The sequence below is a fragment of the Oceanobacillus rekensis genome (assembly GCF_002153375.1).
Lineage (GTDB): Bacteria > Bacillota > Bacilli > Bacillales > Amphibacillaceae > Oceanobacillus > Oceanobacillus rekensis.
On record NZ_MTBQ01000002.1, the window covers coordinates 519,045 to 634,387 of the forward strand.

A 115,343-nucleotide genomic window follows, 5' to 3' on the forward strand; every position below is an offset into this window, starting at 1 on the left:
GAAATTTCACGTGTACTGAATGTGAAAGGGAAAATCTACCCGATTTCTAATGAAAACATGTCTCTCCATGCTGAAATGCAGGATGGGACAATCGTTTCAGGAGAATCGAATATCCCCTTATCAAAAAAACGGATTAAACGCGTCTTTATCAGACCGCAGCCAGTAAAGCCATTACCTAATGCGGTTAGAGCAATTGATGCGGCAGACCTAGTTGTAATTTCACCAGGAAGTCTTTATACAAGCATTATGCCGAATCTGATTATTCCCCATGTCAAAGAAGCGCTAAGGGATACGAAAGCAAAAGTTGTGTATGTCTGTAATGTTATGACACAGGAAGGTGAAACGACTGGATACACTGTTTCAGACCATGTAGATGCCATATCAAATCATATTGGCGATGAATGTCTTGACGCAATTGTAGTTCATAATGAAGTAATCGATAAATCCATTCGGGACATTTACGCAGAGGAAAACGCCGAACCAGTTGAATATGATATGGAGCAACTGCTTAATATGGGTTTAGAAATTATTGAAGGTGACATTATTGACCACTCTCAATTCATGTTGCGTCACGATAATAATAAAATAGCTAAATTATTATATTCCATTTTGGAAAAAATAGATAATAATTAATTTGTAAAGGGGGGAGTCTAACATGTCCTTTGCTTCCGAAATAAAGAAGGAATTAACAAATATGGAGATGGATGATTGCTGTAAATTTGCAGAGCTTGCTGCATTGATTCGAATGAATGGAGCAGTCTCCCTTTCAAGACAAGAATACTCACTTGATGTACAAACTGAAAATGCCGCGATTGCAAGAAGAATATATACGTTAATCAAATCCAGTTATCCACTGCCAGTGAAACTGCTTGTTCGGAAAAAAATGAAATTAAAGAAAAACAATGTATATATTGTCCGATTGCAAGAAGATGTGGAACAATTTTTGAAGGAACTCGATATTATTCGTGATCATTATACAGTTATAAGGACGATTTCTGAGAAGTATCTGAAGAAGACTTGTTGTAAAAGATCCTATTTACGTGGTGCCTTTCTTGCTGGTGGTTCGATTAACAACCCAGAGACATCATCCTATCATTTGGAAATATCCAACTTTTATAAAGAGCATAATGATGCATTATGCGAACTGTTAAATTCATTTGATCTGAGGGCACGTACATTGGAACGGAAAAATGGCTATATTGTATATATTAAAGAAGCAGAAAAAATTACGGAGTTTTTAAGTATTATTGGTGCAAACAATGCGTTGTTTAAATTTGAAGATGTCCGGATAATCAGAGATATGCGAAATTCTGTCAACCGAATTGTGAATTGTGAAACAGCAAACTTGAATAAGACAATCGGTGCTGCATTCCGGCAGATTGAGAATATAAAGTTGATAAATGCAACAGTTGGTCTTGATCAGCTTCCAGAAAAACTTCAGGAAATCGCCATATTACGCGTACAACATGAAGATGTTTCATTAAAGGAATTAGGAGAATTAGTTACAGGTGGAAAAATTTCAAAATCAGGTGTTAACCATCGATTGAAGAAAATTGATGACTATGCAAATCGAATTAGACGTGGAGAAACAATGGTAACTAAATAAGAGTGCCAATTGTGCATTAGTTTCCATTTTCATGATATAATACGGATAATTTAACGTATAAATAATTAATAAAAATAGACGACAGTATGCTTAGCATTAATGCTCTTACTGTCTTATACGAATTATGATAGCGTTTTCTAAACGAGGAGGATGAGAATCTTGGTAGAAAAGTCAGTAACAGTCAAATTAGATACAGGGTTGCAGGCAAGACCTGCTGCACAATTTGTCCAGGAAGCAAACCGCTACTCTGCACACTTATTTCTTGAAAAAGATGAAAAAAAAGTTAACGCGAAAAGTATCATGGGCTTAATGAGTCTTGCGATTACAAAAGGTGAAGTTATCAAACTAATTGCTGAAGGCCCCGATGAACAGCAAGCACTAGATCACCTGGCATCATTTGTTGAAAGTTGAAGAACAAAAGTGGAAGCAAATAATTATAATACTATTCCACCTTATAAAAAAATCCCTTTCGTAAACAGAAAGGGATTTTCTTACTATAAATTATTTTTCTTCTTTACGTTCTAAGATTTGATCAATTAAACCGTAATCAACAGACGCTTGAGCTGTCATGAAGTTGTCACGCTCTGTATCACGTTCAATGACTTCTAGTGGTTGGCCAGTTTTTTCTGCCATGATTTCATTCATTCTCTTCTTAATTTCAATAATACGTCTTGCATGGATTTCAATATCAGTTGCCTGACCTTGTGTACCACCTAATGGTTGATGAATCATAATTTCACTGTTTGGTAGTGCATAACGTTTCCCTTTTTGTCCGGCAGTAAGCAGGAATGCGCCCATTGATGCTGCCATACCAATACAAATTGTTGATACATCTGATTTGATGAAATTCATCGTATCAAAGATTGCCATACCGGCTGTAATGGATCCACCAGGTGAGTTAATGTATAAGGAAATATCTTTATCTGGATCTTCTGCCTCAAGGAAAAGTAATTGTGCAACAATTGAGTTGGAAACATTGTCGTCAATTCCACTTCCGAGTAAAATAATACGGTCTTTAAGTAAACGTGAGTAGATATCATATGCGCGCTCTCCACGGTTGGTTTGTTCAATAACTGTAGGTACTAAATTCATTTGTAAATCCTCCCTTAGTCTGTAACATGAAACTTATATTTTCATAATAGCTGAAAGGTCAATGAAGGTCAAACGATAAGATTCAGCTTTTTAGAAAACTTGGCTTATCGCCAAGATTTAATTGCGAAAGCCTTAGTTGCACTTATACTGATTTCTTAAAATAGTTATACTTTCCTATCAGTGAAAAAAATATACTTTTACATGATTCCCTTTTTTTACCTTTATAAACGTATGGATCCATATAGCTATTCATAAGTTGGTTAGTGGATTTTTTTAAAAAGACTTGTTTCTTATTGCAATCGACGTTATAATAAAGAATGTGCCTAATTTAAATATAAACATGCGCCCGTAGCTCAGTTGGATAGAGCACTGGTTTCCGGTACCAGGTTTTGCGGGGGTTCGAATCCCTCCGGGCGCGCTAAAGTACAGAAAGGACAAGAGAGTGCATTAATTTCTCTTGTCCTTTTTCTATAGAAAAATTTAAAATAATATATTCAATGCGTGGAGGTATTAATATGCTGTTGGATAGCCCATACAGAGAAGAAATCATTGAAACCGTTTTTGAAAAATCAAATTTTTGCTTTGTAGTGGTCGATGAACAGGGAATGCTTACCTATTTAAATGACAATTACTGCGAATTTATTGGTGTTAAAAAGGAAGAAGCTATTGGTAAACATGTGGAAGATATAATTGAAAACACAAGAATGCATACTGTGGTTCGGACTGGTAAAGAAGAAATTGCAGATATCCAGTATATTCGCGGAAATTATATGATTGCTAACCGTGTTCCATTATACTCAAAAGGTAAAGTAGTTGGTGCGGTTGGAACAGTCTTATATCGGGATACGAAAGAATGGATGAAAATGAATTCACATATTAAAGACCTGCTACTTGAAATCGAACAGTATCGAAAAAAATTAATGGGCCAAAGTGGTGCCATCTATACGCTTCATGATATTGTTGGAAGTTCCAATGAGTTGAACGCTGTGAAGGAAAAGATTAAAAAAGTTTCTTCAGGAGATGTATCGATTCTTCTTAAAGGTGAAAGTGGTACAGGGAAAGAATTGTTTGCCCATAGTATCCATCACTTAAGTGAGCGCAGTACAAAACCTTTTATCAAAGTTAACTGTGCAGCAATTCCGGAAGAATTGCTTGAATCTGAACTTTTTGGCTATGTGGAGGGAGCATTTACCGGTGCTAAAAAGAATGGAAAGTTGGGTAAATTTCAACTTGCTAACGGTGGAACACTCTTTCTGGATGAAATTGGTGATATGCCATTAAATGCCCAGGTGAAAATTCACCGTGTACTTCAGGAAGGTGAAGTTGAAGCTATCGGCTCGGAAAGAACGCAAACAGTTGATGTAAGGATTATTGCTGCCACAAACCAGCCATTAGAAAAGCTAATTAAAGAAAACCGTTTTAGGAAAGATTTGTTTTATCGTATTAATGTAGTTCAAATCAAGATTCCTCCATTACGGGAAAGGGTAGGGGATATACCCGTTATTAGCAATTATTTACTAAGGAAAATCACTAGACGTTCCGGTAAGAGAGTACTTGACTTTGATCAATCAGTAAAGGACTTTTTTATACAATACCAATGGCCTGGTAATGTCCGTGAGCTTGAAAATGTAATTGAGTCTGCTGTACATCTTACAAACTCTAAAGTTATTAAACAGGAAGATCTTCCAGAGCAAATGCAAGCCAATTCTATTATTCAAAAACAGGGTTCAACCTTAAAAGAAATTATGGATAAAACAGAGAAGCAAGCAATTGAACAAGCATTGAGAAAAGTAAATAATGATAAAATAAAAGCAGCAAAAATTCTTGGTGTAGGTAAATCCAGTTTTTATGAAAAATTAAAAAAACATGACTTATAATTTTCCGGAATTCAGGAAATGTTTCCGGATTTCCGGAAATGATAGCCATATCATTATAAAAAGAGGGCTTACATTTAATATATACCTATTTTGAAACTTATTTTCCAATATTCTGGAAATAGTTTTTTTTATTTTGTTTAACCTTTGGCTCTAGATAGCTATTTTCCTAAAAAGTAAAAGTTGGCATGGTATTTGCTAGTATATAGGTGAAAGGAGTGAATAGGAAATGAAAATGATTTATACATCATTCGACGATGCGGTAAGCGATATTAATGATGGATCTACAATTATGGTTGGCGGATTTGGATTGGTAGGTATTCCGGAGAATTTAATTCTTGCGCTGGTAGATTCAGAGGTTAAACATTTAACGGTTATATCCAATAATTGTGGTGTGGATGACTGGGGACTAGGCTTACTGTTAAAGAATAAGCAGATTGATAAGATGATAGGGTCCTATGTAGGAGAAAATAAAGAATTTGAACGACAAGTTCTCTCAGGTGAACTGGAGGTTGAGTTAACTCCTCAAGGAACATTGGCTGAAAGAATTCGCGCAGGTGGATCAGGTATCCCCGCCTTCTACACACCAGCTGGAGTGGGAACACCTATAGCTGAGAGTGGGGAAATAAGGGAATTTGACAACAGGGAATATTTACTACAAACAGCATTGAAGGCTGATTTCAGTCTAGTTAGAGCTGCTGTCGGTGACCAAGATGGAAATCTTGTTTATAACAAAACGGCACAGAACTTCAATCCGATGATGGCTGCTGCAGGTAAAGTTACAATTGCTGAGGTAGAACAATTGGTTGAAACAGGTACAATCGATCCGAATCATGTACATACTCCAGGAATTTATGTTCAACGTTTAATTGAAGGAAAGCAGGAGAAGAGAATCGAGCGGCTGACAATCAGAGATGAAGCTTAAAGGAGGTTATATTAGTATGGCGAAAAAACAAATGGATAAGGCAACTATCAGAGAAAGAATTGCAAGAAGAGCAGAGAAGGAAATTGTAAGCGGTTCCTATGTTAATTTAGGAATCGGGATGCCTACAATGGTTGCAAACTATATTCAGGATGGGAAGCAAGTAGTACTTCAATCAGAAAATGGTTTACTTGGAATTGGTAAGTCTCCACTAAAAAAGGAAGTAGATCCTGATTTGATTAATGCGGGAAAGGAAACTGTAACTGCCCAGAAAGGTGCATCCTATTTTAGCAATGCAGAGTCTTTCGCGATGATACGTGGAGAACATCTGGACCTTGCAATTCTTGGAGGTATGGAAGTTTCTGTAACAGGTGATTTGGCGAATTGGATGATCCCTGGAAAAATGATCAAAGGTATGGGTGGTGCAATGGATATTGTGCATGGCGCAAAGAAAATTGTGATTATCATGGATCACGTCAATAAACACGGAGAGCCGAAAATATTAAATAAATGCAACTTACCATTAACAGGAAAAAGTGTTGTTAATCGTATTATTACGGATCGAGCGGTAATTGATGTGGTAGAAGATGGACTTATACTTATCGAAGTTGCAGAAGGTTGGACGATTGATGAAGTTATTCAATCAACGGAACCTAAATTGAAAATTAGTGAAGATATCCGAACTGGAACGTATTAAAGATTGATTCCAAAATAAAATTATGGAGGGCTTTGAATGGTAGAAGAAAGAGTCGTATTTATTACTGGAGCAGCAAGTGGAATTGGTTATGAAATTGGGGTTGAATTTGCGAAGAACAGTGCAAAGGTTGTATTGTCAGACATCAACGAGGAAAAGGTCCGTGAGGTTTCAGAAAAACTACGCAACGATGGTTTTGACTGTATTGGCTTGAAATGTGACGTAACAAAAGAGGAAGAACTTCAACAAGCGATAGATTATACAGTAGAAAAGTATGGAAGATTGGATGTTCTAATCAATAATGCTGGTTTGCAGCATGTTGCTGCATTAGAAGAGTTCCCGACAGAAAAATATGAGTTTATGTTGAAAGTTATGTTGGTTGCGCCATTTATGGCAACAAAGCATGTGTTTCCAACTATGAAAAAACAAGGATTTGGTCGTGTTATTAATATGGCATCAATAAACGGACTTATCGGATTTGCTGGAAAAGCAGCATATAATAGTGCTAAACACGGTATTATTGGTCTGACAAAAGTGGCTGCATTAGAAGGTGCTGCAGATGGAATTACAGTAAATGCAATTTGTCCAGGTTATGTAGATACACCACTTGTACGTGGACAGTTTGAAGATCTTGCTAAAAACCGTAATGTCCCTTTAGAAAATGTTCTTGAAGAAGTACTTTATCCTTTAGTACCACAAAAGAGATTATTAGATGTACAGGAAGTTTCAGATTACACAATGTTTCTTGCAAGTGATAAAGCGAAAGGAATTACTGGTCAGGCTGTCGTACTCGATGGTGGATATACAGCACAATAAAAAGAATAAAGAAACGGAGATTTTCTTTTAAAGAGGCGGAACAGGTACGGTCGGAAATGAAAATGAATTAATGATGGGGCAGTAGCGGTAATTATCGTTGAAGTTATTTAATTAAAAAGGGGAGGGATATTATGTTTGGTATTATTTTAGGACTAATCGTATTGATGGGCTTAGCATATTTGGGTTGGTCAATCATCTGGATAGCACCAATTGCTGCTGGGGTAGTTGCACTAACTGGTGGATTGGATTTATTGGATGCATATACAAATACGTATATGAGTGGATTTGTAAACTTTGCTAAACTCTGGTTCCCAGTTTTTATGCTTGGGGCAATATTCGGGAAATTAATGGAAGACACAGGAATGGCAAGGTCTGTTGCAGTAGCCTTTACAAAGATTATTGGTACAAAACGAGCAATCTTGGGTGTATTAGTGTCTTGTGCTGTACTTACTTATGGTGGGGTTAGTTTGTTTGTTGTCGTGTTTGCAGTTTATCCACTGGCATTGACACTTTTTAAGGAAGCGAATATCAGTAGACGTTTAATCCCAGGTACGGTAGCACTGGGAGCATTTACATTTACAATGACAGCAGTACCAGGAACACCACAAATCCAAAATCTGATTCCAACCGATTATTTTGAAACAGATGCTATGGCAGCACCGATAATGGGTATTGTTGCAGCAATTGTCATGGCTGTTGGTGGTTATTTGTATCTTCGCTGGCGTGAAAAGCAGATGACTGCAAAAGGGGAAACATATACAGAACCAAAAGATAATAAACTTATTAATGTAGAAGGAGATACACCACATTTTATTTTATCAATTTTACCATTGCTAACGGTCCTTATTACATTGAATGTGCTTAAATGGGATATCATTGTTGCATTACTTTCAGGAATCATTTTATTAATGATCCTTAATATCACGAAATTTAAGGGATTTGTTAAAGCAATCAATGGTGGTGCAATTGGATCAGTAACAGCAATTATTAATACAAGTGCAGCAGTTGGTTTCGGAACAGTTGTTCAGGCTGTACCTGGATTTAACCGTCTAACTGAGTTATTAATGGGTATTAAAGGTAATCCCTTGATTTCGGAAGCAGTCGCAGTCAATGTGCTTGCTGGAGCAACAGGTTCAGCATCAGGAGGTATGGGTATAGCATTGGAAGCGCTTGGTTCCAAATATTATGAAATTGCGATGAATACGGGGATTGATCCTGAAGCATTCCATCGTGTTGCTTCCCTTTCTTCGGGTGGTTTAGATGCTCTTCCACATAATGGAGCAGTGTTAACACTGCTAACCATAACCGGAATGACACATAAAGATAGTTACAAGGATATTTTCGTTGTGGCTGTACTTATTCCAATTGTATCTATTATTGCAGCTATTTTACTTGCATCGATGGGTATTTATTAGTCATAGAAAAGGTAGTATTTTTATAGAGTTATAGATTGGAAGGTGTTATAAATGATTAACAAAGTTACTGTGCTTGGTTCAGGAGTGATGGGTCATGGTATTGCACAAAATTATGCATTGGCTGGTTATTTCGTCTCACTCTATGATTTAGAGGATGTCCTCTTGGAAAAAGCCATGAAATTGATAGATGCCAATTTATCTTTGTTAGTAGGAGAAGATTTAATTTCAACATATGAAAAGGAAAAAGCTTTAGGAAGAATCACAACAACGACAAATCTTCGTGAAGCAGCTGAAGGAAGCGACTTTATTACGGAGGCAGTACCTGAAGTTCTTGCTATTAAATATAGTCTTTATAAACAACTTGAACCTCTTATTAGAGAGGATACTATTATTGCATCCAATACTTCTACATTTCCTATATCACAACTTACAAAAGATGTACTGCATCCAAAACGCTTTATTATTACACACTTTTTCAATCCTGCACAATTGGTACCATTAGTAGAAATTGTAAAAAGTGAAGTAACGACAAATCATGTTGTGGAAATTACCATGAATTTGATGAAGGATATTGGGAAATCTCCTATTGTTTTAAATAAAGATATTCCAGGATTCATTGCAAATCGCCTTCAAGCAGCCCTTGTGAGGGAGGCGTTTTATTTAATAGAGGAGGAAAGTAGCTAGTCCGGAAGATATTGATTTAGCTTTAACTGCTGGACCTGGTTTTCGATGGGCATTTTCCGGACCACTTGAAATAGCAGATTTTGGTGGTTTGGATATTTGGAAAAGTGTTGTTGAAAATCTAGCTCCTGAGTTATCCAAGGCCGAGAAAGTGCCGGAATTTATAAGGGAAAAAGTCGCAAGTGGAAATTTGGGCACGAAAACAGGTGAAGGAATTTATCAATATTCCAATAAGGTTGTGGAAGGAAAACTCGTTGAAAGAGATGAAAAATTAGTAAAGCTGAGCAAGATTAAAGAAGGTAAATAATATGTTTTAGTAACATTATATATCAAAAGGTATCATAGACATTGAGGCTAGTTCTAATAAAAAAAAGACAAGGGAGTCCATAAGACCCTTGTCTTTTTACTTTCCATTCGGTTCGTAAATATCCCATGCCGTTTTCAATGAATCAACAATATAATCGGCAACTTCATCCACTACAAGATTGTCCGTAATTACTCTCGAATGATGCTCTTCATAGATTGGTTGTCTGTCATAAAATAGTTTTTCGATTTGATCGATATTTTTCCCTTGTAGGACAGGTCTGCTATCTATCAGCAAACTAATTCGTTCTTTCCATGAGTCCCAGGATAAATCGAGGAAGAAGATGATACAATCTGATAAACATGCTTCCCTAATCTCATCCTGTAAAAAGGCTCCACCGCCAACAGAGATGATTTTCAGCTTTTGTTTACATGAATGGATAATCATTTCTTTTTCCGTTTCGCGGAATGTCCTTTCACCATATTCTTTGAAAATTTCTGATGGTGGCATATTGAATTTTTTCTCAATTTCCTCATCTATATCAACAAAATCTCTGTACAATTTTTTTGCAACTGCTCTGCCGATTGTAGTTTTACCAACTCCCATAAAACCAATCAGCACAATGCTTTGCTCCCGAAGTGAGACATCGTTCATGTGGATCCTCCTAGTAATCTTATCTGTAAAACTAGTATAAGCTAAATCAACCTATTTTGCACGAGGATATTTGATTCACTTTTCTGTTTAATTTAGTTGAATTGCTTTTTTTGCCAAGAGATCTGCATGATAATTTTGCTTTTCTGGGATCCACTTAATAAAGAAGTAAGGGAAACCCTCTGATTTCTTTCTTATTTTTTCAAGTAGGGGAAGGAAAACTTCATTTTTTGTAAAATCATTTTCTATGACATCCACAACAACTTTTGAATCGGACCGAAAAGATAATATTTCTTTTGGAAACGATTCTTTACATATTTCCAGTGCGTTTATAATTGCATGAAATTCTGCTTCATGATTGGACAACATGCCCAAGGGAAATGAGTATTCATAGCTTTTTCCGTCAGTCTTTATGTAAATTCCGGCCCCACTTAAGCCAGGATTACCCTTGGATGCCCCGTCCGTATAGACAACAATCATACAGTATACACTCCTAACTTTTTATAATTCTTGCATATAGTATATTATATCTTTTCATGATTCAGTTCCTAATATGATGATTATTAACTTTTTAAAATATTTTAATTATTAATTGAATTATATCTTTGTTTAAGATAAGATTACGTTATTAAAAAGTTTGGGCTTAAGAAAGGTCTAGCTTTAATTAAAGAAAGGAGCTTGCAAATGGGTACTGAAAGCGATTACAATTTTGACGCCAAACGTAGCATAGAAACAGACTTTGTAAAGGTAGCTGAGAGCGGTCCGTTTAAAAAGTTAATTCAGGAAAGAAAAAGATTCATTTTTCCTCTTACGATATTTTTCCTGCTTTTTTACTTTTTGCTTCCCATCTTAACATCGTATACGACAATACTCCGTACTCCTGCAATTGGTGATATTTCCTGGGCATGGATTTACGCCTTCGCACAATTTATCATGACTTGGGTTCTTTGTACGGTATATGTAAAGAAATCAGCTTCCTTTGATAGACAATCTAAACAATTAATGGATGATATGCTTGAAAAGGAGAGAGAAGCTAAATGAATGCAACGGTTATAACTTTATTTCTTATTATTGTATTGACAACACTTGTTATCACGTATTTTGCTGCTAAGAGAACCCAAACAACTGGAGACTTCTACACTGCTGGAGGGGGATTAACAGGCTGGCAAAATGGCCTGGCAATTGCAGGTGATTACTTATCTGCAGCATCATTTCTCGGTATTGCTGGTGCGATTGCATTATATGGTTTCGATGGTTTCTTTTATAGTATTGGCTTTCTGATTGCATACTTAGTTGTGATGTTCTTAGTAGCGGAGCCGTTAAGAAATCTCGGGAAATATACGCTTGCAGATATGATTAATGCTCGTTTTGAAGCGAAGAAAGTTAGAGGCGTAGCAGCTTTTAGTACCATTACGATCGTTATCTTTTATATGATTGCACAGCTTGTTGGAGCGGGAGCACTTATTCAATTATTATTTGGTATTGACTACTGGATTGCTGTACTAATTGTTGGTGTAATGATGACGATCTACGTGTTATTTGGTGGGATGACTGCCACCAGCTGGGTGCAAATTATTAAAGCGGTTCTTCTAATGATTGGAACAGTCATTATTGCATTTCTTGTTTTTGCCCGATTTGATTTTAACATTTTACAGATGTTCAGTGAAGTGAAAAATGTGACAAGTCATGGCGCAGATTATCTTAATCCTGGACTTCGATATACATTTCCGTTAGATACACTTTCTTTAATGCTTGCACTTGTTCTTGGTACAGCAGGTCTGCCACATATTCTGATGAGGTTTTTCACTGTTAAAGATGCAAAAACAGCAAGAACCTCGGTTGTTACAGCGACATGGATTGTTGGAATTTTCTATGTGTTGACGATTTTCCTAGGTTTTGGTGCAGCTGCCTTTGTAGGGGAGAGTAATATTTTAGCAGCAAACCCAGCCGGGAATATGGCAGCACCATTATTGGCAGAAGTCCTTGGTGGCGATCTTCTAATGTCCTTTGTATCTGCGGTAGCATTTGCAACGATTTTGGCAGTTGTTGCAGGTTTGGTATTATCTGGTGCCTCTGCATTTGCACATGATATATATGGACAAATTATAAAAAAAGGAAAAGCGACCGATCAACAGCAAATGTTGGCAGCACGCTATGCATCAGTAGGTGTGTCAGTTTTTTCCATCTTATTGGCTCTTTTTGCACAAACATTGAATGTCGCCTTTCTCGTCTCTTTGGCATTTTGTGTGGCAGCAAGTGCAAACCTTCCAGTTATTCTTTACACGATTTATTGGAAACGTTTTAATACAACAGGAGCAGTAACAGGTATGTTATTCGGTTTATTGTCTGCACTTATTTTAGTCGCCATTAGTCCGAATGTCATTTCACCAACAGAAGGCGCTGCAATATTTGTAGGGGAACCTCTTTTTCCATTGACTAACCCTGCGATTATTTCTGTACCATTGGGCTTTCTTGGTGGTTATCTTGGAACGATACTTTCTAAAGAAGCTGATTTTGCAAAGTATGCAGAAGTTAGAGTTAGAGCAAATACAGGATATAGAGGGAAATAAATAGAGAATAAAAAAGCGGACTGACCTTTTGTTGGTCGTCCGTTTTTTCAGTTATCCATATAAATGACAATGACAAAACAGAAGAGAATGATATGATTTAAGGAGTGATAGTTGTGAATCAAAAGCTCGTCTTAAAACAGTCATTACAATGGAAAATGAATCAGTCACTAATACAATCCATTAACATCTTGCAACTTACGAGTGGTGAGTTAATGGATTATTTAAAAGAGGTTGCTAACGAAAATCCATTAATTGAGGAAATAGATTCAGATATGGATTGGGAACAGTTCAGACCAACATATACAGAGGCACCATCTATTGGCGAAATCAATCAACGTGTGATGACAATGTATGACCAATTGAAAGGGCAACTGTATATGCTCCCCATTGATGATGAATTAAAAAAGATTATCGAATTTGGAATTGATTCGTTAAATGAGGATGGCTACTTGGATATTGAATTGGAAGATTGGGCTATTGCTTGTAAAACAACTATAAACTTGGTAACAGAGGCTTTGAATCATATACAGTCACTGGATCCAGTTGGGATTGGCGCAAGAGATCTCCAAGAATGTATTTTACTGCAACTGAAGCAATCAGATGGTTATCATGATTATGTAGAAGATTTATTGAACGAGCATTTGGAACTTATTGCTGATTCAAATGTTGATGTTATCAGTCAGTTATATTCTATCTCATTAGATGAAGCCAAACGAACTCTTCAGAACATCAAACGGTGTCATCCAAAGCCGGGACGAATACTTTCAACAACAGAGCCTGAATATATTATTCCGGAAGCTTCTATTTATAAAGAAGCAGGTGAATGGAAAATATCCTTCTTTAAATGGGCAGCACCGAAAATTACGCTTAACCCACTGTATGAGAATTTAAATGACCCTACAAATGAAGCAACCGATTATTTAAAGGGAAAATATAAAGAAATAGATTCATTAAAACAGGCAATTATATACCGTGGAAACACATTGGAACGAGTGGTACGAATCATTATGGAAAAACAGTTGCCCTTTTTTGAACATGGGGTACATATGATACAGCCACTTGGATTAAAGGAAATTGCAGAGGAGTTAAATCTTCATATATCCACAATCAGCAGGGCAATCAGTCAAAAATACATTCAAACGACACGCGGTGTTTTACCACTTAAGTTCTTTTTGCAAAATGGCATAAGAAAAAAGAATGGGAACCAAACGGCAACATACGTAATAAAACAACTTATACATGACATGATTACATATGAAGATAGAAAAAAACCGTTATCAGATGAAGCGATAAGAAGTAAGCTAAGGGACGATTTTACAATTGATGTAGCTAGACGTACAATCATGAAATACCGTGGGCAATTGAATATCCCATCATCGATGAAAAGAAAACAGGAGGAATAAAATGCTTCGAGTGATATTTTACACGAAAGAGTTATGTTCATTATGTGATGATGCAGAAGCATTACTTTCACTTTTTGAAAATGAGTATCCTTATGAGTTGGAGAAAAGGGATATATATTCGAATGATTTATGGCTTGAGCAATATCAACTTGAAATACCTGTCATTGAAATAGAAGGAAAACAATTAAATGTTGAAGAAATAAATTATAATTCCATAGAATCGCTGTTAAAAAACAGCCAAAAAGAGGAACCAGATGCATAACTCGGTTACCTCTTTTTATTTTGAGGAAGTTCACCCTGGCATTTATCATTATTGTTCGATGTTTAGTTATAACTTTGGGAGGAATAATTTATATATAAATCCTGCTTTTTAAGTATTTCAGAGTTGAGATAAAGTGCGAAGTAACCGTTGGCTGTTTTCCAAAGAATTGTTCTTTTATCCGGGATCGCTCCGGGCGGATGCGGACCTTAGGGCACGGCCTCAGCCCCGAAGAGAAAACCACTCTTCTGGTCTTCGGACACGTGCTGTTCCCGCAGGACAAGGAAGGCTTCGGCAGCGATACATCGCACGAAGAAAATTGGTTTGTATTTTCGAGGAGTCACCGCCCTCCGCTCACCCGGACTGGTGAGGCTATAGGATACTATTTTAGCTATTTAGCTAGTGCAGGTAATTGTTAGCAACTTTCTTACCAGCTCTGGGAAATATACGGAGACTCCTACGGGAAGAGAGGCATAGGTGAGACCCTGAAATGCGACAGCATGAAGGGGCTCACCAGCCGCCTTAGGATGCGCGAAGTATATTTCCCAGAGCGGTCGCCGAAGTTGCTTATCTTAGTTCGCACTTTATAGATTTTGTGCAAAAGTAGTAACAAATCTATTCGGTGGGTCAATTAGTGTCCAGTCACATTTGTTTTTGGGGCAACGAGTAAATCAATACAATTTTTTGAAATCTGCTTAAGAAATAGATAGTTATTATTTGTATAACTTTTCGAGTATGATATAATGAATTTGTAATCGGGACATAATATAACCTAGTGGGACATAATTATACCCGGTGAAAAGAAAGAGGCATTTAGATGAAACCCTTAATCGAATTACAAAAAAAGCTTGTTCCTGAATTACTTGAAGTAATCAAACAGCGATATTCCTTACTGCAAAGTGTTCGGCAGCTCGAGCCAATTGGTAGAAGAGGCTTGGCGGAGCACACCAAAATGACAGAAAGACATGTCAGAGGGGAAATTGATTTTCTCTATGCACAAGGACTAATCGAGATTACAACTAAAGGAATGTTTATTACAAATGAGGGTAAATTAATTCTGGAACAACTTGCGCAATTCATTGGTGAATTATCAGGGTTACATGTTTTAGAAAAAAAAATTAAGGAAACATTACATGTAGGGAAGGTTGTTATTGTTCCTGGTGATAGTGATGAGAACACATGGGTCAAACAAGAATTGGGAAAAGCATGTGTCAACTATCTCAAAACCATTTTAAAAAAGGAAAATACAATTGCCGTTACAGGTGGAAGTACTATGGCTGCTGTTGCAAATGCGATGACACCTTTAGGTAAGGAAAGTAATCTTTTATTCGTTCCCGCTCGTGGTGGAATTGGAGAAAAGGTGGAAAATCAGGCGTCCGGTATTGTAGCTGAAATGTCCAGAAGGGCCCATGGCGATTATCGAATGTTATATGTACCTGATCCAATCAGTGATTCTACCTATGAGACAATCATCACTGAGCCAGCCATCAATGACATATTAGAAAAGATTAAAAGCTCAAATATTGTTATACATGGTGTCGGCGACGCACTGAAAATGGCGGAACGACGAAGAACCCCCGAACAGGTAGTATCCCTGTTGAAAGAAAAGCATGCTGCTAGTGAAGCATTCGGTTATTACTTTGACCAATCTGGGAACATGGTCCATAAGGTCAAAACAGTCGGTATTCAACTGGAAGATTTGGAAGCCGTCGAACAAGTTATAACGGTTGCTGGTGGAAAATCCAAAGGGAAAGCAATTGCTTCTTATTTTAAACAAGGTAAAAGCAACCTACTTATAACAGATCAGGGTGCAGCAGAACAGATTTTGAGAGGTAACCCTCTTTAAATATATTTTTATTAAAAAAGTTTTATAGGAGGAATAGCAAATGGCAGTTAAAGTTGGTATTAATGGATTTGGTAGAATAGGACGTAATGTATTCCGTCAGGCTTTATCAAATGATGAGGTTGAAATTGTTGCAGTAAATGATTTAACAGACGCTAATATGCTTGCACATTTATTGAAATATGATTCCGTACATGGCAAATTAGAACAAGAAATTTCAGTTAACGGTTCAAACATCGTTGTTGGAGGACAAGAAATTAAAGTATTGTCTGAACGTGACCCTGCAAACCTTGGTTGGGGCGATTTAGGTGTAGAAGTAGTAATCGAATCAACTGGACGTTTTACAAAAGGTGAAGATGCTCAGAAACACATCGATGCTGGAGCTAAGAAAGTAATTATCTCTGCACCTGCAAATGGTGAAGATTTAACAATAGTTATGGGTGTTAATGATGATAAATACGATGCTTCTAAACACAATATTATTTCCAATGCATCTTGTACAACAAACTGTTTAGCTCCATTTGCAAAAGTACTTCATGATAACTTTGGAATTAAACGTGGATTGATGACTACAATCCATTCCTATACAAATGATCAACAAATTCTTGATTTACCGCACAAAGACTATCGTCGTGCACGTGCTGCAGCAGAAAACATTATCCCTACAACTACTGGAGCTGCAAAAGCAGTTGGCTTAGTTTTACCTGAAATCAATGGTAAATTGAATGGTATGGCTGTACGTGTACCAACTCCAGATGGTTCATTAGTTGATTTAGTAGCTGAACTTGATAAAAATGTTACTGCTGAAGATATTAATAATGCATTAAGAGAAGCAGCAGCAGGCCCATTAAAAGGCGTGTTAGAATACAGTGAAGACCCACTTGTTTCTACTGATATTATTGGAAATCCACATTCATCTGTAATTGATGGTTTATCTACAATGGTTATGGAAGACAATCTAGTTAAAGTTGTTTCTTGGTATGACAACGAAATGGGCTACTCTGCACGTTGTGTAGATTTAGCAGCATTCTTGAAAAAACAAGGACTTTAATCAACAAAAGCGAAGGCGACTATGGGCGCTAGCTGAATATAAATGTAGTTGCGGAGGAGGATTCCATTCCTCCTCCGTTTTTTCATATTTCCGATACAATTACAAGCGATTAAACAACTCATGGTATATAATGATTACGAATGAAGTTTTCAGGGGAAACCTATTATAGTTAACATGTTACATAGTCCAAAATTAGGAGGGTTTAAACATGAACAAAAAAACACTTCAAGACCTTGATTTAAAAGGAAAAAAGGTATTTTGCCGTGTCGATTTTAACGTCCCATTGAAAGATGGAGAGATCACGGATGATACTCGAATTAAAGCAGCATTGCCAACAATCAACTATTTAACAGAACAAGGTGCTATCGTTATTTTGGCAAGTCATCTTGGACGACCAAAAGGACAGGCAGTCGAAGAATTACGTTTAGACCCTGTAGCAAAGCATCTTAGCAATTTAATAGGGAAAGATGTTGTGAAAACAGATACGGTATACGGCGAAGAAGTTAATCAGGCAATTGGTCAACTGAATGAAGGCGATATTTTATTAATTGAGAATGTCCGCTTTGAATCTGGTGAAGAGAAAAATGATCCTGAATTGGTTCAGGCCTTTGCTGAGATGGCAGATTTGTATGTAAATGATGCCTTTGGCGCAGCACACCGGGCACATGCTTCCACAACAGGTATTGCTGAAAAACTACCTGCAGCAGCTGGTTATTTGATGGAAAAGGAAATAGCTGCCCTTGGAAACGCATTAAATGATCCTAAACGTCCGTTTACAGCAATTATCGGTGGCGCAAAGGTAAAAGATAAAATTAATGTGATTGATAATTTATTGGAAAAAGTAGATAACTTGATTATCGGTGGTGGACTTGCTTATACATTTGTTAAAGCACAAGGCCATGAAGTCGGTAAGTCATTACTTGAAGAAGATAAAATTGATCTTGCTAATCAATTCATAGAAAAAGCGAAGGATAAAGGCGTAAACTTTGTTCTACCGGTTGACGTAGTTGTTGCTGATGATTTTTCTGAAACAGCAAACACTAAAATTGTAGACATTGATCAAATTCCTGCAGACTGGGAAGCATTGGATATCGGTCCGAAAACTAGGGAAGCCTATAGTCAGATTGTTGCAGAATCCAAACTGATTATTTGGAATGGGCCAATGGGTGTATTTGAATTGAACCCATTTGCTGGTGGTACAAAAGCAGTTGCTGAAAGTTTAGCCGAAACGGAAGGTTATTCCATCATTGGTGGTGGTGATTCAGCTGCAGCAGTGGAGAAATTCGACCTTGCATCTGAAATGGATCATGTATCAACAGGTGGTGGAGCTTCCCTTGAGTTTATGGAAGGTAAAGTATTGCCAGGTGTAGCAGCTTTAGATGATAAATAAATTTTATGATTTATTGTTCAAAAGGGAGGATTTTCCTTACCTATTGAACATCATATAACTAATTCGAGGGGTGAGACAATGCGTAAGAAAATTATCGCTGGAAACTGGAAGATGAATAAAGTTTTTTCAGAGGCAAATCAATTTGTTGATGAAGTTGTTGGGAAGGTTCCGGATAGTGACAATGTGGAAGCTATTGTTTGTGCACCATTCCCATATCTTGCATCTCTAGTTGAAAAAACGAATGGTTCAAAAGTTAAAGTAGCAGCACAGAACATGCACTTTGAAGACAATGGGGCATATACAGGAGAAGTTAGTCCAGTTATGCTTAAAGACATCGGAGTATCTCATGTTGTCTTAGGACACTCGGAACGTCGTGAATATTTTGCAGAGACTGATGAAACAGTTAACAAGAAAACACATGCTGCCTTTAACAATGGGTTGACCCCGATTGTCTGTGTCGGTGAAACTTTGGAACAACGCGAAGCAAATGAAACAATGAACCATGTCGAAACACAGGTTAAAAAAGCGATTGAAGGATTAACAGATGAGCAAGTGGCTGAAACAATTGTTGCATATGAGCCAATTTGGGCAATTGGAACAGGTAAAACTGCGTCCAGTGAAGATGCGAATGACGTTTGTGCGCATATTAGAAACGTTATTAAAGAAGTAACATCAGATGCTATTGCAGAAAAAGTTGTCATTCAATATGGTGGTAGTGTTAAACCTGCCAATGTAGAAGAATTATTATCACAATCTGATATCGATGGTGCATTGGTCGGTGGAGCTAGTCTGGAAGCAGAATCATTTCTGCAACTTGTGGAGGCCGGTACAAAATGAGTCAAGATAAATTAGCTGCATTAATCATCTTGGATGGTTTTGCTATTCGAGATGAAGTTAAAGGAAATGCAGTCAAACAAGCAAAAACACCTAATTTTGATCGGCTATGGAATAAATATGCACACAGTCAACTTAATGCTAGTGGACATGCTGTAGGCTTGCCAGAGGGGCAGATGGGCAACTCTGAAGTTGGACATTTAAATATTGGTGCAGGACGTGTTGTATATCAAAGCCTTACTCGTGTGAACCTGTCGATTGAGGAAGGTGACTTTTATCAAGTAGAAGCATTTTTGAAATCGATACACCATGCAAAAACGAATGATAAAGCACTCCATTTATTTGGATTATTATCCGACGGTGGCGTCCATAGTCATATCAATCACCTATTTGCATTGCTAAAACTGGCAAAAGATAGTGATTTGAAAAAAGTCTACGTACATGCATTTCTTGATGGACGTGATGTAGGTCCCAAAACAGCAGGGAAGTACATTCAACAAACAGAAGAAAAAATGCAAGAGCTAGGCATCGGTGAGATTGCAACTATATCTGGTCGTTATTATTCCATGGATCGTGATAAACGTTGGGATCGTGTCCAAAAATCCTACGAAGCGATGGTACAAGGTAAAGGACCGAAATATAAGCAGGCAATGGATGTTATTCATGATAATTATGAAAATGGAATTTATGATGAGTTTGTTATACCATCTGTGATTACTGATGGTAATGATGAGCCGATTGGAACAATAAAGGATAATGATTCAATCATCTTTTATAATTTCCGTCCAGACAGGGCAATTCAAATTTCACGTACATTTGCAAATGCAGATTTTCGTGACTTTGATCGCGGCGAAAATGTTCCAAAAGACTTAGATTTTGTTATGTTTACTAATTTCAGTGAAACGGTTAATGGTTACGTAGCATACGAGCCAATTAATCTGGACAATACGGTTGGTGAAGTTCTTGCACAAAATAATCTGAAACAGCTCCGTATTGCTGAAACAGAAAAGTACCCACATGTAACATTCTTTATGAGTGGTGGCCGTGAACAGGAATTTCCTGGCGAGACAAGAATTTTAATTGACTCACCAAAAGTTGCCACCTATGATTTAAAGCCGGAAATGAGTGCTTATGAAGTTACTGATGCACTTCTTGCTGAGCTTGATAAGGGCGAACAGAATGCAATATTACTAAACTTTGCTAATCCAGATATGGTTGGTCACTCAGGTATGTTACAGCCAACAATTGATGCAATTGAGACAGTTGATGAATGTCTTGGTAAAATTGTAGATAAAATAACAGAACTTGGTGGACATGCAATTATTACTGCTGACCACGGGAATTCGGATGAAGTGTTGACAGAGGAAGGTACCCCAATGACTGCACATACAACGAACCCTGTTCCAGTAATTGTCACTAAAGAAGATGTTTCATTGCGTACAGGTGGCAAATTAGCAGATCTTGCACCAACATTATTAGATTTACTGAATGTTGATAAGCCCGACGAAATGACTGGAGAATCATTGATTATTAAATAACTGATTTATTAATTACAGGTAAGAAATTAATGACACAAAGGTTTCTAAAAAAATTAAAACTTAAGGGAGAGATTTTAATGCCATACATTACTGACGTATACGCTAGAGAGGTTTTAGATTCACGTGGTAACCCAACAGTAGAGGTAGAAATTTTCACAGAATCTGGTGCATTTGGTTCTGCATTAGTACCGAGTGGTGCTTCAACGGGAGAATATGAAGCAGTTGAATTACGTGATGGCGATTCAGACCGTTACTTAGGAAAAGGTGTTTTAAAAGCAGTTGAAAATGTAAATGACATTATCGGACCTGAATTAATCGGTCTAGATGTAACGCGTCAGAATATTATTGACGCTTTGATGATAGACCTTGACGGAACTGAAAACAAAGGAAAACTTGGTGCAAATGCTATCCTTGGTGTTTCCATGGCAGCAGCACATGCAGCAGCAAGTCACCTTGAAGTTCCTTTATATAACTATCTTGGCGGATTCAACGCAAAAGTATTGCCAACACCAATGATGAACATTGTAAACGGTGGGGAGCATGCGGATAATAACGTGGATATTCAAGAATTCATGATTATGCCTGTTGGTGCTCCAACATTTAAAGAAGCATTACGTACAGGTGCAGAAATTTTCCACGCATTGAAAAAAGTATTAAGCGATAAAGGGCTAAACACTGCTGTTGGTGATGAAGGTGGATTCGCTCCAAACCTTGGTTCTAACGAAGAAGCATTGCAAACAATCGTTGAAGCAATTGAAGCAGCAGGTTATAAACCAGGTGAAGAAGTTAAGCTTGCAATGGATGTTGCAGCATCTGAAATCTTTGAGGATGGAAAATATAACCTAAAAGGCGAAGGTGTAGTTCGTACATCTGAAGAAATGGTTGACTGGTATGAAGAGATGATCAATAAGTACCCGATCATTTCCATTGAAGATGGTCTTGATGAAAACGACTGGGATGGCTTCAAATTGCTGACAGATCGTATCGGCGATCGTGTTCAACTTGTAGGTGACGACCTATTTGTTACAAACACAGCGAAACTTTCTGAAGGAATTGAAAAAGGTATCGGAAATTCCATCCTTGTTAAAGTAAACCAAATTGGTACATTAACAGAAACATTCGAAGCAATTGAAATGGCTAAAAAAGCAGGATATACTGCCGTAATCTCACATCGTTCTGGTGAAACAGAAGATGCGACGATTGCTGACATTGCTGTAGCTACAAATGCAGGTCAAATTAAAACAGGTGCACCTTCACGTACGGATCGTGTAGCTAAATACAACCAGTTACTTCGTATTGAAGATGAACTTGCTGGTATGGGTGAGTATGCAGGGGAAACTGCATTTTATAACCTGAAAAAATAAATATCTTACTTAAGAGGAGGCAGAGAAATCTGCCTCCTTTTTTTGTATAGCATGTTATTGGGTTTTTTGGCTTACCTTATGTCGTAGTTTAGATAAAATGCGAAGTAACTGTTGATCTGTATCGCTAATAATGGAAACGAGATACTTAGGCAACCGTAGCCCGTATACAACTCCGCTTTTTGACCTGACCCCCATAAGTTAGAGTAAAAATAATTTACGGGGGTCAGGTTTATGGCAAAGTACAGTGAAGAGTTTAAGGTAAAGGTCGCAGAAGAATATATTGAAGGGAAATTGAGTTATAGACGGTTAGCGGAGAAATACGAGGTACCAACGACTACACTGCGAGGTTGGGTAAGGGTTTATAAGTACTATGGATCAAATAAATTAGTGAAAAAGGAACAAAAACAAAGCGTCTACTCTGTTCAATTCAAGTTAGATGTATTAAGCTTTATGAAAAGCACAGGTGCTTCCGTGTCCGACACAGCTCTTCAGTTTGGAATAAAGAATCCATCTATAATTTCTAGATGGCGAAAAACATTCCTTGAGGGCAATTTGGAAGTCCTGGATAAACAGAGGGGACTGCTTTCTATGGCTAACAAATCCAATAATGAAGCGGAGAAAAAACTAACTAATAAAGAAGAATCTCTTCAGAAATTAGAAAGAGAAAATTAACTTTTACATTTAGAGGTGGCATACCTAAAAAAGTTGCGAGCTTTTCAGAAGGATCCGGAGTCTTATCTAGAAAAGCACAAGCAGCGTTATCACTCGAACTCAAAAAAGAATTTAAATTAAAAGATGTCTTACAAATAGTTGGTATACCTGAATCTAGCTATCATTATCATGTGAAGGCCTTAAAAGTAAATGTAAACCCCGATGCGGAAATAAAAGAGCTTATTCAAGCTAAATTTGAGGAACATAACGGTGATTACGGTTATCGTAGAATCACAGACCAATTAAGACAAGAAGGCCATACAATCAATTATAAAAGGGTTCAGCGTCTCATGAGGGTGCTGGGTTTAAAATGTAAGAAATTTGGTAGGAAATCAAGAAAGTATAATGCTTATAAAGGTCCAGTGGGTAAAGTGGCGAAAAATCGTATGAAGCGCCGTTTCCACACATCGATACCGCTTCAAAAATTAACGACAGACATTACCGAATTTAAATGTTTAGATGGGAAGAAATTATATCTTAATCCTATTTTAGATATGTTTAACGGTGAAATATTAACCTATGGAATTAGTAATAGTCCGACATTAGATTTTGTATTAGAACCACTTGAAGAAACCTTAGATATCGTCAAAAACGCAACGTATAGAACAACAATTCATTCAGACCAAGGTTGGCATTATCAACATGATAAATGGGTGAAAAAACTCAAGCAGCACAAAGTGTTCCAAAGCATGTCACGTAAGGGGAATTGTATAGATAACGCACCTGTAGAAAGCTTCTTCGGTATCCTGAAACAAGAAATGTATCACGGGGAATCTCTCTGTACCTATGAAGAATTAAAACGTAAAATTGAAGACTATATCTATTATTACAATAACAAACGAATTAAAGGAAGATTAAACGGTATGAGCCCAGTTCAATACCGAATTCATACCGATCTAATCGCCGCTTAATAAAACTCCAACTATTGGGGGTCGCACCATTTCCGCGGGCGGCTGGTGAGCCCCCTTGAGCTAACGCTCTGCGGGGTCTCACCGATGCCTTTCCTCCCGCTGGAGTCTCCGTGTATACGGGCTGCTGATATAGTGATTGCATCTGGCAAATTTACTAGATTATGATGTGTCGCAGATTCCGGTTATTGCTGGAGAATATTGGTAGATTAACCTCACTGGCAACGATGTTCTTGCTTTATCAGGAACTAATGGAAAAGATAAATGAGATTTATATCATGGGCGGAGCATTTTGGGTTCCAGGTAATGTTACAGCTGTATCGGAGGCATCCATTGTAACCCCGGAAATGGTCGATTATATAGATCAAGTCGGTTTGGTTGATATTGTGAAGCCAATGATTGATTATTATTATGATTTTTATTAAACTAGAAATCCCAATATTCAGGGCAGTCCGATGCACGATGTATTAACATTAATAGCAACAGTAAAGGAAGACATGTTTACGTATAGAGAATTGCCAGTCTACATTGTACTGGCTACGGAAGGTACGGAGAGAGGACAGAGCATTGCAGATATTAGACCTTTTGTGAATATAGAAAACGAAACTGATAAGGAGATTAAAACGCATCGAATAGCATTTGAACTCGACTATCAACAATTTTACATGGGTTTTATGACCAATATTTCCGGAAAACGTTTTTACTAATATTGCGAACCAAAGAGTACTGTATATATAATGCTAGTAGTACTCTTTACTTTTTTTGGGAGGTGTGAACATGGATATATTAGAAGCTATAAAGGAACGGCGGTCGACATATTCATTTAAAAGGGAAGAAGTAAATCCAGAAGTCTTGAAGCAGATTTTTACATATGGTTCCTATGCACCGACACATTATATGACAGAAGCATGGCAAATCAAGTTATATCAGTCGCAGGGGAGGAAGGCATTTATTGATGCAATTATCGCAAGCTACCGGCGTATTGGCATGATTAAAGATAATGATGATCCAAAAACTTTACGAATGATTGAATCAATGACATCATTTTTAATGACAATACCACACCATGCACTTATATATTTTGAGAAAGATAATGATCCGATAAGATATGAAGAGGAATACGCATCTGTTGCAGCATTTATCCAAAATGCACAACTTGCAGCATGGGAATATGGTGTTGGAATGCTTTGGACGATTACAGCCTATATGCATGATCCTGAATTTATGGCTGAAATTGGCTTAAATAGTGATAACTACAAAGTAGCAGCTGTTTTACAAATTGGATATCCGGACAAATTATCACGTGATAAAGGAAGGACGCCGATAGAAAATAAAATGGAAATCATTGATGAATAGGTTACGCGAATGATAATGCCAATGTAAGCGACAAAAAGTGTTAGACAAAATCGGGTAGTGATTACACCAAAAAGGCGCACAGGCCATGGATGGTCTGTGCGCTTCAGTTTTTATAATCGCTATTCAGTTTTTTCTTTGATAAATGCTACGACTTCTTCTGCAGTTCCCATAGAAAGAATTTGTTCTTTAAAGGAAGCCATTTCTTTTTTAGAAAGGCTAAGAATCTGTGTTCTTGCTGGGAGGATGGATGTTGCGCTCATACTGAATTCATCCAGTCCGAGGCCAAGCAGAATTGGAATGGCAATGGAATCTCCTGCCATTTCTCCACACATACCAACCCATTTACCTTCTTTATGTGCCGCTTCGATAACCGTGTTAATCAGGTTTAATATCGCCGGATTGTATGGCTGATATAAATAAGAAACTTGTTCATTCATCCGGTCAGCTGCCATGGTGTATTGGATTAAGTCATTTGTACCAATACTAAAGAAATCTACTTCTTTGGCAAACTGTTTAGCAATAATTGCGGTAGATGGAATTTCAACCATTATACCTATTTCGATATCATCGGATACTTTAACGTTATCCGCAAGTAATGCTTCTTTTTCATCCAATAAAATGGCTTTCGCCTGACGAAATTCCTCCAGTGTTGCAATCATCGGGAACATAATTTTCAGGTTACCATGTGTACTTGCACGCAATAATGCGCGTAATTGTGGTCGGAAAACATGTTCATTATCCAAACAGAAGCGGATGGCACGATGGCCTAAGAAAGGGTTAAGCTCTTTAGGCAAGTCCAAATAGCTGAGTTCTTTATCTCCACCGATATCCAATGTCCTTACGACAACAGGCTTATCATCCATTTGCTCCAAAACGGATTTATATGCTTCATATTGTTCTTCTTCAGAAGGAAGCTCCGATTTACCCATATATAAAAATTCAGTTCGGTATAATCCAACAGCTTCACCGCCATTATTTAGGACTCCTTCGATATCTGCTGGTGTCCCAATATTGGCAGCCAATTCCACTTGCTCTCCATCACTTGTAAATGTTGGTTCATCTTTTAATTTTGCCCACTCGACTTGTTGATCTGCAAAGGATTCCTGTTTTTTACGATAGGAATCCAATTCTTCATCGGATGGATTGATAATAACAATACCTTCCATGCCGTCGACGATAACAATATCACCCTGGGAAACAGAAGTAGTGATGTTTTTCGTTCCTACTATTGCTGGAATTTCAAGGGATCTCGCCATAATTGCAGAATGTGATGTACGTCCACCGATATCTGTGGCAAAACCTTTCACAAATTCGCGATTTAATTGTGCTGTATCTGAAGGTGTTAGATCGTTTGCAATTACGATCACTTGTTCATCAATTAATGCTGGATCAGGAAAATTCGCACCGAGTAAATGGGCCATTACACGCTTTGTAACATCCTGAATATCTGCAGCACGTTCACGCATGTATTCGTTATCCATATTTTTGAACATATCAATAAACGTATTCGCAACTTCGTCTAATGCAGCTTCTGCATTTACTTTCTCTGTATTAATTTTATCTTGCATTGGTTTAATTAGTTCAGGATCACTTAAAACTAATAAATGGGCAGAAAAAATTTCGGCATGTTCATCGCCGAGTTCCTTCTTTGTATGTTCTTTAATTTTTTCCAGTTCTTGTTTGGAAACTTCTAAAGCTTGGTCAAGCCTTTTAATTTCGTTATCTGGATTATCTATAGATACATGTTCAAATGTTAAATCCGGGGCTTTTAATTCATAAACTTTTGCAATAGCAATGCCGGTTGATGCGGCAATACCTTCAATTTTTTCCATCTTTTGTTGCATCCTTTCTTATAGAAAGCTCTAATAGTATAAGTTTAAATAAGTACCAAATTAGAAGCAAGCGGGCGAATCGATTCGATTCGAAGCTTATCATTTGGTGGCGATTTCAACATCCTTTACTATATGATAGTACAATTTTATTTTAAACAGTTATCATGGTACATGCAAGCAAAGCAACTATGTAAGTTGCTGCTTGGTCCACCTGTATAATGCATCGTAAACTTCTTCCCGGTTAGTCTCATTTAATAATTCATGTCTTCCATCTGTAAATAGCATAATAGAGATATCCTGTAGGCCAGCTTTTTGGTAAATATCAGCGGTTTTCCAAATTCCCTTTCCATAGTCCCCAATTGGATCTGCATCGCCACTGATTATGAGTAATGGTAGATCTTTTTGAATCATCTTATTTCTTTTCTTATTTTGCATCGAAATAATACCACTTAGTAAATCGAAGAAAAACCTTCCTGTTGGAATGAACCCACATAAGGGGTCGTCCCTATATTTTTTCACGACAGTTTCTTCTCTTGTCAGCCATTCATAGCCATTTTTCTGGTCGCTTATTTTTTTATTATTGCTGCTGAAGGCTAATTGATTCAACAAGTTAGATTCTTTTTTAGGAGATAAGAAGTAGGCAAGGCTTTTGCCCGCAATAGAGATGGTTTTCGAATAATAGCCTGTTCCTGACAATATTACACCATGAATTTCTGCGCTATATTCTTGTAAATAATTCCTTACTAGAAACGATCCCATACTATGCCCAAGTAAAAATATTGGCGTATCGGGATAAAATTCCTTTACGTTCATTGTAATTTCGTACAGGTCATTTGTTGTCTTCGTAAAACCGTCTTTGTCGGAAAAGTAACCTTGCACTCCTGATTTTTCAGCCGTTTTCCCATGACCACGATGATCATTCCCAATGACAAAAAACCCCTTCTTCAATAAAAAATTTGCAAATTCTTTATAACGGTTAATATGCTCTGCCATACCATGTGCGAGTTGAATGATTGCTTTTGGTTTATTTCCATCGACATACCATTTCTTACAATATACTTCTGTGCCATCTTCCATCGTTAACCAAAAAGAACTTTCCATCATGATCACTCCTATATTAAGGACTCTTCTTCATTCAATAATAAAATCATTCATTGAGGTGTGCAATCTTAAGCTATAAATGACAAGTTTATCTTGCAAGTCTATTGACTATTATGATAAAGTAATGAGTAGGTATTTGTCGGATACAGGAGGTGTTTTTTAAAACATGGCAGGTTTAGTTAATGTATTATTAGTCGTTGATGCAATTATAATGATAGCATTCGTACTATTGCAGTCAGGAAAAAGCGCGGGCCTATCTGGAGCAGTCTCCGGTGGTGCTGAGCAATTATTTGGAAAACAAAAAGCACGTGGAGCCGATTTGATTTTACATCGCGGTACAATTATTACAGGAATTTTATTTTTCTTATTAGCTTTTCTAAGTGCTTACGTATTACAATAGAAACTAATCCCTTATCATGATTTCGTGATAAGGGATTTTTAATATTATATGTTGTATAGTTATCCATATAGGGTAGAGTAAGAGTAGGATTTTGTAAGGAGATGCAGTTAGAATGAAAATAAAACAACCCCAACCCTTTACATTTGAAGCAGGACCACGTGCAGTATTACTATTGCATGGTTTTACTGGCCATTCTGCAGATGTGAGAATGCTTGGCCGATTTTTGGAGAAAAAAGGTTATACAACCCATGCACCGATCTATCGCGGCCATGGTGTCCCACCAGAAGAGTTGATCACATCAAATCCCGCCGAGTGGTGGGAAGATGTTAAGAACGCTTTCCAGCATTTGAAAAATCTTGGCTATGAGGAAATAGCCGTTGCAGGACTTTCACTTGGTGGTGTCCTTGGATTGAAACTAGCGTACTCAGAAAAAATTAAAGCGATGATACCAATGTGTGCACCAATGTTTTTCGATAATAACACACAACTTTCCACAGGATTTAAGCAGTTTTCTAAGGAATACAAGCAGCTGGAACAAAAAGACGAAGAAACTATTAAGGAAGAAGTAGCATCATTAGTCGGTAATTCCCAGAAATTATTTGAAGCATTGGGTAAGACTATTCAAGAAGTTAAAAATAACGTGGATACAATCTATACACCTGTATTTGTTGTACAGGCCAGAAAGGATCAGATGATTAATACAGAAAGTGCAGCATATATCTATGAAAATGTTGAATCTGACGTAAAAGACATAAAATGGTATGAAGAATCGAGTCATGTCATTACGATGGATAAAGAGAAAGAACTGCTACATGAAGACATCTTTCAGTTTTTAGAAAAACTTGATTGGAAGATATGATTATATTTACGAAAAAATGCAAACAATAATAAGAAAGAAGGTGACGAGTTGAAAGAAAAAATACTTAATTATTTTAAAGAAAGTGGAACGAAACCATTAGCAGTCGATGAAATTGAGAAAGAACTTGGAATTAGTGATGCACTTGAATTTAAAGAAGTAATTAAAGCGTTAAATGAACTTGAAGATAATGGTGAACTAGTGCGGACACGTAAAAACCGTTTTGGCTTACCGGACAAGATGAACCTTGTTAAGGGAAAAGTCCAGATGCATGCAAAGGGTTTCGCTTTTTTAATTCGAGAGGATGAGGAAGCGAGGGACGTTTATATTCATGCGAATGATCTCGGTTCAGCTATGAATAATGATAAGGTCCTTGTTCGTCTGGAAAAAACAGAAGTGGATGGTAATCGGCCGGAAGGAAAAGTCATTCGCATATTAGAAAGAGCGGTTATACAGGTTGTTGGAACATATGAAGATAACCGTGCTTTTGGTTTTGTCATTGCAGATGATAAACGGATTCCAAACGATATTTTTATTCCGAAAGGTGGCACACATGGTGCTGTCAGCGGGCATAAGGTAATCGCGAGGATTACAAAATATCCGGAAGGCAGAAAAAGTGCTGAGGGTGAGATCATCCATATCCTTGGGCATAAAAATGATCCTGGAATTGATATTCTATCCATTATTTATAAACATGGAATCACTATTGATTTTCCAGATGAAGTACTTGAACAAGCATCAAATGTTCCAGAGACGATTAAAGAGGAAGAGCTTGTTGGTCGCCGTGACTTACGTGATGAGATAATCGTTACAATTGATGGAGCAGATGCCAAAGACCTCGATGATGCCGTATCAGTCAAAAAGCTCGATAATGGGAATTATAAGCTCGGCGTTTATATTGCCGATGTTACGTACTATGTGGAAGAAGAAACATCAATCGATACAGAAGCATTTGAGCGTGGGACAAGTGTATATCTCGTTGATAGGGTAATTCCAATGATTCCACATCGATTATCTAATGGTATTTGTTCATTGAATCCACAAGTGGACAGGCTGACGCTTGGCTGTGAAATGGAGGTTAATAATGCAGGGCAAGTAGTCAATCATGAAATTTTCCAAAGTGTTATTAAAACAACAGAACGAATGACCTACAGTGATGTTAATAAAATTTTAGTTGATAAAGATGAAGAGGTACGGTCGAAATTTGAATCCCTTGTTCCGATGTTTGAGGATATGGAAAAGCTTGCTGAAATTCTCCGTCAAAAGCGTTTTGGACGTGGGGCAATTGATTTTGATTTTAAAGAAGCGAAAGTGCTAGTTGATGATACAGGTAAACCAACAGATGTCGTTGTTCGTGAACGAGGAGTTGGTGAACGTCTGATTGAAGAATTCATGCTTGCAGCGAATGAAACAGTGGCAGAGCATTTTCACTGGATGGATGTTCCGTTTATACATCGTATTCACGAAGATCCGGATGAAGGGAAATTGGAGAAGTTCTTTGATTTTCTAGGGAGTCTTGGGTTATCTGTAAAAGGTACGGCAAATGAGATTCATCCACAGGCCCTTCAAAAAGTGTTGGAATCCATTCAGGGTGAACCAGAGGAATTGGTTGTTTCCAAACTAATGCTGCGGTCGATGAAACAAGCAAAGTATGACCCGCAAAGTGTTGGTCACTTCGGCTTAGCAACAGAATTTTATACCCATTTCACATCACCGATTAGAAGGTATCCTGATTTAATTGTCCACCGTCTCATTCGAACGTATTTAATAAATAATCAATTAGACAATAAGACAACAAATAATTGGAAAAATAAACTCCCGGAGATTGCGAGACATACTTCTGAACGGGAACGCCGAGCAGTTGATGCCGAACGGGACACAGATGATTTGAAAAAGGCAGAATTCATGCAGGATAAGATTGGTGAAGAATTCACTGGAGTTATCAGTTCTGTAACAAACTTCGGTATGTTTATTGAGTTGGAAAACACGATTGAAGGACTAATCCATGTAAGCTATTTGACTGACGATTATTACCATTACGATGACCGTAGTCATGCATTGATTGGTGAACGAACAGCCAATGTGTATCGAATCGGACAAGAAGTTGAAGTGAAAGTGGTCAGTGTCAATACGGATGAGCATACGGTGGACTTTGAATTGGTTGGAATTCCTAAAATGAATAAGAGCAGGAAAACGAATCCACATCGGAAAGAGTTCCCATCCCCATCTAATAAAACGAAATCAAAAAAGAAAAAAAGTAAAAGATAAGCCAGACACTCTGTTTGGCTTATTTTTTTCGCGGAATTTACAACAATGACAGTTACCTAAATTTTGTGTCATCAAAACAATAGAAGATGCATATATATATTTTATTAAAAGTTGCACCCGGGAAAACTATTTGTTGACACCTAACTAATTGTCCTATAGACTACTTATTATAATAGTACTAATAATAATGTGTTTTCAGATAAATACGGTGCAACATACTAATCGATGTTTGGAGTGATTTTGAATGAATGATGTTTTATTTGCCTTCTTGTTAACGTTGTTTGCTGGGCTTGCTACAGGTGTTGGAAGTTTACTCGCTTTCTTTGCCAAAACCACGAATACGAAATTTTTGTCATTTGCTCTAGGATTATCTGCAGGAGTTATGATTTATGTATCCATGATCGAGATTTTTTTTAAAGCTAAAGATTCACTCACTTCTTCCATGGGAGCAACGCAGGGGTATTGGGTAACAATACTGGCCTTTTTTGCCGGAATGTTATTGATTGGTATAATCGATAAATTCATTCCAAAATATACGAATCCCCATGAAGTCAAAAAGGTGGAGGATATGGAAAAACCGAAAAACCCTGTAAATGATCCGGCCTTATTGAAGATGGGAATGTTTACGGCATTAGCCATTGCAATCCACAACTTTCCGGAAGGGATTGCAACATTTGTCTCTACGTTGCAGGATCCATCAATCGGAATAGCGATTGCAGTTGCAGTTGCGATTCATAATATACCAGAAGGAATCGCAGTGTCTGTTCCTATTTACTATGCTACTGGTGATAAGAAGAAAGCATTTAAACTTTCCTTCCTATCAGGGCTCGCAGAACCTGTAGGAGCAATTGTCGCCTTCCTGATCTTAATGCCTTTTCTCACAGAAACCTTATTTGGAATTATATTTGCTATGGTGGCTGGTATTATGGTATTTATCTCTTTAGATGAACTACTTCCCGCTGCAAAAAAATACGATGAGGCCCATCTTTCCATATATGGCGTGATGACTGGTATGGCCGTTATGGCAGTCAGTTTAGTACTACTTGCATAATTTAAATGTATTCTGATTGGAATCATACTGAATCTTTGTTAAAATAAGGGTCTATGGGAAGCAGTAGGAGGAACATTTATGCCAAAAGGACATGGAAAAGCAATCACTCAAAATAAAAAAGCAAGGCATGATTATTTAATTGAAGAAACATATGAGGCAGGAATCGTATTACAGGGAACAGAGATTAAGTCACTACGAAATGGGCGAGTGAATTTGAAAGATTCCCATGCAAGAATTGATAGGCGCGGTGAAGTACAGCTAATCAATTTACACATCGCGGAATATGAGCAAGGGAACCGTTATAATCATGACCCTACTCGAACCCGCAAACTCCTGCTGCATCGAAAAGAAATTGATAAGTTAATCGGATTAACCCAACAGCAAGGCTATGCACTTATTCCATTGAAAATCTATATTAAAAATGGATTTGCAAAAGTGCTGATTGGACTAGGAAAAGGGAAAAAGAAATACGATAAGCGTGAAGACCTGAAGCGGAAACAAATGAAACGTGATGTAGACCGTGCTATCAAGGAACATGTGAAGTAAACTACCAAGTAAATCTTTCCATCCCTTGAATTTAACAGGATATCTGTTATAATAAAAGATGTAGTACAAATTATGAATGCTCAATTTTACCGAGCGTTTCTCCTTTTTTGGGGACGTTACGGATTCGACAGGGATAGATTGAGCTCAGGTTGCATGTCGAGGTTACGGCTCGTAAAACGTTAAACGCCTATAATAACTGGCAAAGAACAAAATTACTCTTTAGCAGCTGCGTAAGTAGCACTAAAGGATCCTTCCTGTTATCGCTCGTGTGGCAGATTGAAGGGTCTCAAATGAAGCGGGCTATACTACCATCCTCCGTCTGGGGAACGGTAGTTGAACTGAATCAGACTAGCTACTCTGAAGCCTGTTGATAGGCTGAAGGATAAGCGAATGATAATATATCAACTAAGCATGTAGAGGCCTGAGTGCCAATATCTCTGGACGTGGGTTCGATTCCCACCGTCTCCACCAATACATAATATGTTGGTGGTTTTTTTATGTCTATTTTTCATCAGAACACAAGCTTACCAATTTGGAAGGCTTGTGCTTCTTCAGTAAGATGGGGCATCTCTTGCCCTTAGGCTTAGCAATTATATTGAAATGGAATAAGGACGAACAATTTATAACAAACATCAAACATCAAAGAGCAAGGGCATCCTTTAAACTAAGATAAACAAAGTATATGTCGCTTGTAAGCGTTTTTTAAGCGGTAATACCCCGATATTTGCCGATATATCAGGTTTGGTAATAGATAATGACAGTGTTATGTTAATATAGCGCTCGTTTTTTTATGGACAATGGGCCGGTTCCCATGTCCCACAAAATTATGGAAGGAAGTTGATATTTATGAGATCTGGTGAAGTTGCAGATCGCAAAGTTTCAAAGGAGATTAGTGATGATTATTCACTAGAAAAAGTCCCTCGTGACAAAAGGAATATGAGTTGGTTAAGCGTTACAAATATTACTTTTGGTATTGCCACGGCAATTTTCTATTTGCAAATGGGCAGTGTCATGGCGCTACAATTCGGTGCAATTAATGCAATCATTTCAGCTGTTTATGCTATTGTTGTTGCTGGTATATTGGGAACAATTATTGCATATTTATCCGCTAAAGCCGGTATGAATGTAAATTTATTATCGAGAGGTGGTGGATTTGGTTATATCGGTGCCTCATTAACTTCTTTAATCTACGCATCAAACTTTATCATGTATTGTGCTTTTGAAGGTATGATATTGGTTGCTGCAGTCAATGCGTTTTTCCCCGCTGTCCCAATTTGGATATGGATTGTATTCTTCGGAACAATTATTATACCTCTAAATTGGTTTGGAATTAAACAATTAGATAAATTACAAAAATGGACATTACCGGTATTCGGTATTTTTTTAATGGCTGCTATTATTGTGGCATTAAATACGCCATCCGTTTATGGAGGCAGTTTCTGGACATATATGCCAGAGGGTGTGCAAATTGGAGGTACAGCTTTATTGTTGTGTATCGGTATGCAGCATGGCATTATGGGTCTGACGGCATTAATTGCTTCAGACTATGCAAGATATCTTAAACCAGAAGACATCAAAATAGGTTCCGTAGTAATCGGATTTGTCCCCCAAATATTCTGTTTTGGTGTGATGGGTGGTCTAGGTATCTGGTTTGGTGTTCGTTTAGGCGAAGGAAATCCAGGTATTTATATTGTATTTTTATTAGGCCTTGGGGGAGCACTTTTTACAATGCTCACACAAGTACGAATTAATATTACAAATATTTACAGCAGTTCCTTATCCTTATCCAACTTTTTTGAGAATGTTTTTAACTTTAAGCCCGGAAGACGCTTTTGGGTCGTCATTTCAGGTATCCTAGCAATCATGTTAATGCTCGGTGGTATTGTAGATCATTTAGGTGCTGTGATGACATTCCAAGGAGTCTTTCTACTAACATGGGCAGCAATATTAGTAGCGGATGCCTTAGTTGTAAAAAAATGGATGAAAATTGGTCCAAGTTATTATGAAGAAAAGCAAGAAAGATTGTATAAATGGAATCCAGTTGGTGTTGTACCATTACTCCTTGCGAGTGGTTTGGGAACAGTTGCTGCATTAGGTTATATGGGAGAATTCTTACAAAGTACTGCAGCATTTTTTGCAGCATTCCTTGCAGCCATCTTAACCATCTTTATTGCAAAAATAACCGATGGTAAATACTATCTTAAACAAGAAGAAAGAAAATCGAAAAGACATACCGCGTAATGATTAATCACGCAAAGCACAAGCTTTCCAATTCTGGAGAGTTTGTGCTTTTTTATTTTTAAATAATTAAATAGCCTGGTTACAGGAAGGCTATTGTCATCTGACATCAATTTGAAATATAACTGTAAGATTAGTTACCAACTAAACGGGAATAGACTATAAGACTAAAAGTGCTTTTAACAACAAATTGATTATTAGACAAAAATCGGGGAGTGAAGGTCATTATGAAGGGAATTATTTTGGCTGGGGGGAGCGGTACGCGTTTGTCTCCTAGTACAGACAGTATGAATAAGCATTTATTACCGGTATATGATAAGCCGATGATTTATTATCCGCTTTCGGTGCTGATGCTTGCCGGGATTAGGGATATTATGATTATTAGTACACCCGAGGATACACCACGTTTCCAAAAGCTATTGGGCGATGGTTCAGAATTAGGCATTTCATTGAAATATCGGGAACAGGCAGAACCTAAAGGGATTCTGGAAGCCCTTACAATCTCTGAAGATTTTATTGGAAAAGATAAAGTGACATTAATACTTGCGGATAATATTTTCTATGGACAAGGATTTACAACCATTCTTAGAGATGCAATTAAAAAGCATAGATATGCAACTATTTTTGGTTATCGGGTTAAAGACCCAAGGCGTTTTGGAGTCGTAGAATTTAATGATCATCAAAAGGCGATTTCCTTGGAAGAAAAACCGGAGGAACCAAAATCAGATTTTGCTGTGACAGGTCTTTATATTTACGATCATCGGGCAGTAAAAATTGCAAAGAAACTGACTCCATCTAATCGCGGTGAACTGGAAATTACCGATTTAAATAGAGAATATATGAAATGGAATCACTTGGATGTTGAATTACTAGGTAGAGGTTTTGCCTGGATGGATGCAGGTACACAAGAGGCATTATTTGAAACTGCGGAATTTGTTAAAACAACTCAGCAACGCCAAGGCTTTAAAATTGCCTGCCTGGAGGAAATTGCTTATTACCTTGGTTATATAACAAAAGAAGTACTTTTCGAAAAAGGGAAATCAATGGAAAAGAATGATTATGGACAATATTTGATGGAAATTGCTCAAAGAAAGCATACGGAGCAGTACTGGGATTCCGTGGCTCATCATCCAATGATGGGGCTGGTGGAAAATGAATAACCTGAAATCTACAATACTTATTACTGGTGGGGCAGGTTTTATTGGCTCTAATTTTATCCATTATTATATGAAACAACATCCCCATGTCAACCTATTGAATATCGACAAACTGACATATGCAGGATCAATGGAAAACCTGATAGAAGTGGAAGGCAAAGATAACTATCAATTTATCCACGGTGATATCACACATGAAAGCTTGCTTAATAATATTTTCAGGAACTACGATATCAAAGGTGTTATCCATTTCGCGGCTGAGTCCCATGTTGATCGTTCCATCAAAGACTCTAGAGCATTTATTGAATCGAATGTACTTGGTACGATGACGCTCCTACAGGCTGCAAGGGAAGATTGGGAAAAGAAGGGGGAACTATCCAACAGGCGTTTTTACCAAATTTCAACCGATGAAGTGTATGGAACGCTTGGTGCGGAAGGTAAATTTACCGAACAAACTCCTTACAATCCTAGAAATCCATACAGTGCGTCCAAGGCGGGAGCAAATCTATTGGTGCGAAGTTTCGGATATACATATGGGATGAATGTGGTCATATCATCCAGCTCCAACAACTTCGGACCGAGACAGCATCTGGAAAAGCTGATCCCAACGATTATTAGCAATGCATTGGCAGGTACACAGATTCCAATTTATGGTGATGGAGAAAATGTTCGTGACTGGCTCTATGTGGAAGATCACTGCAGGGCACTGGAAGTCATCTATCATCATGGTCAATCGCTGGAGACATATAATGTTGGTGGCAGTAATGAAAGAACAAATATCGTTATTGCTGAACAGATTTGTGGAATTCTCGATTCTTTAAAACCTGAATTAAGAAAGAGGTTGAACCTTAATAGTTTTAAAGATTTAATCCGTTTTACAGAGGATCGCAAAGGTCATGACCGTAGATATGCAGTAGATGATAGTAAACTTAAGAGTGAACTGGGCTGGAAACCAAAAGAAGATTTTGATACTGGATTGCAAAAAACAGTGGAATGGTATGTTAATCAATGGAATTTACAACCAAACCGCTAATTTCCGTAGTCGTTCCTGTTTACGGTTGCAAGACTTGCCTGAAGGAACTTTGCAGCCGGATTATTCGTACAATCACAATGATACCAGCCCAATATGAAATTATTCTAGTAAACGATGCAAGTCCAGACAATGCATGGGATACGATTAAATATTTAAGCGAACAGGACGATGGAATAAAAGGAATCGATTTTGCAAGAAATTTTGGCCAGCATCATGCCATAACGGCAGGTCTGGATTATACAAGCGGCGACTGGGTTGTCGTAATGGACTGTGATTTGCAGGACAGACCGGAAGAGATTGCTAATTTATATAAAAAAGCTATGGAAGGCTATGAAGTTGTTTTTGGGAAGCGGACGGTAAGACAAGATAACTGGTTAAAGAAGAAATCTTCCCAAGTCTTTTATCGTATTTATGATTATTTTAGTGGCCAAATGACAGATCCATCGACAGCTAATTTCAGTATAAATTCCAAAAAGGTTGTTAAGAGCTACAGGAGAATTCGGGAACAAAACCGTTATTTCCCATTATTCATAAAATGGATGGGCTATAAATCAGCGAATATTTCTGTTGAACACAATACTAGAAAGGAAGGGAAGTCCTCTTATAGTATTGGAAAACTAATCAATTTGGCGACTGATGCGATTATTTCTCAATCTAACAAGCCGCTCCGCCTATCAATCCAAATCGGATTTCTAATGTCCCTTGCATCCTTTATATATGCCATGTATTTATTTTTCCGCTATTTCTTTCTTGACCAGGCTGTCGAGGGGTGGACAAGTGTCATGGTATCTATCTTCTTTATTGGTGGATTGATTTTCTTTAACTTTGGCATTCTTGGTTTATATATTGGAAAGATTTTTAATGAGACAAAGGGAAGACCACTCTATCTAATTAGAGAGACAACAGATGTAACAGAGGAATGGAGATGATACATTGACTTATTTAAAACCAACCCCATGGGATAAGCGGAATTTCCATGTGGAGACATACCAACTGACGGAGTACTCTGAAGCAGCTTTAGAGGAGACTAGGGAAACAGAAGGACATTTCACGGTGAAGGTCGATCCGTTTGCCAATAAAGAAAGGTTAAAGAATTTTGGGTTCTATTACGTTGATACGTTAATCGAGCCAGTATGCAAAAAGGACCATTTGCTTGCAATAAATAATAGCAGTATCGATTTTAGCCGGGATTATAGCAAGAAAAAAATCTTGGATATTGCAGAGGAATCCTTTAAAGGTGGTCGCTTTCATCGTGATTTCAATATCCCAAACTATATGGCAGATAGGCGTTACCGCAACTGGGTCAGTGATTTGATTGAAAAAGACCTTATTCTAGCTTTGCATGTTGAAGGAAGGACAGCTGGTTTTTTTGCTTATGAAGACGATCATATTTTGCTTTTGGCCTTCCATGAAGATTTTCGGGGAAAAGGTTTGGCAAGAGCATTCACAAGTGCATGTATTCAAGAACAATTTAAAATTACCGGTTACGATCTTTTACGAACTTCCATATCACCATCCAACCCGGCATCATTGAATGTATTTATCTCACTTGGATTCCGTTTGAAGGGATCTGTCGATGTATACCATAAATTAAATGGTTCCCTATTGGTTGGAGGGGAATGATGGGTTACTTTTATATATTAAGTACGATTATGTTTACGGTCTACGGGCAGCTGATTATCAAGTGGACGATGGACAAGCAAGGAGGGCTGCCTGAAGGTTTCTGGGATAAGATCATGTTTCTTTTTCAGTTATTACTAAATCCCTGGATCCTGTCCGGATTTCTGGCGGCATTTCTGGCTGCACTCAGTTGGATGGCAGCAATGACTAAGTTCGATATAAGTTATGCCTATCCATTTATGAGCTTGTCATTTGTCCTTGTTTTTATATTATCGGTATTTTTATTCGGTGAGCCTGTCAGTACACAGAAAGTAATCGGTTTTGCATTCATTGTACTAGGCATTATTGTAATGAGGTGATAAAGATGATTCCATTTAATAAACCATGTGTTATTGGTACTGAACATGAAGCAATAAAAGAAGCAATCGAGCTAACCAAGATTTCGGGGAATGGATCTTTTGGAAAGAGGTGCACATTATGGCTCGAAGAACGATTGGAATGTGACAAAGCTATCCTCACCCCATCATGCACCGCAGCACTTGAAATGACAGCCCTTTTATCTGAGGTAGGTGCCGGTGATGAAGTTATTATGCCTTCATATACATTTGTTTCCACTGCCAATGCCTTTGCATTAAGAGGTGCATCCATACGCTTTGTCGATGTTTCACCTGAGACAATGAATATTGACCCGGATAAAATTAGAGAAGCGGTAACAGAACGAACAAAAGCAATTGTTGTTGTCCATTATGCAGGGGTCTCTTGTGATATGGATGCAATTATGGAAATTGCTAAACTTTATGGACTTTGGGTAATTGAAGATGCAGCCCAGGGACTTCTTAGTAAATACAAAGGAAAGCCACTTGGAACGATTGGGCATATGGGGACTTTTAGCTTTCATGAAACGAAAAATTATACTTGTGGGGAAGGTGGAGCATTAATTATTAATGAACCCTCACTAGTGGAACGGGCAGAAATTATACAAGAAAAAGGTACCGATCGTTCACAGTTCCTTAAAGGGATGGTTGATAAATACTCATGGCGGGACCTTGGTTCATCCTATTTGTTAAGTGAGCTGAATGCAGCTTATTTATCGGTGCAATTGGAATATGCAGACAAGATTTATGAAAATCGAATGCGTGCATGGGAGCAGTACCGAAAAGGACTGCAATCTCTAGCAGATACACGTTTGATTGCTATACCTACTATTCCGGTGGATTGCGAGCATAATGCCCACATGTTTTACCTGAAAACAAGAGATGAAATGGAACGATCGAATCTTATTCAATATTTGAAAAAAAACGGTATCATGGCAGTACCGCATTATGTTCCGCTTCATACATCTGCAGCGGGAAAAAAGTTTGGTAATTTCATTGGGGATGATCGCTACACCACAGCGGATAGTGACCGATTACTGCGTCTGCCAATTTATTACGGAATGAAGGAAGAGGATGTGGAACATGGGATCAAGATTATTCAACAGTATTATCAAGCATAAATTTATTTGGATTGCTTGTCTCGTGCTTATCGCCTATCTTCTTCCATATTACATATTAGGTGTGGACACACATATTCGTGTACATGATAACCTGGATTCGAATATTGTCTGGTATAAGATGCTTGCAGAAAGTGGGCAGATTTTTACGCTGACAGATACGATGCTGCCAAATGCAATCAATGGTTTGCCAAGAAGTACACTTCCATCGCCATTTGATGCGGTTGTTTGGCTTTACGTAATCTTTGAACCAATGACAGCCTATACGATCAGCCAAACGATCATGAGGTTTGTCGCTTTCTTTGGGTTGTACCTTCTTTTGACGAGATATGTCTTCAAAGAAAAGCAGTCAGAATGGATTACGGTCGGTGCAGCATTAGCCTTTGCCATGCTGCCCTATTGGCCATCTGGTGCATTATCCATTGCTGGTACTCCGCTTGCACTCTATTTATTTTTAACGATTAGAAAAAATGGTTGGAAGACGAAGGCGTACATCTGGATCGGCCTTATGCTCATACCGTTTCTATCCAATTTTGTGCTGAGCTTTGTATTTTTCCTCGCTCTATTGGGATTGCTATGGCTGATAGATTGGATTCGTTTTAAAAAGCCGAACTGGCCATTTTTTACAGCAATCGCATCCATGACAAGTATTTATGTGGTGAAAAACTACTTATTGATTACATCCATGTTTTTTGATAGTGGATTCACCTCGCACAGGGAGGAGCTTGATCTCGGACATAATACGATCCAGCGCAGTTATGAATTGGCATGGGAAAATTTCTTGTATGGACATACGCATGACGCGGCACATCAGGCCTACATCATTATTCCAGTAATATTGTTGGCTTTACTTGTTGCAGTTTACAGTAAAATAAAGCCACGAATATTAATGACATTATTTTTTTGTAATCTTGCAATATCTTTCTGGTATGCTTTTTGGTATTGGGAAGGCTGGCGGATCATCAAGGATAATGTGATGGTTGCCAACACGTTTAACTTCGCAAGAATTCATTTTTTTGATCCAGCAATTTGGTATATCTGCTTTGCACTTGCGCTAGTTATTTTATGGAGGTATCTAAAGTTTGGAAAGATTCTCGTTGCTATGTTGGTAGTTTCCCAATGTATTGGACTGTTTGGTCTATCAGAAGAGCTGAAATATAAGGAATTTGATAGTCCAACATTTGCAGAGTATTATTCTGAGGATTTATTCCAGGAGATTGAAGACTACATTGGTGAAGACCAGTCTGAATACCGAGTCGTAAGCATTGGCATGCATCCGACGATTGCCCAGTTTAATGGCTTCTATACACTCGATACATATAATAATAGTTTCCCACTGGAATACAAGCATAAGTTCAGGGAAGTCATTGCGGGGGAACTGGAGAAAAGCCCTGGACTTGCAAGCTATTTTGACACTTGGGGCGGTAGGCTCTATATGTATGTGGCAGAGCATGGGAAAGACTATATGTTTACTAAAGATAGAAATGAACCAATTGAAAACCTCGATATTAATACACTAGCATTAGAAAAACTAGGTGGCGATTATATTTTCTCTGCAGTACGTATAGAAAATAACGAAGAACTGGGTCTCCAGCATGAACATACATTTGAAAATAATATGTCGCCTTGGGAAATCTGGCTGTATTCTGTGTCATAAGCCTGATTTGATGGAAATAATCGGTATACAGTTTTTGTAATTGTATACCGATTATTTTTTTATAGGCTTATTTATATTTCATAATCGAACATATGATTCTTTCACTGAAATACAAATGTAACATTCTCATAATATGAGTGACATTCTCCAGTGCTATACTAACCCGTAGCGATTGGTAAATTTAGTATATTTTTCACACGACTGCATTTCATTGATGAATAGATTTAAAAAGAAATTGCAGGTGTGGCAGAAAGCAGGGGGAAGAAGATTGAAGAATACCTTAGTAGTAATAACCACAGTTATTATGATTGTTGGACTAGGTGGCTCATTATTTAGTGTCCCAGCCTTTGCAGAACCCGCAAATAATTTAGAAGACATTCAGGATCAAAGGAAAGAGATTAAAGGAAATCTCTCAGAATCGGAACAGCAAATTACATCTATTTTAATAGAATTGGAATCATTGAATAAAGAAATCGAGCAAGTAAACAAAAAATTAACCGAAAATCAAGCCTTGGTGGATGAAACTGAGAGTAATATAGATGCTACACTAGTTGATATTTCAGATTTGGAAAAAGAAATGAAAGAATTAGAAACAAAGATAGAAGAGCGATATGAGATACTAAAAGATCGCATTGTTTCCACCCAGAAAACAGGTGGTACGATTAGCTATTTGGAAGTAATTTTTGGTGCGCAAGACTTTAGTGACTTTATTACTCGTGTAACAGCAGTTAATAAGATTGCTGATTCTGATGCGGCCTTAATAGAGCAACAGGAAAATGATATGCAAGAAGTAGAGAATAAAAGAAATGAAGTATTTGAAAAACTAAATGAATTAACTGCAATGAAAGCAAAACAAGAGGAAACAAAAACTATAATCAGCCAACAGTTGGACGAGAGTGACCAACGAAAAAGTAAATTAGAAAATAAACAACAGGAACTAACGGCATTAGCGGATGAGTTAAAAATGGAAGATAGTGATCTTGCTTCACTTGAACAATCCGTAAAGCAACGTTTGTTAGCAGAGTCTGAAAAGGCTGAAGAGGAATCCACGAAAGCGGAAAAAACAATTGTGGAAGAACCGAAAGTCCAAGTAGCTTCAACAGAAACGAAACCTACTGTAGAAGTTAAAGCGGATGAGCCTAAGAAAAGCAATTCGGTTACACCAGCAAAGAAAGAACAAACTAAACCGAAACCAAAACAAGAGGTAAAAGCAGAAAAGGTGCCAGCAAAAGAAGAAAAAGTACCTGTCAAAGAGGAAAAAGCAGCAGAAGAAAAGCAAGCAAGTAAAACTTTCACAGTTACTTCAACAGCATATACCGCAGAATGTGCAGGCTGTTCCGGATATACGGCAACAGGAATTAATCTAAAAGCAAATCCAGACGCGAAAGTGATTGCGGTAGACCCAAGTGTTATCCCATTAGGCAGCACGGTGTATGTTGAAGGATATGGTTATGCAAAAGCAGGAGATACTGGAGGCGCAATTAAAGGAAATAAAATTGATGTCTTTGTACCAACGAAGCAAGAAGCATTCAGTTGGGGAGTACGTACGGTTAAAGTTACAATTGTAGAGTAATTTAGAAAATATAAAATAAGTCACCCTGGAGTTAAAAACTTAGGGTGACTTATTTTTTTATTTACGCTCTCTTCCTGCAGGAGTCTCCGTGTATTTCCCAGAGCTGATATTAAGCTTATAATCGATTAACTGCTTAGTAATTAAAATAATATCGCATCAAAACTTCACCAGTCCGGGATCGCTTTGGGCGGTGACTCCTACGGGAAAAGCACGTGTCCGAAGACCCCGCAGAGTGGTTTTCTCTTCGGAGGCTGAGACCGTGCCCTAAGGATGCGCATCCGCCCAAAGCGATCCCGGACGGCAGAAACACATACTTTTTTGGAAGACAACCAACAGGTACTTCGCAATTTATCTCTATTCTTCACTTATCTTCTGTACTCGAATATTAAAGAACTATATTAGATATAGGGTTAATTTTTATCTGGAAATTAATGAGCTGTTCAGGTAATTCCTCCTGTTCACCTTGTCTGTTTCGCGTTACTATTATTATAATGATGATTTGAAAGGGGAGTCTTTATGAGTACATATCCAAATATAAACGAAACAAAAGAACTGATTAAACAGTTAGTTTCAATCCCAAGTCCATCTGGGTACACATCTAAAGTTATTCAATTCGTCGAAGAATATTTACACGAATTGAATGTAGAAACGAAACATAATCGTAAGGGTGGATTAATTGCAACATTGCCAGGTACAAACAATGATGAGCATCGGATGCTGACAGCACATGTGGATACATTGGGGGCAATGGTGAAAGAAGTGAAAAGTAATGGACGCCTACGTCTAGATTTAATTGGTGGATTTCGTTATAACGCTATTGAAGGTGAATATTGTGAAATCCATACGTCAAAAGGTGATGTTATTACTGGAACCATCTTGATGCATCAGACATCTGTCCACGTATACAAAGATGCTGGGGATGCGAAACGTAATCAAACAAATATGGAAGTACGTATTGATGCAAAGGTTGAAAGTGCAGAGGAAATTCGAAAATTAGGAATTGAGGTCGGTGATTTTGTTTCCTTTGATCCAAGGGTACAGGAAACCGATAATGGGTTTATCAAATCTCGTCATTTGGATGATAAAGCAAGTGTAGGCATTTTATTGCAATTAATAAAACGAGTAAAAGAAGAGGACATCACACTGCCATATACGACACATTTTCTTATTTCAAATAATGAGGAAATCGGTTATGGAGGCAATTCCAATATTACACAAGAAACGGTCGAGTACCTGGCAGTCGATATGGGAGCAATGGGGGATGGTCAATCAACAGATGAATATACGGTATCCATCTGTGTAAAAGACGCAAGTGGGCCATATCATTATGAATTACGTAAACATTTAGTAAACATCGCGGAAATAAAGGGCATCGACTATAAATTGGATATTTATCCATATTATGGTTCAGATGCATCAGCAGCAATTCGTGCCGGACATGATATTATTCATGGTCTAATTGGGCCTGGTATTGATTCGTCCCATGCAATGGAAAGAACACATGAAACATCACTAATAAACACGGAAAAGCTTCTTTATCATTATCTGAAATCTGATTTGATATCCTATTAAATAAAACGAACTTACCCGAATTGGTAAGTTCGTTTTTCTATAAGTGTATATGTAAAGCTTCATTCATAAAACATAGCCATAAATACAGATAAAGTGAAACAAACTGCCAAATAAAATAAATATATGAAAAATCTCATGGAATCCAAAAAGCTTAAATGATAGAAAGTCTGGTTTTAACCAATAAATAAGCGCACCGATCGTATAGAAAAGACCACCTATGATTAAGAAAATCATTCCATTCGTCCCAATTTCGGGAGCAAGGGAACCACTGAAGAAAACGACTATCCAACCCATTAACACGTAAAGTGAAGTAGAAAGCCAACGTGGAGAGTGAAACCAAACTAATTTGAAGGTGACTCCAGCTATTGCCAGTCCACTAATAACACCAAATAATATCCAACCTGTAACACCATTTAAGCTTATGAGACAAAATGGTATGTATGTCCCTGCAATCAATACAAATATCATGGAATGGTCAATTCTTCGTAAAAATGCAATGATACTATCTTTCGCTATCACCGTATGATAGGTTGCTGAGGCAGAATATAGTAAAATCATGCTTACCCCAAATATAGCAACAGCTACCACTGCCAGCGCATTATCTGTTGTGGCGGAAGCTTTCATAACAAGAGCTACTAGTCCGATGACTGCCATGATCGCTCCGAATAAATGTGTCAATGCATTAATTGGTTCACGAATATACGCCTTCAATAATCCCACGTCCTTAGATTGTTATGTAGTTTATAAAACTATATGTACATATTATATTAACTATATGATGTAGTCAATGTTTTACTTTGTAAATCATATGACATATAATGTAAGTTACCTTAATAATTGGAGATAAATAATGAAGAATAAAAATAAATTAATGGAATCACTAAACATCGATAATCACTTATTATTGGAGGATATACCAAATCTTGACTTATATATGGATCAGGTTATCCAGCTATTTGAAGATAAATTTGGCTCTTCTAAACGAAATGATGATGAAAAAATTTTAACAAAAACAATGATTAATAACTATGCGAAGGGAAAACTCTTCTTTCCTATTAAAAATAAAAAGTATTCCAAAGAACATTTGATATTGATCAGTATGATTTATCAGATGAAAAGCTCATTATCGATTAATGATGTGAAGATGACACTTGAACAGTTGAATGCAAAAATAACAGATGAGGAGTTCGATCTGCAGCAGTTATATCAATGCTATCTGAATGTAATGGCACAGAATAGTATGATGTTCAAAAGTGATGTCCGAGAGCAATGGAAAGAAATCGAGAATGAAGTGAAAGAACTTGATAATGATGATGCCACATATTTGGAACAAGTATTGCTTGTTGCGACCTTTTCAAGTATGAGTAATTATTACCGAAGAGCTGCAGAGAAAATCGTCGATGCAATGAAGGAGGAAGGGAATACGGATGAAGCTTAGTATTTTAGATCAGGCACCTGTTTCAAAAGGGAGTACAGCCAAGGAAGCCTTGGAAGCAACAATTAAATTGGCGAAGTTCGCCGATGAGTTAGGCTATACACGGTATTGGGTTGCAGAACATCATGACCTAGATGGATTGGCAAGTCCCGCTCCAGATATTCTTTTAGGTATCATCGGTTCCAAGACAAAACATATCCGCTTAGGCTCTGGTGCAGTCCTCTTGCCTAATTATAAACCGTATAATATTGCGGAAAGATATCATGTACTTTCGACGTTGTATCCTGGAAGAATTGATATTGGCTTAGGAAGGGCACCTGGTGGATCTGCCGAAGTTTCTATTGCACTTGCTGGAAACTTCCTGGAAAAAGTACGTAAGATGCCGGAGTTGATAGATGACCTAACACATTTTATACATCATGATTTTCCAAAAGATCAAATGTTTTCCAATGTCACAGCTGCACCGGTTCCAGATACTCCCCCTGTTCCGTGGCTTCTCGGAACAAGTGGAAAGAGTGCCAAATTAGCTGCGGAAAAGGGAATGCCATACGTATATGGACATTTTATGAGTAAAGAAAATGGTCCAGATATTATGAAAAGTTATTATGAAAATCATATAAATAAGACGCCCGAAGCTTTTGTTGCTGTTTCTGTCATTTGTGCGGAAACGAATAAAGAGGCTCGGGAACTTGCAAAAAGCAATATGCTGTGGAAGATTTTACAGTCTAAAGGTGAGGGTAAAAGTGGTGTGCCCACTGTGAAGGAAGCAATGGAATATCCTTACAATGATGAAGATCTGCAAATGCTACGAAAAATGAATCATAACCAAATTATTGGGGACCCGACAAGGATACGAAACAAGCTTGAACAACTTCAAGAAGAATATGGAACAGAAGAATTTATGATTGTAACGATTACACATAGTTATGAAGCAAGGGAAAAATCGTATCAGTTGTTGGCAGAAGAATTTAAATTAAGTGAATAGCTGTTTGTCATACTTCCCTCCGCATTATTATATATTTGAGTAGACAACTAATTTATTTGGAGGAAATTATGCAAAATTGGGTTACTGATATAATGGAACAATTCGGCTACTTAGGAGTATTCCTGATGATGGCGTTGGAGAATGTCTTTCCACCGATCCCATCTGAAATCGTACTTCCCTTCGGTGGGTTTCTTACTACATATACCGAATTAACGGTAATCGGAGTTTTAATTGCAGCTACACTCGGTTCAGTAATCGGTGCGATGATTTTATATTGTATTGGATTGCTATTAGATGTAGAACGTTTGGAGAAGATTGTCGACCGTTGGGGTCATATTCTCCGGATTAAAAAAGAAGATATTCATAAAGCAGATGTCTGGTTTGATAAATATGGGTATTGGACAGTACTATTTTGCCGGATGATTCCACTGATACGTAGTTTAATTTCTATTCCTGCAGGGATGTCTAATATGAAATTCTCGTTATTTCTATTATTCACTACTATCGGAACGCTCGCATGGAATATAATTCTTATAACGCTTGGTGTTGTGTTAGGAGAAAATTGGCAAGATATTCTTGGATTCATGGATGTGTATTCATCGATTATATATCTGCTGATTATTCTTGGATTTCTCGTTTGTATCATTTGGTTTATAAAAAGGAAAAGGAAGTAATGGAGCCTATTGGGCTATCCATTGCTTCCTTTTTTTGTACATACATATAATTTATCGAAATTCAGGGAGTGGATGTAAATACGCCTTGGGGCTTAGTTGGAAATATATCTGTGGTTCGTTACGAGGTTTTTGGTTTCACGATAAGATTAGATCAGGATAAAGAAAGGAGGAAATAAATTGAAGAAATTCATGTTGTTTATATTGGGGCTTGTTGCATTGTTCATTCTGCTGGCTAATATTGGCCCGATGGCACTGCTTGCTCTAAGCGTCTGGTTACTTTACGTAGTATTTAAGAAATTTGTCAAGAGCGATTCAACAGTAAGTAAAATTGGGTGGGCAGTTGTTGGATTAATCGTATTAAGTATCACTTTTTCCAATCTATTTGCTGTCATTGGTGTAGCCGCAGCATACGTGCTTTACCTAATTTATAAAAACTGGAATAAGGAAGAAAGTTCGGTAGTTTCTGTAGTAGAAGAAGATGATGATCCATTTACAAACTTTGAACGTCAATGGGCAGAATTAAATAGATAATTAACATAGGCTTTTTTCTAAAAGATTGGGACTGCGGTTACCCGTCCTACCGATGCCTAAACTTCCGCAGAAGTCACCTGTATCCAAAGCTAGTTAGAAGATTGCTGACATTTACTACACTTGCAACAGCTTCGTCTTCGGAAAAAAACTTAAAGTTAAGTTACGTCGTAGATTACATCAATTGCGATGCTTAAAAGCACTAAAATAAAAGGAGAGATTTATATGTCAACAAATATTTTTTCAAGAATAAAAGAAACGGTAACAGCAGACCTTCATAACATGCTGGATAAAAAGGAACAGAAAAATCCAATTGCGGCTTTAAATCAATATTTGCGTCAAAGCGAACTAGAAAAGGAAAAAGTAAGAAAATTGATTGATCGTCAATATAAATTAAAAGAGGAATTTTCAAGAGAATATTTGAAAGCACAAGACCTTGCTGATAGACGTTTGAAACAAGCAGCAGTTGCTGAAAAGGCCGGGGAAGAAGGGATGCATGCGTTTGCTGTAAAAGAACATGAAGAATATCAGGTTCGTGCAGATCGTATGAACGCTTCTCGCGCAGAGGCAATTGAGCAGCTTGAAAACCTTGAACAAAAATACGAAGATATGAAACACAGATTAAAAGACATGCATCTACGTCGTATGGAATTAATGGGACGCGAAAATATTGCTAAGGCAAACCATCAAATTAATCGAGTAGTTGAAGAAACATCTGATAAGCCATTTTCTAAATTTGCCGAGATGGAGCAATATATTGAGAATCTGGAATACAAAGTAAACAGTTCCTATTACAGAAGTACTTTCGACAGTAAAATTGCGAAGATTGAGAAAGAGTTGAACGAACAGGCAAATTAAAGCTTCCTTTCACCCGATACAGAAAAGATAAAAACCATGGTATACTTATAAAGGCGCAGAATAATCTGCGCCTTTATAAATACCTTGACTACATAGAAAAAGGAGGGTCACAAACATGTTCAAACGATTATCAACAGACTATTTTAACTGGATCTTGATCATTGGTGTGATCCTCTTTATTTTTGAAATAGCTTTCTTCTACGGGGGAACCATTATCCCCGCTTTATTCTCCGCTCTATTTACGTACATCGGCTGGAAGTATTTTAATCGATTATGGGGGAAAATTCTTTTCTGGTTATCTTTAGTCAGTCTTGTATTTGCTGTATTAAATTTACTGGCAGTCAGGTTCTTGATTATTGCAGCTATCGTTTTATTCGTAATGAACTATTCTAAGTCAAAAAAGAATGCGAAACAATATGAACCAATCCTGCCCGGTCGTGAAATAAAGGAAGAAACACTCATTGAAATAGATCCATTGTTTAGGCCTACGATTTTCGATGACCAAATAACAGATGATACCGTTTATCAATGGAAAGATATTAATATACATGGTGCTTTTGGTGATCGTGTCATTGATTTGAGTAATACTGTTCTTCCAAATGATACAGCTGTCATTTCGATTCGCCATCTTGTAGGAAATATTGAAATTTACGTTCCCTATGAAGTAGAGGTCAGCATCCACCACAGTTCCATGTTTGGACGGGGATATATACTGGGAAAGCACCACTTACAATTGATGAATAAATCGCTATTCTATCAGACAGCCAATTACGATACATCCAAACAGCGAGTGAAAATTATTACCTCATTATTTTCTGGTGATATTGAGGTGAAGCGAATATGAATACTGTTGTACGCCACATTATAACTTCCGTTTTGTTCAGCATATTATTTGCTTTGCTTATTATAGGGGTAACATTCTTATTCTTTCCTCCTTCGAATTGGAATGCTATTTGGAATAGTGAATTTGGGAATGTATCATACATTGTTTGGCTCTTTGGTATCGTAATTTCAGTAGGAACCATTATCGGACTTTCCCTTGGTTGGTATTGGAAACAACGTCTGCATGCAGTTGAACGTAAGCTTGATCAAATGGTAAAAGGTCAAAAAGTATCAGAGGATGAGGAGTCTTATAAAGAACTAGTGAGTATCCAGTTACGCATCGATCAATTACAGGAAAAGTTTAGAAACCAGGCCGAACATGCCCAGCGTCTTGCAACAGAAAGGGCTCATGAACGGGAGAAAAGTCTCCAGGAAATTGTAGTGCAGGAGCGTAATCGCCTGGCAAGGGAGCTGCATGATTCGGTCAGCCAGCAATTGTTTGCAGCTTCCATGATGATGTCTGCAATCAATGAAACAAACCCACCAAAAGATGCAACTCTCAAACACCAACTCACAATGGTTGAGAAAATGATCCACCAGTCTCAGTTGGAAATGCGTGCATTACTATTACATCTCAGACCTGTTGCATTAAAAGGCAAGTCACTTCAGGAAGGTGTGGAGGAGCTTTTACTGGAACTTACACAAAAAGTTCCAATGGAGATTGCAACAAAGGTCGAAGCATTTACGGTTGATAAAGGGGTAGAAGATCAGTTGTTCCGTATATTACAAGAATCGATATCCAATACATTAAGGCATGCCAAAGCGACTACATTGAATATCCTGTTAATCGAACGGGACGAAACTATTATTTTACGTGTGGAAGATAATGGAATTGGTTTTGATATGAAAAAGGCAAAAACCAGTTCATACGGAATGCAAAATATGCGAGAACGTGCATATGAAGTAGGGGGGACTTTCAAGATTGTCAGCCTGCCAAATGAGGGAACCCGATTGGAAGTAAAAGTCCCGGTCCTGAGAAAGGAGGAAGCGTTAGATGATTAACGTATTGTTTGCAGATGATCATGAGATGGTTCGGATTGGTGTTTCCGCATATCTATCCGCCCAGCCAGATATCGACGTTATTGCTGAAGCGGATGATGGTGCACCTGCAGTAAAGCTTGCATTGGAATTGAAACCGGATATTATTTTAATGGATCTTGTTATGAAGGAAACGGATGGAATTGAAGCAACAAGGCAGATCATTGAACAATGGCCAGAAGCAAAAATTATCATTGTAACAAGTTTCCTCGACGATGAAAAGGTATATCCTGCACTTGAAGCCGGAGCAACGAGTTATATGTTAAAGACCTCAAAAGCTAGTGAAATTGCAAAAGCAATTCGGGCAACCTATGGTGGTCAATCCATTTTGGAACCGGAAGTGACAGGGAAGATAATGACCCGTATGCGCAATAAACCGGAAGATCTGCTTCATGATCAACTGACAGAACGAGAAAAGGAAATTCTGCTGTTGATCGCTAAAGGAAAAACAAATCAGGAAATAGCGGATGACCTATTTATTGCCATAAAAACTGTAAAAGTACATGTAAGTAATATTTTAGGGAAACTTCAAGTACAAGACCGGACACAAGCAGTTATTTATGCATTTAAAAATAATCTCGTAAACTAAAAGGGAGAGCCATTATAGGCTATCCTTTTATGTTAAAGTATAGAACTCATCTACTAGGTCATAAATGGACACCAGTTCATATAAAATAATCAATTCAGGTGGAAAGTTCGTCGGATGAATGTCATTATTTTTTGTGATTTCCTCATTATCCTCCCAAAATATGGTTGTAATTTCCTTAAGACGTGTCGCATGAATTTCCGCGTTATACGATGTCTCGTCTTGCAAACTGTGGACGAGTTCCTGAACCGCGTTTAAAATGATGTTTCTTTCACTCTCTGTCCAAGATAGATGGATAATCGGACTATGAATAAGATTACTTAAATGATGCTGAATTAATTTTAGATTACCCAATTGACTTTGCAAGTGTTGAAATTCTTTCTTCTCGGTTTCTAACAATGGATGGTATATAGCCTCATCCTTTTGAAAGCGAGTTAGCATTTCCGTTTGGTTAATGTCCTTATCCAATTTCTTTAAATCATCTTGCACAGATGACGTATTTTCATGTTTCTCATTTAAGATAAATTCAAAAATATTTTTAATCTGTAACCCAGTTTTTACTTTAATATTCTTGACGTTTTTTGATATATCATCTCTGTAATCTGGTGGAAGGATAAACATATTGACCACAGTTGAAACACCAAGCCCAATCGTAGTAGTCCCCAATCTTGTAAAAAAAGCGACCAAGAGATTGCTCTGCGTAACATCAATCATGGCAACAGATGTTAATGTGGCAACAAGTAAACCAGTATGTAGCTTTAGTTTAAAACAAGTAGCAATGGTAAATACAGCGGCAAGGGCATATGTGAGTGCTGAATTACCAAAAAGGGATATAAATAGTACAGCAAAAGCAGAACCAATTGCAGATGCTGGAAAACGGACAAGTCCTTTTTGAATGGAAGCAGAGGCTGTCGGCTCCACAGTAACGATTGCTGTAATGACTGCAAATACTGGCGGCCAGCCAATCCAATCACATAGGAGAGCAGTCAGGAAAACAGCTACACCTGTTTTACCAACCCTGCTACCAATAAATTTAAATTTCCTCACCATACAACCTCTATTCTAAATTGATTATACGAACCTATTAACCCATTCTCCTACGTTTTTAAAATATTTTCAATTAATTTCAAAAAAGGGGTTGCATTTTTCAAATAGATGACATAAACTGTTGTGTAACAGGATAGATAATATAACGTTTGTTATATAAAAGGAGGAGGGAACTAAGATGGAAAAGTATAAACAAGTATCTTGTCCAGAGTGTGGAAAGGAAGTCGACTCCAAGAGCTATACAATGGAATGTGATTATTGTCTGTCAAAGAAAGAGGACTAATATTTTTTTGGATTACTTGTTATATAACAATAGATAAAAGTGATTATTATAATATAACAGGCTAGAGGGTAATTGCCAGATGCTTAATAAAAAGCGAAACAATAAAAGTTGAGAATGAAAAAAAGTATAAAGAACCTCTTACACCATAAACATTAAATTTTTTAGGGAAATTTTCACCAGCATTTTGTGAGCGACGCAGAAATTTGTTGGAAATAAGGCAACAAATTCAACAGAAATTAAATTAAGTAAAACAACTAAACTTTATCGAAGAAACAAAATAATTCGAAAGACATTTGGATCATTGAACGTCTATCGAAAGATTTACAGCATCGTAGGGTGGAATCCCAGACCTTTTTTATAAATTTTCAATTAATTCAGAAAAAAGGGGTTGCATTCTTAAAATAGATGGCATAAACTGTTCAATAACAGAATAAATTTTATAACAGCTGTTATATAAAAAGGAGAGGAAATAATATGAAAAAATATGAAAAGGTATCTTGTCCAGAGTGTGGAAAGGAAGTCGACTCCAAGAGCTATACAATGGAGTGTGATTATTGTCTGTCAAAGAAAGAGGACTAATATTTTTTTGGATTACTTGTTATATAACAATATTAAAAAGTAATAGTTATAATATAACAGTGAGAAAGGAGATTACCATATGTTAATAAAAAGCGAAACAATAAAAATTGAACATGAAAAAAAGTATGAAGAACTTCTAACACCAGAAGCATTGAATTTTATAGGGAAACTTCATCAGCATTTTGATGAGCGACGCAGAAATTTGCTGGAAATAAGGCAACAAATTCAACAGAAATTAAATGAAGGAAAACAACTGAATTTTATTGAAGAAACAAAAAAAGTTCGAGAAGGCAATTGGACCATTGATCGGCTGCCAAAAGATCTACAGGACCGCAGAGTTGAAATCACGGGACCTGTTGACAGAAAGATGGTAATTAATGCACTGAATTCTGGGGCAAAAACATTTATGGCTGATTTTGAAGATGCAACATCACCAACATGGAAAAATGTCATGGAAGGTCAGCTGAATTTACAGGATGCAATTAGAAGAACGATTGACTTCACGGCTGACAATGGAAAAAGGTATGTGTTAAAGGATGAAACGGCTGTATTAATTATCCGCCCTCGCGGATGGCATTTAGAAGAAAAACATATTCGGATTAATGGGAAATCGATGTCAGCAAGTCTAGTAGATTTTGGTATTTATTTTTTTCATAATGCAAAAGAACTTATTGCAAGAGGAACAGGTCCATATTTCTATCTTCCCAAAATGGAAAACCATCTGGAAGCCCGTTTATGGAATGATGTATTTGTTTTTTCTCAGAATGAACTTGGTATTCCACAAGGTACTGTTAAAGCGACTGTATTAATTGAGACAATAACAGCTGCATTTGAAATGGATGAAATTCTTTACGAATTACGAGAACACTCTGCAGGGCTTAACTGTGGGAGGTGGGATTACATTTTCAGTTTCATTAAAAAATTCCAGAATGATACGAATGTAATTCTTCCGGACAGATCTATGGTAACCATGGCTGTTCCATTTATGAATTCTTATTCACTGCTAGCAATCCAGACATGTCATAGACGCAATGCATCAGCTATCGGTGGGATGGCGGCACAAATACCTGTGAAAAATGATGAGGCAGCAAACAAGGCAGCATTTGATAAAGTACGTACAGATAAGGAAAGAGAAGTACGTAATGGGCATGACGGAACATGGGTTGCACATCCAGGGATGGTGCAGCTTGTAAAGGATATTTTTGATAAAGAAATGCCACAACTTAACCAGATTGACAATAAACGTGAAGATGTTGCAATTACTGCTGATGACCTTTTAGAAGTACCTGAAGGAGATATAACGGAGGAAGGACTGCGCACAAATATTAATGTAGGTATACAGTATACTGCTGCATGGCTTTCCGGAAGTGGCGCGGTACCAATCAATAATCTAATGGAAGATGCAGCCACAGCTGAAATTTCGAGGGCACAGGTTTGGCAATGGATTAGGCATCCAAAAGGCATGCTTTCAGATGGAAGAGAGGTAACGATTAACTTAGTTGAACAGATTATGGATGAAGAAATGAACAAGATTGAAAGACAGGTTGGAACCGATTATTATGAAGCAGGTCATTATAAAGAGGCGATAGCACTTTTTACTAGTCTTATTAAACAGGATAGTTTCACAGAATTTTTAACAGTACCTGCTTATGGCCAATTAATAAAAGGGGGAATAAATAATGTTAACTAATCATCGTGTGGAACAATTAAAGAAGACTTGGGAAAATGATAATCGTTGGGAAGGGGTGGAACGTCCGTACAATGCAGAAGAGGTAATCCGTTTGCGCGGGTCACTCGACATAGAGTATACACTTGCTGAAAGAGGTTCTAAAAAGCTGTGGAATTTAATCAATACGGAGGACTATGTTCATGCATTGGGAGCACTAACCGGAAACCAAGCGGTTCAACAAGTGAAAGCTGGATTGAAAGCTATTTACTTAAGTGGTTGGCAAGTGGCAGCCGACGCAAATACCGCAGGACAAATGTATCCAGACCAAAGTCTATATCCAGTAAACAGTGTGCCAAACGTAGTGAAACGAATCAATCAGGCACTCCAGCGTGCCGACCAGATCCACTATTCAGAAGGAAATGAAGAGATTGATTGGTTTGCTCCGATTGTAGCGGATGCAGAAGCAGGGTTTGGTGGCCAGCTAAATGTATTTGAACTGATGAAGTCGATGATTGAATCGGGAGCGTCAGCAGTTCATTTTGAGGATCAGCTTTCATCGGAGAAAAAATGTGGTCATCTTGGTGGGAAAGTATTACTACCAACACAAAATGCTGTTAAAAATTTGATTGCTGCACGTTTTGCTGCTGATGTAATGGGAACGCCAACGATCATTATAGCTAGAACAGACGCGAATGCAGCCGATATGATAACAAATGATGTTGACCCATATGATACACCATTCTTAACAGGTGAACGTACGACAGAAGGATTTTATAAAACAAAGTCTGGAATCGATCAGGCCATTTCACGGGGCTTGGCATATGCACCGTATGCAGACTTAATTTGGTGTGAAACGTCTGAGCCAAATATCGAAGAGGCACAAAAGTTTGCAGACGCCATTCATGAACATTATCCGAATAAATTACTGGCTTACAATTGTTCACCATCCTTTAACTGGAAAAGTAAATTGAAAGAAGAAGAGATTGCTAGTTTCCAGAATGAACTTAGCAAGATGGGCTATAAATTCCAGTTTGTAACATTGGCTGGATTCCATGCACTAAATCACAGTATGTTTGAACTTGCACGGAAATATAAAGATGAGGGAATGGCAGCATATTCTGAACTACAACAGGCAGAATTTGACAGCGAACAGCATGGGTATAGTGCGACACGTCATCAACGTGAAGTAGGAACAGGCTATTTCGACGAAGTGGCACAAGCAATCTCTGGTGGAACATCTTCAACTACTGCACTTAAAGGTTCCACAGAAGCAGAACAATTTACAAGATAAAATGAAAGATAGTTTAAAAAATGTCTATCCATTCATCATGGATAGACATTTTTTAACGAAAAAAGACGTTTTATGTCATATTTGAAATATAACTGTAACATTATCATAATACGCATGACATTTTCCCATGCTATACTACGTATTGCCTAGAAAAAGTATAAATTATTAAACTATCAATAAAACTGCAAAATTAAAATAACTAACGTACATATAGAGAGCTTTGCGGTGTGAGAATGGAAGCGGGGAAAAGAAAGTTGAAAAAGACATTAATGACATTAACTACATTAGCAGTGGTTGGTTTAGGTAGTACTTTATTCACTGTATCTACCCAAGCAGAATCCGTGCAAGAATTAGAAAATAAGCAAACCGAAATTCAGGAAAAGCGAGAAACATTAAAAGCAAATCTATCAGATGCTGAAGGTCAGATTGCAGATGTTTTAGTAGATCTTGATAAATTGAATAAAGAAATTGAAAAAGTAACCGATGCATTAAAACAAAACGAAGAACAATTAGACGACACGAAAGTACATATTTCGGAAAAAGAAAATGAAGTAGCACTACTTGAAGATGAGATAGCTGAATTAGAAGAAGCGATCGAAAAACGTCATGAGATACTTAAAGAACGCGCTATATCCTACCAGAAAAGTGGAGGGGAAATCAGCTATTTGGAAGTGATTTTTGGTTCGCAAAGTTTCAGTGATTTCATTACTCGTGTTTCTGCAGTTAATAAAATTACAGAATCTGACAGTGCATTAATGAAACAGCAGGAAGAAGATAAAAATGACGTAGAAGACAAAAAGACTGCAGTTCTTAATAAGTTAGATGAATTGAAAGAGACAGAACTTGAATTGAATGGAATGCTTGCATTAATTAAAGATCAAAAAGCTGCAAATGAGAGTAAAAAAGAAGAATTGAAAAATAAAGAGACGAAAATTTTGGCTTTACAAAATGAACTACAACTAGAAGATTCCAAGCTTGCGTCATTGGAACAAGATGTTAAAGCAAGTTTGACAGTTGCAAGTGAACCGGCTGTTGAGACAACTGTAGCAAGTGCATCAGTCGCTACGACTAGCGAAGAAAGTACGGAAGGTACTACTTCTAGCAAAGAAAAGACTACACGTTCGAATACAGGTTCTGGAAACTTAAGTACAGCAATCAATGCAGGGTTCTCGCACTTAGGTACTCCTTATGTGTGGGGCGGCAAAACACCGAGCGGATTTGATTGTTCCGGTTTTGTATCATGGGCATTTGCACAAGCTGGCATTTCCATCCCATCACATACGACCGCATTAGCTGGGACGGGTACTAAAGTATCTGCAAGTAATATGCAACCAGGTGATATTGTATTTTTCGACACGTATAAAACAAATGGACATGTTGGTATCTACCTTGGCGACGGTAAATTTATCGGAGCACAAAACTCAACTGGTCTTGCAGTAGCAGATATGACCAGTGGTTACTGGGCAGATCATTTCTCAGGTCATGTACGTAGTGTGAAATAATAGATGAATAGAAAATCCACTCTTAACGAGTGGATTTTTTGTTTTGGGAAGATTTATGATTATATAAGGAAATAGAGTATAAACATGGGTTAAATACAAAATATAAGAAAGTAATAGAACTGGAAATACAAATCGTTTTAAAAAAGAGGTTTACTCGTATACAATTAAGGTAATAGATTATAAGCCAAATAATTTATACATATTAAAGCAACATAATAAACTTTGTACATATGAGAGGAATTGTTATGAAAAAAAGAACTTATTTTAACCCGGTATTTTTTGTTTCAGCAATTATTGTTTTGATTTTAGTTGTTATTGGTGCAGTGGCGCCAAAGACATTCGGTAATGTTGCAGGGAGTTTATTCGATTTTACGACAACTAATTTTGGCTGGTTTTACCTAATAGCTGTATTCATTATTACGTTATTTCTAATTGGAATTTCGATTAGTAAATACGGAAAAGTTCGCCTTGGCCCACCTGATTCACGACCTGAATTTCCATTTTTCACTTGGATAGGAATGCTTTTTTCTGCAGGATTTGGAATTTCCATTGTTTTTTGGGGTGTAGCAGAACCGATGAGTCATTATTTCGCCACGCCATTTGATCATTTGCAAGCACAAACCCCCGAAGCGGCACGGGAGGCAATGGGATATTCATTTTTCCATTGGGGCATAAGTCAATGGTCGGTTTTTGCTATTGTTGGATTAATTATTGCTTATTTGCAGTTTAGAAAGAATGAAAAAGGATTAATCTCCATTGCAATTGAACCTGTAGTTGGGAAAAACAAAGGAGTAGCCAATACGATAGATTCTTTAGCAGTAATTGCAACTGTTATGGGGGTAGCAACATCACTTGGGCTTGGTATTTTACAGTTGAATGGTGGTCTGACAGCAGTAGCTGATGTTCCAAATTCAATGTGGGTTCAAATTGCAATCGCAGCAGTGATGCTTGTTGCCTATCTGCTTTCTTCCAGCACTGGCTTAAACAAAGGGATTAAATGGTTGAGTAATCTAAATTTGGGATTGGCACTTCTCCTTTTAGTCTTTGTATTTTTCGCTGGGCCTACGGTATTCATATTAGAAACGCTTGTACTTGCAACCGGTGATTACATAACGAATTTCATTCAGTACAGTTTACGACTGACCCCATATGAGGGTGGTACTTGGGTACAGGAATGGACGATATTCTACTGGGCATGGGCAATTGCATGGTCCCCATTTGTAGGTGCATTTGTTGCTCGTGTTTCTAGAGGTAGAACAATTCGGGAATTCGTCTTCGGTGTTCTGATTGTTCCACCAGCAATTGCTTGTTTATGGATCGCTACATTTGGCGGTACAGCATTACATAGCGATTTATTTAATGGAACACAAATAGCAGAAGCGGTAAATGAAGATGTTACAGTAGCATTGTTCGAAACATTTGGTGTACTGCCTTTTACGGATATATTATCGCTAATCTCGATCTTATTGATATTTACATTCTTGGTTACTTCAGCAGACTCAGCTACATATATTTTAGGAAGTATGACATCGAAGGGTTCACTGAATCCCGCATTAATTACAAAGATGATCTGGGGTTTCTTGATCACAGCGATTGCAGTCGTATTGCTGATTGCGGGCGGGCTAGAGGCATTACAAACGGCTTCATTAACCTCAGCCCTGCCATTTACGATTATATTACTGTTAATGGTTATATCTTTCGTGAAACTAATCAAGAAGGATTTCAAGGGTAAGAAGTAACCAATAAGCAGCTAATAGTTCCATCTATTAGCTGCTTATTTTTTGTATACATACAATCACCGTTAAGTAAGTTTTAGAAAAATTTCATTAAATATAGACTCACATTTTAAAATATATTATAATCATAATAGGGAAGTAGGTGATTCGGATGGGAAGGTAAAACTATATAGCAGATTCAGCAATGATTCAGAAAATATGTTTTATATCTCATATGTTGAATTGCCAACGTGCGGAGCATCATATGAATATACTTAATCTTTAGAAAATCAGGAGGTGAAATCCTTGTGTCGTTTGGCACAAGGATCTTAATTGGACATAGCTACCATAGTGAATTTACTTGCAGTTGCTGTACTAATCGCGTTTACCGCTTTTTTTGTAATGGCGGAGTTTGCGATTGTAAAGGTTAGAAGTACGCAACTTGAACCACATATTGAAAATGGAAAGAAATCAGCGGTATATGCTAAAAAAGTTGTGACACATCTCGACGAATACTTATCTGCGTGCCAACTGGGGATTACGATTACTGCCCTTGGGATTGGGCGTTTAGCAGAGCCTACATTTGAGAGATTGCTACACCCCCTTCTTGGGTCATTTAATATGAGTGGGGCACTTGTTACAACTCTTTCAATCGCCATTTCATTCGCGTTTGCAACATTCCTGCACGTTGTTGTAGGTGAACTTGCACCGAAAACTTTGGCTATTCAGAAAGCAGAACGGGTAACCCTGTTTGTGGCACGTCCACTTATTTTGTTTTACCGACTGCTCTTTCCTTTCATTTGGTTCTTAAACGGCTCTGCCCGACTTTTATCCCGTTCTGTAGGATTGCAGCCTATGACTGGACACGAGGAATCTCATAGTGAAGAAGAATTGCGTTTAATTCTTGCAGATAGTTATAAAAGTGGGGAAATCAATCAATCAGAAATGATGTATGTAAATAATATTTTTGATTTTGATGAGCGTGTGGCAAGGGAAATAATGGTTCCTCGTACAGAAATGGTTTATTTCTCAAAAGAGGACAGCTTTGAAGCAAATCTGGAAATTATTCGTGAAGGACAGTTTACTAGATATCCTGTTGCCGATGAGGATAAAGATAATATCATTGGGTTAGTTAATTTAAAAGAATTTTTCACTGGACAGTTAGATGATGATAAACCTAATTCGATTGAGCAATTTGTTCGTCCGATTATTCATGTGTCGGAAGCAACCCCAATCAAGCAGCTGCTTTTAAAAATGCAAAAAGAACGGATTCATATGGCAATAGTCAATGATGAGTATGGTGGAACGGCTGGCCTTGTAACAGTAGAAGATATATTAGAAGAGATTGTTGGGGATATTCGCGACGAGTTTGATGAGGATGAGCTTCCAGATATCGAAGAGGTTGATGAGAACACACTGCTAGTATCAGGTAGATTAAACTTAGATGAAGTAAATCAACGATTGGGGATATTCCTGGCGGATGATGAAGTAGATACGATCGGTGGCTGGTTCTTTACAAATAACCTGGATGCTGAAGTGGGCGCATCAATGGAGTACGAAGGCCATGAGTTTATTCTGAATGAAAAAGACGGATATCAAATTAAACGAATTAAAGTTGTGAAAATATAATTTATAAACCATACAAACCTTGAGTAATGTTTAAATATGTGTATTATTAAAGGTAATTGTATAAGATAAATGTTTTCTAGGGTTCCGTAACAATTATGTTAGTCTGGTCCAAGAGAAAACTCATAGCTTCGGCTGTGTCACGGAGGGATAAAAGCCTGGGAGAAACTGTTTAACAGTTATCTCCCAGGCTTTTTTCTTTTTGTGGTTAAGAATAAATTTGGAGGCGTTATTGTATGAACACTGAATGGGTTAAAGTTGTTATCGCTGCTTTCTTTGAAGTGTTTTGGGTTATTGGATTAAAGCATGCAGATGGTTTTTGGACATGGGCTGGAACAGTTATAGCGATTATAATTAGTTTTTATTTAATGATTATGGCTGGTAGAAAACTACCAGTTGGAACTGTCTACGCAGTATTTGTCGGACTAGGTACTACTGGAACAGTATTTTCGGATATCGTATTTTTTGGAGAACCCTTTCAAGCACCAAAAGCTATTCTAATCTTTATTTTATTAGCGGGGGTAATTGGTTTGAAATTAGTTACTAATGATATCGTTAAAGAAGGGGCTGATACTTAATGGCGTGGTTTTCTTTGGTTGTGGCAGGTTTTTTTGAAATGTTTGGAGTTATAATGATAAATAAATTGCATAAAGATCGAAATTGGCAATCGGTGCTATTACTAACTCTTGGATTTGGAGCAAGTTTTATTTTTCTTGCATATGCAATGAAAACATTACCAATGGGGACTGCATATGCAATCTGGACAGGAATCGGTGCATCTGGTGGAGCGATATTAGGAATGATTTTATACGGTGAATCAAAAAACTGGAAACGAATCGTTTTTATAGCAACGATATTAGGAGCCACAGTCGGTTTGAAGCTGGTTGAATAATGTTTGCGACTTCGATTACTCGTCACACCCAAAAGGAGGCCGTGCCCTAAGGTGCGCATCCGCCCGTAGCGATCCCGGACGGTGGGAAAAGCACATACTTATAGGAATTCAGCAGTTACTTCGCAGTTTATAGATTTTGTGGCAAAAACAACAAATTCTCTCGGTGGGATTGAACATATGGTGTGGTGTAGTCCAATTTTTTTATGGGATGAGTAATTATAGTCCTCATCTTTAGAAAACAGCCTTGAATAACAAATAATGTTTAAGACCCTCCAATTTCGGAAATAAGACTAGTACCATTTCTTTTAGGAGGGTACCCTTAGTGGATGTAACGAAGAAACTAAAAGAGTTAGAGAACGTGAGAATGGAAGGAAACAATAAAGTATTTACCATGTACTTAAATACAGATCCAACTGACCCTGATCAGCAAGGGGGAGAATGGAAGATTCACATTAAAAATGCGATGCGGAATTTTGAAACTTATTTAGAAGAAGCAAATAACAAGGAGGAGCTTAACAATTTCCAACTTGTTAAAAAGAACGTAGTGAAATATATAAAAGAAAATGAACTACATCAGTTAAAGGGTATAATTATCTTTGCAACTGCTGATGAAGTCGTTTGGTATGCAGATATCGTACAAATGAGGCTGGACAATGAATTTTATTGGCAGGAGTCACCGGAATTAAGTCAATTTAGAAAACTAATCACTTCGTTTCCTAAAACAGGGATTATTTTGGTTCAGCAAAATCAGATTAAAGTTATCGAATCATACTTGAATCAGCTGGAAAATACGTTTACCTATGAACTTGACGTTGAGGAAGAAACATGGCGGGTCATGCAGGGACCACGTAAAGGTAACTCGACAACAGGTCTTGGATCTAGTAATCTACAAAAAGATAATTTTGATGCGCGCTATGAGGCTAACCAACAACGCTGGTACAAAAGTATTGCCCCGAAGTTGGATAAGCAGGCAAAGGATAAAAAATGGGAAAAAATATTCGTCGTAGGTCAAGCATTTGCATCTAATGAGCTTGTAAATCAAATGAATAAACCTGTTGATGACGTCATTCTGAAAAATATGCTTGACCATGAAGAAACAAAAGTCATGCAAGAAGTATTAGGCTAATTAAAACAAAAGACAGTTCCCAAGCAATTCGGGTTACTGTCTTTTGTTTATTCTTCTTCACTAAGGTATTTTTCGTTTACATATCCTGTGAAATCATCTGTTGTTATTTTTACCCATTCACTGCCGTCGTCTTCAACTTCTACCTCTTGGTCAATTGTAATTATGCCGGAAATTTCGAAATCTGGTCCCGGACCGCTGCGGACATTAAGAAGATCAGCCGTTACAAGTCGATTGGAATAAGTAATTTCCGGTTCCTCCGATTCTTCTATTTGTTCATCATCTGCGGCAACATTGTCGTCTGTACCTTCTATATTAATCTTTAATTCAGTTGATTCATCGTCAATAGTAGAAGTATCATTTGCCGTGAAATCCTGATTCATAAAATTTTGCTGCATAATTGCTACAAATGCGATAAACGCAGCGGTCAATAACAGTAGTATTGTAAAAATAATGCCCTTTTTCTTATTATTCATTTCTCACTTCTCCTAAAACATAGATGTCTAAAAGTAGTATACATGAAATCATGGCATAATTCACGGGTAAATCCTTTACAGGAAAACTGGTGGAAGTTTGGATTTTACCGACAATTTCTTAAGCATGCTTACACATCGGGCATAATCCATAAATTTCAAATTTGTGGTCCTCGATAGAGTAATTGGCAAGGGCCTGCTGTACTTCATCCATTGGACAAACTTCTATCTCTTTTGTTTTACCACAATCATTACAGATAAAATGATGATGGTGATGATGAGTACAATTCATACGAAAGTGTTTCTCACCATTTAGTTCTGTTGATTCTAAAATTCCAACGTCGTTATATAAGTGAAGGTTTCGATAAATTGTGTCGAAGCTGATTCCATCATAAGTCTCTTCCAAATAGCTGATTAAATCTTTAGCTGTACGATATCCATCAGCCTCATCAAAGTAGGCGAGTATATCTTTTCGACGTCCAGTTGTTTTGTAGCCTTTATCTTTTAATAGGTTGATTGCTTCATTTATCTTCAAACTGAATCCCTCACTTTTCTTGGTTTCGACTGAATTCGTTTCAATCCGATGGCAATTAACAATATAATAATGGATATCATTACAATGGTTCCACCTGGAGGTATACTTAGGTAATACCCGGATATGAGACCTAAAATTACCGACAATTCACCAAATAATATAGATAACAGCATCATTTGCTTAAACCCTTTAGCAAGTCGCATGCTTGCTGCGACTGGTAAGGTCATCAGCGCCGATACAAGCAGTACACCGACAATCCGGATAGAGGCAGCAATAACTAGGGCTGTTAATACAATAAAAAGTAAATGAATCTGTTTTGAATGCAATCCTGAAATTGTTGCATGTTCCTCATCGAATGATAGGGTGAAAAGTTCTTTATACAAGAATACAACAACAAGTACGACAAAAACAGAAATGCCAAGTATCATCAAAAAGTCATTTTGGCTGACTGCTGATACTGAACCGAACAGATAATTAAATAAATCAGTATTAAAACCATCAGCAATTGAAATGAAAATTACACTTAATCCAACACCTGCAGATAAAATAATTGGAATCGCAAGCTCCTGAAAGGCTTTATAAACGCTTCTCAGTTTCTCAATAAGTACAGACCCAATAACAGAAAAGACCATCCCGCTGTATAATGGGGGAAGCATCAGTCCGAACTTTTTTTCTGCCATCAGTCCAAATGCAATCCCTGCCAATGTTACATGTGAAAGTGCATCAGCGATAAGGGAAAGCCTTCTGACAACAATGAATGTACCTAGTAGGGGGGCAATCACGCCAATCAGCAATCCAGTTAAAAAAGTATATCGTAAAAAATCATATTGAAAAAAGTCCGCTAGCATAATAGTTCCTCCAGGCATTAGTGATTATGGCTGACAAGATTAACGGGATGCCCGTAAAATTGTGAGAAGTCTTTCTCTGTAAGGGAAGTATATTCTTCCGGGTTCCCATGAAAATGTAGCTCTTTATTAAGGCATACGATGTCTGTTGCGTACTCCGTCATTGTTCCAGTGTCATGGGTGACAAGCAACAACGTTTTATTTTGTTCTTTGTTTAACCGATGTAAAAGCTCGTAAAATCGTTTAACATTTTCGTAATCGATTCCCACTGTTGGTTCATCCAATATAATCAGTTCCGGATCACTTACTAATGCACGTGCAATAAAGATTCGTTGCTGTTGCCCACCGGAAAGGTTACCGATATTTTCGTATGCAAATGCAAGCATTCCCACCTGGTCAATGGCCTCTAATATTTTTGCCTTATATGTTTTATTTAAGAATTTAAAATAACCAATTTTAGCTGTCAATCCTGAAGATACAACCTCAAATACAGTCGCAGGAAATCCTTTATTAAATGAATTGGCTTTTTGTGATACAAAGCCAATCTTATTGCGGTCTTTTCGCGGATTAATAGAATCATTAAAAATAGCAATGGAACCCTCATCCGGTTTGATTAATCCAAGAATAAGCTTTATCAATGTTGTTTTACCGCCACCATTTGGGCCAACTAACCCCATGAAAGATCCTTGAGGCACTTCAAAATTAACATGGTCGAGCACCTTTTTACTTTCATAGCTGTAACTTATATTCTTCATGGATACGACAGGTTCCGTCATGATAACACCTCTTCTTTACTTAGTTTGTAGCCTTGTCAAGAACTTCTAAGTTATGTTCCATTAAGGAGAAATAATCTTCATTATTTGTTATGTCATCTTCCGTTAATACAGCTAAATTATGAATAATTAGTGATTCAGCACCGATTTCTTCCTGAATAATTTCGGAAACACGATTCGAACTATTTTGTTCGAAAATAATATAGTTTAAATCGTATTCCCTTGCTTGATCAATAATTTTTGTTAAATCCTTCTGGGATGGTTCGCTGCTGGATGACAATCCATTAATGGCTATTTGCTCTAACCCATATTTTTCTTCCCAATAACCATAGGCAGCATGGGAGACTAGGATATTTTTATCATTCTTATTGCTTAGTACTTCCGTAAAACGTTTATCCAACTCCTGAAGATCTCCTTCTAATACAGTAAAGTTTTCATTATAAAGCGCTTCTTCATTTGGATTTAATGTTATCAGTTCGGTTTTAATAATTTCTGCCATTTCGATCATTCGTACCGGATCAATCCAAATATGTGGATCATGATCACCATGATTATGGCCGTCATGTGAATCAGTTTCTTCATGTCCATTTCCTGCATCAGAATCATGCTCATGTTGATCCTCTGAATGGAAAAGTTCATCATGCACACCAATTTCTATAAGACTAACATCTTGGGAGATTAATGCATCTGCAGCACTTTCTGCGAATCCTTCCATGCCAGCACCCATATAAATGAAAGCAGAACTATCAGCAATGGAGGTCATGTCCTTCGTTGTAGGCTCATACGTATGTGCATCAACACCTGGAGGAAAAACAGTCTTTGCTGATACTGTATCCCCACCGATTCTTTCCACAGCATACTGGATAGGGTAAATAGATGTATAAATAGTTAGTTTGTCATCATTTGTTGTAGAATCCTCCTCAGTAGAAGAACAACCTGCAACGATTAGTATGAAAAATAATAGCAAGGGTATTGTTTTTAAAAAACTCATTAATTAATCCTCCGTCATCATAAGAATTGCACTTTAGTATCATAACGTAATGATTACGATTTGTAAATAGTAACGGTTACGATTAGAGGGATTGTAAATCAGGATTAATAGGGGAATGACAAAAATAAAACAAGGAAATGATTGCTTTCATTGTACTTTTGCGGCAACTCATATGTTTCCTAATTGCTTAAAATAATTAATAAAATTATTGCGAAATATCTGAAATTAGATTATAGTATGAGATAGATGGATAGGAAACTGTCCTTTTATTTTGTTTAAAAATGAATGAGTATTCATTCAACTATAGATTGGGGGATAAATGATGATGCAGGCAATAAAAAGTGCAGCAGTACTAGGAACAGGTGTCATGGGATCCGGAATAGCTGCACACCTAGCGAATCTTGGAATACCAGTTATCATGCTCGATATCGTACCAAGGGAATTGACAAAAGAGGAAGAAAAAAAAGGGCTATCATTAGAGCATCCTGAAGTGAGAAACCGTATTGCTTCATTAAGTAAAAAAGCATTACTAAAACAAAAGCCATCACCAATTACAACTAAGAAGAGTCTTGAACTAATTTCGGTGGGCAATATGGAAGATGATATGGAGAAGGTAGCAGATGTTGACTGGATTATCGAGGTGGTTGTAGAGAATTTGGAAGTGAAAAAGAAAGTATTGGCAACTATAGATGATAATCGTACAGAAGGAACAATCGTCAGTTCCAATACATCAGGAATTTCAGTGGAAGCAATGATAGAAGATTGTTCAGAAGATATGAAAAAGAATTTTCTTGGAACGCATTTTTTCAATCCCCCACGTTATTTGAAACTGCTAGAAGTTGTACCGACAACGTATACGGAACCAGAAGTGCTATCCTTTATGAAACAATTTGGTGAAGATATACTTGGAAAAGGTGTTGTCGAAGCAAAGGATACTCCGAATTTTATTGCGAATCGAATTGGAACATATGGCTTGCTTGTAACGGTAAGAGAAATGCAAAAAGGTGGATTCAGTGTTGGTGAAGTTGATTCGGTAACAGGACCACTAATTGGCAGACCGAAAAGTGCTACATTCCGCACACTCGATGTTGTAGGACTGGACACATTCAGTCATGTAGCTAAAAATGTATATGATCAGGTGAATGGAGCTGAAAAGGAAGTATTTGATATACCAGATTTTATGCAGGAAATGCTAGAAAAGGGCTTGTTAGGTGCAAAAGGTGGCCAAGGATTTTTTGTGAAAAAAGACCGTACTATATATGAATTAAATCCGACAACACTTGAATACGAAGCAAGGAAAAAGTTAAAAACACAAGCAACGGAAATGGCAAAACAGGAAAAAGGAATACGTCGAAAATTGAAAGCGCTTATATCAGCGGAAGGTGACAAAGCAGGAGACTTCATTTGGTCTGTTCTAAAGCCAATGTTAATTTATTCTGCTGAATTACTCGGCGAAATTGCTGATAATATTATCTCCATCGATCAGGCAATGAAATGGGGATTTGGCTGGGAAGTTGGACCATTTGAAACGTGGGATGCAATTGGGCTAAAGAACTCTGTGGAGCGGATGCAGGGGGAAGGAGAAACAGTACCTGCTTGGGTGTTGGGAATGCTTGATCAGGGCAATGAATCGTTCTACAAAAGAGAGAACGGTACCATTTATTTCTATAATCAAGGCAAGTACCAAGTGCAGGAGGTCAATCAAAAAGAAATTAATATTAAGAATTTAAAAGAAGTCAATGGAGTTATTAAGAAGAATACGGGTGCCAGTTTAATCGATATGGGTGACGGTGTTGCATTGCTCGAATTTCATTCCAGAAGTAATGCAATTGGCCCAGATATTATCCAAATGGTAAATGACGCCATAGAAGAGGTGGATAGAAACTACGAAGGTCTCGTGATAGGGAATCAGGGAAAAAACTTCTGTGTTGGCGCAAACCTTGCAATGATGCTGATGGAAGCTCAGGACGATAACTTCTTTGAACTGGAATTGGTTATTCGGAGGTTCCAGAATATGGCGATGGCTATTAAGTATTCCGAGAAACCAGTTGTTACTGCTGCATTTAATATGGCGCTTGGTGGCGGTGCAGAGGTATCTTTGCCTGCTGCAGCAATTCAAGCATCACCTGAAACGTATATTGGCTTGGTTGAGGTTGGTGTTGGGCTGATACCAGGCGGTGGAGGTACAAAGGAGCTTTATCTAAAAAACTTACGGAACCTTCCACATGGTGTTGATTTTGATTTCACGAAAATTGCTAATAAGGTTTTCGAGAAAGTAGCGACAGCAAAAGTATCCATATCTGCTGCTGAGGCAATTGAAAATGGATTCTTGGATAAAAACGATCGGATCAGTGCGAACCCTGACCATCTTTTATTTGATGCAAAAGAGCGCGTGCTTGCTTTAGCTAAAGCAGGATATAAGAAACCCCAAAGGGAGAAGATACCGGTAGTTGGTGATGCGGGTTACACAGCAATGGTGATGGGAGCAAAAACGATGGCATATGGTGGATATGCTTCCGAGCATGATGTAAAGATTGCAGAAAAATTAGCATATGTATTATCTGGAGGACGAATCAAAGAAGGTACATTAATAGATGAGCAAGTCATGCTGGATCTGGAACGAGAAGCATTCTTAAGTCTAATTGCCGAACCACTTACACAGGCAAGAATGCAACATATGCTTGTTAAAGGGAAGCCACTACGCAATTAAGCGGAAAAGGGGGAGATAACGTGAAGGAAGCAGTTATTGTTGCAGGCGCAAGAACACCGGTAGGAAAAGCTGGTAAAGGATCACTTTCAGATACGAGACCAGACGATTTAGCAGCATATACTATTAAAGAAACATTGAAACGAGCGGGAGGCTATGACGGGACAATTGATGACGTCATTATCGGATGTGCTACCCCAGAAGCAGAGCAGGGAATGAATATGGCAAGGAATGTCGCAGCATTGGCAGGTCTTCCGAAAGATGTTCCAGGAATAACGATCAATCGTTATTGTTCTTCTGGTTTACAAAGTATCGCCTATGCTGCAGAACGCATTATGGTTGGTGCAAGCGATACGATGATTGCTGGCGGGGCCGAATCTATGAGTCTATTACCAATGGGAGGTCATGTAATTAAGCCAAATCCAAAATTGGTTAGTGACGCACCTGGCTATTATATGGGTATGGGCTATACAGCAGAAGAAGTTGCAAATCGTTTCGGAATTTCCCGAACAGATCAAGATGCTTTCGCTGTAGAAAGTCATAAACGTGCAGCAAAAGCAATAGGGAGTGGGAAATTTAAGGATGAAATAGTTCCTGTTGAAGTCACACAACGATTCGTTGGTGAGAATCATAAAATCGAAGAAAAACGTTTTATGTTTGAAATGGATGAGGGCGTTCGACCTGGCACCACATCCGAAATACTTGCCAAATTACGACCAGCATTTCATATAAATGGCTCCGTAACAGCCGGAAATGCATCGCAAATGAGTGATGGAGCAGCATCCGTACTTCTAATGGATCGGGAAAAGGCTGAAGCAGAAGGCCTAATACCAGTTTTGAAATTCCGTTCCTTTGCTGTAGCTGGAGTTGAACCAGAGATTATGGGTGTAGGTCCAGTAAAGGCAATTCCAAAAGCATTAAAGCTTGCTGGGCTGGAACTTTCGGATATTGGCTTGTTTGAATTGAATGAGGCGTTTTCTTCTCAATCGTTACGTGTTATTCAGGCACTCGATTTGGATGTGGATAAAGTTAATGTGAACGGGGGAGCAATTGCACTTGGACACCCACTAGGATGTACGGGAACGAAACTGACATTAACATTGATGCATGAAATGAAGCGACGGAATGATCAGTTCGGTATTGTCACGATGTGTATTGGCGGCGGTATGGGAGCGGCTGGAGTTTTTGAACTGTTGTAAGCAAATAATGGAAGGATAAATGCTGAAGTCCATATGTCAGGCTAAGTCGCAAACACGGAAATTTCTATAATGGAAAGGGAGATTATCATGGGCGAAACGAAAGAAAGGCTGTTTAAAGGTGGCGCTTTTTTAGTAGAGGATTTAACTGGTGATGATATTATTACGCCAGAGGATTTTACCGAAGAGCATAAAATGATTTCCAAGACAACGGAGGATTTTGTTATTGGAGAGGTTTTGCCAAAGATCCAAAAATTAGAAAATCACGAATTTGATAACTCTGTAGAACTGTTGAAAAAAGCAGGGGAGCTTGGTTTGTTAAGTGCAGATATACCCGAAGAATATGGAGGGCTAGCCCTCGATAAAATTAGTTCATCCTTAATAACTGAGAAATTTTCAAGAGCTGGTGGCTTTTCAATCAGTCATGGTGCACATGTTGGAATCGGTTCATTGCCAATCGTGTTTTTCGGTAATGATAAGCAAAAGGAAAAATATTTACCGAAATTGGCAACAGGGGAATGGTTGGCGGCATATGCTCTGACCGAACCGAGTTCGGGATCAGATGCATTGGGTGCTAAAACGACGGCAAAGCTGAATGATGCTGGAACACATTATATTTTAAATGGTGAAAAACAGTGGATTACGAATTCTGCATTTGCAGATGTGTTCGTTGTCTATGCAAAAATCGATGGGGAACATTTCTCTACATTTATTGTTGAACGCGATTTTTCTGGTGTTTCGACAGGTGCTGAAGAAAAGAAAATGGGAATCAAAAGTTCATCTACCCGTACGCTCATTTTGCAAGATGCGGAAGTACCTGTTGAGAATCTTTTAGGTGAAAAAGGGCGAGGTCATGTAATTGCATTTAATATTCTTAACGTTGGTCGTTACAAGCTTGCTGTAGGAGGTGTAGGTGGATCCAAACGGGCGCTTGAACTTGCTGTGAAATATGTTAACGAGCGTAAACAGTTCAATACGCCGATTTCTAGTTTCTCGTTAACACAGGAAAAACTTGCTACAATGGCTGCTGGCATCTATGCAAATGAAAGTGCTGTATACCGTACAGTTGGTCTATTCGAACAACGTATGGGTGCATTATCCGATGAGCAATTAAAGGATGGACGTGAAATTGCAAGAGCGATTGCAGAGTATGCAATTGAGTGTTCCATGAATAAATATATGGCAACAGAATTACTTGATTATACGGCAGATGAAGCTGTGCAAATGCATGGTGGATATGGTTTTATGCAGGAGTATGAAGTGGAACGTATTTATCGTGATTCCCGGATCAACCGTATATTTGAAGGAACGAATGAGATCAACCGACTACTCGTACCTGGCACCCTCTTGAAGAAAGCGATGAAGGGTGAACTGCCATTATTACAGAAAGCGCAAGGGCTACAAGAGGAACTGATGATGATGGTGCCAGAAGAAATTGGGACTGAGGCATTGGAACAGGAAAAACATTTACTGCGTAATGCTAAGAAAATGGTTCTCCTTGGAGCGGGACTTGCAGCACAAAAATATGGTAAAAATCTTGAAAAGGAACAGGAAATTTTAGTTAATCTTGCTGACATGACTGCAGAAGTTTATAATATGGAATCTGCTATTCTTCGTACAGAAAAGGCAATCAGTAAAACAGGAGAAGAGAAAAATAGACTTAAATTATTATATACACAAGTATATGTACAGGAAGCTTTCAACCGTATTGAAGCAGATGCAAAAGAAACACTGATTACCGTCGAAGAAGGGGATACATTACGTACGATGCTCGCCTCCCTCCGCAAATTAACTCGTCACACACCAATAAATGTAGTAGCTAAAAAACGAGATATCGCAGCTGTAATCATTAAAGAAGAGAAATACGCCTTATAAATTGCCCAAAAAGTCTCTGCCCTCTTGCAGAGACTTTTTTCTTCTTTATTATTGACACAATGTTTTAAGCTGAGACTTAAGATAAGTAACTTCGGCGACCGCTATGGGAAATAAAATGCGCGCATCCTAAGGCGGCTGGTGAGACCTTTATACTAACGCATTTCAGTGTCTCACCTATGTCACTCTTCCCGCAGGAGTCTCCGTGTATTTCCCCAAGCTGGTTAGAGTTGCTGACACTGTTTATCTTGGTTGTGAGGTTTATAAAGCAACAATTCTTTTCTGTGGGTCGAATAACTTAAGTCCCAAAGATTAAAGTAAAAGCAATTACAATGGATTAATGAACATAGGATTTGGTATACTAAAATAAATTTACTAGTGTTAGGGGGTTATCGAGTGGCATTGACATTTTACTGGTACCCAAACTGTGGTACATGTAAAAAGGCAAAAAAGTGGTTTGAAGATAATCAAATCGATTATACAAGTGTACATATTGTGGAGGAGACTCCATCAAAAGAAGAACTATTGAATCTTATCGAAAAAAGTGATCTACCTGCCAAGAAATTCTTTAATACAAGTGGCAAGAAGTACCGTGAATTAAATATCAAAGATAAAATCAAGGAAGCCAGCACCGAGGAAATGGCAGAAATATTGGCCTCTGATGGAATGCTGATTAAGCGACCGATTGTAACGAATGGTGAAAAGGTTACCGTTGGATTCAAAGAAGAAACGTTCCAAGAAAACTGGAAATAAGCAAAACAGGGACTAGAAAAACAGAGCATTAAATTGTATAGTTAGAATGGAATTAATTAATGGAGGGATAAGAATGAGCTTACCAGAGGAATTATTATATTCAAAAGAACACGAATGGATAAAAAAAGAGAATGGAAATGTACGAATCGGTATTACGGCATTTGCTCAAGATGAACTTGGCGATATTGTCTTTGTTGAATTACCTGAAGTTGGTGATGAGCTAACAGTTGATGAGCCTTTCGGTAGTGTTGAGTCTGTTAAGACAGTATCTGAATTATATGCTCCATTAAGCGGCAAAGTCGTTGAAGTGAACGAAGAATTGGATGACAGTCCGGAGTTTGTGAACGAATCACCTTATGAAAAAGCATGGATGGTTGTTGTGGAACCATCGAATGAATCAGAGCTTGATGAATTACTATCAGCAGATCAATACAAAGCACTTATCGAAGAATAATACCACTTAGGCTGGCTAACACGACTAAATGTGTATAGTCAGCCTTAACTTTATCATATAATGTATGTAAATGAGCATCTTTCTTGCTTGCATAAGGAGTGCTATGTGATGATAACTACTGATTCAGACAAAGTAATTATTGTCGAAGGACTGACAGATAAACGACAGATTGAAAAGATTATCAATGACAATGTTACGATTATTTGTACAAATGGTACGCTAGGTGTAGAGAAGTTTGATGAACTGCTGGAAACATACGAATTAGATGTTAAAGATGTTTTTATAATGGTTGACGAGGATAAACCAGGGATTAAGTTACGGAAACAGCTTGCACGTGAACTTCCGCATGCAGAACATATTTATGTCAGCAGTGAATATCGCGAAGTCGCGGCAACACCGGAGAAGGTACTCGCTAGTGCGTTGCTAAGCAGGCGTTTTTCCATCCATCCCATATTTTTATTTTAGTCCAAAGATATAAGGTGATAATGATGCAAACAATTACAAAAGAAACGCTTGAACAGGAACGAATGCTTTTATATATCTATACTCCATTTTGTGGAACATGCAGTGTCGCACGAGCAATGCTTGAAAAAATTGAAGCAGTACATCAGGAAGACATATTTTATGAAATGAATGCCTCCTTGTATCCTGATTATATGTTAAATAATAAGGTAGAAAGTGTTCCATGCCTGTTAATTAAGGAAGGTAATCAGATTAAGGAAAAAGTATATGCCTTCCAATCAACAGGGAATATCTATCGTTATTTAATGGAGTATAAACCAGAGTTGTTTGTGAAAAACTAACGATAACAGAAAACCTACTAGAAATATGGAGGTCATTTTACTGGCTTTTTGAACAACTACTTTAAATATTGACATGACTATATAACCGTGCTACTATAGTCTCATTGATTCAAGAACTTAATAGTTACTATCTCTTATCGTGAGCGGCGGAGGGACTGGCCCTTTGAAACCGCGGCAACCTTCAAATGTAATTTTGAAAGGTGCCAAATCCTGCAATGTAGTACTGTGACAGATGAGAGAACGTGAGACATATATTATATATAGTACGTCTTTCTGTTCTCGGGCAGAGGGGCGTTTTTTATTGCATGGAATGATTTTAAAGAGGAGGATACGCAATGATTTCGATTGAGGGTTTAAGTAAAATCTTTAGTCTAAACAAAACAAATATAACAGCTGTTGATGATTTGACCCTTAATATTAAAGAAGGCGAAATCTATGGTGTTATCGGCTATAGTGGTGCTGGTAAAAGTACGTTCGTACGATTGCTTAATCGACTTGAAGAACCTACCGCCGGTAAAGTGATAATTGACAACCAAGAGATCACAGCATTAAATACGAAGAAGCTTCGGCTTGCGCGCCAGGAAATCGGTATGATTTTTCAACATTTCAACCTATTATGGTCGAGAACGGTTGAAGATAATATTGCCTTTCCATTAGAAATAGCAGGTGTTTCTAAAGTAAATCGCTCTAGACGTGTACAGGAACTGATAAACCTTGTCGGACTTAATGGACGTGAAAAGGCATACCCATCCCAGTTAAGTGGTGGACAAAAGCAACGTGTAGGAATTGCCCGTGCACTCGCAAATAATCCGAAAGTATTACTTTGTGATGAAGCAACATCTGCATTGGATCCGGAAACAACGAATTCCATTTTGGATCTGTTAGTGGATATTAATGAAAAGCTTGGCTTGACAATCATTCTCATTACCCATGAAATGCATGTTATTCGCAAAATCTGTAATCAGGTTGCTGTCATGGAACAAGGGGAAATTGTTGAACAGGGACAAGTACTTGAAGTCTTCACACATCCTAAAAAATCGGTAACGAAGAAATTTGTGGAACAGATCATGAAATCTGATAATCAAGATGATGATATATCGAATATTATCAAGTCCTATCATAACGAAGGAAAGGTTCTTCGCTTACATTTTCTTGGTGAAACAACGAACCAGGCCCTTATCAGTGAGTTAGCAAAAAAGTTTGATATCGACCTTAATATATTGCATGGGAAAATTACACAAACACAGGCTGGTGGATATGGTACATTGTTTGTTCACGTAAAAGGGGAAATAGCAGAAATTCAAACTGCAGTGGACTTTGTTCAGGGAAAAACCTCTGTAGAAGTGGAGGTTATCGAAAATGCTGACTAATTTATTTCCTAATATTAGTATGGATGATCTTTGGGTGGCTACATATGAAACATTCTATATGACAATCCTTGCTTTAATCGGAACAGCTATTATAGGCTTGATTCTGGGGTTGCTTCTTTTTCTGACTTCAAAAGAAGGAATATGGCAAAATAAGTATATTAATTTAATAGTGGCTGCATTTGTAAATATTTTCCGAGCTATTCCATTCATTATTCTAATTTTATTGTTATTCCCTTTTACCGATTTTTTAGTCGGGACAATACGAGGACCAAATGCAGCATTACCTGCACTGATTATCGGTTCAGCACCGTTTTATGGCAGACTCGTTGAAATAGCTTTAAAGGAAGTGGATAAAGGAGTTGTCGAGGCGGCAAAATCGATGGGTGCTAAGACAAGTACTATTATTACCAAAGTTCTCATACCTGAATCGATGCCTGCACTTGTGTCAGGAATTACAGTTACAGCCATCGCTTTAATCGGTTATACCGCAATGGCTGGTGTCATCGGTGCAGGTGGTCTTGGAAATTATGCATATTACTTTGGTTTCCAACGTCGAGATTTTGATGTTGTATTCCTTTGTACGATTATCATTGTAATTATCGTCTTTATTTTCCAATTTATTGGAGACTTTATTACGAATAAAATGGATAAAAGATAATTTGATTTGTCTATAGGCGAATGCCAATTTCACATAGATAACAACATAAAAGGAGAGATAAGGATGAAAAAGATTTTAGCGTTATTATCACTAGCATTTGTATTACTTCTTGCTGCATGTGGTGGAAATAATTCTGACACAGGAAGTGAAAACGAAACAACGGAGGGTGGCACAGAAGAAGCGACTGTTATTACTGTTGGCGCTTCAAGTGTCCCACACGCAGAAATTTTAGAAGAAGCAAAACCTTTACTTGAGGAGCAAGGAATCACATTAAATATTGAAGAATATCAGGATTACGTATTTCCGAATGATGATCTAGCAAGTGGTGACCTGGATGCAAACTTTTTCCAACATGGTCCTTACTTAAACCAAACGGTTGCAGATACGGGTTATGAAATCGAATCTATTGGTGGCATTCACATAGAACCAATGGGTGTTTACTCCAAAGGGATAACAAGCATTGATGAGATTGCAGATGGAACAGAGGTTATCATGAGTAATTCCGTTGCAGACCACGGAAGAATTTTAGCGTTATTTGAAGCGGAAGGATTACTCACATTGGATGAAGGTATTGAGAAATCAGCAGCAACCATCGAAGATATAACAGAAAATCCTAAAAATCTAACATTCTCCCCTGATTATGAAGCTGCATTCCTGCCTGAATATTATAATTCAGAGGAAGAAGCACTTGTTGTTATCAATACAAACTATGCTATTGAAGCGGGGATAAGCCCACTTGAGGATGCATTGTTTATTGAAGGGGATGAATCTGAGTATGCAAATATTATTGCTGTTCAATCCGAAGATAAAGAAAATGAAGCACTGAATACTTTGGTTGATGTACTTCACTCAGAAGAAATTCAGAACTTTATTATTGAGAAATACGAAGGTGCAGTTGTTCCTGTTGGTGGCGAAAATTAACTAATTTAATTTGAGGACAAGGGGTTCGGAATAGCTGCTCAGGCTGAATGCTGAGTATTTCAGAGGATACGCTAGCTATTTATTAGAATATTATGGTGACATATCATTTCAGTGGTGTGGTGCGACCATATATAGTTTTTTCGTTCGAAAAAGGTTTATATCCATTTTGTTAAGGGAATCGTCCTTGTGTTACTATAAATATACAAAATCTTGAAAGGGATGGTTCACTATTAATAGTGGAATAGACATGAGGTACACTTCTGAAATGGAAAAAGGAATGACTCAAGCCCGACATGTCAATTATGAAGAGTATGGAAGAAGATTGGAAACGCGTATGAAGATTGAAAAACAACGTGATGAAGAATATAAAGAGGCAAAAATGTTAACCTCTGAATTTGATAGTCAACTACCTAAATAAAATGAAATACTGATGCTCAGAATTTGAGTATCAGTGTTTTTTTGTATATAGAAAACAAATAAGAAAGAATAGTGGGAAACAAACCAATTAGGGTTTTCTATTTTCATTTAGGGAAAATTTAAAAAATAGACTTAACCCTTTATTACTGCTAATCTAAAAGAGTTGATTATTGATTTGAAATGCTTTAAGATTGTAATGAGAATAAGTTGAGAATGGATGTAAATTCATTCGATATCTAGAAAATATAGTATTTGGAGGTATGTTTTATGTCAGGATCAGTTTTAGAAATTAAGAATCTTCATGTTTCCATTGAAGACAAAGAGATATTAAAAGGTGCAAACCTTACGATAAAGGGTGGAGAATTCCACGCAATTATGGGACCTAACGGAACTGGTAAATCCACACTTGCTTCTGCAATCATGGGACATCCGAAATATGAAGTAACAGAAGGAAGTATTCTTCTTGACGGTGAAGATGTATTGGAAATGGAAGTTGATGAGCGTGCACGTGCAGGTCTATTCCTTGCAATGCAATATCCAAGTGAAATCAGTGGTGTAACAACTTCAGATTTCCTCCGTTCTGCAATCAATGCACGACGTGACGAAGGTGATGAAGTTTCACTGATGAAATTTATTAAACAATTGGATAAAGACCTTGATTTCCTTGAAATTGATCAAAACATGGCTACTCGTTACTTAAACGAAGGATTCTCAGGTGGAGAGAAAAAACGTAATGAGATTCTTCAGTTAATGCAGTTAAAACCTGCAATTGCAATTCTGGATGAAATTGACTCTGGATTGGATATCGATGCATTGAAAGTTGTTTCTGATGGGATTAATAAAATGCGCAACGATAAGTTTGGTTGCTTAATTATTACCCACTACCAACGTTTATTAAACTACATTACACCGGATTTCGTTCATGTAATGATGCAAGGTCGTGTTGTTAAGTCTGGTGGACCTGAACTTGCTAAGCGTCTGGAAGAAGAAGGATATGAGTGGATTAAAGAAGAATTAGGTATTGAAGACGAAACAGTTGAACAAAACGCTTAAACGTTAGGAGGGGTAATTGATGGCTGTAGAAACTAAGCTTCCATTTGATAAAGATTATATAGACCAGTTTTCCAAAAACCGTAATGAACCACAATGGATGAATTCGTTACGTCTTAATGCTTTGGAAATTGCAGATACACTTGAAATGCCAAAACCGGATAAAACGAAAATCGGCAATTGGAATTTCAGTAATTTCAAACATGAATTTAAAGAAGGAGAAGCAATTTCTTCCGTTAAAGATTTGCCTGCAGAAATGCAAGCGTATTTTGATGAAGGAAATGCGCCTCAGAATCTTTTGATTCAGCGTAACCATTCTGTTGCATACAATACATTAAATGAAGAACTTAAAAATAAAGGTGTTATTTTCACCGATATTTTTACTGCAATGAACGAACACAGTGATCTTGTAGAAAAATATTACATGAAAGATGCTGTTGCTGTCGATCAAAACCGCTTAACAGCACTACATGCAGCATTAGTTAATGGTGGAATTTTTGTTTACATTCCAAAAAATGTTCAAGTAGAGGAACCACTACAAGCTATTTTCTGGCAGGAAGATCCTGAAACAGCACTTTTCAATCATGTTTTGGTTGTAGCTGAAGAAGGAAGTTCCCTTACGTATGTAGAAAACTATATTTCACATAACGATGAACAGGAAACAATAGCAAACATTGTAACAGAAGTTTTTGCGCATGATAATGCACAAGTAGCATATGGAGCAGTAGATAATTTTGCTGCTGGCACAACAACGTATATAAATCGTCGAGGCGTTGGCCATCGCGATGCAAAAATTAACTGGGCATTAGGACAAATGAATGATGGTAATACCGTTTCTGAAAATATTACTTACCTACTTGGTGACAATTCAACATCAGAAGCGAAAGCTGTAACAGTTGGACGTGGAAAGCAAACACAGAACTTCACAGCTAGCATTCGTCAATTTGGAAAAGAAACAGATGCCTATATCCTACAACGCGGTGTTATGAAAGGCAGTGCGACAACTATATTCAATGCGATTGGGAAAATTGAGCATGGTGGAACGAAATCCAATTCGGAACAGGAATCACGTATATTGATGCTAAGTGAGAAATCACGTGGCGACGCAAACCCAATCCTGTTAATTGATGAAGATGATGTAACTGCAGGACATGCCGCTTCAGTAGGTCGTGTGGATCCGCTTCAAATGTATTACTTGATGAGCCGTGGATTGAAGAAGGAAGAAGCAGAGCGTCTTGTTATTCATGGTTTCCTTGACCCGGTTGTATCTCAAATTCCAATTGAGTCTGTTAGAAAACAATTGACTCAAGTAATTGAAAGGAAAGTTAATTAATGGATGTTTCAGCCATTAAAGAACAGTTTCCAATTTTAAATCAGGAAGTCAATGGACATCCATTAGTATATCTTGATTCATCTGCAACATCTCAAAAACCGGTATCAGTAATTGAGGCAGTTAATAACTATTACCGTGAAGATAATTCAAATGTTCACCGTGGTGTTCATACACTGGGCACACGGGCCACAGATAAATATGAGGGTGCACGTGAAAAGGTCCGTGGATTTATTCATGCAGAAAGTACAGCTGAGATTATTTTCAGCCGTGGTACAACTACAGCGATCAATACAGTTGCCTCCAGTTATGCTAGAGCCAATTTAACTGCAGGAGATGAGATTGTGATTACTCCAATGGAGCATCACAGCAATATCATACCTTGGCAACAAGCGGCAAAGGCTACTGGTGCAACATTGAAATATATACCACTCCAAGCAGATGGAACCATTACATTGGAGGATGTTCGTGCAACGGTCACAGACAATACGAAAATTGTAGCTGTTACACATGTTTCTAATGTATTGGGTACGGTCAACCCAATAAAGGAAATAGCGAAGATAGCACATGAAAATGGTGCAGTAATCTTAGTTGATGGTGCCCAGGGTGCACCACATATCAAAGTGGATGTAACCGATTTGGATTGTGATTTTTACACTTTTTCCGGTCATAAAATGTGTGGACCAACAGGGATAGGGGTATTGTATGGTAAGCGAGAACACCTCGAAAATATGGAACCTGTTGAATTCGGTGGAGAAATGATTGACTTTGTAAATCTTTATGACTCCACATGGAAAGAACTACCTTGGAAATTTGAAGGTGGTACACCCATTATTGCAGGGGCTATTGGACTTGGTGCAGCAATTGACTTTCTTCTTGAAGTTGGCCAGGATAACATTTTGGAACATGAACAAAAATTAGCAGATTATGCTATGGAGCAATTACGCACAATAGATGGTATGACAATCTATGGCCCAGAAAAACGTGCAGGACTAGTTACTTTTAATCTAGATGACGTTCATCCGCATGATACAGCGACAGTACTCGATTCTTTTGGGATTGCAGTGCGTGCTGGACATCATTGTGCACAACCATTGATGAAATGGTTGGAAGTATCCGCAACTGCACGTGCAAGCTTCTATCTTTATAATACGAACGAAGATATTGATAGCCTTGTGGATGGACTGTTAAAGACAAAGGAGTATTTTGGCAATGGCTTTAAATAACCTCGATACGCTTTACCGACAAGTAATTATGGATCATTACAAGAATCCAAAAAACCGCGGGAATATTGATGGTGATGCTATGACAATAGATATGAACAACCCGACCTGTGGTGACCGGATCCAACTGCAAATGCAAGTTGAAGATGGTATTGTTAAAGATGCTAAATTTGACGGTGAAGGTTGTTCCATCAGTATGTCATCAGCTTCCATGATGACACAGGCAATTAAAGGGAAAAAAGTAGAAGACGCAGTTAAAATGTCACATGCTTTTTCCGATATGATGCTTGGAAAAGATATTGATACAGAAGAATTTGATTTGGAAGATATTGAAGCACTTCAGGGTGTTTCTAAATTTCCAGCAAGAATCAAATGTGCCACTTTAGCATGGAAGGCTATGGAAAAGGGTGTAAACGAAGACTAAGGTATAATGTTTTTTAAAATACCAATAGGAGGTTTTATAAATGGCTAAAAATATGCCGGAAATCGATGAATATAAATATGGATTTGCTGATAAAGATGTCTCTGTTTTTCGTACGGAAAGAGGCTTAACAAAGAAAGTCGTCGAAGAAATCTCCAAATTGAAAGAAGAACCACAGTGGATGCTGGATTATCGCCTAAAAGCTCTTGAACATTTCTATGAGCGTCCAATGCCACAGTGGGGTGGGGATCTTACTGGTTTAGACTTCGATGAGATCATTTATTATGTAAAACCATCTGAAAAACAAGGAACAACTTGGGATGAAGTGCCTGCAGAAATCAAGGAGACATTTGACAAACTTGGAATTCCTGAAGCAGAACAAAAATATTTGGCTGGTGTATCAGCACAGTACGAATCGGAAGTAGTATACCATAGCTTGAAACAAGATTTATCAGATTTGGGTATCCTATTTACAGATACAGATACTGCATTGCGAGAACATGAAGATCTCTTTAGAGAATACTTTGGTAAAGTAATTCCGTATTCGGATAATAAATTCTCTGCTCTTAACTCTGCTGTATGGTCTGGTGGATCATTCATCTATGTTCCAAAAGGTGTTCAAACAACCACACCATTACAAGCATACTTCCGTATTAACTCTGAAAATATGGGACAATTTGAAAGAACATTGATCATTGTTGACGAAGGTGCTTCTGTTCACTATGTTGAAGGTTGTACAGCGCCAGTGTATACAACAAACTCACTTCATAGTGCAGTTGTTGAAATCATTGTTAAGAAAGATGCATATTGCCGTTATACAACAATTCAAAACTGGGCAAACAATGTATATAACCTAGTTACGAAACGTGCTGTATGTGATGCGAATGCGACGATGGAATGGATTGATGGTAACATCGGTTCTAAATTAACAATGAAGTACCCTGCAATTCTTCTAAGGGGTGAAGGTGCTCGTGGTAACACACTTTCAATAGCTATTGCTGGTAAAGGTCAAGTACAGGATGCAGGCGCTAAAATGCATCACTTAGCACCAAACACATCATCCACCATTGTTTCAAAATCCATTTCTAAACAAGGTGGGAAAGTATCGTATCGTGGACTTGTTCACTTTGGCCGTAAAGCAGAAGGAGCTCGTGCAAACATCGAATGTGATACGTTACTCATGGATAATGAATCTACATCTGATACAATTCCATACAATGAGATTTTAAATGAAAATATCTCATTGGAGCATGAAGCTAAAGTTTCCAAAGTTTCTGAAGAACAATTATTCTACCTCATGAGTAGAGGATTGACTGAAGTAGAAGCAACGGAAATGATTGTAATGGGCTTTATCGAGCCATTTACAAAAGAGCTTCCAATGGAATATGCAGTAGAAATGAACCGTCTAATCAAGTTTGAAATGGAAGGCAGTATAGGATAAATGCCTTAACCCTTGTCACATTAATGTTTGTGGCAAGGGTATTTTTTTCTTGTGCTCGATTTGTGTCCAATCGTGATCCCTTCAATTACTTTTAATCAAATTTTTGGAAGAATATAATTATCCTTTAAAATAGTTTTATTTCCGTCACTATAAAAGACAAGGTTATATACTGTTCTGCTGAAATAGAACTGTTTTTTCCAATCCACAGATGCTCCCATAAATCTCCCAACTCAGCACATTAGCACCAATTTTAAAGTCTTCCAATTCAGAGTTAGGTTGCTATTGTTCTAGCGAAACGGTCTAGCTTCGTAACGGTTAATGTATCGCCCTCTTTTAACACTTCCAGTAATTCATTAATACTTAACCTATCTCTTTTTGTTCCTGTAAATTTATCTATATATATTTTATCGCAACCTTCACGCTTTAATTGTAATAATTAGTACAATGTAAACTGAATTTATATAAAAAACTGAAATGATATGGAAGATTGCGAAAATATGTAAAAGTGGATTGAATGAAAAAAAGTAATTATACAATAATTTTGTAACTGATAAACTAGACTCAAATAAGTGTCTTAACTCTTGTAACAATGGCATTTTTGATTAGTACTCAGTCATACTTCAATAACAAAGTAATTATTCTTGCAATTATAAATGGTACGAAGTAGGCGGGGTGCCTAAATTAAAAAGTGATTTTCTGGTTTAAAATTATTCGTTATCCTGCCAAGAAAATAACTAATTTTTAATGTGGGAGTAAAAAAGTGATAAAGGACGAGTTGACTGTCACTTCGTCCTTTTTAAGATATTATTTTCCACCTGTAACGCCGAGTGCTTCACCTATGATTGCTGCAGCACCGTCTGAAGCTAGGAATACTGTTGCTGCAATTCTGAAGGTTCAAGTGAGAACATGTTTCGTTGTTAAGAATGCACCCTTCAGAATGACATCGACAACAAAATCCCATTTTTCTTCTGGGAAATCTTCAACAGGGGAAATAAACTGAACTCCTGCATTATTTACGAGGACGTCTACTGTTCCACGCTCATCTATGACCTGTTCAACTGTAGATTTAACATTTTGTTCGTTTACTACATCAACTTGGTAGCCTTTTGCATTACCTAAATTTTCTGCAGCACTTGTTGCTGCTTCTTCATTTAAATCAAAAATTGCAACAAATTCGCCTTTATCTTTAAATGCTTTCGCAACAGCATGGCCAATTCCTTGAGCTGCGCCAGTTACGATGACTGTACGATCTTGTGCCATAAGTACCACTCCTTTAATTCTTTATTTATTAAATTTCATTAGAAGTTTTCTTAAACCGTTTCCATTTAAGTTCATCTTCTGGTTTGAGCCCATTAAAGATAACGATTTGATCACCGTCTAATTTAGCGACACGTGGCTGAGATTGATCAAGCCTATGTTGGATTCATGCTCACCTCCATAATGAGTTACTTCTAACATTAGTTAAAGAGTCTCCAAATGATGCCTGCACTAACTATCAATGTGCTTGGAGTTATGATGTACCAGGTGACCAAACGAAACAAATTGGGTTAATTGGATAATATTTAGAAGGATCCTTATTGGAATAGGAAGTACATAACCACCTTTTCACCCAATCTACAACAGGTTATCTAATGAGAAGTAACCCATGTCTCGTAAACATAAGACCTCAGGCTGAATTTGTTCTTGCACAAAAACCAATAAAAAAAAGAAAAAAATTTAAATATATTATTTTCGCTTTTTACAATCACTTAACCAATTACTGTAATTAAATTAACAAGGTACATATAGATTGATGATCTATAAACATGAACGTATTCAATTGAAAGAACCAATCTTTCTCCTAATTGATATACCCACAAAAGATAATATATGAAAAAAACTCTGAAATAATATTTTCATTATTTACATATTCTTTACAAATTACCGGATTTAATTTAATAAGGTATAGGTAAAATCTAAATTACCAAGAAGAAGTACTTAGGGGGGATATGTATAAATAAATCGATTAAACAGCGAATTCAGGATAACTATGCGAATCTATCAATTGGTCAGAAACAGATCGCCACAGAGATCTTGGAGAACAAAGAGAATTATATGTATTATAGTATTTCAAGTATGAGTAAGGAATTAGCCATTTCAATGGCGAGCTTATCTCGATTTGTGAAAAAGCTAGGGTATAAGAATTACGCAGAATTTAAAAAAGAACTATCGAATGAAATGCTTATGAATCTAGATCCTAACATTAAAATGCAATCTAATCTTAATAAACTCGATGAAAATAACGAATCGATTGAGAGTCAAATCATCAAAGATATTGATACGATGTCTAAGTTCATCCAGAAGATTGACTATGAAGAAATAAATAAGGCTATTACTGAAATAGCAAAAGCTAAGAATATCGTCCTAATGGGATTAGGCATGTCGAAATCATTAGTTTATTTCCTCGATTTTAGATTGAAAAGGATGGGGATTAAGACAAAAATAATGATTAGTGGTGGAGCAGAGTTTATTGAGGACTTAACGACGATCAGAAAAGACGATTTGATTATCACAGTAAGCTTTAAAAGGGAATACAAAGAGCTTTTACTTGCATTGAATTATGCGAATAAATTTAACATACGAACGATCTCGATAACAGAGGATTTAAAGGGAAGGGTTGCGAAGAATGCAGATATTATATTGGAGGTCAAACGAGGCTCCTATGAAGATTTGAATTCGTTAGCATTACCTGTTTCATTTTGTAATGCGCTGTTATTAAAAGTCGCCCATTTACAAAAGGAAGAAATATACAGTCACATGGATGTTTTAAGTGACATCAACAAAGAATATTTTGAATCGGAGGAGTAATAAAGTGAAGAAATTATCTACTATTTTTATCGTGTTAATGGTTATGTCGTTATTGTTTCTTGCAGCATGTGGGAATGAAACAGAAGGTTCAGATGAAGATAACACATCATCTGCTGCAAATGAAGGAACAGAAACAAATCAAGCTGAAGAGGTGGACAAGTCGGATTGGCCTGAAACACTTCGCTTCGCTGCTACTGGGATTGAAGGACTTGAACAATTACAAGTAGAATTTGAGCCTTTCCGTGATAAGTTGGAAGAGGTTCTTGATATAGAAGTAGAATTCTTTGCTTTATCTAATCGGACTACTGCTATTACTGCACTCGAATATGATCAAGTAGATGTTGTCATGTCTGGAGGGGCAGAATATGTTCTCATGCGAGCTGCAGATGAGAATACAAAGCCAGTTGCTGCTTTGACACGTCCGGGGTACCTTCCATTAATCATTGCTCATGAAGATAGTGGTATTGAAAAAATTGAGGATTTGAAAGGAAAATCAATTGCGATGGATGACGTTGGTTCAACAAGTGCTTATTTAATGCCAAGTAAAATGTTAGTAGATGCTGGTTTTGATTTAGATAAAGATATTAAGATTCAGATGTTGGGAGATTCAATGGATGCAGCATTTATTGCTGGGGAAACAGACGCATTAGCAATTACGCAACTTAACTATGAGGAGTTAGTTGCAGAACAAGGGGAAGGAAAGTATAAGGTTGTGGCTGAAGGTGGTTCTCTGCCAAATGACTTAATTGTCGCATCACCTCATCTACCAGAATCATTCTTCGAACATATGCAGGATGTATTTATTGGAAATGGAGAAAGCTTACTTGAGCAAATTTTAATTACAGGTGAGAATGATAAATTTTCAGAATCTGAGTTTGTCATCGCTGAAGATAGTGATTACGATGAACTGCGCGAAGCATATGAATTTCTAGGTGTTGACTACGAATAAAAGGATTATAGATAATTCATGCAATAGATTTATCTAACATTCAGTGGGATCTTCCTCCCACTGAATGAATTTTTATAATAGTAAGTGTCAAGAACTTTCATTTTTTGGATAGAAGGGATTAATATATGTTTACAGTTGGAACGTCATCAGATGTACTTAGAAATTTAACTTTACAAGAAGCAATCGAATTAGTTAGTAAGACAGGATTTGATGTAATTGAATTATGGATGGGACATATTACGAGTAGTCCGTTAAGCATCGATGAAATTAGAACATTATTAAAGCACAATAATCTGTTGTATCAAATTCATGCAGACGTACGGGATGTTAACCTTACATCGATCAATACAGGAATTCGTAGAGAATCCATTAGGCAAACACTAGGAACAATTGAATTTGCAAAGGAGCTTGGTGCAGAGCTCATTATCCTGCACCCTGGCAGAATGTCTTCTACAAAGGATAAGCCGGAAGACATGTGGCCCATACAGATTGAGGTTTTTAAGGAAATTGCAACCTACGGTGAGCAATTAGGAATCAAAATTGGATTGGAAAATATGGAAAAACGGCCAAAAGAATTTGTCATGACAAACGAAGCGATTCATCGACTGATAAATGAGGTGAATAATCCTTATCTTGGTATGACTTTAGATTTGGCGCACTGTCATAGCTTAGGGGATGTAAGTACATATGTGAAATCTATAAATGTACCGATTTACAATGTTCACATTAGCCAAGCTTCTAAGGGAAAAATGCATCTTCCATTTAGCACAACGAAGGAAGATCGTGTTCATTTTGAAAATGTTTTACCCCTTTTATATGAGAAATATGATGGGGTATTAGTAAATGAATCTTATGAGCATGGAAACGAAGTGGCTACGTTAATTGATGCGCATTATTCTATTAATAAGTTAATTCATACATTTCAAGAAAAGACATCACAAGATCCGTTCAATACGAATTAATTTTGGAGGTTAATATGATTTCGTTAGAAGTAAAGAATTTGACAAAAGTTTATCCGGGAGCAACAAAAGCCTTAGATGATGTAAGCTTCCAGGTGAATCCTGGGGAGGGCGTCGTACTATTGGGTCACAATGGATCAGGGAAGTCAACGCTTTTTCGTTGCATCACAGGATTTGAAAAGCCTACATCAGGTAGTATTGTTATTGATGATACGGACATTACGAAGCTGTCGAGAAACAAATTAAGACCTATTCGTAAAAAGGTAGGGATGGTCTTTCAAAACTTTAATTTAACATATAATTTGAGTGTGTTTCAAAATGTTCTTTTTGGTGCATTAGGCCATTCCAAAACCGCGTTTCATACCTTTGCGCCATTCGCTTCACAACAATTAAGAGAAAAGGCAATGGCTTGTTTGGAAAGAGTTGGGCTTGCACATCTTGCAGACCGTCGTGCAGACCGATTATCTGGTGGGCAACAACAACGTGTTGCTATCGCACGCATGCTTATGCAAGATCCCGAAATTGTACTTGCAGATGAACCAATCGCAAGCCTTGATCCAGTAGCAGGTCGTGAAGTAATGGATCTATTATTAGAAATTGTGCGTGAGCGCGGTTTAGCGGTTATTTGTATTCTTCATCAGATGGATATCGTTTTAGAATATGGTGAAAGAATTATAGCGCTTAATGCAGGGGAAATGGTTGTAAATGAAAGTATTGAGAAGTTAGATCGTACTTTTCTTGATTCACTCTATGCAAAAGAGGAGTCTACTGAGAAGGAAAGGAAGGTGGAATAATAGATGGGAAATAACAATGAAAACCTGAATAAAAACATGCCAGCACGATTCAGAAGTCCATCTATTGTAACTTGGCTTTGCTGGGTTATTTTCATTGCCTTTATTGCAATGGGATTAAACAATGCCAACATTTCCTTTGAACGATTAGGAAGAGGAATACTTAATATCGGAAGTTTTTTAGGGGATGCCTTTCCTCCAGACTTTTCAAGAATTGGACCAATAACGTTAAGTATCATTGAAACACTAGAAATGGCATTAGTTGGTACGACAATCGGTGTTATTTTAAGTTTGCCGCTTGCATTGCTCGCTGCAACCAATACAAGTCCGCATCCTGCTATAGGAACGGTAGTAAGAGGGATTATCTTAACATTACGGACAATTCCAGACTTAGTTTTTGCATTGATATTTGTTATCTCTATTGGATTAGGACCTTTAGCAGGTATACTTACCATTGCTGTAGATACGATTGGCTTTTGTGGAAGGTTTTTCTCAGAACGAATTGAAGAGATAGATAAAGGACCTGTTCAAGCATTGGAGTCAACTGGAGCATCCCGTTTAGGGGTCATTTCTGGTTCCATTATTCCTATGGGCTTTCCGTCTTTTGTAGGAACAAGCTTATTTGCAGCAGAGAAATCGATTCGAGGAGCTGCTGTATTAGGATTAGTTGGGGCTGGCGGAATTGGTGTGGAGCTGAATACTGCTATGTCATTACGAAATTTTGATCAGGCGTTAATGATCATTATTTTTATTCTAATTGTTGTCCTCATATTTGAAAAAATTTCATCTGCAATTAGGAAAAAAGTAATCTAGAGTGAAACTTCATTCCGAAATTCATCTCCACTTCTAAGCGTTAAACCCTTGTCACAACAATGTTTGTGGTAGGGGTTATTTTTTTGGTGAGTTATCGTGATAGTAATGAATAGTGGACATTAGATCAAATTCACAGTTAAAAGCATAACGAGGCCCATTACATATTAGGAGAAAGTAGTTAGAGAAGAGGGAAAAATAGTTTTGCCTCTTCTCTTTAACTACTTCGATAATCTCACCATCACCATTAAAAGTTAAAGTGTATGATCAATAACTACAAGTAACATCTTTACTTTATTGCTTTTGATAGGTTAATTGTTCCTTACGTATTTCTTTAGCAGCTTGAATCATTGCTTTTAATGCCCCAATTGTTTCAGCTTCACTTCTTGTTTTTAACCCACAATCAGGATTGATCCAGAATTGTTCTTTGGGTATGGTCTTTAATGCGCGGTTGATATTTTGTTTGATTTCTTCTTTATCTGGAACACGCGGACTGTGAATGTCATACACACCAAGGCCGATTTCTTTTTCATACGTATTTTCTTCAAAAGTAGAAATGATTTCACCATGACTTCGGGATGTTTCGATCGAAATCACATCTGCATCTAATCCATCAATCGCATCATAGATATGGTTGAATTCCGAATAACACATATGTGTATGGATTTGCGTTTGATTCTCTACGGATGATGTTGCTAATCGGAATGCGTATACAGCAGCATCTAAATATTCTTTCCATTTATTTTCGTCCAGTGGAAGTCCTTCTCGTAATGCAGGCTCATCTACTTGAATAATTTTAATACCATTTTCTTCAAGAGCTTCGACTTCTTGTCTGAGAGCTAAAGCAATCTGATTTTGCACCGTATATCTTGAAACATCATCATGGGCAAATGACCAGTTTAAAATCGTGACAGGACCTGTTAGCATTCCTTTGACAGGTTTCTCTGTTAAGCTTTGAGCAAAAACACTTTCCTTTACTGTCATCGGTTGATCCAATGAAACATCCCCAAAGATCAATGGTGGTTTGACACAGCGTGAACCATAGGACTGAACCCAGCCGTATTCGGTGACGCCAAATCCATTCAGTTTTTCACCGAAATATTCAACCATATCTGTTCGTTCGAATTCACCATGTACAAGAACATCAAGGCCAAGTTCCTCTTGGATCTTTATCCACTTTTCAATATTATCTTTAACAAACTGTTCGTATTGATTATTTGTAATTTCACCTTTACGCCATTTTGTTCTTGTTTTTCTTATTTCCGCTGTTTGTGGTAAGCTACCAATCGTCGTTGTAGGCAGTACTGGTAAATCCAATTCATGACGCTGTTTTTTGATGCGCTCGTTAAACGATAGAGAGCGGGTTGCGTCAGATGCATCTAATTTATTGATAGCAGCTTGTACTTGGGTATTATTTCGATGCGTTGATTTGGAAAAACTAGCTAGTGCTTCTTTATTCGCTTCTAGTTCCGTTTGAATAGCGTCTTTTCCGGAACGAAGCCCTTTCGTAAGCAAGACAATTTCCTCAATCTTCTCATCTGCAAAAGCTAACCCATCTTTCACATGAGCATCCAGTTTTTCTTCAGATTTTGTTGTTACTGGAACATGTAATAAGGAAGAAGATGGCTGGATTATTAATTGGTCACTCTTACTATATTGTTGAATAATTTTTAATTGGTCAATTTTATCTTCTAAGTTCGCCCGCCATACATTTCGTCCATTGATTACCCCAGCTGCAAGTACTTTATCTTCAGGGAAGCCGTTTTGCTTGATTAGTTCCAATGAATCGCCAAAAACAAAGTCAATTCCAATTGCATGTACAGGGAACTCAACGATCTCTTTATAATGAATAATATGTTCAAAATAGGTTTGTATTATAAGTTTCAGATTTGGTGCAGCATGATTAAATTGTTCATATACTTGCTTTGCTTCTTGGATGACTTCCTTGGATACATTCGTACCGAAAATAGGCTCGTCGATTTGTACCCATGATGCTCCTGCTTCTTCAAGTTCTTTTAGTATTTGGATATATAAAGGAATAAATGCTTGTAACCGTGTTGAAAAGTCCTTTTGATCATACCCCTTTGATAATTTTAGGTATGTAATGGGACCTAATATAACTGGCTTTCCATCAATACCTAGCTTTTCTTTTGCTTCTTTATAAAATGCAAGTGGGCGATTTTCCGTTAATGTTGGCTTCTGATCTTCAAGTTCAGGAACAATATAGTGATAGTTCGTATTAAACCATTTCGTCATTTCAGATGCAACTGCATCTTTTGTTCCACGAGCAATCCCAAAGTACATTTCTAGATCAACTTTTCCACCTTTATAATTAAAACGGTCTGGAATAATTCCAAACATTGCAGATGTATCCAGGACATGATCATATAGGGAAAAATCACCAACTGGTATTAAGTCAACTCCAAGTTCTTTTTGCTTCTTCAAGTTTGATAGTCTGATTGCATACGTTTGTTCGATTAATTCTTTTTCGGAAATTTGTTTGTTCCAATAACTTTCCAAAGATCGTTTCCATTCTCTCTTCTCACCAATTCGTGGATAACCTAAATTTGAGCTGATTACGTTTGTCATTATATTTCCTCCTAATTTTTTTTTACTTAATCTAGATAAGCATCATTTACAGACTGTGCTCGGTAGTGGACAACACCTCTTCAACATGATTCAGTTGTACTTTTTTCTGTATATATTCAACTAGTTGAATAATCATCTCATAACGCATGAACGGTGTGATTAGATAAATACCATTGAAATTATCCAATGCTGTATCAATTAATGTTTTTGCAATTTTAATCCCTTTTTCAATCGATAATTGTTTATCCGAAGCAACTAAACGCATTTCTTCTCTTACATTGTCGGTTAACTTGATGCCTGGTACTTCATTATGAAGAAATTCTGCATTTCTTGTTGACGTGAGTGGCATAATTCCTACAAAGATAGGTGTATCAATATGCTTTGTTGCCTCACGTAATTGAATAATCTTTTCTGGACTATAAATTGGTTGTGTAAGAAAATAATCTGCACCACAGTCGATTTTCTTCTCCATTCGCTCTACCGCTTTATCAAGTCGGGCAACATTCGGATTAAAGGCAGCACCAACTTGAAAGGAGGTTTGCTGTCTTAACGACTTTCCGGAAAAAGAAATTCCATTATTGAATTGCTTGATTAATTTTATCAATTCAAATGATGTAACATCAAAAACAGAAGTTGCACCTGGAAAGTCGCCAATTTTCGTCGGATCACCAGTAATTGCTAGAATTTCATGAATGCCTAATGTGTGCAGTCCCATTAGATGAGATTGTAGACCAATCAAATTTCGATCCCGGCAAGTTAAATGTACAAGTGGTCTGATCCCAACCTCTTGTTTAATTTTTTCAGCGATTGCGATATTACTTATTCTTGGTGTTGCAAGTGAATTATCAGCCAATGTAATTGCGTCGACTCCGGTTTTTTTTAATGCTTTAACAGCCTCTATATAATCTTCTGTCTCTAGGTGTTTCGGTGCATCGAGTTCAACAATAATGGAAGGTCTCTTTTTCACAATATCAAGTAAAGGGGTTTTAGGTTGAGTATTGTTCGCTTTGACTTGAATTGGCCGTGGCTTTTTTACAATTTTCTTTTCTGTTAATGGTTTTAAATCGCGTACCCCATGTGCTAAAGCTTTTATATGTTCAGGTGTTGTGCCACAGCATCCACCGAGTAATCGAACCCCTTCATTGCGAAATTCTTGTGCACAACGAATGAAATAGTCTGGTTCATTTTCATAGATTAGTTTTCCTTCATGATAAGCCGGTAAACTAGCATTCGGATATGCTGCTAGGAATGAATTTTCTGGTAAGGGAACATCCTTAAACGATTTCAGCATATGGAAGGGACCCAAATGGCAATTGACTCCAACAACATCGGCACCAGTGTCTTCCAACCTTTGGAGTGCTTCGGTTAAGTGGATGCCATTTTCAAGAATACCTGGCTCATGCATGGATACATTGGCGATGATTGGTATGTTTGTTTCTTCTCTTGCAATTTCTAACACTGTTGTTAATTCATCCAAGTTGTAATATGTTTCTAACATTAGACCATCCACATTTTCTAAAAGTAAACAATACAACTGCTCTCTGAAACTTCTTTTTACTTCTTCATTTGTCGCCTGTGATGCTTGTGTTCCATGAATACCACCAATCGTACCAAGAACGAATGCATCATTGTTGGCGGCTTTCTTCGCTATTTTTACTGCTTGCGTATTTATTTTTTTCACTTGATCTTCTAAGCCATATCTTGCAAGTTTGATATAGTTTGCCCCATACGTATTCGTCTGGATTAAATCTGCTCCAGCATCAATGTAGGATTGATGAATATGTGTGATTTGTTCTTCATGTGTTAGGTTTAACTCTTCGAAGCAGCGATCAACACCATAGGAATAAAGTAAAGTTCCCATTGCACCATCACCGATTAGGATCCTTCTTTCCAATTCGTCTAATAAATTCATCCATGTCATCCTTTCATTTGTTTTATAAATACATTTTATTCCGAAGACTATGGTCCAAAATATACTTATGGCAGTTAATCCTCTCCTTTTGTATATCATTACTGGTATAATATCTATCCAAATAACGATAAATTTTATAATAGTAAGCTAATAAAGAATGTTCTAATATTTAAAATTGTATATCAAGCTTATCATTGAAGGATCGCTATAGTATAATACTTAAAATCTTTCACTACCTATAGCTTTTAACTATATAGTTTAATTTCTATATTTTTCGCCTATACTTCGGCATCTATTTTGGATTTAAAAGAAACATATATATTGGTTTGTATTTCTTTATATATTCCTCTTTTATAGGTGACGGGGGACGTTCATCCTTATTCTTGCATACAATAAGCCGCGGAATTAGATACCGTGGAGAGGATGAAGTGCATTGTGTGGAATAACTGGTATTATTAATTGGAGAGATAATGTTAGAATGGAGGAAACAACAGTAAGAAGAATGGCAGAAACTTTGAGTTCAAGAGGTCCAGATGATTCACAAGTTTGGGTAAGCGGGCACGCTGCCTTTGGTCACAAAAGACTAGTTGTTGTCGATCCTCAGGGCGGAAAACAGCCAATGAACAAGAAAAATCATAATGTTACTTATACACTTGTATACAATGGCGAATTATATAATACAAAGGAGCTAAGGAAGGAATTAAAGGATAGGGGATATCATTTTACTACTTCATCAGATACGGAAGTTTTACTTACGGCTTACATCGAATGGAAGGAAGAATGTGTCCGTTATTTAAATGGAATATTCGCATTTGGAGTTTGGGATCCGGCTAAACAGGAATTATTTATGGCAAGGGACCGTCTGGGTGTGAAGCCATTATTCTATTTGGAATCTGATGGACGTTTTATTTTTGGATCCGAATTAAAAGCAATTTTAGCACATGATGATGTTAATGCTGAAGTAGATTATTCGGGCTTATCAGAAATATTTGGTTTAGGTCCATCTAGAACACCGGGTCATGGAATATTTAAAGGTTTTAAGGAACTCAGACCAGGCCATGCATTAACCTTTTCAAAAAATGGATTAAAGGTTTGGCGCTATTGGAATGTTGAAAGTCATGAACACACGAACACTGTAGATGAAACGGCCAAAAAAGTAAGAGATTTATTTGTTGATGCTGTCGAGCGTCAATTAGTTGCGGATGTTCCAGTATCTACATTCTTATCAGGAGGTTTGGATTCGAGTGCAATCACCGCAATTGCATCAGAGTATTTTAAAACGAGTGGGAGGGGAAGATTATCAACTTTTTCAATTGATTATGAAGGAAACGATCAGTATTTCAAGGTTAGTAAATTTCAACCTTCAAGTGATCAACCTTGGATTGAAAAAGTTGCTAATCATTTGAAGACGGATCAACATAATGAAGTGATAACTGGATTTGAGCTAGCAGATTTATTAAAGGAATCGGTAAAGTTACGTGATCAACCTGGGATGGCAGACATTGATTCTTCTTTATTATGGTTTTGTCGTAAAATCAAGGAACATACAACAGTTAGTTTGTCAGGAGAGTGTGCAGATGAAATTTTTGGGGGGTACCCTTGGTTTTATGAGATTTCTAGTAAACAAGTGGAGTCTTTCCCTTGGATGAAATCATTAGATTCGCGAATTGATTTGCTTCTACCTGAATGGCAAAATAAACTAAATCTAAAATCCTATGTAATGGATCGATATAAGGAAACTATTACTGAGACGCCTCGTTTGGCAGGTGAAAATGAAGTAGATGCACGCCGAAGAGAACTGTTTTACTTAAATATGCATTGGTTTATGGCACAATTATTAGATCGTAAGGATCGAATGAGTATGGGAGCAAGTCTTGAAGTCAGGGTTCCTTTTGCAGACCACAAACTTGTTGAATATGTGTGGAATATTCCATGGAATATGAAAAATTTAGATGGTAGGGAAAAGGGTATTTTACGTAAGGCATTGGAAGGTCTATTGCCTGAGGATGTCTTATATCGAAAGAAAAGCCCTTACCCTAAGACTTTTCAACCCGAATATACTAGGCAGGTAGTGAATTGGATGAATAAAATACTAGCAGACTCAGAATCACCAATATTTAATTTTGTAAGGCGGGATCGAATCGCAGCCATTGTAAAGAGTGAAGGAAAAGAATTTACCAATCCGTGGTATGGACAGTTAATGACGGGGCCCCAGCTAATTGCTCATTTATGTCAAATTGATTATTGGCTAAGAACTTATGATGTTAAGGTTTGTGAATAAAGAAAGTAAAACCCATTCTCTTTACAGAGATGGGTTTTACTTTTAAAAAATATTTATGGTTTGTTATTCTGATTCCTTACTAAAGAGCTAATTGTTGCTAAATCATGCTAATTACAAATAAAATATAAACATAGATATGTACAGAAGGGGGACTTGGATGCTTTATGTAAATCCAGAGAATTTTATTTTAAAGCCATCATTTGCTACTATTCATTGTGAACCTAATTGGAGATGGAGAAAAAGGGATAAACCAATGCCAAACTTTGATTTATTCTATGTTTGGAGCGGAGAAGGGGAATTAGTATTAAATGGACAGTCCTACCAAATTGAAAAAGGTCACTGCTTTTTATTTAAACCAGGTGATGAAACAACGGCAACCCATAATCCTCAAAACCCTCTCGTATTAACGTATATTCACTTTGATGTAACAGAAACTCCTCGATTAATCCCATCCTCCCATCGGATTGTTAAAAATACGATTAGTTTCGAATCATTATTAGCACAATATGTTCGTTTGTATTTAGTAAAAGCATATGGTGCAGAAGTTGAAGCAAAGTTAATCTTAAAGCAGTTATTAATTCGTCTTCTTCGTGAAGAACAAGAGCAACAAAAACCATTAACTGAAATAAGTAATAATTTATTCGATACGATTACTGAAATTGCAAACTATATTCAACAACATCCAGGAAACCCACATACCATCGAAAGTTTAGCAGCACGAGCCAATTTATCTGAACGTTATTTTTCTCAAAGATTTAAAGAAATTATTGGACATACCGTCAAGTCTTACATTGTATATTCTCGAGTTAAACGAGCAGAGCATTTGCTGCATTTTACTGGAATGACAGTAACAGAAACAGCATCGGCACTAGGTTATAATGATATGCATTACTTTAGTAGACAATTTAAAAAATATACAGGAAAAAATCCTTCTGAAGTTCGTTAAAGGTTACCAGACGCTTGTCTTGGTAACCTTTTTTATTTTCCGTAAAAAGTGCAAATATTTAGTGGAATTATCTAAAGCCATTTTATTTTTTTACCGCTATGCTTAATTTAACAAGGAAACGAGAGTCTAAAAAAGGGGTATTCAGATTATCATGTGGAGAATTATTATTCGGACACCCGTTAAAGCGGTGAAAATTCGAATGAAAGGGGAATCTCGTCATTCGGTCACTCATCAAGGCCGTGAACAACGCCCGAATAGAGAGGAAGCCCCATCATTCGGTCACTCATCAAGGCGATGAACGACCGAACAGAGAGGAAGCCCCATCATTCGGTAACTCATCAAGGCGATGAACGCCCGAATAGAGAGGAAGCCCCATCATTCGGTAACTCATCAAGGCTGTGAACGCCCGAATAGAGAGGAAGCCCCATCATTCGGTAACTCATCAAGGCTGTGAACGCCCGAATAGAGAGGAAGCCCCATCATTCGGTAACTCATCAAGGCGATGAACGCTCGAACAGAGAGGAAGCCCCGTCATTCGGTCACTCATCAAGGCTGTGAACGACCGAACAGAGAGGAAGCCCCATCATTCGGTAACTCATCAAGGCGTTGGAAGCCCGAACAGAGAGGAAGCTCCATCAAACGGTCACTCATCAAGGCGATGAGCGACCGAACTTATAATCATAAAAATAATATCTCACACAATAAAAGTAAATTCCTACAAAAAGTCCAAACATTTAACGGATAATTCTAAATATTTAGTTCGTTATCTGTAATAAAATAAAACTACAGTAAAAAAAAAGGAACCTGAAGGAGGACCTCATATGCACCAAACACAACAACCTAGGAAACCAGGACTATATGATCCTCAGTTTGAACATGATGCTTGCGGGATTGCGTTGCTTGCTAATGTAAGTGGGGAGAGGACCCATACGATAATATTGCAAGCCCTCACTGCACTTGAACGATTGGATCATCGAGGAGGACATGATAACCAAGTAGGAGACGGAGCTGGGATTTTAACACAACTTCCACATGAATTATTTGAATGGGAATGGAATAAAGCTGGAAAACAGCTGGCAGATAGAGGAAGGTACGGGGTAGGGATGTTTTTTCTTCCACAAGACCAGCAAAAGCGTGAGCAAGCAGAAAGAATTATTGAAAGCCTAATTGAAGAAGAAAACCTGGAATTATTCGGATGGAGAACAGTGCCAACCAATGAGAGCAATTTGCCATCAGAGGCAAAAGAATCCCAGCCAATGATACGTCAGTTGTTTGTTCTTTCACCCTATAAACAACCAGAAGATATAAGATTTGAAAGAAAACTTTATCAAATTCGAAAAAAGATTGAAAAGGAATTGATAGCTGCTGGGTTCCAGAAAGATGAATCTTTCTACCTTGTTAGTTTTTCCGCTAGGACCTTGATATATAAAGGCTTACTGCTTCCAAAACAGGTAAAAGGTTATTTTCTTGATTTAAACAATGAATGGTATGAATCTGCGCTTGCAATGGTTCACAATCGTTTTAGCACGAATACTTTCCCAAGTTGGCATCGAGCACAGCCAAATCGATATGTCATGCATAATGGGGAAATTAATACGATTAAAGGAAATGTCAATTGGATGCAGGCAAGAGAGAAATTATTAGAAACAGATTTAATTGATGTAAAGCCATTGCTTCCGCTAATTGATCTTGACGGTAGTGACTCGGCAATGTTTGATAATACGTTAGAATTTCTCGTTTTATCCGGATGGTCGATTTCCCATGCAATCATGATGATGATCCCTGAACCATGGAATCACGATGAACAAATGGATGAAGAAACAAGAGCATTTTATGAGTATCATAGCACGCTAATGGAGTCATGGGACGGACCGGCAGCAATGGGCTTTACAGATGGTAAGCAAATCGGAGCATGCTTGGATAGAAATGGGTTAAGACCGGCCAGATATTTGATCACAGATGATGATTTCTTATGTGTTTCATCTGAAAGTGGTGTGGTAGATATCCCTGAGGAAAAAATCATTCATAAAGGACGCTTAAAACCTGGACAAATGATTTTAGCAGATTTAGAAAAAGGCAGGTTATATAAAGACGAAGAAATTAAACAACGAATGATTGCACAGAAACCTTACAAGCACCTTGTAAAAGAAACGATTGTTGCGATCGAGGATCTGCCAAATGCTCATTACCGGAAGCAGCAATCCGTTAAGGAATTACCCATCTTACAAAAGCAAATGGTGTTTGGCTATACAAATGAAGAATTAGAAAAAGTAATCAGACCAATGGCATTGGAAGGAAAAGAGCCAACTGGATCAATGGGTTATGACGCTCCACTTGCTGTATTATCAGAAAAACCTCAAGCTTTATTTAATTATTTTAAACAACGATTTGCTCAAGTAACCAACCCCCCAATCGATGCCATTCGGGAAGAGAGCATCACCTCTGTTGAAGTGATGTTAGGTTCAACTGGAAATTTATTGCAACCTACAAAGAGGGTAAATAAAAAAATTCGACTTCAAACACCTGTTTTATCAGAGCGGAACATGGAGCAATTATACAGTCTGCAAACAACTAACTGGAAAACTGCTCAGGTTACAATGGTTTACCCGGTAGATGGAAGTTTACAAGAAGCGTTAAGGCGGTTAATTCAGTTAGTCGACGAGGAGATTGTAAAAGGAAGTAATATTCTTATTCTTAGTGATCGAACGGTAAGCAAGGAATATGCTCCCATCCCCTCTTTACTTGCAGTATCAACGGTTCATCATCATTTAATTCAAACCGGTTCCCGTATTAAAGTTAGTATCATCGTAGAGTCGGGGGAACCTAGAGAAGTACATCATTTTGCTGCATTACTAGGGTATGGGGCCAATGCGATCTATCCGTACCTTGTTTATGAATTTCTTCCACGAATAGTTGAGGAAGAGAAATGTATGACTCTTTTTGAAGCAACCAAAAACTATGTAAATTCTGTCACAAAAGGGATATTAAAAATTTTATCTAAAATGGGAATCTCTACCGTACAAAGTTATGTTGGTGCGCAGATCTTTGAAGCACTTGGAATTAGCAAGGAGGTCATTAATAATTATTTTCCTGGAACATCAACAAAAATTGGTGGCTTGTCAATTGAAGACATTTCAAGAGAAGTCCTGATGCGCCACCAGAAGGCATTTAAGGCAAAAGAATTCCAACTGGAAACAGGTTCCGATTTTCAGTGGCGACATGGCGGGGAACTGCATCTTTATCAGCCAAAAACGATACACACCTTACAACAGGCCGTTCGAACTGGAAGTTATGAACTATATAAATCTTATAGCGGCATGATTAACGACGAATTAACACAAAAGACGAATATTAGAGGATTGCTAGATTTTAATTATGATCGCAAACCAATCTCAATTGAAGAAGTGGAACCAATTGAAAATGTTTTAAAAAGGTTTAAAACAGGGGCTATGTCATTCGGGTCCATAAGTAAAGAAGCGCATGAAGCATTAGCAATCGCGATGAACCGTATTGGCGGAAAGAGTAATAGTGGAGAAGGCGGTGAAGATCCAAAACGATTTGACTCGATGGAAAATGGTGATTCTAAATGTAGCAAAATAAAACAAGTAGCATCTGGAAGATTTGGAGTTACGAGCCACTATCTTGTAAATAGCGAAGAAATTCAAATTAAAATGGCGCAAGGTGCAAAACCTGGAGAAGGCGGACAACTAGCTGGACACAAAGTAACCGATGATGTGGCGAAAACAAGAGGTGTTACCCCAGGTATTGAGTTGATTTCACCACCACCACATCATGATATTTATTCGATTGAAGATTTAGCACAGCTCATTTATGACTTAAAAAATGCGAATCCGAAAGCAAATATTAGTGTAAAACTTGTATCAACTGCTGGCGTAGGAACAATTGCAGCAGGTGTAGCCAAAGCGAAGGCCGACAAGATACTAATCAGTGGATATGATGGTGGCACGGGAGCGGCTTCCAGGTCCAGTATTAAACATACTGGAATGCCTTGGGAAATAGGGTTAGCAGAAACACATCAAACCTTAACATATAACGGGCTTCGTCATAAAGTGACACTGGAAACGGACGGAAAAATGATGAATGCAAGAGACGTAATCATAGCGACATTGCTTGGTGCAGAAGAATATGGGTTCTCTACTTTACCGCTTGTTGCCCTAGGCTGTGTCATGATGAGGGTTTGTCATTTAGATACATGTCCGGTAGGGATTGCAACCCAAAATCCAATCCTTCGAAAAAATATGACAGGGACCGCAGATCATATCGTACATTTAATGGAATTTATTGCACAAGAAGTTCGTGAATATATGGCTGAATTAGGTTTTAAAACTATAGATGAAATGGTGGGGAGAAGTGATATATTAACACAAGTTCAATCCGATCATTGGAAAGCGAAGAAACTTGAGCTATCCCCGCTTTTCATAGACCAACCAGCTGATCAACCAGTTAAAAAAGCACAGGAACATGGCATAACAAAAACATTAGACAGTCGTAAACTTTTATCTGTTTATACACAAGGATTAACTAGATCAACACGAATGGACGCTGTATTTCCTATTCGTAATATTGATCGAACGGTTGGAACATTACTTGGAAGTGAAATTTCTCGTCGGTTTGGTGCCAGGGGGTTACCAGAAGATAAGATAAACTTTCATTTTAAAGGTTCAGCTGGGCAAAGCTTTGGAGCTTTTTTACCGAAAGGTGTGACACTTCAACTTGAGGGTGATGCGAATGATTACGTTGGTAAAGGATTATCAGGAGGTAAATTGGTGATTCATCCTTCACCGAGAAGCCCTTTTTCTGCAGAAGAGAACATTATCATAGGCAATGCTTGCTTTTATGGAGCAACAGATGGAAGTGCATATATCAGCGGAGTGGCAGGAGAAAGATTTTGTGTGAGGAATAGCGGAGCAACCGTTGTTGTTGAAGGAATCGGTGATCATGGATGTGAGTATATGACTGGTGGAAGAGTAATCATTCTAGGTGAAGTAGGAAACAACTTTGCTGCTGGAATGTCCGGTGGGATTGCCTATGTACTTGCGCCAGTTGCAGATGCGTTTAAACAACATTGCAATCAAGAACTTGTTTTCATTGAAGCATTGCATGATGAAGAAGAAACCTGTTTTCTAAAAAAACAAATCACACAACACTATCATTATACTCAAAGCTCAGTCGCGCAGCTAATTTTGGAAAATTGGGATAGTTATATAAGAAATATCATCCGCGTTATTCCAAAAAAATACAAACAAATTTTAGCCGAACAGCAACCACGACAGATTTTACAGTCCAAATAAATCTTTACAGGAGGTCATACAAGTGGGAAATACAACTGGATTTATGGATTACCAAAAAGTCCCTGTAAGTTACCGCAATCCAGGAGAAAGAATGAAAGATTGGGATGAAATTGCAACCCTTCCATCTGAAGAAATTTTAACCCAACAAGCTGCAAGGTGTATGGATTGTGCGGTTCCCTTTTGTCAAAATGGGAGCGAGCTAGCAGGAATGACTACTGGTTGTCCACTTTATAACTTAATACCGGAGTGGAATGATCTTGTTTATAGAGGAAAATGGAAAGAAGCCTACGTGCGATTAAACAGAACGAATCCTTTTCCAGAGTTTACCGGACGTGCATGTCCTGCCCCTTGTGAAGGGGGATGTGTCGCTTCACTTGCTAACGATTCTGTATCAATAAAAAATATAGAACGAGCGATAATCGATAAAGCATTTGAGGAAGGATGGGTGCAATCAAATCAACCAAAACAAAGAACAGGAAAAAGGATTGCTGTGGTAGGATCCGGTCCTGCAGGGTTAGCAAGTGCATCCGTCTTAAACCAGCAGGGTCATCAAGTAACCGTATATGAACGTGCAGATCGTATCGGTGGATTGTTAACTTATGGAATCCCGAAAACAAAAATAAGCCAAATTGTTGTGGATCGTAGGGTCCAATTACTGGAAGAGGAAGGCGTTCAATTTGTGACAAATACGGAAATCGGAAAGGACGTCTCCATGAACCAACTACGTACGGAAAATGATGCCGTGATTCTTTGTCTAGGATCGACCCGTCCCCGAGACATGAATATTCCTGGGAGAAATTATAAAGGAATCCACTTTGCGATGGATTACTTATCTCAAAACACGAAAAGCTTACTTGATTCCAATTTTGCGGATGACAATTACATTAATGCAGAGGGAAAAGATGTCATCGTCATAGGTGGAGGAGACACAGCTACAGACTGTATTACTACGGCAATGAGGCAAAATTGCAGAAGTCTTGTTCAATTTGATATTTATCCGACTCGTCCAAATTCACGTGCAGCGGATAATCCATGGCCACAATTTCCAATCATCCACAAAGTAGATAATGGGCAAGAAGAAGCGATGCACATATTCGGCAAGGACCCAAGAGCCTTTGCCACCACCGCACAAACCTTTGTTGGAGATGAAAATGGGCATCTAACAGGCGTAAAAAGTTCGAATATTGAAACAAATTTTGACGAAAAAGGCAAGAAAATTAGAAAGGTAATCCAAGGAACTGAAAAATTCTGGCCAGCTCAATTAGTATTATTAGCTATTGGCTTTGAAGGACCTGAAACAACAGCTTTTGATCAAACAAATATAACGTTAACGAATCGAGCTACCATTCAAGTAAAAGAAGATATGTATCAAACAGATGAAGATGATGTGTTTGCTGCAGGGGATGCGCAGAAAGGAGCAAGTTTAATCGTCTGGGCAATCCAAGAAGGAAAAGAAGCTGCAAACGCGTGCCATGAGTATGTCATGAGAAATGGATTATAACGGTTGGAGGAATCAAAATGTTAAAGACAGATTATATACAACAGCTATTTGCAGATCGAATAGGTGGGACTGAGTTCGGTTTAAAAGAGGAAGTTTATAAATTCGAAAAAATTAAGAGAGCAAAAAAAGAAGCAATACAATCAAATCCAGAAATGGATTTAATCGATCTTGGTGTAGGCGAGCCAGATGCAATGGCTGATCAAACGGTCGTTAGAAAATTAGCTGAAGAAACAAGTAAGCCAGAAAATCGTTTCTACGCTGACAATGGAATAGAAGAATTTAAGCAAGCTGCAGCTGCTTATATGAGAAATGTCTTTGGTGTAGATAATCTTCAGCCGGAAACAGAAATCAATCATTGCTTAGGTTTAAAATCAGCCTTGTCCATGCTCCCAACAGCATTTATTAACCCTGGTGATATTACGATTATGCCAACACCAAATTATCCAATTATAGGTACTCATACAGAATATTTAGGTGGAGAGGTGTTCCATTTACCATTACTTTCGGATAACGCTTTTCTTCCAAAATTAGATTCATTGCCTGATAGTGTATTAAAAAAGGCAAAATTACTGTATTTAAATTATCCGAATAACCCAACTGGTGCAGTGGCAACAAAAGAATTCTTTGAAGAAGTTGTTCAGTTTGCAGAAAACCATGAACTGATTGTTATTCATGATGCTGCATATGCTTCACTTGTGTTTGATAGTGAGAAGCCGCTAAGCTTCTTATCTATCCCAGGAGCAAAAGAAGTGGGGATAGAGCTGCATTCCTTATCAAAATCTTTCAATATGACTGGTTGGAGAATTGGTTTTGTCGCAGGAAACGCTAAACTAATTTCCGCATTTAAGGCAGTAAAGGATAATTATGATTCCGGTCAATTTATTCCAATCCAGAAAGCAGCAGCTTATGCTTTATCACATCCGGAAATAACAGAACAAACAGCAGCCAAATATTCACGACGTCATTCAGCATTAGTAAGCGTATTGAATGCATGCGGGTTTCATGCCGAAAAACCAAAAGGATCATTCTTTTTATATACAAGGATTCCAAAAGCAGTTACAAATGGACCAGAGTTTCAGTCGGCAGAGGAATTCAGCCAATATTTAATCAAGGAATTACTAATATCCACTGTTCCTTGGGATGATGCAGGTGCCTACATCCGCTTTTCAGTCACATTTCAAGCGGATGGAATGAAGGAAGAACAGCGTGTCTTGGATGAAATTAAATCTAGATTAAGCACGGTGCGTTTCATCTTTTAAGGAGGGATGAAGAAATGCTGTTTACTAAAATGCATGGCTTAGGAAATAATTATATCCTCTTTGATCTATTAGATAATCCGGTTAATGTACTACAAGAACAGGACTATCCCGAACTATCCAGAAAAATTTCCGATATTAACTTTGGAATTGGTTCTGATGGAATTATCCTTATTTGCTCATCAGAACAAGCTGATTTTAAAATGAGAATATTTAATGAAGATGGTTCGGAAGCAAAGAATTGCGGAAATGGCCTGCGCTGTGTTGCAAAGTTTCTCTATGATCATCAGTATGCTCAGGCAACCCATTTTACGATTGAAACGTTGGGGGGAGTCGTGAATGTTGAAGTGGAAGTTAATAATAATCAAACGGTAGAATATGTCACCGTGGATATGGGAGAACCGAAACTATTAAAAGGAATGATCCCAATGAAAGGAGATCCATTTTCTGCGGCCATTAATGAAACGTATACCTTTGGTGAAGAGGCGTACAATCTGAGCTGCATATCCATGGGGAATCCTCATGCAATTATGTTTGTTGATAATGTCCATGAAATACCACTCGAAGAAATTGGACCAACAATTGAATATTCTAAGTTATTTCCGGAACGTGTGAATCTAAGTATCGTTCACGTTAAAAACCGAAAGGAGTTGGATTACCGGGTATGGGAAAGGGGTTCAGGAATTACAATGGCCTGTGGAACAGGTTCCTGTGCTTCTGTAGTAGCAGCTACATTAAATGATTTGCTTGATAAAAATCAACCTATACTTGTTCATCTTCCAGGAGGGGATCTAACCATAAGATGGGATGAATTTGGTCATGTATGGATGCGAGGAAAAGCTTCTTATGTGTGCCATGGAGAATTAGATAATGTTTTTAACTTAAATAATAACAACCAAAAATTAGGGGGAATGATGTAATGAACAGAGAAGATATTTTAAAAAAGGTTAAGGAAAATAACGTCCAATATATTCGCTTACAATTTACCGATTTATTCGGAACGGTAAAAAATGTGGAAATACCTATTAGTCAATTACAGAAAGCCCTCGACAATCAAATGATGTTTGATGGCTCTTCTATTGAAGGTTTTGTTCGCATAGAGGAATCGGATATGTATTTATATCCTGATTTAGATACCTTTGTCATTTTTCCATGGTCATCAGAAAAAGGAAAAATTGCTCGCTTTATATGTGATGTCTATAATGCCGATGGAACACCATTTAAAGGGGATCCCCGTAACAATTTGAAGCGGGTACTACAAGAAATGGAAGAACTAGGATTTACAAATTTCAATGTTGGCCCGGAACCTGAATTCTTTTTATTTAAACTAGATGAAAAAGGGGAACCGACACTTGAATTAAATGATTATGGTGGTTATTTTGACCTTGCTCCAACAGATTTAGGAGAAAACTGTAGGCGTGATATTGTATTAGAACTGCAAGAATTAGGATTTGAAATAGAAGCCTCTCACCATGAAGTTGCACCTGGGCAACACGAGATAGACTTTAAATATCAAGATGCATTAAGAGCTTGTGATGACATCCAAACTTTTAAACTTGTTGTGAAGACAATTGCTCGCAAACACGGATTACACGCTACCTTTATGCCAAAACCATTGTTTGGTGTAAATGGGTCTGGCATGCATTGTAACCTAAGTTTATTTAGAGGTAGTAAAAATGCTTTTTATGATCCTAATGGGCAGTTGGAAATCAGTGACACGGCACGGAACTTCTTGGCGGGAATCTTAAAACATGCAGAAAGTTTTACAGCTATTACAAATCCAACGGTTAATTCTTATAAAAGATTAGTTCCGGGATATGAGGCACCATGTTATATTGCGTGGTCAGCAAGAAACCGGAGCCCACTTATTCGTATCCCAGCTTCACGTAAATTAAGTACTCGTGTAGAGGTACGAAGTGTTGACCCATCTGCAAATCCATATTTAGCATTGGCTGTTTTATTAGCAGCAGGATTAGATGGAATTAAAAACAATGAAATAGCACCAGAACCAATTGACCAGAATATTTATGCAATGTCACCTACACAACGTAGAGAGTTCGGTATTGATGATTTGCCTGCTACTTTAGCTGAAGCGCTTGGTTATTTAAAAGCGAATGAAGTAATAAAGAATGCTTTAGGTAGCCATTTATTCGAACATTTTATAGAAGCAAAAGAAATTGAATGGGATATGTTCCGTACACAAGTGCACCCATGGGAACGTGAACAGTATATGAGACAATATTGATTATTTTAAGGAAACGACTTGCTGTAGGGAAGATTACTAGATGATATAAAAGTTGGGAGGCTTGTACTCCCACACTTTTAAATAAAAGATTAATTAGGGAGGAAATGGAATGGATGACTTGTATTTAATTAATAGCATGTGGATTATAATAGGTGCAATTCTAGTTATTTTCATGCAAGGCGGTTTTATATTACTGGAAGCAGGTTCAATAAGAATGAAAAATGCTGGCCATGTTTCTGGAAAGACCATCTTTTCATTTGGTATTTCTTCTCTAGTATTTTGGGCCGTTGGTTATGGATTTATTTTTGGAGATAATGGAAACTTCTTCGCAGGCATGTCTAATTTCTTCTTTTCTGGGACTGAAGTGGAGGGAAGCTCTTATTCAGCATCCGCTTTCTTTATATTTCAACTTGCATTTGCTGGAATCTCTTTAGCTATTGCATTTGGTGGATTTGCGGAACGAGCAAAGCTTTCTGTTTACCTAGTGTTTGCCGTACTATTCTCTGCGCTTGTATACCCAGTTGTTGCTCACTGGATATGGGGTGGTGGCTGGTTAGCGGAACATGGAAAACAGGATTTCGCTGGATCTACAGTTGTTCACTTGACTGGTGCAATGGCCGCATTGTCTGCTACCATTCTGCTTAAACCAAGAATTGGAAAATATAATGCAAATGGAACTGCAAATAATTTAAGTGGACATAATCAAGTGTACTCCGCTTTAGGTGTTTTAATATTATTTATTGGTTGGTTTGGATTTAATGCTGGAAGTACGTTAGGTGTAGAGGATGGGTTCTTTGCGTTTGTTGCTTTAAATACGGCTTTAGCGGCAGCTGCTGGGGCAATTAGTGCTTTGCTTATCTCATGGGTTGTATTAGGTAAATCTGATATTCCGACTATGTTAAATGGAACATTAGCTGGACTAGTAGCTATTACAGCGTCCTGTGCATTTGTAGAAGTATGGGCATCCGTTGTTATTGGTTTTATTGCTGGAATCATGGTTTTTTATAGTGCAAGATTTTTTGAAAAACGTAAAATAGATGATCCTATTTTTGCCCTTTCAGTACATGGGCTTGCAGGTGTATGGGGAACCTTGTCAACAGGATTATTTGCTACACCAGAGTTAGCAACAGTCGGTCAAGCTGGACTATTTTATGGTGGGGGATTTACACAGCTAACCGTTCAAGCGATGGGTGTATTCATATCTGCGGCCTATGCATTTGGAATGTCATTTATCATACTACTAATCATGAAAAAAGTGTTAAATGGACTAAGGGTGACCGAAGAAGAAGAGTTGATAGGATTAGATATGAGTGAACATGGTAGCTACGGATATCCGGAGGCATTTACAAATAATAATAAAATTAAAGGATTAGAAACTGTCGTACCATACAAAACGGAAACCTCTCAGCTAGTTAATGATTAAGGAGAGTGGACAATATGTTGATACATCATTCGTCCTATTAATCTATTAATCTTAAAAAAGTTGGCATGACCAAAACACTGTAACTTACCAGTTTAATAATGGTAAGTTACAGTGTTTTTCATGAATAATTTGAACCCTCATTGGAAATATTACCAACTTAGGATTTCAATATTTGTCTATACATAAGACATTAAGAATCCACCTACTGCACCTGTGAGTACAATAATCCATGGTGGAAGTTTCCAATAAACCAACATACTGAATAGAATTGCTGCTAGTGCAAAATCAATTGGTGCATGAATAGAACTAGTCCAAATTGGATGGTAAAGTGCAGATATTAGGATACCTACTACGGAAGCATTTACGCCTATCAAAGCCCCCTTAATTTTCGGATTACTACGTAAGGCATCCCAAAATGGCAAAGTACCTAATATGAGTAGGAATGCAGGTAAAAAGATTGCGAACGTTGCAAACAAACCACCTTGCCAGCCGTTAATGACGGTACCAATATATGCAGCGAACGTAAATAGAGGTCCGGGAACAGCTTGAGCTGCACCGTATCCGGCAAGAAATTCCTGTTCAGTTAACCACCCTACAGGAACAAATTCCTGCTCTAATAGTGGCAACACCACATGACCGCCACCAAATACAAGAGAACCGGCGCGATAAAAACTGTCAAACAAAGCAATCCATTCTATTGAAGTAAGGTTACGAAGTATAGGAAGAATTAATAATAAGCCAAAGAATAAGGTTAGACAAATATATCCGAATCGACGTGAAATAGGGAAATGTGTAACCGATTGTTCTTTCTGCATGGTTTGCTGCCTGAAAAGAAGAAAACCGACAACACCCGCCAATAAGATGACGCCAATCTGTGAGTATGCTGTCTGCCATAATAATGTGACAACCAGTGCAAATAAAGCAATTGTTTTTCTTTGAAGATCAGGAGCTAAATTCTTCGCCATACCTAAAACTGCATGAGCAACTACGGCAACAGCAACGATTTTTAACCCATTGATCCATCCTGCATCTTCTATTCCAAATGTATGAAGAAAGGAGGCGAAAATAATCAGTGCGATTACGGATGGGAGTGTAAAACCAAGAAAGGAAATAATCCCCCCTAATATTCCCCCACGCATAACACCAATACCAATTCCAACTTGACTACTCGAAGGTCCGGGCAAGAATTGACAAAGTGCAACTAAATCTGCATAGCTTTTTTCATCCATCCACTTGCGTCTTCGGACATACTCTTCATGAAAGTAACCTAGATGTGCGATAGGTCCACCAAATGAAGTTAGTCCAAGTCTGGTGGAAATGATTAAGATTTCTAACCATGTTTTCATTTTATTTTCTTTCTTTTTATTCATGTATGCACCACCTTACTAATCTTTAATCTCTTTAAACAACTCATAGGCTTTATCCCTTGCTTGATCGAGAATAACTTCCCCTTTGCTTGTTGCAGTATAATATTTTCTGATTTTCCCTTCGACATTTCGATTTTCTTTTAGCAAAAGGCCATCTGATTCCATACTGTGAAGAATTGGATATAATGTCCCTGCGCTGATTTCATATCCATGTTCCTCAAGCTCTTCATGCATCCAAGCGCCATAAATCGGATGTTCCTTTGCATGGTGGAGAATATGTATTTGTATAAATCCTAGGAAGAGCTTCCTTAGTATTTTGTCTTCCAGTTTAGTCCACCCTTTCTGTTAATGAAGTTAATATCGAAAGGCGATATTGTTAATCGATATTAACTAAATTAGCATATTCTATTTTGCTATTCAATACCCTTTGGGAAACTAAAATAAATTTTACATTGAGTTAACATTTTTCCTGCTGGGATGGTAACTTTTCTTTGGTAAATAAAAAGGGATTGACAACATACTTATAGGGCATCTTTCGTAGTCGATGAGAAATATTTAATGACCGGTGATATTCTCTTCGTTAACTCGATTGGAAGGCCAAATCTTGCAGGACTTGCACAAAGTTGGTCAGTGATTTAAAAGAGACACTTTATAATTTGATATCAACTATCAGAAGAACTAATTAATCGTTGTGCTATTAGATAAAAGCTAATCAATATCATCCATTCATCTAAAAATTGGTTTAATAATAAAGACATAATCAAACAGAGGAGAGATAAATATGACAACAACAAAATTCAGGTTAGAACCCTTAACTTGTCCATCTTGCATTAAAAAGATTGAATCAAAACTAGGAAAAATGGATGGCGTGGAAGAAGCAAAAGTATTATTTAACTCAAGTAAAGTAAAAGCTACGTATAATGAAAAAAATGTTTCCAAAGAAAAATTACAGGAAACAATTGAAAAGTTAGGTTATCCAGTTTTAAAATAATGAACAAAACGAGCAATTCTCGGATAGAGGGCTGCTCGTTTTGTTTATACATTCATCGAACACGAATGTGCTTGTTTCATATTTTTTGATGGAAGTTATTTTTACGCTCGTATTATTTACTAAAAATATGTAAGCAGAAACAATTGGGCACTCAAATGTTTTCATGAAAACTTGATGACGGTCAATTAATTAAGTCGGAAAGGATTCTATAATAAAAGTATAAAGAAAAGCAGTTGAAGAGGAGGAGGTAACAATGATGAAGGCAGTGTTACAAATTGAACCACCCGTATGTGCTGGCTGCGTTAAAAAGATTGAAGATCATCTATCAAAAATGAATGGGTGTCAAATCTGTCAACGTTTCCCCCCCAACTAGGAAAGGTTCGAATGGAATTTGACCGAATTAAGGTGAAGGAATACCAGTTAGAAAAGTCAATGTCAACGCTCGTTTTCCCCGTCTTATCGATGAAAATTAACAGAGAAAAGAGAGGATAAAAATGATTCGATATATTAATAAACATAAAAACCATATTACCGCAATATCAGCCATATTATTAGTTCTTGCAATCATTACACATATCACAGGTTATCACGGTTTACGGCATGGAATCCTACTTGCCGCAACGATTTTCGCAGGTATTCCAATTTTCATCAAAGCTTTCCAAGCACTTCGCATGAAGGCTTTCAGTATTGAGTTACTTGTTACTATCGCTGTGATTGGCGCCATCTTTATTGGAGAATATGTGGAATCAGCAGTTGTTACGTACTTGTTTCTATTCGGTGACTATTTAGAAGCACGTACATTGGAAAGAACAAGATCTTCTTTAAAAGACCTTGTCGATATGGCCCCACAGGAAGCTACGGTAGTTCGAGATGGGGATCAAATGACCCTTCTTGTTGAAAATGTAGTCGAAGGGGATCATGTAATCATCCGTTCTGGTGGAAAGATTCCTGTTGATGGGAAAATTATTACAGGTCAAGCTTCTTTAAATGAAGCAGCAGTTACTGGTGAATCTGTCCCAGCAACAAAGAAATTGGATGACAACGTATTTAGTGGAACAATTGTCGATAATGGATACATTGAAGTCATTGCCGAAAAGATTGGGGATGATACGACCTTCGCGAAAATTATTGAACTTGTCGAAGAAGCACAGGAATCTAAATCAAAAACAGAGAAGTTCCTTGATAAATTTGCCAATATCTACACACCGGCTGTCGTCGTATTGTCTGTCCTTGTTTATGTCTTTACAAGAGATTTACACACAGCCATTACGTTCTTAGTTGTCGCATGTCCTGGTGCGCTCGTTATCGGTGCTCCCGTATCGAATGTCGCTGGTATTGGAAATGGTGCGAAAAACGGGGTGCTCGTCAAGGGTGGAGAAGTGATGGATAAATTTGCAAAAGTCGATACACTCGTTTTTGATAAAACAGGTACATTAACAAAAGGAAAACCAGAATTAACAGACATCCATACATTTGATAAACAAGATGAAAATGAATTATTACGATTGGTTGCCCAAGCAGAGACCATCTCTGAACACCATTTAGGCCAAACAATCGTGAAAGAAGCAAAAGCAAGAAAATTGAATTCAGGAGAAAAACCTGAAGATGGAGAAGTCATTAAAGGGAAAGGACTTCGAGCCAATATAGAAGGGAAAATGCTCACAATTGGTAATCGGAAGTTAATGCATGCTGACAACATTGACTTGCCTTCTGAGTTCGCAGCATATGCCATCGAACGTGAGACATCTGGAAATACAGCAATCTTTGCAGCAGTAGATGGGAAAGTCCGTGGAATCTTTTCAATTGCCGATCAAATCCGTGATGATGCACCAGCAGCATTAGCGGAAATGAGAAAAAATGGTATCAAAAAAATCATTATGCTTACAGGTGATAATAAACACACCGCAGAATTAGTTGCAAACCAATTAGACTTAGATGAGTTCTATACAGAATTATTGCCGGAGGATAAAGTAGCGTATGTGAAGAAATTGAAAGAAAAAGGTCATGTTGTAGCCATGGCTGGTGATGGAATCAATGATGCCCCTGCCATAGCAACTGCAGATATCGGGCTTGCGATGGGTGAAGGTGGAACAGACATTTCAATGGAAACAGCCGATGTCGTCTTAATGGCAGATAAGCTAAAACAATTCTCTCATGCCTACTCTTTATCAAAAGCAACCATTCGGAATATGAAGCAAAATACATTCTTTGCAGTCGGTATCGTCTTTGTCCTATTAGCAGGTGTCTTGGGAGGAACTGTCCACTTAGCATCAGGTATGTTCATCCATGAAGCAAGTGTATTGCTCGTAATTTTAAATGCAATGCGACTCATTCGCTTCAATCATAAAAATACGAAAGAAGATACAACCATGCAAGTAGCACATGCATAAGTAAGAGAGAATTTGATTTATAGAGGGAGGTGATAAGCACAATCTAGTAGATTTCAGAGTTTACGATGAACCAAAAAATAGTTACTGAAGGAATGGAAAATGGAATAACAAACGGATACAGAATCGTTTGAATCAGAAGTCATCATCAAA

Annotated in this window: 105 protein-coding genes, 1 tRNA gene, 1 other RNA gene, 2 pseudogenes and 2 riboswitches (1 of these 111 only partly in view); of the genes and pseudogenes, 91 read left to right on the plus strand and 18 right to left on the minus strand. The window is 37.6% G+C overall.

Annotated elements, in window-relative coordinates:
- From BV906_RS06400 to BV906_RS06410, 3 genes are all read left to right on the plus strand, one after another.
- On the plus strand, positions 1–633 hold the 3' portion of the coding sequence (locus tag BV906_RS06400; protein ID WP_087972600.1) for a gluconeogenesis factor YvcK family protein. It extends 339 nt beyond the left edge of the window; the window shows 633 of its 972 coding nt (coding positions 340–972); the start codon falls outside the window, past its left edge; the stop codon is at positions 631–633.
- A 22-nt stretch (positions 634–655) separates the two neighbouring features.
- A complete protein-coding gene (gene whiA / locus BV906_RS06405; RefSeq protein WP_087972601.1) occupies positions 656–1,606 on the plus strand; it encodes a DNA-binding protein WhiA in 951 nt (316 codons plus the stop codon).
- A 159-nt stretch (positions 1,607–1,765) separates the two neighbouring features.
- Complete coding sequence (locus BV906_RS06410) at positions 1,766–2,017, plus strand: HPr family phosphocarrier protein (RefSeq protein ID WP_087972602.1); 252 nt, start codon at positions 1,766–1,768, stop codon at positions 2,015–2,017.
- A gap of 90 nt (positions 2,018–2,107) precedes the next feature.
- Here BV906_RS06410 and clpP read toward each other — a convergent pair whose 3' ends face one another.
- Positions 2,108–2,698, minus strand: a complete 591-nt coding sequence (gene clpP / locus BV906_RS06415; RefSeq protein WP_087972603.1) for an ATP-dependent Clp endopeptidase proteolytic subunit ClpP — start codon at positions 2,696–2,698, stop codon at positions 2,108–2,110.
- Between the two features lie 342 nt (positions 2,699–3,040).
- Here clpP and BV906_RS06420 point away from each other — a divergent pair.
- The 8 genes from BV906_RS06420 to BV906_RS19780 all read left to right on the plus strand — a co-directional run bounded on the left by BV906_RS06420 (position 3,041) and on the right by BV906_RS19780 (position 9,407).
- A tRNA-Arg gene (locus BV906_RS06420) sits at positions 3,041–3,116 on the plus strand.
- Positions 3,117–3,213: 97 nt separating this feature from the next.
- Complete coding sequence (locus tag BV906_RS06425) at positions 3,214–4,575, plus strand: sigma-54 interaction domain-containing protein (protein ID WP_087972604.1); 1,362 nt, start codon at positions 3,214–3,216, stop codon at positions 4,573–4,575.
- A 226-nt stretch (positions 4,576–4,801) separates the two neighbouring features.
- Positions 4,802–5,497: a CoA transferase subunit A gene (locus BV906_RS06430; protein WP_087972605.1), complete on the plus strand. Its 696-nt coding sequence runs from the start codon at positions 4,802–4,804 to the stop codon at positions 5,495–5,497.
- 16 nt (positions 5,498–5,513) lie between these two features.
- Positions 5,514–6,191 carry a 3-oxoacid CoA-transferase subunit B gene (locus BV906_RS06435; protein WP_087972606.1) on the plus strand — a complete coding sequence of 226 codons (678 nt, stop codon included), beginning with the start codon at positions 5,514–5,516 and terminating at the stop codon, positions 6,189–6,191.
- A gap of 36 nt (positions 6,192–6,227) precedes the next feature.
- Positions 6,228–7,004, plus strand: coding sequence for a 3-hydroxybutyrate dehydrogenase (locus BV906_RS06440; RefSeq protein ID WP_087972607.1), 777 nt, complete (start codon positions 6,228–6,230; stop codon positions 7,002–7,004).
- Positions 7,005–7,135: 131 nt separating this feature from the next.
- Positions 7,136–8,419, plus strand: a complete 1,284-nt coding sequence (locus tag BV906_RS06445) for a GntP family permease (protein WP_087972608.1) — start codon at positions 7,136–7,138, stop codon at positions 8,417–8,419.
- Between the two features lie 51 nt (positions 8,420–8,470).
- Positions 8,471–9,103 carry a 3-hydroxyacyl-CoA dehydrogenase family protein gene (locus BV906_RS06450; protein ID WP_245843945.1) on the plus strand — a complete coding sequence of 211 codons (633 nt, stop codon included), beginning with the start codon at positions 8,471–8,473 and terminating at the stop codon, positions 9,101–9,103.
- A gap of 10 nt (positions 9,104–9,113) precedes the next feature.
- Entirely contained in the window at positions 9,114–9,407 is a 294-nt protein-coding gene (locus tag BV906_RS19780; protein WP_245843990.1) for a 3-hydroxyacyl-CoA dehydrogenase family protein, read from the plus strand.
- Between the two features lie 96 nt (positions 9,408–9,503).
- On the opposite strand, the gene BV906_RS06455 is transcribed toward BV906_RS19780, so the two are convergent.
- Complete coding sequence (locus BV906_RS06455) at positions 9,504–10,058, minus strand: shikimate kinase (protein ID WP_176330281.1); 555 nt, start codon at positions 10,056–10,058, stop codon at positions 9,504–9,506.
- Between the two features lie 87 nt (positions 10,059–10,145).
- Positions 10,146–10,535: a ribonuclease HI family protein gene (locus BV906_RS06460; protein ID WP_087972610.1), complete on the minus strand. Its 390-nt coding sequence runs from the start codon at positions 10,533–10,535 to the stop codon at positions 10,146–10,148.
- A 204-nt stretch (positions 10,536–10,739) separates the two neighbouring features.
- Here BV906_RS06460 and BV906_RS06465 point away from each other — a divergent pair, with 204 nt between their 5' ends.
- The 15 genes from BV906_RS06465 (at position 10,740) to BV906_RS06530 (ending at position 25,282) form a co-directional block, all read left to right on the plus strand.
- A complete protein-coding gene (locus BV906_RS06465) occupies positions 10,740–11,096 on the plus strand; it encodes a DUF485 domain-containing protein (protein ID WP_087972611.1) in 357 nt (118 codons plus the stop codon).
- Entirely contained in the window at positions 11,093–12,625 is a 1,533-nt protein-coding gene (locus tag BV906_RS06470; RefSeq protein WP_087972612.1) for a solute symporter family protein, read from the plus strand. The genes BV906_RS06465 and BV906_RS06470 overlap by 4 nt, the downstream gene beginning before the upstream one ends.
- Before the next feature lie 113 nt (positions 12,626–12,738).
- Positions 12,739–14,028, plus strand: coding sequence for an RNA polymerase factor sigma-54 (gene rpoN / locus BV906_RS06475; RefSeq protein WP_087972613.1), 1,290 nt, complete (start codon positions 12,739–12,741; stop codon positions 14,026–14,028).
- A gap of 1 nt (position 14,029) precedes the next feature.
- The gene (locus BV906_RS06480; protein ID WP_087972614.1) at positions 14,030–14,290 is read left to right on the plus strand and encodes a glutaredoxin family protein; all 261 of its coding nucleotides are present in this window, start codon (positions 14,030–14,032) and stop codon (positions 14,288–14,290) included.
- Positions 14,291–15,104: 814 nt separating this feature from the next.
- Positions 15,105–16,133, plus strand: a complete 1,029-nt coding sequence (locus BV906_RS06485; protein ID WP_087972615.1) for a sugar-binding transcriptional regulator — start codon at positions 15,105–15,107, stop codon at positions 16,131–16,133.
- A 40-nt stretch (positions 16,134–16,173) separates the two neighbouring features.
- Complete coding sequence (gene gap, locus BV906_RS06490; protein WP_087972616.1) at positions 16,174–17,181, plus strand: type I glyceraldehyde-3-phosphate dehydrogenase; 1,008 nt, start codon at positions 16,174–16,176, stop codon at positions 17,179–17,181.
- A 208-nt stretch (positions 17,182–17,389) separates the two neighbouring features.
- Positions 17,390–18,571: a phosphoglycerate kinase gene (locus BV906_RS06495; protein WP_087972617.1), complete on the plus strand. Its 1,182-nt coding sequence runs from the start codon at positions 17,390–17,392 to the stop codon at positions 18,569–18,571.
- 78 nt (positions 18,572–18,649) lie between these two features.
- Positions 18,650–19,408, plus strand: coding sequence for a triose-phosphate isomerase (gene tpiA / locus BV906_RS06500; RefSeq protein ID WP_087972618.1), 759 nt, complete (start codon positions 18,650–18,652; stop codon positions 19,406–19,408).
- A complete protein-coding gene (gpmI, locus tag BV906_RS06505; RefSeq protein WP_087972619.1) occupies positions 19,405–20,943 on the plus strand; it encodes a 2,3-bisphosphoglycerate-independent phosphoglycerate mutase in 1,539 nt (512 codons plus the stop codon). Before tpiA ends, gpmI begins: the two co-directional genes overlap by 4 nt.
- A 77-nt stretch (positions 20,944–21,020) precedes the next feature.
- On the plus strand, positions 21,021–22,307 hold the full coding sequence (eno, locus tag BV906_RS06510) for a phosphopyruvate hydratase (protein ID WP_087972620.1): 1,287 nt from the start codon (positions 21,021–21,023) through the stop codon (positions 22,305–22,307).
- Between the two features lie 231 nt (positions 22,308–22,538).
- On the plus strand, positions 22,539–22,979 hold the full coding sequence (locus BV906_RS06515; protein WP_140321967.1) for a transposase: 441 nt from the start codon (positions 22,539–22,541) through the stop codon (positions 22,977–22,979).
- Between the two features lie 20 nt (positions 22,980–22,999).
- On the plus strand, positions 23,000–23,929 hold the full coding sequence (locus BV906_RS06520) for an IS3 family transposase (RefSeq protein ID WP_245843992.1): 930 nt from the start codon (positions 23,000–23,002) through the stop codon (positions 23,927–23,929).
- 161 nt (positions 23,930–24,090) lie between these two features.
- The gene (locus tag BV906_RS19785; RefSeq protein WP_245843947.1) at positions 24,091–24,351 is read left to right on the plus strand and encodes a nucleoside hydrolase; all 261 of its coding nucleotides are present in this window, start codon (positions 24,091–24,093) and stop codon (positions 24,349–24,351) included.
- A gap of 30 nt (positions 24,352–24,381) precedes the next feature.
- Positions 24,382–24,633, plus strand: coding sequence for a hypothetical protein (locus BV906_RS19790; RefSeq protein ID WP_245843949.1), 252 nt, complete (start codon positions 24,382–24,384; stop codon positions 24,631–24,633).
- A gap of 70 nt (positions 24,634–24,703) precedes the next feature.
- Complete coding sequence (locus BV906_RS06530; RefSeq protein WP_087972622.1) at positions 24,704–25,282, plus strand: nitroreductase family protein; 579 nt, start codon at positions 24,704–24,706, stop codon at positions 25,280–25,282.
- Positions 25,283–25,401: 119 nt separating this feature from the next.
- Here the strand turns inward: BV906_RS06530 and ptsP are convergent, their stop codons facing one another.
- Positions 25,402–27,114: a phosphoenolpyruvate--protein phosphotransferase gene (gene ptsP / locus BV906_RS06535; protein ID WP_087972623.1), complete on the minus strand. Its 1,713-nt coding sequence runs from the start codon at positions 27,112–27,114 to the stop codon at positions 25,402–25,404.
- A 186-nt stretch (positions 27,115–27,300) separates the two neighbouring features.
- Positions 27,301–28,215 (minus strand): alpha/beta hydrolase, encoded by a 915-nt coding sequence (locus BV906_RS06540; protein ID WP_087972624.1) that lies wholly within the window; start codon positions 28,213–28,215, stop codon positions 27,301–27,303.
- A 166-nt stretch (positions 28,216–28,381) separates the two neighbouring features.
- Here BV906_RS06540 and secG point away from each other — a divergent pair, with 166 nt between their 5' ends.
- The 16 genes from secG to BV906_RS06620 all read left to right on the plus strand — a co-directional run bounded on the left by secG (position 28,382) and on the right by BV906_RS06620 (position 45,678).
- Entirely contained in the window at positions 28,382–28,615 is a 234-nt protein-coding gene (gene secG, locus BV906_RS06545) for a preprotein translocase subunit SecG (RefSeq protein ID WP_087972625.1), read from the plus strand.
- 112 nt (positions 28,616–28,727) lie between these two features.
- Positions 28,728–29,474 carry an alpha/beta hydrolase gene (locus tag BV906_RS06550; RefSeq protein WP_087972626.1) on the plus strand — a complete coding sequence of 249 codons (747 nt, stop codon included), beginning with the start codon at positions 28,728–28,730 and terminating at the stop codon, positions 29,472–29,474.
- Between the two features lie 48 nt (positions 29,475–29,522).
- Positions 29,523–31,739, plus strand: coding sequence for a ribonuclease R (rnr, locus tag BV906_RS06555; RefSeq protein ID WP_087972627.1), 2,217 nt, complete (start codon positions 29,523–29,525; stop codon positions 31,737–31,739).
- A 244-nt stretch (positions 31,740–31,983) separates the two neighbouring features.
- Positions 31,984–32,790, plus strand: a complete 807-nt coding sequence (gene zupT, locus BV906_RS06560; protein ID WP_087972628.1) for a zinc transporter ZupT — start codon at positions 31,984–31,986, stop codon at positions 32,788–32,790.
- 78 nt (positions 32,791–32,868) lie between these two features.
- Complete coding sequence (gene smpB, locus BV906_RS06565) at positions 32,869–33,336, plus strand: SsrA-binding protein SmpB (RefSeq protein WP_087972629.1); 468 nt, start codon at positions 32,869–32,871, stop codon at positions 33,334–33,336.
- Positions 33,337–33,445: 109 nt separating this feature from the next.
- Positions 33,446–33,807, plus strand: a transfer-messenger RNA (tmRNA) gene (gene ssrA / locus BV906_RS06570).
- A 375-nt stretch (positions 33,808–34,182) separates the two neighbouring features.
- Entirely contained in the window at positions 34,183–35,577 is a 1,395-nt protein-coding gene (locus tag BV906_RS06575; protein WP_087972630.1) for a purine-cytosine permease family protein, read from the plus strand.
- Positions 35,578–35,801: 224 nt separating this feature from the next.
- Positions 35,802–36,734 (plus strand): glucose-1-phosphate thymidylyltransferase RfbA, encoded by a 933-nt coding sequence (gene rfbA, locus BV906_RS06580; RefSeq protein ID WP_087972631.1) that lies wholly within the window; start codon positions 35,802–35,804, stop codon positions 36,732–36,734.
- On the plus strand, positions 36,727–37,764 hold the full coding sequence (gene rfbB, locus BV906_RS06585) for a dTDP-glucose 4,6-dehydratase (RefSeq protein WP_087972632.1): 1,038 nt from the start codon (positions 36,727–36,729) through the stop codon (positions 37,762–37,764). The genes rfbA and rfbB overlap by 8 nt, the downstream gene beginning before the upstream one ends.
- Complete coding sequence (locus BV906_RS06590) at positions 37,740–38,693, plus strand: glycosyltransferase family 2 protein (RefSeq protein ID WP_087972633.1); 954 nt, start codon at positions 37,740–37,742, stop codon at positions 38,691–38,693. The genes rfbB and BV906_RS06590 overlap by 25 nt, the downstream gene beginning before the upstream one ends.
- A 4-nt stretch (positions 38,694–38,697) precedes the next feature.
- On the plus strand, positions 38,698–39,387 hold the full coding sequence (locus tag BV906_RS06595) for a GNAT family N-acetyltransferase (protein WP_087972634.1): 690 nt from the start codon (positions 38,698–38,700) through the stop codon (positions 39,385–39,387).
- The gene (locus tag BV906_RS06600) at positions 39,387–39,743 is read left to right on the plus strand and encodes an EamA family transporter (RefSeq protein ID WP_087972635.1); all 357 of its coding nucleotides are present in this window, start codon (positions 39,387–39,389) and stop codon (positions 39,741–39,743) included. Before BV906_RS06595 ends, BV906_RS06600 begins: the two co-directional genes overlap by 1 nt.
- 5 nt (positions 39,744–39,748) lie before the next feature.
- Complete coding sequence (gene rffA / locus BV906_RS06605) at positions 39,749–40,879, plus strand: dTDP-4-amino-4,6-dideoxygalactose transaminase (RefSeq protein ID WP_087972636.1); 1,131 nt, start codon at positions 39,749–39,751, stop codon at positions 40,877–40,879.
- Positions 40,842–42,533: a DUF6044 family protein gene (locus BV906_RS06610; RefSeq protein WP_087972637.1), complete on the plus strand. Its 1,692-nt coding sequence runs from the start codon at positions 40,842–40,844 to the stop codon at positions 42,531–42,533. Before rffA ends, BV906_RS06610 begins: the two co-directional genes overlap by 38 nt.
- A 268-nt stretch (positions 42,534–42,801) precedes the next feature.
- On the plus strand, positions 42,802–44,106 hold the full coding sequence (locus BV906_RS20015) for a PcsB-like coiled-coil domain-containing protein (protein WP_140321969.1): 1,305 nt from the start codon (positions 42,802–42,804) through the stop codon (positions 44,104–44,106).
- Between the two features lie 516 nt (positions 44,107–44,622).
- Complete coding sequence (locus tag BV906_RS06620) at positions 44,623–45,678, plus strand: M42 family metallopeptidase (protein WP_087972638.1); 1,056 nt, start codon at positions 44,623–44,625, stop codon at positions 45,676–45,678.
- Positions 45,679–45,741: 63 nt separating this feature from the next.
- Here BV906_RS06620 and trhA read toward each other — a convergent pair whose 3' ends face one another.
- Positions 45,742–46,389: a PAQR family membrane homeostasis protein TrhA gene (trhA, locus tag BV906_RS06625; RefSeq protein WP_087972639.1), complete on the minus strand. Its 648-nt coding sequence runs from the start codon at positions 46,387–46,389 to the stop codon at positions 45,742–45,744.
- A gap of 139 nt (positions 46,390–46,528) precedes the next feature.
- On the opposite strand from trhA, the gene BV906_RS06630 reads away from it, so the two are divergent.
- From BV906_RS06630 to BV906_RS06665, 8 genes are all read left to right on the plus strand, one after another.
- A complete protein-coding gene (locus BV906_RS06630) occupies positions 46,529–47,116 on the plus strand; it encodes a DUF1836 domain-containing protein (protein WP_087972640.1) in 588 nt (195 codons plus the stop codon).
- Positions 47,106–48,098, plus strand: coding sequence for an LLM class flavin-dependent oxidoreductase (locus BV906_RS06635; protein WP_087972641.1), 993 nt, complete (start codon positions 47,106–47,108; stop codon positions 48,096–48,098). The genes BV906_RS06630 and BV906_RS06635 overlap by 11 nt, the downstream gene beginning before the upstream one ends.
- 68 nt (positions 48,099–48,166) lie before the next feature.
- Positions 48,167–48,772, plus strand: a complete 606-nt coding sequence (locus BV906_RS06640) for a DedA family protein (RefSeq protein WP_087972642.1) — start codon at positions 48,167–48,169, stop codon at positions 48,770–48,772.
- 177 nt (positions 48,773–48,949) lie between these two features.
- Positions 48,950–49,303, plus strand: coding sequence for a lmo0954 family membrane protein (locus BV906_RS06645; RefSeq protein WP_087972643.1), 354 nt, complete (start codon positions 48,950–48,952; stop codon positions 49,301–49,303).
- Between the two features lie 222 nt (positions 49,304–49,525).
- Positions 49,526–50,158, plus strand: a complete 633-nt coding sequence (locus BV906_RS06650; protein ID WP_087972644.1) for a PspA/IM30 family protein — start codon at positions 49,526–49,528, stop codon at positions 50,156–50,158.
- Between the two features lie 115 nt (positions 50,159–50,273).
- Entirely contained in the window at positions 50,274–51,002 is a 729-nt protein-coding gene (gene liaF / locus BV906_RS06655; RefSeq protein ID WP_087972645.1) for a cell wall-active antibiotics response protein LiaF, read from the plus strand.
- Positions 50,999–52,042 (plus strand): sensor histidine kinase, encoded by a 1,044-nt coding sequence (locus BV906_RS06660; RefSeq protein WP_087972646.1) that lies wholly within the window; start codon positions 50,999–51,001, stop codon positions 52,040–52,042. The genes liaF and BV906_RS06660 overlap by 4 nt, the downstream gene beginning before the upstream one ends.
- Entirely contained in the window at positions 52,035–52,667 is a 633-nt protein-coding gene (locus BV906_RS06665; RefSeq protein ID WP_087972647.1) for a response regulator, read from the plus strand. Before BV906_RS06660 ends, BV906_RS06665 begins: the two co-directional genes overlap by 8 nt.
- Before the next feature lie 27 nt (positions 52,668–52,694).
- Here the strand turns inward: BV906_RS06665 and BV906_RS06670 are convergent, their stop codons facing one another.
- Positions 52,695–53,714 carry an aromatic acid exporter family protein gene (locus BV906_RS06670; RefSeq protein ID WP_342744361.1) on the minus strand — a complete coding sequence of 340 codons (1,020 nt, stop codon included), beginning with the start codon at positions 53,712–53,714 and terminating at the stop codon, positions 52,695–52,697.
- 175 nt (positions 53,715–53,889) lie between these two features.
- Here BV906_RS06670 and BV906_RS19635 point away from each other — a divergent pair, with 175 nt between their 5' ends.
- The 9 genes from BV906_RS19635 to BV906_RS06710 all read left to right on the plus strand — a co-directional run bounded on the left by BV906_RS19635 (position 53,890) and on the right by BV906_RS06710 (position 64,394).
- Complete coding sequence (locus BV906_RS19635; RefSeq protein WP_217896382.1) at positions 53,890–53,994, plus strand: YhfH family protein; 105 nt, start codon at positions 53,890–53,892, stop codon at positions 53,992–53,994.
- A 658-nt stretch (positions 53,995–54,652) separates the two neighbouring features.
- Entirely contained in the window at positions 54,653–56,263 is a 1,611-nt protein-coding gene (gene aceB / locus BV906_RS06675) for a malate synthase A (protein WP_087972649.1), read from the plus strand.
- The gene (gene aceA / locus BV906_RS06680) at positions 56,253–57,533 is read left to right on the plus strand and encodes an isocitrate lyase (RefSeq protein ID WP_087972650.1); all 1,281 of its coding nucleotides are present in this window, start codon (positions 56,253–56,255) and stop codon (positions 57,531–57,533) included. Before aceB ends, aceA begins: the two co-directional genes overlap by 11 nt.
- 254 nt (positions 57,534–57,787) lie before the next feature.
- Positions 57,788–59,035, plus strand: coding sequence for a C40 family peptidase (locus tag BV906_RS06685; protein ID WP_245843950.1), 1,248 nt, complete (start codon positions 57,788–57,790; stop codon positions 59,033–59,035).
- Between the two features lie 245 nt (positions 59,036–59,280).
- The gene (locus tag BV906_RS06690; protein ID WP_087972652.1) at positions 59,281–60,774 is read left to right on the plus strand and encodes a BCCT family transporter; all 1,494 of its coding nucleotides are present in this window, start codon (positions 59,281–59,283) and stop codon (positions 60,772–60,774) included.
- 309 nt (positions 60,775–61,083) lie between these two features.
- Positions 61,084–62,379 carry a hemolysin family protein gene (locus BV906_RS06695; protein ID WP_087972653.1) on the plus strand — a complete coding sequence of 432 codons (1,296 nt, stop codon included), beginning with the start codon at positions 61,084–61,086 and terminating at the stop codon, positions 62,377–62,379.
- Between the two features lie 65 nt (positions 62,380–62,444).
- Positions 62,445–62,543, plus strand: a riboswitch (guanidine-I (ykkC/yxkD leader).
- A gap of 69 nt (positions 62,544–62,612) precedes the next feature.
- Positions 62,613–62,954: a DMT family transporter gene (locus tag BV906_RS06700; RefSeq protein WP_087972654.1), complete on the plus strand. Its 342-nt coding sequence runs from the start codon at positions 62,613–62,615 to the stop codon at positions 62,952–62,954.
- Positions 62,954–63,268, plus strand: coding sequence for a DMT family transporter (locus BV906_RS06705; protein ID WP_087972655.1), 315 nt, complete (start codon positions 62,954–62,956; stop codon positions 63,266–63,268). Before BV906_RS06700 ends, BV906_RS06705 begins: the two co-directional genes overlap by 1 nt.
- Before the next feature lie 322 nt (positions 63,269–63,590).
- Positions 63,591–64,394 (plus strand): VLRF1 family aeRF1-type release factor, encoded by an 804-nt coding sequence (locus tag BV906_RS06710; protein WP_087972656.1) that lies wholly within the window; start codon positions 63,591–63,593, stop codon positions 64,392–64,394.
- 47 nt (positions 64,395–64,441) lie between these two features.
- Here the strand turns inward: BV906_RS06710 and BV906_RS06715 are convergent, their stop codons facing one another.
- From BV906_RS06715 to BV906_RS06735, 5 genes are all read right to left on the minus strand, one after another.
- Entirely contained in the window at positions 64,442–64,867 is a 426-nt protein-coding gene (locus BV906_RS06715; protein ID WP_087972657.1) for an SH3 domain-containing protein, read from the minus strand.
- A 118-nt stretch (positions 64,868–64,985) separates the two neighbouring features.
- Positions 64,986–65,399: a Fur family transcriptional regulator gene (locus BV906_RS06720; protein WP_087972658.1), complete on the minus strand. Its 414-nt coding sequence runs from the start codon at positions 65,397–65,399 to the stop codon at positions 64,986–64,988.
- Positions 65,396–66,247, minus strand: a complete 852-nt coding sequence (locus tag BV906_RS06725) for a metal ABC transporter permease (RefSeq protein ID WP_087972659.1) — start codon at positions 66,245–66,247, stop codon at positions 65,396–65,398. The genes BV906_RS06720 and BV906_RS06725 overlap by 4 nt, the downstream gene beginning before the upstream one ends.
- A gap of 17 nt (positions 66,248–66,264) precedes the next feature.
- Positions 66,265–67,020, minus strand: a complete 756-nt coding sequence (locus tag BV906_RS06730; RefSeq protein ID WP_087972660.1) for a metal ABC transporter ATP-binding protein — start codon at positions 67,018–67,020, stop codon at positions 66,265–66,267.
- Positions 67,021–67,039: 19 nt separating this feature from the next.
- On the minus strand, positions 67,040–68,008 hold the full coding sequence (locus tag BV906_RS06735; RefSeq protein ID WP_087972661.1) for a metal ABC transporter solute-binding protein, Zn/Mn family: 969 nt from the start codon (positions 68,006–68,008) through the stop codon (positions 67,040–67,042).
- Between the two features lie 322 nt (positions 68,009–68,330).
- On the opposite strand from BV906_RS06735, the gene BV906_RS06740 reads away from it, so the two are divergent.
- The 16 genes from BV906_RS06740 to sufB all read left to right on the plus strand — a co-directional run bounded on the left by BV906_RS06740 (position 68,331) and on the right by sufB (position 84,624).
- Complete coding sequence (locus BV906_RS06740) at positions 68,331–70,718, plus strand: 3-hydroxyacyl-CoA dehydrogenase/enoyl-CoA hydratase family protein (protein WP_087972662.1); 2,388 nt, start codon at positions 68,331–68,333, stop codon at positions 70,716–70,718.
- A gap of 20 nt (positions 70,719–70,738) precedes the next feature.
- On the plus strand, positions 70,739–71,914 hold the full coding sequence (locus tag BV906_RS06745; RefSeq protein ID WP_087972663.1) for an acetyl-CoA C-acetyltransferase: 1,176 nt from the start codon (positions 70,739–70,741) through the stop codon (positions 71,912–71,914).
- A gap of 87 nt (positions 71,915–72,001) precedes the next feature.
- A complete protein-coding gene (locus BV906_RS06750) occupies positions 72,002–73,786 on the plus strand; it encodes an acyl-CoA dehydrogenase family protein (RefSeq protein ID WP_087972664.1) in 1,785 nt (594 codons plus the stop codon).
- Positions 73,787–74,179: 393 nt separating this feature from the next.
- Entirely contained in the window at positions 74,180–74,536 is a 357-nt protein-coding gene (locus tag BV906_RS06755; RefSeq protein ID WP_087972665.1) for an arsenate reductase family protein, read from the plus strand.
- Positions 74,537–74,609: 73 nt separating this feature from the next.
- The gene (gene gcvH, locus BV906_RS06760) at positions 74,610–74,990 is read left to right on the plus strand and encodes a glycine cleavage system protein GcvH (protein ID WP_087972666.1); all 381 of its coding nucleotides are present in this window, start codon (positions 74,610–74,612) and stop codon (positions 74,988–74,990) included.
- A gap of 108 nt (positions 74,991–75,098) precedes the next feature.
- On the plus strand, positions 75,099–75,455 hold the full coding sequence (locus BV906_RS06765) for a toprim domain-containing protein (RefSeq protein ID WP_087972667.1): 357 nt from the start codon (positions 75,099–75,101) through the stop codon (positions 75,453–75,455).
- 23 nt (positions 75,456–75,478) lie between these two features.
- Positions 75,479–75,793: a thioredoxin family protein gene (locus tag BV906_RS06770; RefSeq protein ID WP_245843952.1), complete on the plus strand. Its 315-nt coding sequence runs from the start codon at positions 75,479–75,481 to the stop codon at positions 75,791–75,793.
- Between the two features lie 131 nt (positions 75,794–75,924).
- Positions 75,925–76,032, plus strand: a riboswitch (SAM riboswitch).
- Positions 76,033–76,128: 96 nt separating this feature from the next.
- Positions 76,129–77,163, plus strand: coding sequence for a methionine ABC transporter ATP-binding protein (locus BV906_RS06775; RefSeq protein ID WP_087972668.1), 1,035 nt, complete (start codon positions 76,129–76,131; stop codon positions 77,161–77,163).
- Positions 77,153–77,821: a methionine ABC transporter permease gene (locus tag BV906_RS06780; RefSeq protein ID WP_087972669.1), complete on the plus strand. Its 669-nt coding sequence runs from the start codon at positions 77,153–77,155 to the stop codon at positions 77,819–77,821. The genes BV906_RS06775 and BV906_RS06780 overlap by 11 nt, the downstream gene beginning before the upstream one ends.
- A gap of 63 nt (positions 77,822–77,884) precedes the next feature.
- Complete coding sequence (locus tag BV906_RS06785) at positions 77,885–78,742, plus strand: MetQ/NlpA family ABC transporter substrate-binding protein (RefSeq protein ID WP_087972670.1); 858 nt, start codon at positions 77,885–77,887, stop codon at positions 78,740–78,742.
- Positions 78,743–79,007: 265 nt separating this feature from the next.
- The gene (locus tag BV906_RS19410; RefSeq protein ID WP_245843994.1) at positions 79,008–79,160 is read left to right on the plus strand and encodes a YuzK family famiily protein; all 153 of its coding nucleotides are present in this window, start codon (positions 79,008–79,010) and stop codon (positions 79,158–79,160) included.
- A gap of 266 nt (positions 79,161–79,426) precedes the next feature.
- The gene (gene sufC / locus BV906_RS06790; protein ID WP_087972671.1) at positions 79,427–80,212 is read left to right on the plus strand and encodes a Fe-S cluster assembly ATPase SufC; all 786 of its coding nucleotides are present in this window, start codon (positions 79,427–79,429) and stop codon (positions 80,210–80,212) included.
- A gap of 19 nt (positions 80,213–80,231) precedes the next feature.
- Positions 80,232–81,542, plus strand: a complete 1,311-nt coding sequence (gene sufD, locus BV906_RS06795; protein WP_087972672.1) for a Fe-S cluster assembly protein SufD — start codon at positions 80,232–80,234, stop codon at positions 81,540–81,542.
- Positions 81,542–82,765: a cysteine desulfurase gene (locus BV906_RS06800; RefSeq protein WP_087972673.1), complete on the plus strand. Its 1,224-nt coding sequence runs from the start codon at positions 81,542–81,544 to the stop codon at positions 82,763–82,765. The genes sufD and BV906_RS06800 overlap by 1 nt, the downstream gene beginning before the upstream one ends.
- Complete coding sequence (sufU, locus tag BV906_RS06805) at positions 82,752–83,186, plus strand: Fe-S cluster assembly sulfur transfer protein SufU (protein WP_087972674.1); 435 nt, start codon at positions 82,752–82,754, stop codon at positions 83,184–83,186. The genes BV906_RS06800 and sufU overlap by 14 nt, the downstream gene beginning before the upstream one ends.
- A gap of 40 nt (positions 83,187–83,226) precedes the next feature.
- Positions 83,227–84,624, plus strand: a complete 1,398-nt coding sequence (gene sufB, locus BV906_RS06810) for a Fe-S cluster assembly protein SufB (protein ID WP_087972675.1) — start codon at positions 83,227–83,229, stop codon at positions 84,622–84,624.
- Between the two features lie 283 nt (positions 84,625–84,907).
- Here sufB and BV906_RS06815 read toward each other — a convergent pair.
- Positions 84,908–85,051, minus strand: a pseudogene (locus BV906_RS06815) (recombinase family protein); the annotation flags it as partial.
- A gap of 467 nt (positions 85,052–85,518) precedes the next feature.
- Positions 85,519–85,884, minus strand: a complete 366-nt coding sequence (locus tag BV906_RS06820) for an SDR family NAD(P)-dependent oxidoreductase (protein ID WP_087972676.1) — start codon at positions 85,882–85,884, stop codon at positions 85,519–85,521.
- Between the two features lie 756 nt (positions 85,885–86,640).
- Here BV906_RS06820 and BV906_RS19640 point away from each other — a divergent pair.
- From BV906_RS19640 to phnE, 5 genes are all read left to right on the plus strand, one after another.
- Positions 86,641–87,471: a MurR/RpiR family transcriptional regulator gene (locus tag BV906_RS19640; RefSeq protein ID WP_281254125.1), complete on the plus strand. Its 831-nt coding sequence runs from the start codon at positions 86,641–86,643 to the stop codon at positions 87,469–87,471.
- Positions 87,472–87,475: 4 nt separating this feature from the next.
- Positions 87,476–88,420: a phosphate/phosphite/phosphonate ABC transporter substrate-binding protein gene (gene phnD, locus BV906_RS06830; protein ID WP_087972678.1), complete on the plus strand. Its 945-nt coding sequence runs from the start codon at positions 87,476–87,478 to the stop codon at positions 88,418–88,420.
- Between the two features lie 125 nt (positions 88,421–88,545).
- Positions 88,546–89,382, plus strand: coding sequence for a sugar phosphate isomerase/epimerase family protein (locus BV906_RS06835; protein ID WP_087972679.1), 837 nt, complete (start codon positions 88,546–88,548; stop codon positions 89,380–89,382).
- A 14-nt stretch (positions 89,383–89,396) separates the two neighbouring features.
- A complete protein-coding gene (gene phnC, locus BV906_RS06840; RefSeq protein ID WP_087972680.1) occupies positions 89,397–90,173 on the plus strand; it encodes a phosphonate ABC transporter ATP-binding protein in 777 nt (258 codons plus the stop codon).
- Positions 90,174–90,176: 3 nt separating this feature from the next.
- Positions 90,177–90,983, plus strand: a complete 807-nt coding sequence (phnE, locus tag BV906_RS06845) for a phosphonate ABC transporter, permease protein PhnE (protein ID WP_245843954.1) — start codon at positions 90,177–90,179, stop codon at positions 90,981–90,983.
- Positions 90,984–91,274: 291 nt separating this feature from the next.
- Here the strand turns inward: phnE and metE are convergent, their stop codons facing one another.
- Positions 91,275–93,569 (minus strand): 5-methyltetrahydropteroyltriglutamate--homocysteine S-methyltransferase, encoded by a 2,295-nt coding sequence (gene metE, locus BV906_RS06850; RefSeq protein WP_087972681.1) that lies wholly within the window; start codon positions 93,567–93,569, stop codon positions 91,275–91,277.
- A gap of 46 nt (positions 93,570–93,615) precedes the next feature.
- Positions 93,616–95,481, minus strand: a complete 1,866-nt coding sequence (locus BV906_RS06855; protein WP_087972682.1) for a bifunctional homocysteine S-methyltransferase/methylenetetrahydrofolate reductase — start codon at positions 95,479–95,481, stop codon at positions 93,616–93,618.
- A gap of 433 nt (positions 95,482–95,914) precedes the next feature.
- Here BV906_RS06855 and asnB point away from each other — a divergent pair, with 433 nt between their 5' ends.
- From asnB to BV906_RS06895, 8 genes are all read left to right on the plus strand, one after another.
- Complete coding sequence (gene asnB / locus BV906_RS06860; RefSeq protein WP_087972683.1) at positions 95,915–97,762, plus strand: asparagine synthase (glutamine-hydrolyzing); 1,848 nt, start codon at positions 95,915–95,917, stop codon at positions 97,760–97,762.
- Between the two features lie 157 nt (positions 97,763–97,919).
- Positions 97,920–98,708, plus strand: coding sequence for a helix-turn-helix domain-containing protein (locus tag BV906_RS06865; protein WP_087972684.1), 789 nt, complete (start codon positions 97,920–97,922; stop codon positions 98,706–98,708).
- Between the two features lie 821 nt (positions 98,709–99,529).
- On the plus strand, positions 99,530–104,020 hold the full coding sequence (gltB, locus tag BV906_RS06870) for a glutamate synthase large subunit (RefSeq protein WP_087972685.1): 4,491 nt from the start codon (positions 99,530–99,532) through the stop codon (positions 104,018–104,020).
- A gap of 22 nt (positions 104,021–104,042) precedes the next feature.
- Complete coding sequence (locus BV906_RS06875; RefSeq protein ID WP_087972686.1) at positions 104,043–105,521, plus strand: glutamate synthase subunit beta; 1,479 nt, start codon at positions 104,043–104,045, stop codon at positions 105,519–105,521.
- 17 nt (positions 105,522–105,538) lie between these two features.
- Positions 105,539–106,780, plus strand: a complete 1,242-nt coding sequence (locus BV906_RS06880) for an LL-diaminopimelate aminotransferase (protein ID WP_087972687.1) — start codon at positions 105,539–105,541, stop codon at positions 106,778–106,780.
- A 14-nt stretch (positions 106,781–106,794) separates the two neighbouring features.
- Positions 106,795–107,697: a diaminopimelate epimerase gene (dapF, locus tag BV906_RS06885; RefSeq protein WP_087972688.1), complete on the plus strand. Its 903-nt coding sequence runs from the start codon at positions 106,795–106,797 to the stop codon at positions 107,695–107,697.
- The gene (gene glnA, locus BV906_RS06890) at positions 107,697–109,022 is read left to right on the plus strand and encodes a type I glutamate--ammonia ligase (protein ID WP_087972689.1); all 1,326 of its coding nucleotides are present in this window, start codon (positions 107,697–107,699) and stop codon (positions 109,020–109,022) included. The genes dapF and glnA overlap by 1 nt, the downstream gene beginning before the upstream one ends.
- 109 nt (positions 109,023–109,131) lie before the next feature.
- On the plus strand, positions 109,132–110,445 hold the full coding sequence (locus tag BV906_RS06895) for an ammonium transporter (protein WP_087972690.1): 1,314 nt from the start codon (positions 109,132–109,134) through the stop codon (positions 110,443–110,445).
- 176 nt (positions 110,446–110,621) lie between these two features.
- On the opposite strand, the gene BV906_RS06900 is transcribed toward BV906_RS06895, so the two are convergent.
- Together BV906_RS06900 and BV906_RS06905 are read right to left on the minus strand one after the other, a co-directional pair.
- Positions 110,622–111,815 carry a chromate transporter gene (locus tag BV906_RS06900; protein ID WP_087972691.1) on the minus strand — a complete coding sequence of 398 codons (1,194 nt, stop codon included), beginning with the start codon at positions 111,813–111,815 and terminating at the stop codon, positions 110,622–110,624.
- Between the two features lie 15 nt (positions 111,816–111,830).
- Positions 111,831–112,139 (minus strand): PadR family transcriptional regulator, encoded by a 309-nt coding sequence (locus tag BV906_RS06905; RefSeq protein ID WP_087972692.1) that lies wholly within the window; start codon positions 112,137–112,139, stop codon positions 111,831–111,833.
- A 204-nt stretch (positions 112,140–112,343) separates the two neighbouring features.
- Here BV906_RS06905 and BV906_RS20235 point away from each other — a divergent pair.
- The 3 genes and pseudogenes from BV906_RS20235 to BV906_RS06915 form a co-directional block, all read left to right on the plus strand.
- Positions 112,344–112,468, plus strand: a pseudogene (locus tag BV906_RS20235) (MBL fold metallo-hydrolase); the annotation flags it as partial.
- Positions 112,469–112,593: 125 nt separating this feature from the next.
- Positions 112,594–112,803 carry a heavy-metal-associated domain-containing protein gene (locus BV906_RS06910; RefSeq protein ID WP_087972693.1) on the plus strand — a complete coding sequence of 70 codons (210 nt, stop codon included), beginning with the start codon at positions 112,594–112,596 and terminating at the stop codon, positions 112,801–112,803.
- A gap of 494 nt (positions 112,804–113,297) precedes the next feature.
- Complete coding sequence (locus BV906_RS06915) at positions 113,298–115,193, plus strand: heavy metal translocating P-type ATPase (RefSeq protein WP_087972694.1); 1,896 nt, start codon at positions 113,298–113,300, stop codon at positions 115,191–115,193.
- The last annotated feature ends 150 nt before the right edge of the window (positions 115,194–115,343 follow it).

Bases quoted from the DNA above. Each gene is read 5' to 3' on its own strand.
- tpiA (WP_087972618.1), top strand. From the start codon at position 18,650: ATGCGTAAGAAAATTATCGCTGGAAACTGGAAGATGAATAAAGTTTTT.
- BV906_RS06575 (WP_087972630.1), top strand. From the start codon at position 34,183: ATGAGATCTGGTGAAGTTGCAGATCGCAAAGTTTCAAAGGAGATTAGT.
- BV906_RS06660 (WP_087972646.1), top strand. From the start codon at position 50,999: ATGAATACTGTTGTACGCCACATTATAACTTCCGTTTTGTTCAGCATA.
- BV906_RS06765 (WP_087972667.1), top strand. From the start codon at position 75,099: ATGATAACTACTGATTCAGACAAAGTAATTATTGTCGAAGGACTGACA.
- sufU (WP_087972674.1), top strand. From the start codon at position 82,752: ATGGCTTTAAATAACCTCGATACGCTTTACCGACAAGTAATTATGGAT.
- BV906_RS19785 (WP_245843947.1), top strand. From the start codon at position 24,091: ATGATGTGTCGCAGATTCCGGTTATTGCTGGAGAATATTGGTAGATTA.
- smpB (WP_087972629.1), top strand. From the start codon at position 32,869: ATGCCAAAAGGACATGGAAAAGCAATCACTCAAAATAAAAAAGCAAGG.
- BV906_RS06455 (WP_176330281.1), bottom strand. From the start codon at position 10,058: ATGAACGATGTCTCACTTCGGGAGCAAAGCATTGTGCTGATTGGTTTT.
- BV906_RS06495 (WP_087972617.1), top strand. From the start codon at position 17,390: ATGAACAAAAAAACACTTCAAGACCTTGATTTAAAAGGAAAAAAGGTA.
- BV906_RS06785 (WP_087972670.1), top strand. From the start codon at position 77,885: ATGAAAAAGATTTTAGCGTTATTATCACTAGCATTTGTATTACTTCTT.
- secG (WP_087972625.1), top strand. From the start codon at position 28,382: ATGGCAGGTTTAGTTAATGTATTATTAGTCGTTGATGCAATTATAATG.
- BV906_RS06855 (WP_087972682.1), bottom strand. From the start codon at position 95,481: ATGAATTTATTAGACGAATTGGAAAGAAGGATCCTAATCGGTGATGGT.
- BV906_RS06630 (WP_087972640.1), top strand. From the start codon at position 46,529: ATGAAGAATAAAAATAAATTAATGGAATCACTAAACATCGATAATCAC.
- phnC (WP_087972680.1), top strand. From the start codon at position 89,397: ATGATTTCGTTAGAAGTAAAGAATTTGACAAAAGTTTATCCGGGAGCA.
- BV906_RS06835 (WP_087972679.1), top strand. From the start codon at position 88,546: ATGTTTACAGTTGGAACGTCATCAGATGTACTTAGAAATTTAACTTTA.
- gpmI (WP_087972619.1), top strand. From the start codon at position 19,405: ATGAGTCAAGATAAATTAGCTGCATTAATCATCTTGGATGGTTTTGCT.
- BV906_RS06600 (WP_087972635.1), top strand. From the start codon at position 39,387: ATGGGTTACTTTTATATATTAAGTACGATTATGTTTACGGTCTACGGG.
- BV906_RS06480 (WP_087972614.1), top strand. From the start codon at position 14,030: ATGCTTCGAGTGATATTTTACACGAAAGAGTTATGTTCATTATGTGAT.
- BV906_RS06430 (WP_087972605.1), top strand. From the start codon at position 4,802: ATGAAAATGATTTATACATCATTCGACGATGCGGTAAGCGATATTAAT.
- BV906_RS06515 (WP_140321967.1), top strand. From the start codon at position 22,539: ATGGCAAAGTACAGTGAAGAGTTTAAGGTAAAGGTCGCAGAAGAATAT.
- BV906_RS06650 (WP_087972644.1), top strand. From the start codon at position 49,526: ATGTCAACAAATATTTTTTCAAGAATAAAAGAAACGGTAACAGCAGAC.
- aceA (WP_087972650.1), top strand. From the start codon at position 56,253: ATGTTAACTAATCATCGTGTGGAACAATTAAAGAAGACTTGGGAAAAT.
- BV906_RS06470 (WP_087972612.1), top strand. From the start codon at position 11,093: ATGAATGCAACGGTTATAACTTTATTTCTTATTATTGTATTGACAACA.
- BV906_RS06800 (WP_087972673.1), top strand. From the start codon at position 81,542: ATGGATGTTTCAGCCATTAAAGAACAGTTTCCAATTTTAAATCAGGAA.
- BV906_RS19790 (WP_245843949.1), top strand. From the start codon at position 24,382: ATGCACGATGTATTAACATTAATAGCAACAGTAAAGGAAGACATGTTT.
- gltB (WP_087972685.1), top strand. From the start codon at position 99,530: ATGCACCAAACACAACAACCTAGGAAACCAGGACTATATGATCCTCAG.
- gcvH (WP_087972666.1), top strand. From the start codon at position 74,610: ATGAGCTTACCAGAGGAATTATTATATTCAAAAGAACACGAATGGATA.
- BV906_RS06460 (WP_087972610.1), bottom strand. From the start codon at position 10,535: ATGATTGTTGTCTATACGGACGGGGCATCCAAGGGTAATCCTGGCTTA.
- BV906_RS06880 (WP_087972687.1), top strand. From the start codon at position 105,539: ATGTTAAAGACAGATTATATACAACAGCTATTTGCAGATCGAATAGGT.
- dapF (WP_087972688.1), top strand. From the start codon at position 106,795: ATGCTGTTTACTAAAATGCATGGCTTAGGAAATAATTATATCCTCTTT.
- BV906_RS06425 (WP_087972604.1), top strand. From the start codon at position 3,214: ATGCTGTTGGATAGCCCATACAGAGAAGAAATCATTGAAACCGTTTTT.
- BV906_RS06635 (WP_087972641.1), top strand. From the start codon at position 47,106: ATGAAGCTTAGTATTTTAGATCAGGCACCTGTTTCAAAAGGGAGTACA.
- ptsP (WP_087972623.1), bottom strand. From the start codon at position 27,114: ATGGAAAAAATTGAAGGTATTGCCGCATCAACCGGCATTGCTATTGCA.
- BV906_RS06715 (WP_087972657.1), bottom strand. From the start codon at position 64,867: ATGAATAATAAGAAAAAGGGCATTATTTTTACAATACTACTGTTATTG.
- BV906_RS06895 (WP_087972690.1), top strand. From the start codon at position 109,132: ATGGATGACTTGTATTTAATTAATAGCATGTGGATTATAATAGGTGCA.
- liaF (WP_087972645.1), top strand. From the start codon at position 50,274: ATGTTCAAACGATTATCAACAGACTATTTTAACTGGATCTTGATCATT.
- whiA (WP_087972601.1), top strand. From the start codon at position 656: ATGTCCTTTGCTTCCGAAATAAAGAAGGAATTAACAAATATGGAGATG.
- BV906_RS06485 (WP_087972615.1), top strand. From the start codon at position 15,105: ATGAAACCCTTAATCGAATTACAAAAAAAGCTTGTTCCTGAATTACTT.
- BV906_RS06730 (WP_087972660.1), bottom strand. From the start codon at position 67,020: ATGACGGAACCTGTCGTATCCATGAAGAATATAAGTTACAGCTATGAA.
- BV906_RS19410 (WP_245843994.1), top strand. From the start codon at position 79,008: ATGGAAAAAGGAATGACTCAAGCCCGACATGTCAATTATGAAGAGTAT.
- rfbB (WP_087972632.1), top strand. From the start codon at position 36,727: ATGAATAACCTGAAATCTACAATACTTATTACTGGTGGGGCAGGTTTT.
- BV906_RS06610 (WP_087972637.1), top strand. From the start codon at position 40,842: ATGGGATCAAGATTATTCAACAGTATTATCAAGCATAAATTTATTTGG.
- BV906_RS06705 (WP_087972655.1), top strand. From the start codon at position 62,954: ATGGCGTGGTTTTCTTTGGTTGTGGCAGGTTTTTTTGAAATGTTTGGA.
- BV906_RS19635 (WP_217896382.1), top strand. From the start codon at position 53,890: ATGGAAAAGTATAAACAAGTATCTTGTCCAGAGTGTGGAAAGGAAGTC.
- BV906_RS06820 (WP_087972676.1), bottom strand. From the start codon at position 85,884: ATGGCACAAGATCGTACAGTCATCGTAACTGGCGCAGCTCAAGGAATT.
- sufB (WP_087972675.1), top strand. From the start codon at position 83,227: ATGGCTAAAAATATGCCGGAAATCGATGAATATAAATATGGATTTGCT.
- eno (WP_087972620.1), top strand. From the start codon at position 21,021: ATGCCATACATTACTGACGTATACGCTAGAGAGGTTTTAGATTCACGT.
- BV906_RS06780 (WP_087972669.1), top strand. From the start codon at position 77,153: ATGCTGACTAATTTATTTCCTAATATTAGTATGGATGATCTTTGGGTG.
- sufC (WP_087972671.1), top strand. From the start codon at position 79,427: ATGTCAGGATCAGTTTTAGAAATTAAGAATCTTCATGTTTCCATTGAA.
- gap (WP_087972616.1), top strand. From the start codon at position 16,174: ATGGCAGTTAAAGTTGGTATTAATGGATTTGGTAGAATAGGACGTAAT.
- BV906_RS06540 (WP_087972624.1), bottom strand. From the start codon at position 28,215: ATGGAAAGTTCTTTTTGGTTAACGATGGAAGATGGCACAGAAGTATAT.
- BV906_RS06670 (WP_342744361.1), bottom strand. From the start codon at position 53,714: ATGGTGAGGAAATTTAAATTTATTGGTAGCAGGGTTGGTAAAACAGGT.
- BV906_RS06620 (WP_087972638.1), top strand. From the start codon at position 44,623: ATGAGTACATATCCAAATATAAACGAAACAAAAGAACTGATTAAACAG.
- BV906_RS06750 (WP_087972664.1), top strand. From the start codon at position 72,002: ATGGGCGAAACGAAAGAAAGGCTGTTTAAAGGTGGCGCTTTTTTAGTA.
- phnE (WP_245843954.1), top strand. From the start codon at position 90,177: ATGGGAAATAACAATGAAAACCTGAATAAAAACATGCCAGCACGATTC.
- metE (WP_087972681.1), bottom strand. From the start codon at position 93,569: ATGACAAACGTAATCAGCTCAAATTTAGGTTATCCACGAATTGGTGAG.
- BV906_RS06445 (WP_087972608.1), top strand. From the start codon at position 7,136: ATGTTTGGTATTATTTTAGGACTAATCGTATTGATGGGCTTAGCATAT.
- BV906_RS06775 (WP_087972668.1), top strand. From the start codon at position 76,129: ATGATTTCGATTGAGGGTTTAAGTAAAATCTTTAGTCTAAACAAAACA.
- aceB (WP_087972649.1), top strand. From the start codon at position 54,653: ATGTTAATAAAAAGCGAAACAATAAAAATTGAACATGAAAAAAAGTAT.
- BV906_RS06770 (WP_245843952.1), top strand. From the start codon at position 75,479: ATGCAAACAATTACAAAAGAAACGCTTGAACAGGAACGAATGCTTTTA.
- clpP (WP_087972603.1), bottom strand. From the start codon at position 2,698: ATGAATTTAGTACCTACAGTTATTGAACAAACCAACCGTGGAGAGCGC.
- BV906_RS06740 (WP_087972662.1), top strand. From the start codon at position 68,331: ATGATGCAGGCAATAAAAAGTGCAGCAGTACTAGGAACAGGTGTCATG.
- sufD (WP_087972672.1), top strand. From the start codon at position 80,232: ATGGCTGTAGAAACTAAGCTTCCATTTGATAAAGATTATATAGACCAG.
- BV906_RS06690 (WP_087972652.1), top strand. From the start codon at position 59,281: ATGAAAAAAAGAACTTATTTTAACCCGGTATTTTTTGTTTCAGCAATT.
- BV906_RS06700 (WP_087972654.1), top strand. From the start codon at position 62,613: ATGAACACTGAATGGGTTAAAGTTGTTATCGCTGCTTTCTTTGAAGTG.
- BV906_RS06665 (WP_087972647.1), top strand. From the start codon at position 52,035: ATGATTAACGTATTGTTTGCAGATGATCATGAGATGGTTCGGATTGGT.
- BV906_RS06450 (WP_245843945.1), top strand. From the start codon at position 8,471: ATGATTAACAAAGTTACTGTGCTTGGTTCAGGAGTGATGGGTCATGGT.
- BV906_RS06435 (WP_087972606.1), top strand. From the start codon at position 5,514: ATGGCGAAAAAACAAATGGATAAGGCAACTATCAGAGAAAGAATTGCA.
- BV906_RS06735 (WP_087972661.1), bottom strand. From the start codon at position 68,008: ATGAGTTTTTTAAAAACAATACCCTTGCTATTATTTTTCATACTAATC.
- zupT (WP_087972628.1), top strand. From the start codon at position 31,984: ATGAATGATGTTTTATTTGCCTTCTTGTTAACGTTGTTTGCTGGGCTT.
- BV906_RS06725 (WP_087972659.1), bottom strand. From the start codon at position 66,247: ATGCTAGCGGACTTTTTTCAATATGATTTTTTACGATATACTTTTTTA.
- BV906_RS06865 (WP_087972684.1), top strand. From the start codon at position 97,920: ATGCTTTATGTAAATCCAGAGAATTTTATTTTAAAGCCATCATTTGCT.
- BV906_RS06590 (WP_087972633.1), top strand. From the start codon at position 37,740: ATGGAATTTACAACCAAACCGCTAATTTCCGTAGTCGTTCCTGTTTAC.
- BV906_RS06640 (WP_087972642.1), top strand. From the start codon at position 48,167: ATGCAAAATTGGGTTACTGATATAATGGAACAATTCGGCTACTTAGGA.
- BV906_RS06915 (WP_087972694.1), top strand. From the start codon at position 113,298: ATGATTCGATATATTAATAAACATAAAAACCATATTACCGCAATATCA.
- BV906_RS06530 (WP_087972622.1), top strand. From the start codon at position 24,704: ATGGATATATTAGAAGCTATAAAGGAACGGCGGTCGACATATTCATTT.
- BV906_RS06440 (WP_087972607.1), top strand. From the start codon at position 6,228: ATGGTAGAAGAAAGAGTCGTATTTATTACTGGAGCAGCAAGTGGAATT.
- rffA (WP_087972636.1), top strand. From the start codon at position 39,749: ATGATTCCATTTAATAAACCATGTGTTATTGGTACTGAACATGAAGCA.
- glnA (WP_087972689.1), top strand. From the start codon at position 107,697: ATGAACAGAGAAGATATTTTAAAAAAGGTTAAGGAAAATAACGTCCAA.
- BV906_RS06910 (WP_087972693.1), top strand. From the start codon at position 112,594: ATGACAACAACAAAATTCAGGTTAGAACCCTTAACTTGTCCATCTTGC.
- rfbA (WP_087972631.1), top strand. From the start codon at position 35,802: ATGAAGGGAATTATTTTGGCTGGGGGGAGCGGTACGCGTTTGTCTCCT.
- BV906_RS06465 (WP_087972611.1), top strand. From the start codon at position 10,740: ATGGGTACTGAAAGCGATTACAATTTTGACGCCAAACGTAGCATAGAA.
- BV906_RS06900 (WP_087972691.1), bottom strand. From the start codon at position 111,815: ATGAATAAAAAGAAAGAAAATAAAATGAAAACATGGTTAGAAATCTTA.
- BV906_RS06550 (WP_087972626.1), top strand. From the start codon at position 28,728: ATGAAAATAAAACAACCCCAACCCTTTACATTTGAAGCAGGACCACGT.